The 115,343-nt window shown below is 31.8% G+C and carries 108 protein-coding genes (1 of these 108 running past the window's edge); 60 read left to right on the forward strand and 48 right to left on the reverse strand.

The genetic code is table 11. From position 1 onward, the window contains the following. Nucleotides 1-3,480: PKD domain-containing protein (locus tag IM744_RS15925; protein ID WP_194509163.1), on the reverse strand; the 3,480-nt coding region annotated here is incomplete at its 3' end. A gap of 31 nt (nt 3,481-3,511) precedes the next feature. Further along, nucleotides 3,512-3,973: a hypothetical protein gene (locus IM744_RS15930; protein ID WP_194509164.1), complete on the reverse strand. Its 462-nt coding sequence runs from the start codon at nt 3,971-3,973 to the stop codon at nt 3,512-3,514. Nucleotides 3,974-4,198: 225 nt separating this feature from the next. Between IM744_RS15930 and folE the strand changes: the two genes are divergently transcribed. From folE to IM744_RS15955, 5 genes are all read left to right on the forward strand, one after another. Further along, nucleotides 4,199-4,876 carry a GTP cyclohydrolase I FolE gene (folE, locus tag IM744_RS15935; protein ID WP_194509165.1) on the forward strand — a complete coding sequence of 226 codons (678 nt, stop codon included), beginning with the start codon at nt 4,199-4,201 and terminating at the stop codon, nt 4,874-4,876. Nucleotides 4,877-4,964: 88 nt separating this feature from the next. Next, the gene (cysS, locus tag IM744_RS15940) at nt 4,965-6,446 is read left to right on the forward strand and encodes a cysteine--tRNA ligase (RefSeq protein ID WP_194509166.1); all 1,482 of its coding nucleotides are present in this window, start codon (nt 4,965-4,967) and stop codon (nt 6,444-6,446) included. Between the two features lie 2 nt (nt 6,447-6,448). Beyond that, nucleotides 6,449-6,685: a membrane protein insertion efficiency factor YidD gene (yidD, locus tag IM744_RS15945; protein WP_194509167.1), complete on the forward strand. Its 237-nt coding sequence runs from the start codon at nt 6,449-6,451 to the stop codon at nt 6,683-6,685. Between the two features lie 185 nt (nt 6,686-6,870). Further along, nucleotides 6,871-7,695, forward strand: coding sequence for a prolipoprotein diacylglyceryl transferase (gene lgt / locus IM744_RS15950; protein ID WP_194509168.1), 825 nt, complete (start codon nt 6,871-6,873; stop codon nt 7,693-7,695). A gap of 2 nt (nt 7,696-7,697) precedes the next feature. Beyond that, nucleotides 7,698-8,201 (forward strand): DUF192 domain-containing protein, encoded by a 504-nt coding sequence (locus IM744_RS15955; RefSeq protein WP_194509169.1) that lies wholly within the window; start codon nt 7,698-7,700, stop codon nt 8,199-8,201. Nucleotides 8,202-8,207: 6 nt separating this feature from the next. On the opposite strand, the gene IM744_RS15960 is transcribed toward IM744_RS15955, so the two are convergent. The 9 genes from IM744_RS15960 to asnB all read right to left on the reverse strand — a co-directional run bounded on the left by IM744_RS15960 (nt 8,208) and on the right by asnB (nt 22,288). Next, on the reverse strand, nt 8,208-8,732 hold the full coding sequence (locus tag IM744_RS15960; protein ID WP_194509170.1) for a hypothetical protein: 525 nt from the start codon (nt 8,730-8,732) through the stop codon (nt 8,208-8,210). Nucleotides 8,733-8,776: 44 nt separating this feature from the next. After that, the gene (locus tag IM744_RS15965; protein WP_194509171.1) at nt 8,777-10,810 is read right to left on the reverse strand and encodes a PKD domain-containing protein; all 2,034 of its coding nucleotides are present in this window, start codon (nt 10,808-10,810) and stop codon (nt 8,777-8,779) included. A 167-nt stretch (nt 10,811-10,977) separates the two neighbouring features. After that, nucleotides 10,978-13,959 (reverse strand): protein translocase subunit SecDF, encoded by a 2,982-nt coding sequence (gene secDF, locus IM744_RS15970; protein ID WP_194509172.1) that lies wholly within the window; start codon nt 13,957-13,959, stop codon nt 10,978-10,980. A 228-nt stretch (nt 13,960-14,187) separates the two neighbouring features. Further along, complete coding sequence (locus tag IM744_RS15975) at nt 14,188-14,802, reverse strand: hypothetical protein (protein ID WP_194509173.1); 615 nt, start codon at nt 14,800-14,802, stop codon at nt 14,188-14,190. A 33-nt stretch (nt 14,803-14,835) separates the two neighbouring features. Next, nucleotides 14,836-15,747: a SecDF P1 head subdomain-containing protein gene (locus IM744_RS15980; protein WP_194509174.1), complete on the reverse strand. Its 912-nt coding sequence runs from the start codon at nt 15,745-15,747 to the stop codon at nt 14,836-14,838. A gap of 69 nt (nt 15,748-15,816) precedes the next feature. Then, nucleotides 15,817-16,743: a malate dehydrogenase gene (gene mdh / locus IM744_RS15985; RefSeq protein WP_194509175.1), complete on the reverse strand. Its 927-nt coding sequence runs from the start codon at nt 16,741-16,743 to the stop codon at nt 15,817-15,819. A 198-nt stretch (nt 16,744-16,941) separates the two neighbouring features. Further along, nucleotides 16,942-17,955 carry a DUF6588 family protein gene (locus IM744_RS15990; RefSeq protein ID WP_194509176.1) on the reverse strand — a complete coding sequence of 338 codons (1,014 nt, stop codon included), beginning with the start codon at nt 17,953-17,955 and terminating at the stop codon, nt 16,942-16,944. Between the two features lie 219 nt (nt 17,956-18,174). Next, complete coding sequence (gene gyrB / locus IM744_RS15995; protein ID WP_194509177.1) at nt 18,175-20,124, reverse strand: DNA topoisomerase (ATP-hydrolyzing) subunit B; 1,950 nt, start codon at nt 20,122-20,124, stop codon at nt 18,175-18,177. A 493-nt stretch (nt 20,125-20,617) separates the two neighbouring features. After that, complete coding sequence (gene asnB, locus IM744_RS16000; RefSeq protein ID WP_194509178.1) at nt 20,618-22,288, reverse strand: asparagine synthase B; 1,671 nt, start codon at nt 22,286-22,288, stop codon at nt 20,618-20,620. Nucleotides 22,289-22,554: 266 nt separating this feature from the next. On the opposite strand from asnB, the gene IM744_RS16005 reads away from it, so the two are divergent. Continuing rightward, nucleotides 22,555-23,100, forward strand: coding sequence for a DUF2911 domain-containing protein (locus IM744_RS16005; RefSeq protein WP_194509179.1), 546 nt, complete (start codon nt 22,555-22,557; stop codon nt 23,098-23,100). A gap of 54 nt (nt 23,101-23,154) precedes the next feature. Here the strand turns inward: IM744_RS16005 and IM744_RS16010 are convergent, their stop codons facing one another. Continuing rightward, nucleotides 23,155-23,406, reverse strand: coding sequence for a hypothetical protein (locus IM744_RS16010; RefSeq protein ID WP_194509180.1), 252 nt, complete (start codon nt 23,404-23,406; stop codon nt 23,155-23,157). 18 nt (nt 23,407-23,424) lie between these two features. Beyond that, complete coding sequence (locus IM744_RS16015; RefSeq protein WP_194509181.1) at nt 23,425-24,057, reverse strand: 7-carboxy-7-deazaguanine synthase QueE; 633 nt, start codon at nt 24,055-24,057, stop codon at nt 23,425-23,427. Between the two features lie 498 nt (nt 24,058-24,555). Between IM744_RS16015 and IM744_RS16020 the strand changes: the two genes are divergently transcribed. The 7 genes from IM744_RS16020 (at nt 24,556) to IM744_RS16050 (ending at nt 30,250) form a co-directional block, all read left to right on the forward strand. Continuing rightward, nucleotides 24,556-26,094: a helicase HerA-like domain-containing protein gene (locus IM744_RS16020; protein WP_194509182.1), complete on the forward strand. Its 1,539-nt coding sequence runs from the start codon at nt 24,556-24,558 to the stop codon at nt 26,092-26,094. A gap of 40 nt (nt 26,095-26,134) precedes the next feature. After that, on the forward strand, nt 26,135-26,692 hold the full coding sequence (locus IM744_RS16025) for a hypothetical protein (protein ID WP_194509183.1): 558 nt from the start codon (nt 26,135-26,137) through the stop codon (nt 26,690-26,692). A gap of 99 nt (nt 26,693-26,791) precedes the next feature. Further along, on the forward strand, nt 26,792-27,763 hold the full coding sequence (locus IM744_RS16030; RefSeq protein WP_194509184.1) for a YitT family protein: 972 nt from the start codon (nt 26,792-26,794) through the stop codon (nt 27,761-27,763). A gap of 86 nt (nt 27,764-27,849) precedes the next feature. Continuing rightward, nucleotides 27,850-28,212 (forward strand): cupin domain-containing protein, encoded by a 363-nt coding sequence (locus IM744_RS16035; protein WP_194509185.1) that lies wholly within the window; start codon nt 27,850-27,852, stop codon nt 28,210-28,212. Continuing rightward, entirely contained in the window at nt 28,212-29,039 is an 828-nt protein-coding gene (locus IM744_RS16040; RefSeq protein ID WP_194509186.1) for an alpha/beta fold hydrolase, read from the forward strand. The genes IM744_RS16035 and IM744_RS16040 overlap by 1 nt, the downstream gene beginning before the upstream one ends. 17 nt (nt 29,040-29,056) lie before the next feature. Then, nucleotides 29,057-29,806, forward strand: coding sequence for a pseudouridine synthase (locus tag IM744_RS16045; RefSeq protein WP_194509187.1), 750 nt, complete (start codon nt 29,057-29,059; stop codon nt 29,804-29,806). Between the two features lie 18 nt (nt 29,807-29,824). Next, the gene (locus IM744_RS16050) at nt 29,825-30,250 is read left to right on the forward strand and encodes a VOC family protein (protein WP_194509188.1); all 426 of its coding nucleotides are present in this window, start codon (nt 29,825-29,827) and stop codon (nt 30,248-30,250) included. Here the strand turns inward: IM744_RS16050 and IM744_RS16055 are convergent. From IM744_RS16055 to ffh, 3 genes are all read right to left on the reverse strand, one after another. Further along, on the reverse strand, nt 30,236-30,955 hold the full coding sequence (locus tag IM744_RS16055) for a YwaF family protein (RefSeq protein WP_194509189.1): 720 nt from the start codon (nt 30,953-30,955) through the stop codon (nt 30,236-30,238). The two genes, IM744_RS16050 and IM744_RS16055, sit on opposite strands and share 15 nt — an antisense overlap. Nucleotides 30,956-31,015: 60 nt before the next feature. Continuing rightward, entirely contained in the window at nt 31,016-31,891 is an 876-nt protein-coding gene (locus IM744_RS16060; RefSeq protein WP_194509190.1) for a bifunctional 5,10-methylenetetrahydrofolate dehydrogenase/5,10-methenyltetrahydrofolate cyclohydrolase, read from the reverse strand. A 154-nt stretch (nt 31,892-32,045) separates the two neighbouring features. Then, nucleotides 32,046-33,374 (reverse strand): signal recognition particle protein, encoded by a 1,329-nt coding sequence (gene ffh / locus IM744_RS16065; protein ID WP_194509191.1) that lies wholly within the window; start codon nt 33,372-33,374, stop codon nt 32,046-32,048. Nucleotides 33,375-33,787: 413 nt separating this feature from the next. Between ffh and IM744_RS16070 the strand changes: the two genes are divergently transcribed. From IM744_RS16070 to IM744_RS16085, 4 genes are all read left to right on the forward strand, one after another. Beyond that, nucleotides 33,788-34,303, forward strand: a complete 516-nt coding sequence (locus IM744_RS16070) for an RNA polymerase sigma factor (protein WP_194509192.1) — start codon at nt 33,788-33,790, stop codon at nt 34,301-34,303. A gap of 116 nt (nt 34,304-34,419) precedes the next feature. After that, complete coding sequence (locus IM744_RS16075; RefSeq protein ID WP_194509193.1) at nt 34,420-35,316, forward strand: FecR family protein; 897 nt, start codon at nt 34,420-34,422, stop codon at nt 35,314-35,316. A 43-nt stretch (nt 35,317-35,359) separates the two neighbouring features. Next, complete coding sequence (locus tag IM744_RS16080; RefSeq protein WP_241738358.1) at nt 35,360-37,624, forward strand: TonB-dependent receptor plug domain-containing protein; 2,265 nt, start codon at nt 35,360-35,362, stop codon at nt 37,622-37,624. 10 nt (nt 37,625-37,634) lie between these two features. Beyond that, a complete protein-coding gene (locus IM744_RS16085; protein WP_194509195.1) occupies nt 37,635-38,180 on the forward strand; it encodes a YfiT family bacillithiol transferase in 546 nt (181 codons plus the stop codon). A 1-nt stretch (nt 38,181) separates the two neighbouring features. On the opposite strand, the gene argS is transcribed toward IM744_RS16085, so the two are convergent. After that, on the reverse strand, nt 38,182-39,966 hold the full coding sequence (argS, locus tag IM744_RS16090) for an arginine--tRNA ligase (protein ID WP_194509196.1): 1,785 nt from the start codon (nt 39,964-39,966) through the stop codon (nt 38,182-38,184). A 165-nt stretch (nt 39,967-40,131) separates the two neighbouring features. Between argS and IM744_RS16095 the strand changes: the two genes are divergently transcribed. The 3 genes from IM744_RS16095 to IM744_RS16105 all read left to right on the forward strand — a co-directional run bounded on the left by IM744_RS16095 (nt 40,132) and on the right by IM744_RS16105 (nt 44,350). Continuing rightward, complete coding sequence (locus tag IM744_RS16095; protein ID WP_194509197.1) at nt 40,132-41,265, forward strand: glycoside hydrolase family 53 protein; 1,134 nt, start codon at nt 40,132-40,134, stop codon at nt 41,263-41,265. A 336-nt stretch (nt 41,266-41,601) separates the two neighbouring features. Further along, a complete protein-coding gene (locus IM744_RS16100; RefSeq protein WP_194509198.1) occupies nt 41,602-43,656 on the forward strand; it encodes a tetratricopeptide repeat-containing sensor histidine kinase in 2,055 nt (684 codons plus the stop codon). A gap of 64 nt (nt 43,657-43,720) precedes the next feature. Further along, on the forward strand, nt 43,721-44,350 hold the full coding sequence (locus tag IM744_RS16105) for a chromophore lyase CpcT/CpeT (protein WP_194509199.1): 630 nt from the start codon (nt 43,721-43,723) through the stop codon (nt 44,348-44,350). Here the strand turns inward: IM744_RS16105 and ctlX are convergent. Together ctlX and IM744_RS16115 are read right to left on the reverse strand one after the other, a co-directional pair. Continuing rightward, the gene (ctlX, locus tag IM744_RS16110; RefSeq protein ID WP_194509200.1) at nt 44,347-45,279 is read right to left on the reverse strand and encodes a citrulline utilization hydrolase CtlX; all 933 of its coding nucleotides are present in this window, start codon (nt 45,277-45,279) and stop codon (nt 44,347-44,349) included. The two genes, IM744_RS16105 and ctlX, sit on opposite strands and share 4 nt — an antisense overlap. Nucleotides 45,280-45,325: 46 nt before the next feature. Continuing rightward, a complete protein-coding gene (locus IM744_RS16115) occupies nt 45,326-45,712 on the reverse strand; it encodes a hypothetical protein (RefSeq protein WP_194509201.1) in 387 nt (128 codons plus the stop codon). Nucleotides 45,713-45,806: 94 nt separating this feature from the next. Between IM744_RS16115 and IM744_RS16120 the strand changes: the two genes are divergently transcribed. From IM744_RS16120 to IM744_RS16135, 4 genes are all read left to right on the forward strand, one after another. Next, nucleotides 45,807-47,573 (forward strand): M14 family metallopeptidase, encoded by a 1,767-nt coding sequence (locus IM744_RS16120; RefSeq protein WP_206694512.1) that lies wholly within the window; start codon nt 45,807-45,809, stop codon nt 47,571-47,573. Between the two features lie 147 nt (nt 47,574-47,720). After that, nucleotides 47,721-49,166: a RimK family protein gene (locus tag IM744_RS16125; RefSeq protein WP_194509202.1), complete on the forward strand. Its 1,446-nt coding sequence runs from the start codon at nt 47,721-47,723 to the stop codon at nt 49,164-49,166. Between the two features lie 2 nt (nt 49,167-49,168). Beyond that, complete coding sequence (locus tag IM744_RS16130; RefSeq protein WP_194509203.1) at nt 49,169-50,395, forward strand: glutamate-cysteine ligase family protein; 1,227 nt, start codon at nt 49,169-49,171, stop codon at nt 50,393-50,395. Beyond that, on the forward strand, nt 50,362-51,081 hold the full coding sequence (locus IM744_RS16135; protein WP_317175399.1) for an N-formylglutamate amidohydrolase: 720 nt from the start codon (nt 50,362-50,364) through the stop codon (nt 51,079-51,081). The genes IM744_RS16130 and IM744_RS16135 overlap by 34 nt, the downstream gene beginning before the upstream one ends. Nucleotides 51,082-51,093: 12 nt before the next feature. On the opposite strand, the gene IM744_RS16140 is transcribed toward IM744_RS16135, so the two are convergent. Then, nucleotides 51,094-51,675: an NUDIX hydrolase gene (locus IM744_RS16140; protein ID WP_194509204.1), complete on the reverse strand. Its 582-nt coding sequence runs from the start codon at nt 51,673-51,675 to the stop codon at nt 51,094-51,096. 123 nt (nt 51,676-51,798) lie between these two features. Here IM744_RS16140 and pyrE point away from each other — a divergent pair, with 123 nt between their 5' ends. Together pyrE and IM744_RS16150 are read left to right on the forward strand one after the other, a co-directional pair. After that, the gene (gene pyrE / locus IM744_RS16145) at nt 51,799-52,443 is read left to right on the forward strand and encodes an orotate phosphoribosyltransferase (RefSeq protein ID WP_194509205.1); all 645 of its coding nucleotides are present in this window, start codon (nt 51,799-51,801) and stop codon (nt 52,441-52,443) included. Nucleotides 52,444-52,564: 121 nt separating this feature from the next. Next, nucleotides 52,565-52,960: an SRPBCC family protein gene (locus IM744_RS16150; protein WP_194509206.1), complete on the forward strand. Its 396-nt coding sequence runs from the start codon at nt 52,565-52,567 to the stop codon at nt 52,958-52,960. Here the strand turns inward: IM744_RS16150 and IM744_RS16155 are convergent. After that, nucleotides 52,957-53,688 (reverse strand): biotin--[acetyl-CoA-carboxylase] ligase, encoded by a 732-nt coding sequence (locus IM744_RS16155; protein ID WP_194509207.1) that lies wholly within the window; start codon nt 53,686-53,688, stop codon nt 52,957-52,959. The two genes, IM744_RS16150 and IM744_RS16155, sit on opposite strands and share 4 nt — an antisense overlap. Nucleotides 53,689-53,784: 96 nt before the next feature. On the opposite strand from IM744_RS16155, the gene rsfS reads away from it, so the two are divergent. The 14 genes from rsfS (at nt 53,785) to IM744_RS16225 (ending at nt 66,830) form a co-directional block, all read left to right on the forward strand. After that, on the forward strand, nt 53,785-54,156 hold the full coding sequence (rsfS, locus tag IM744_RS16160) for a ribosome silencing factor (protein WP_194509208.1): 372 nt from the start codon (nt 53,785-53,787) through the stop codon (nt 54,154-54,156). A 36-nt stretch (nt 54,157-54,192) separates the two neighbouring features. Then, nucleotides 54,193-56,157 (forward strand): ATP-dependent zinc metalloprotease FtsH, encoded by a 1,965-nt coding sequence (gene ftsH / locus IM744_RS16165; protein WP_194509209.1) that lies wholly within the window; start codon nt 54,193-54,195, stop codon nt 56,155-56,157. Between the two features lie 113 nt (nt 56,158-56,270). Next, a complete protein-coding gene (locus IM744_RS16170; protein ID WP_194509210.1) occupies nt 56,271-56,876 on the forward strand; it encodes an LUD domain-containing protein in 606 nt (201 codons plus the stop codon). Then, the gene (locus IM744_RS16175) at nt 56,877-57,698 is read left to right on the forward strand and encodes a phosphatidate cytidylyltransferase (protein WP_194509211.1); all 822 of its coding nucleotides are present in this window, start codon (nt 56,877-56,879) and stop codon (nt 57,696-57,698) included. Further along, nucleotides 57,688-58,338 carry a phosphatidylserine decarboxylase family protein gene (locus tag IM744_RS16180; protein WP_194509212.1) on the forward strand — a complete coding sequence of 217 codons (651 nt, stop codon included), beginning with the start codon at nt 57,688-57,690 and terminating at the stop codon, nt 58,336-58,338. The genes IM744_RS16175 and IM744_RS16180 overlap by 11 nt, the downstream gene beginning before the upstream one ends. Next, complete coding sequence (locus IM744_RS16185) at nt 58,338-58,604, forward strand: acyl-CoA-binding protein (RefSeq protein WP_194509213.1); 267 nt, start codon at nt 58,338-58,340, stop codon at nt 58,602-58,604. The genes IM744_RS16180 and IM744_RS16185 overlap by 1 nt, the downstream gene beginning before the upstream one ends. A 30-nt stretch (nt 58,605-58,634) precedes the next feature. Continuing rightward, nucleotides 58,635-59,795, forward strand: a complete 1,161-nt coding sequence (locus IM744_RS16190; RefSeq protein WP_194509214.1) for a M28 family peptidase — start codon at nt 58,635-58,637, stop codon at nt 59,793-59,795. A gap of 64 nt (nt 59,796-59,859) precedes the next feature. Next, nucleotides 59,860-60,876 (forward strand): tetratricopeptide repeat protein, encoded by a 1,017-nt coding sequence (locus IM744_RS16195; protein WP_194509215.1) that lies wholly within the window; start codon nt 59,860-59,862, stop codon nt 60,874-60,876. Nucleotides 60,877-60,971: 95 nt separating this feature from the next. Beyond that, a complete protein-coding gene (locus IM744_RS16200; protein WP_194509216.1) occupies nt 60,972-62,051 on the forward strand; it encodes an NADH:flavin oxidoreductase in 1,080 nt (359 codons plus the stop codon). Nucleotides 62,052-62,653: 602 nt separating this feature from the next. Then, nucleotides 62,654-62,797 (forward strand): hypothetical protein, encoded by a 144-nt coding sequence (locus IM744_RS16205; RefSeq protein ID WP_194509217.1) that lies wholly within the window; start codon nt 62,654-62,656, stop codon nt 62,795-62,797. 5 nt (nt 62,798-62,802) lie between these two features. Next, nucleotides 62,803-63,471, forward strand: coding sequence for a BON domain-containing protein (locus IM744_RS16210; RefSeq protein WP_194509218.1), 669 nt, complete (start codon nt 62,803-62,805; stop codon nt 63,469-63,471). A 32-nt stretch (nt 63,472-63,503) separates the two neighbouring features. Beyond that, complete coding sequence (locus tag IM744_RS16215) at nt 63,504-63,878, forward strand: hypothetical protein (RefSeq protein ID WP_194509219.1); 375 nt, start codon at nt 63,504-63,506, stop codon at nt 63,876-63,878. 344 nt (nt 63,879-64,222) lie between these two features. Then, on the forward strand, nt 64,223-64,750 hold the full coding sequence (locus IM744_RS16220) for a CIA30 family protein (protein ID WP_194509220.1): 528 nt from the start codon (nt 64,223-64,225) through the stop codon (nt 64,748-64,750). Nucleotides 64,751-65,102: 352 nt separating this feature from the next. Beyond that, on the forward strand, nt 65,103-66,830 hold the full coding sequence (locus tag IM744_RS16225) for a T9SS type A sorting domain-containing protein (RefSeq protein WP_194509221.1): 1,728 nt from the start codon (nt 65,103-65,105) through the stop codon (nt 66,828-66,830). A gap of 73 nt (nt 66,831-66,903) precedes the next feature. Here the strand turns inward: IM744_RS16225 and IM744_RS16230 are convergent, their stop codons facing one another. Together IM744_RS16230 and IM744_RS16235 are read right to left on the reverse strand one after the other, a co-directional pair. Then, entirely contained in the window at nt 66,904-67,884 is a 981-nt protein-coding gene (locus IM744_RS16230; protein WP_194509222.1) for a PLP-dependent cysteine synthase family protein, read from the reverse strand. 215 nt (nt 67,885-68,099) lie between these two features. Further along, a complete protein-coding gene (locus IM744_RS16235; protein WP_194509223.1) occupies nt 68,100-69,338 on the reverse strand; it encodes an ABC transporter permease in 1,239 nt (412 codons plus the stop codon). Between the two features lie 9 nt (nt 69,339-69,347). On the opposite strand from IM744_RS16235, the gene IM744_RS16240 reads away from it, so the two are divergent. Both IM744_RS16240 and IM744_RS16245 read left to right on the forward strand, forming a co-directional pair. After that, nucleotides 69,348-70,631, forward strand: coding sequence for an exo-beta-N-acetylmuramidase NamZ family protein (locus tag IM744_RS16240; RefSeq protein WP_194509224.1), 1,284 nt, complete (start codon nt 69,348-69,350; stop codon nt 70,629-70,631). Between the two features lie 108 nt (nt 70,632-70,739). Then, on the forward strand, nt 70,740-71,006 hold the full coding sequence (locus IM744_RS16245; protein ID WP_194509225.1) for a hypothetical protein: 267 nt from the start codon (nt 70,740-70,742) through the stop codon (nt 71,004-71,006). A gap of 279 nt (nt 71,007-71,285) precedes the next feature. Here IM744_RS16245 and IM744_RS16250 read toward each other — a convergent pair whose 3' ends face one another. The 5 genes from IM744_RS16250 to IM744_RS16270 form a co-directional block, all read right to left on the reverse strand. Beyond that, nucleotides 71,286-71,966, reverse strand: a complete 681-nt coding sequence (locus tag IM744_RS16250; protein WP_194509226.1) for a hypothetical protein — start codon at nt 71,964-71,966, stop codon at nt 71,286-71,288. A gap of 298 nt (nt 71,967-72,264) precedes the next feature. Next, on the reverse strand, nt 72,265-73,137 hold the full coding sequence (locus IM744_RS16255) for a glycerophosphodiester phosphodiesterase (protein WP_194509227.1): 873 nt from the start codon (nt 73,135-73,137) through the stop codon (nt 72,265-72,267). Further along, nucleotides 73,137-73,976 (reverse strand): sterol desaturase family protein, encoded by an 840-nt coding sequence (locus IM744_RS16260; RefSeq protein WP_194509228.1) that lies wholly within the window; start codon nt 73,974-73,976, stop codon nt 73,137-73,139. Before IM744_RS16260 ends, IM744_RS16255 begins: the two co-directional genes overlap by 1 nt. A 5-nt stretch (nt 73,977-73,981) precedes the next feature. After that, nucleotides 73,982-74,884 carry a hypothetical protein gene (locus IM744_RS16265; RefSeq protein ID WP_194509229.1) on the reverse strand — a complete coding sequence of 301 codons (903 nt, stop codon included), beginning with the start codon at nt 74,882-74,884 and terminating at the stop codon, nt 73,982-73,984. Nucleotides 74,885-74,891: 7 nt separating this feature from the next. Further along, nucleotides 74,892-75,386, reverse strand: a complete 495-nt coding sequence (locus IM744_RS16270) for a YkgJ family cysteine cluster protein (RefSeq protein ID WP_194509410.1) — start codon at nt 75,384-75,386, stop codon at nt 74,892-74,894. A 150-nt stretch (nt 75,387-75,536) separates the two neighbouring features. On the opposite strand from IM744_RS16270, the gene IM744_RS16275 reads away from it, so the two are divergent. Continuing rightward, on the forward strand, nt 75,537-76,232 hold the full coding sequence (locus IM744_RS16275; RefSeq protein ID WP_194509230.1) for a class I SAM-dependent methyltransferase: 696 nt from the start codon (nt 75,537-75,539) through the stop codon (nt 76,230-76,232). Nucleotides 76,233-76,355: 123 nt separating this feature from the next. Here IM744_RS16275 and IM744_RS16280 read toward each other — a convergent pair whose 3' ends face one another. From IM744_RS16280 to IM744_RS16300, 5 genes are all read right to left on the reverse strand, one after another. Continuing rightward, on the reverse strand, nt 76,356-76,661 hold the full coding sequence (locus tag IM744_RS16280) for a GIY-YIG nuclease family protein (protein ID WP_194509231.1): 306 nt from the start codon (nt 76,659-76,661) through the stop codon (nt 76,356-76,358). Nucleotides 76,662-76,847: 186 nt separating this feature from the next. Beyond that, entirely contained in the window at nt 76,848-78,464 is a 1,617-nt protein-coding gene (locus IM744_RS16285; RefSeq protein ID WP_194509232.1) for an amidohydrolase, read from the reverse strand. Nucleotides 78,465-78,638: 174 nt separating this feature from the next. After that, nucleotides 78,639-80,357, reverse strand: coding sequence for a porin family protein (locus IM744_RS16290; RefSeq protein ID WP_194509233.1), 1,719 nt, complete (start codon nt 80,355-80,357; stop codon nt 78,639-78,641). A 27-nt stretch (nt 80,358-80,384) separates the two neighbouring features. Next, nucleotides 80,385-80,885 carry a T9SS type B sorting domain-containing protein gene (locus IM744_RS16295; protein ID WP_194509234.1) on the reverse strand — a complete coding sequence of 167 codons (501 nt, stop codon included), beginning with the start codon at nt 80,883-80,885 and terminating at the stop codon, nt 80,385-80,387. An 84-nt stretch (nt 80,886-80,969) separates the two neighbouring features. Further along, nucleotides 80,970-83,990: a tetratricopeptide repeat protein gene (locus IM744_RS16300; protein ID WP_194509235.1), complete on the reverse strand. Its 3,021-nt coding sequence runs from the start codon at nt 83,988-83,990 to the stop codon at nt 80,970-80,972. Nucleotides 83,991-84,301: 311 nt separating this feature from the next. On the opposite strand from IM744_RS16300, the gene IM744_RS16305 reads away from it, so the two are divergent. Continuing rightward, nucleotides 84,302-84,985 carry a cell division ATP-binding protein FtsE gene (locus IM744_RS16305; RefSeq protein WP_194509236.1) on the forward strand — a complete coding sequence of 228 codons (684 nt, stop codon included), beginning with the start codon at nt 84,302-84,304 and terminating at the stop codon, nt 84,983-84,985. Here IM744_RS16305 and IM744_RS16310 read toward each other — a convergent pair. The 3 genes from IM744_RS16310 to IM744_RS16320 form a co-directional block, all read right to left on the reverse strand. Then, nucleotides 84,982-86,601 carry a right-handed parallel beta-helix repeat-containing protein gene (locus IM744_RS16310; protein ID WP_194509237.1) on the reverse strand — a complete coding sequence of 540 codons (1,620 nt, stop codon included), beginning with the start codon at nt 86,599-86,601 and terminating at the stop codon, nt 84,982-84,984. The two genes, IM744_RS16305 and IM744_RS16310, sit on opposite strands and share 4 nt — an antisense overlap. 99 nt (nt 86,602-86,700) lie before the next feature. After that, nucleotides 86,701-87,642, reverse strand: coding sequence for a hypothetical protein (locus IM744_RS16315; protein ID WP_194509238.1), 942 nt, complete (start codon nt 87,640-87,642; stop codon nt 86,701-86,703). Next, nucleotides 87,635-88,081: a hypothetical protein gene (locus IM744_RS16320; protein ID WP_194509239.1), complete on the reverse strand. Its 447-nt coding sequence runs from the start codon at nt 88,079-88,081 to the stop codon at nt 87,635-87,637. The genes IM744_RS16315 and IM744_RS16320 overlap by 8 nt, the downstream gene beginning before the upstream one ends. A 157-nt stretch (nt 88,082-88,238) precedes the next feature. Here IM744_RS16320 and IM744_RS16325 point away from each other — a divergent pair, with 157 nt between their 5' ends. Both IM744_RS16325 and IM744_RS16330 read left to right on the forward strand, forming a co-directional pair. Beyond that, nucleotides 88,239-89,159, forward strand: coding sequence for a glycosyltransferase family 2 protein (locus IM744_RS16325; RefSeq protein ID WP_194509240.1), 921 nt, complete (start codon nt 88,239-88,241; stop codon nt 89,157-89,159). Then, nucleotides 89,156-90,073 carry a glycosyltransferase family 2 protein gene (locus IM744_RS16330; protein WP_194509241.1) on the forward strand — a complete coding sequence of 306 codons (918 nt, stop codon included), beginning with the start codon at nt 89,156-89,158 and terminating at the stop codon, nt 90,071-90,073. The genes IM744_RS16325 and IM744_RS16330 overlap by 4 nt, the downstream gene beginning before the upstream one ends. On the opposite strand, the gene IM744_RS16335 is transcribed toward IM744_RS16330, so the two are convergent. Together IM744_RS16335 and IM744_RS16340 are read right to left on the reverse strand one after the other, a co-directional pair. Next, nucleotides 90,064-90,471: a sugar 3,4-ketoisomerase gene (locus IM744_RS16335; protein WP_194509242.1), complete on the reverse strand. Its 408-nt coding sequence runs from the start codon at nt 90,469-90,471 to the stop codon at nt 90,064-90,066. The two genes, IM744_RS16330 and IM744_RS16335, sit on opposite strands and share 10 nt — an antisense overlap. Next, nucleotides 90,461-91,570, reverse strand: coding sequence for a glycosyltransferase (locus IM744_RS16340; protein ID WP_194509243.1), 1,110 nt, complete (start codon nt 91,568-91,570; stop codon nt 90,461-90,463). The genes IM744_RS16335 and IM744_RS16340 overlap by 11 nt, the downstream gene beginning before the upstream one ends. A 35-nt stretch (nt 91,571-91,605) precedes the next feature. Here IM744_RS16340 and IM744_RS16345 point away from each other — a divergent pair, with 35 nt between their 5' ends. Next, on the forward strand, nt 91,606-92,742 hold the full coding sequence (locus IM744_RS16345) for a glycosyltransferase (protein WP_194509244.1): 1,137 nt from the start codon (nt 91,606-91,608) through the stop codon (nt 92,740-92,742). A gap of 38 nt (nt 92,743-92,780) precedes the next feature. Here the strand turns inward: IM744_RS16345 and IM744_RS16350 are convergent, their stop codons facing one another. Beyond that, entirely contained in the window at nt 92,781-94,754 is a 1,974-nt protein-coding gene (locus tag IM744_RS16350; protein ID WP_194509245.1) for a S8 family serine peptidase, read from the reverse strand. Nucleotides 94,755-94,765: 11 nt separating this feature from the next. Beyond that, a complete protein-coding gene (locus tag IM744_RS16355; RefSeq protein ID WP_194509246.1) occupies nt 94,766-95,617 on the reverse strand; it encodes a hypothetical protein in 852 nt (283 codons plus the stop codon). Between the two features lie 222 nt (nt 95,618-95,839). Between IM744_RS16355 and IM744_RS16360 the strand changes: the two genes are divergently transcribed. Next, on the forward strand, nt 95,840-96,775 hold the full coding sequence (locus IM744_RS16360) for a sulfotransferase family protein (protein ID WP_194509247.1): 936 nt from the start codon (nt 95,840-95,842) through the stop codon (nt 96,773-96,775). Further along, nucleotides 96,772-98,022, forward strand: a complete 1,251-nt coding sequence (locus IM744_RS16365; protein ID WP_194509248.1) for an O-antigen translocase — start codon at nt 96,772-96,774, stop codon at nt 98,020-98,022. Before IM744_RS16360 ends, IM744_RS16365 begins: the two co-directional genes overlap by 4 nt. Here IM744_RS16365 and IM744_RS16370 read toward each other — a convergent pair. Genes IM744_RS16370 through IM744_RS16380 form a run of 3 tightly spaced genes read right to left on the reverse strand, consistent with a single transcriptional unit; the run spans nt 98,019 to nt 101,404 of the window. Beyond that, nucleotides 98,019-99,326, reverse strand: coding sequence for an O-antigen translocase (locus IM744_RS16370; RefSeq protein ID WP_194509249.1), 1,308 nt, complete (start codon nt 99,324-99,326; stop codon nt 98,019-98,021). The two genes, IM744_RS16365 and IM744_RS16370, sit on opposite strands and share 4 nt — an antisense overlap. Continuing rightward, nucleotides 99,327-100,430: a DegT/DnrJ/EryC1/StrS family aminotransferase gene (locus IM744_RS16375; protein ID WP_194509250.1), complete on the reverse strand. Its 1,104-nt coding sequence runs from the start codon at nt 100,428-100,430 to the stop codon at nt 99,327-99,329. It lies immediately after the preceding gene. After that, entirely contained in the window at nt 100,427-101,404 is a 978-nt protein-coding gene (locus IM744_RS16380) for a GNAT family N-acetyltransferase (RefSeq protein ID WP_194509251.1), read from the reverse strand. Before IM744_RS16380 ends, IM744_RS16375 begins: the two co-directional genes overlap by 4 nt. Nucleotides 101,405-101,514: 110 nt before the next feature. On the opposite strand from IM744_RS16380, the gene IM744_RS16385 reads away from it, so the two are divergent. Then, nucleotides 101,515-102,825 carry a glycosyltransferase family 39 protein gene (locus tag IM744_RS16385; RefSeq protein WP_194509252.1) on the forward strand — a complete coding sequence of 437 codons (1,311 nt, stop codon included), beginning with the start codon at nt 101,515-101,517 and terminating at the stop codon, nt 102,823-102,825. Then, a complete protein-coding gene (locus IM744_RS16390; protein ID WP_194509253.1) occupies nt 102,809-103,960 on the forward strand; it encodes a glycosyltransferase family 2 protein in 1,152 nt (383 codons plus the stop codon). The genes IM744_RS16385 and IM744_RS16390 overlap by 17 nt, the downstream gene beginning before the upstream one ends. Before the next feature lie 6 nt (nt 103,961-103,966). Here the strand turns inward: IM744_RS16390 and IM744_RS16395 are convergent, their stop codons facing one another. The 4 genes from IM744_RS16395 to typA form a co-directional block, all read right to left on the reverse strand. After that, nucleotides 103,967-105,043 (reverse strand): hypothetical protein, encoded by a 1,077-nt coding sequence (locus tag IM744_RS16395; protein WP_194509254.1) that lies wholly within the window; start codon nt 105,041-105,043, stop codon nt 103,967-103,969. Nucleotides 105,044-105,450: 407 nt separating this feature from the next. Beyond that, nucleotides 105,451-106,830: a class I SAM-dependent methyltransferase gene (locus IM744_RS16400; RefSeq protein ID WP_194509255.1), complete on the reverse strand. Its 1,380-nt coding sequence runs from the start codon at nt 106,828-106,830 to the stop codon at nt 105,451-105,453. After that, complete coding sequence (locus IM744_RS16405) at nt 106,814-107,029, reverse strand: hypothetical protein (RefSeq protein WP_194509256.1); 216 nt, start codon at nt 107,027-107,029, stop codon at nt 106,814-106,816. The genes IM744_RS16400 and IM744_RS16405 overlap by 17 nt, the downstream gene beginning before the upstream one ends. Nucleotides 107,030-107,104: 75 nt before the next feature. Beyond that, entirely contained in the window at nt 107,105-108,904 is a 1,800-nt protein-coding gene (gene typA / locus IM744_RS16410; RefSeq protein ID WP_194509257.1) for a translational GTPase TypA, read from the reverse strand. A 323-nt stretch (nt 108,905-109,227) separates the two neighbouring features. On the opposite strand from typA, the gene IM744_RS16415 reads away from it, so the two are divergent. From IM744_RS16415 to IM744_RS16430, 4 genes are all read left to right on the forward strand, one after another. Then, nucleotides 109,228-109,587 (forward strand): hypothetical protein, encoded by a 360-nt coding sequence (locus tag IM744_RS16415; protein ID WP_194509258.1) that lies wholly within the window; start codon nt 109,228-109,230, stop codon nt 109,585-109,587. A gap of 51 nt (nt 109,588-109,638) precedes the next feature. Then, nucleotides 109,639-110,457 carry a 3-deoxy-8-phosphooctulonate synthase gene (gene kdsA, locus IM744_RS16420; RefSeq protein ID WP_194509259.1) on the forward strand — a complete coding sequence of 273 codons (819 nt, stop codon included), beginning with the start codon at nt 109,639-109,641 and terminating at the stop codon, nt 110,455-110,457. A gap of 61 nt (nt 110,458-110,518) precedes the next feature. Next, on the forward strand, nt 110,519-111,379 hold the full coding sequence (locus tag IM744_RS16425; protein WP_194509260.1) for a hypothetical protein: 861 nt from the start codon (nt 110,519-110,521) through the stop codon (nt 111,377-111,379). A gap of 3 nt (nt 111,380-111,382) precedes the next feature. Then, nucleotides 111,383-111,856, forward strand: coding sequence for a GNAT family N-acetyltransferase (locus IM744_RS16430; protein WP_194509261.1), 474 nt, complete (start codon nt 111,383-111,385; stop codon nt 111,854-111,856). 3 nt (nt 111,857-111,859) lie between these two features. Here IM744_RS16430 and IM744_RS16435 read toward each other — a convergent pair whose 3' ends face one another. Beyond that, complete coding sequence (locus tag IM744_RS16435; RefSeq protein WP_194509262.1) at nt 111,860-112,219, reverse strand: DUF1801 domain-containing protein; 360 nt, start codon at nt 112,217-112,219, stop codon at nt 111,860-111,862. 91 nt (nt 112,220-112,310) lie between these two features. Between IM744_RS16435 and IM744_RS16440 the strand changes: the two genes are divergently transcribed. The 5 genes from IM744_RS16440 to IM744_RS16460 all read left to right on the forward strand — a co-directional run. Then, a complete protein-coding gene (locus IM744_RS16440) occupies nt 112,311-112,943 on the forward strand; it encodes a hypothetical protein (protein ID WP_194509263.1) in 633 nt (210 codons plus the stop codon). Between the two features lie 57 nt (nt 112,944-113,000). Beyond that, complete coding sequence (locus IM744_RS16445; protein WP_194509264.1) at nt 113,001-113,297, forward strand: winged helix-turn-helix domain-containing protein; 297 nt, start codon at nt 113,001-113,003, stop codon at nt 113,295-113,297. 69 nt (nt 113,298-113,366) lie between these two features. Continuing rightward, on the forward strand, nt 113,367-114,770 hold the full coding sequence (locus IM744_RS16450; protein ID WP_194509265.1) for a DUF4153 domain-containing protein: 1,404 nt from the start codon (nt 113,367-113,369) through the stop codon (nt 114,768-114,770). Then, on the forward strand, nt 114,770-115,207 hold the full coding sequence (locus IM744_RS16455) for a hypothetical protein (protein ID WP_194509266.1): 438 nt from the start codon (nt 114,770-114,772) through the stop codon (nt 115,205-115,207). Before IM744_RS16450 ends, IM744_RS16455 begins: the two co-directional genes overlap by 1 nt. A gap of 9 nt (nt 115,208-115,216) precedes the next feature. Next, a protein-coding gene (locus tag IM744_RS16460; RefSeq protein ID WP_194509267.1) for a Coq4 family protein crosses the window boundary here: on the forward strand, nt 115,217-115,343 show its 5' end (the start). The gene runs 374 nt beyond the window's last position; only the first 127 of its 501 coding nucleotides appear in the window; the start codon lies at nt 115,217-115,219; its stop codon lies beyond the right edge, outside the window.

The raw sequence follows: 115,343 nt of genomic DNA on the forward strand, positions 1-115,343 counted from the left end.
AATATGATAACTTACTGAATAGTTTGGATTGTTGTCTGTGATTTCTACGTTCTTTAACGTTAAATCAATACTCGTAATCCCATCTGGTGTACCATCGTCACAAACTTCTAATGGGGTTGGATCTATAACTATTGGTTGTGAGTATGATGTCACAGATTGAGTTGTTGTTGTTGGACATGTTCCATTGTCTGTCGTATAATCAATAGTGTATACAGCATCAAATGGACCTCCAGTTATAGCACCTGTTGCAGAATTTATAGTTGCTCCATTTCCTGGGTTTGGATTAAATGTAAATGTTCCGCCTGGCAATCCAGTTACAGTTGCAATTGCTCCATCACATGTTGGTATTAGATTGAAACTAGAATCATCTTCTGCAAAAACAGTTATTGTTTGTGTTACTGTTGCTGGACAGTTTCCTGATGTTATATGATCTACTGTATACGTAGCACCTGGCACTCCATTAGTAATTTCCCCTGTGTCTGAATCAATTAATGCACCATCTGTTGGTACCGGATTGAACGTAAACACACCTCCTGTATCTCCTGTAACTGTAGCTGTAGCTCCTGTACAATTTGGCATGTATGTAAACGAAGCATCTTCCGAAGGAAAAACAGTTACCGACTCACTTGACGTTTCTGGACATGGCCCTGAAGTCATGTATTCTACTGTATAAACTGTTCCTGAGACACCTGTAATTAAACCTGTATTTTCATCTATTACCGCTCCATCTGTTGGCAATGGATTGAAAACGAAAGTCCCTCCTGTATCTCCTGTTATTACTGCTGTTGCTCCTAAACAAGTAGATGTTAATGTAAAACTAGCATCTTCAAATGGCAAAACTGTTACTGACTGGGAACTTAAAGCTGGACACGCTCCAGCAACTAAATATTCTACTGTATAAGAAGACCCTTGAACACCATCTGTAATAGTTCCTGTATTTAGATCTATATCTGCTCCATCTGTTGGGATTGGGTTAAATGCAAATATTCCACCCGTATCTCCTATAATGGTAACTGTTGCTCCATCACATGTTGGCGTGAGAGTAAAAGTCGCATCACCGGATGGAAGCACAGTTACTGTTTGCGTTGTACCTGGACTACAAGCACTAGCAAATTCGTAAATTACAGTATATGTGGTATTCGAAACACCATCAATAATAGTTCCTGTAACTGAATCTATATCCGCACCATCTGTTGGTTGAGGGTCTACAAAAGAGAACACTCCTCCTATATCACCTGTAACAGTTGCGGTTCCTCCATCACAAGTTGGAGTCATAGTGAAATTTGTATCAAAAACTTCACCAACAGTAATAGTTTCTGTATCATCAATGACTACCGTACATGAAGTACCAGGCAACGTATATTCTACACCATCAATCCAAAGCTGACCTGCATTTTGAGTAAATGTTAATGTATTAGTAGATGCTCCTGTAGTAAATATGATTTGTTGTAAAACATCTTCTGCACCTGTATTATATGTTAGATTGGCTACTCCATCTGAAATAACCATATCTCCAGTAACATTGTCTTTAGCTAAACTTATTGTGATATCAGTTCCAACTGGCACATTATCTTCAAGCGTTAATGTCAATAAAGGTTCTGCAGAAGTAATTGTAACACTATTTGCGTTAGTAGCTGCAGTGCCAACTGGATCAATTGGACCTGTTGCATTATCAGTATCAAAACCACCAATAGCAGTTTGAGCATTACCAATAATATCTGGAGTTCCAATTGTTGCATCAATAACATTTAATGTTTGATCAACTGCAGGAGCTGTTACTGTGACTGTCCCATTACCTGTACCGTCTAAAACTACTGTTTGAATTGCTCCTCCATTTAAGGTATAAGTTATTAAAGCATTGGGTGTTCCTGTAACATTAAAAACTGCGTCTTCACCATCACAAATAGTTGCTGTGACCGGTGAGCTATCTGCAGTAATATCTTCTGCCATATCTATACAAACTTCTTGTGTATATTCACATCCAAAATCATCTGTAACTCTATATGTATAACAATGTGTTCCTGCAGTTAAAGGCGCTACAGTAATTGTAGACCCTGTAATATTTGTGATAGAAGGATCTGCATCCCAACCTTCAGATGTAATAACAGGTGTGAAAGATAATTCTGGTGGTTGAATATTTGGATCAAAATTTAATCCCCAAGAAAACACATAACCATTATCAATACTAAGATTATCTACAATTTCTATACACCAATCTCCGTTTAAAGGGCTACCTATTAAAGAAGCAAATGATTCTATTGGTAAATATGTACCTGGAGTCCAAGAACTATTAGGAGGATTAGTTCCTGCGGTAATAGTATTTGCATTTTGTAATAAAGTTGTTGCAGACATAGAAAAGCAATAATCTGCACCTACACCTGGGTTATTAGAAGTATCATCATTAGCACCTCCAAAATATGTACCTCCACCTGCTTGTGTAAAAAGATCTGCTTCTTGCCCATTAGGTGAAATAATCCTAATGTCTAAATCTCCAGAGTACGAATGCTCCATATTTATACAAATATCAAGAAGTTGATTAACATCTGTCAAAAGTTGATCAGATTCAAAACAATCTACTGTAATACATGTTGTGTATACTGCTCCGGAACCATCTGGCAAAAACGTTGTACCACTTACTGGAGGTGTACAATCATTAGCAAAAAGTGTTGGTGTTACAACACCATCTATAGTTGTTGTTTCACCAAAACATAAATCTGTATTTGCAGCTCCTGTACCTGAAAAACTAGGCTCTGTAGCAACTTGAATCACTTGATTTATTAAGTTAGTGTTAGCACACCCTAAAGGATCTGAATCTGTATTAGCATCTCTAGTATTAAGGTTTACAATATAAACACCTGGAATATCATAAGAAAACGTTGCTGTCTGACCTGCAACTATATTACCATCTCCTAAATCCCATTCGTAAGTAGCTCCTGTTCCATCAAATTCAAAAACACCACTTCCTGTTAAGGTAATATCTTCACCAGGACAAACTCTAATATAACCATCACCATTTGGAGCTGGTGTAGCAGAATCTAATTGAGACACTACCGTTTGGCAAGGTGTAAAGCAAGACACATCTGCAGCCCAACCTGTTGTTGTTCCTGCAGCATCTGAATCAAACTGAATAGTCAAACAACCAGATCCATTATCTTCTGTAGCAGTAACTGAGCCTGGAGAATTTGCTCCATCAAATGTACCAAACACAGGTGAAGCAGTACTATCACCATTATAAATGGTCATAACATCTACTCCCAATTGAGTACTGAAAGCTGTAAAGTCTAATGTCACTAATTGCCCTGGGTTATCAGGACAAATTGTTAATACTAGAGCTTCACCACTAGAATATGCTCCTCCTGCTCCTCCAGAATCATAGAATGTTCCAGAACAACCAGTCACACTACCATTTTGCATGATAATATCCTGAGCGTAAGTACTAAAAGAAAATAAAGTAAAAATTATGAGTAATGCCTTTTTCATAGCTTGTAGTTATAAATGGATAATTAGAATTTTATTTATGTTGAGATTTGATAATGATAAAGTAATTGGTATTGTCTACTCTATACATATGTGTTCCGTAGGAATTATAATTGAATAAATATTTCAACGGATTAAAATCTTGAGGGTTAAAATGAGTATCTCGTTGTAAACTAGAAACATAATAATCCAATAATGGAACTTCAGATAACAAAGTACATTGTTTTTGGTCACTAGGATTGGGTAAATTCTTAATTTCAACTCTATTGCGAAGAATATTTTTAATATCTTTTAAACGCTGTGGTTTATCTAAAATATTTTCATTTGCAGTATTTCCATAAACCTCATTAATTAAGGCCAATTCTGCATTTGTTAATGAAGAATTTACGTTTTCATTATAGTTAACTGTATTGTATTTTCTTGATTGTGAAAACAATGAAGTAGATATTAGTAATGTACTTACCAATATAAGAGGGAATAGGAATTTTGGATTCATGATAGTCTTTTTTTAAGAAGCGGAATTTAAGAAAATTTTAATAAACAAACTGTTAAATCGGATGTCTTGTATACTGATTCCGATTATACGCATATAACATCCTAAATTAAAAAACCCCTACCCTTATATTCGTTTTTTTTTATTGTTTATCTTTGCATTCTCTTTTTAAATGGAGGAATTATAATTTTAATTAAAAGCAATTTCGGTTGCTTCGGAATAGAACAGATGAAAATAGAAAAAGATATTCAAGATTTTGATACTATTGGTGATGATCATGTTGGCTCATCTTCTGAAACCCCTTTAAGACAAGATGCTTTTGAGCTAACGTCTTCTGAAAAAATAGATATCATTAAAGGTGATGTTAAACATATTTTAGAAACATTAGGTCTTGATTTGACAGATGACAGTCTAAAAGGCACACCAAATAGAGTTGCTAAGATGTTTGTAAATGAAATATTTGGAGGACTTGATCCTGCAAAAAAACCTAGCGCTTCAACATTTGACAATAAATATAAGTATGGAGAAATGCTTGTTGAAAAGAACATTACTGTCTATTCAACTTGCGAGCATCACCTACTCCCTATTGTTGGAAAAGCACATATTGCCTACATCTCAAATGGTACTGTAGTTGGTCTTTCAAAAATGAATAGAATTGTAGACTACTTTGCAAAGCGTCCGCAAGTACAAGAGCGACTTACTATTCAAGTTGTAAAAGAACTTCAAAAAGTTTTAAATACTGAAGATGTAGCCTGCGTAATAGACGCAAAACATTTATGTGTTAATTCTAGAGGTATTAAAGATGTTGCTAGTAGTACTATAACATCAGAATTTGGAGGCATTTTTAAAACAAAAGAAACCAAAAGAGAATTCTTAGATTACATAAGTCTTGATACTGCGTTTTAAACTTTCTTTCTTCCGAAGAAAAAAATAAAATGCTAGCTTTGGCTGCTTTAAAGATATTTCAGAATAAAAAAACTAAACACCACTAACTATGCACTTGTACGAAGAGCAGACTATTCAAATTTACAACACGCTTAGCGGAAACAAAGAAGTCTTCACACCTATAGAAAAAGGTTATGTAGGCATGTACGTTTGTGGACCTACTGTTTATAGCAATGTGCATTTAGGAAATGTGAGAACGTTTATGTCGTTTGATATGGTGTTTCGTTATTTAAAGCATTTAGGGTATAAAGTACGTTATGTAAGAAATATTACAGATGCAGGACATTTAGAAAATGATGCAGATGCTGGTGAAGATAAAATCACTAAAAAGGCACGTTTAGAACAAATTGAGCCTATGGAAGTCGTTCAACGTTATACGGTTGATTTCCATAACATCTTAAATACGTTTAATTTCTTACCTCCTAGTATTGAGCCTACAGCTACTGGACATATTATAGAGCAAATTGAACTCATCAAAACGATTATAGACAATGGTTTTGGTTATGTGGTTAATGGCTCTGTGTATTTTGATGTGCATAAGTTTAATGAAACTAATAACTACGGAATTTTAAGCAAACGTAAACTTGAAGACCTCATCCATAATACAAGAGCTTTAGATGGACAGAGTGATAAAAAGAATCCACAAGATTTTGCACTCTGGAAACGTGCCGAAACTCAACACATCATGCGTTGGCCTTCTCCTTGGAGTGATGGTTTTCCTGGTTGGCATTTAGAATGTACTGCAATGAGCACAAAATATCTTGGTGATAATTTTGATATTCATGGTGGTGGAATGGATTTAAAATTCCCACATCACGAATGTGAAATTGCACAGAGTGAAGCTGCAAAAGGTATAGCTCCTGTTAATTATTGGATGCATGCCAATATGCTTCAATTAAATGGGCAACGTATGTCTAAATCCACTGGTAATATTATCAATCCTGCGGAATTAATATCTGGAAAGAACGATATTATGTCTAAAGGATTTAGCCCTAGCGTGATTAGATTTTTTAATGCTCAATCTTCTTACCGAAGTGTCTTAGATTTGACAAACGATGGTTTATTAGCTAGTGAAAAAGGGTTTCACAGATTAATGGATGCAGTTAACCTTCTTGACGAAATAAAAGCAGGTAAAACATCAACTTTTAATGTAAAGGAATGGCGTCAAAATTGCTACGATGCGATGAATGATGATTTTAATTCACCAATTTTAATCGCTCATTTGTTTGAAGCTTCAAAACATATTAATCAGATAAAAACTGGTAATGCATCTTTAACTCAAGAAGATTTAGAACTTCTTAAAAAAACGATGTTAGAATTCACCTATGACGTTTTAGGGTTAGAAAACACAAAAACAGCTTCTACTGGTGCAGATAAATTGGAAGGTGCTGTTGAATTATTGATTCAATTAAGACAAGAGGCCAGAGCTAACAAAGATTTTGCGATGTCTGATAAAATTCGTGATGAATTAGCTGCAAAAGGCATCCAATTAAATGATGGAAAGGATGGCACGACGTTTTCGACTAATTAATCATGAAACGTATTCTAGTTGCTCCTTTTTTATTTTTAATTAAAGTCTATCAAACTTTAATCTCACCATTCACACCTGCAACATGCAGATTCCAACCTACGTGTTCACATTATACTAAAGAAGCGTTAGAAAAACATGGATTATGGAAAGGTGGAAAATTAGCGCTCATAAGGATTTTTAGTTGTCATCCTTGGGGACGAAGTGGTTATGATCCAGTTCCTGATAAGGATAACAACTAAAAATATGCCAACGCGCTAGCTCGCCCGTTCGCTAAAAATGTACACTGTACATTTTCTTATTCGCTCCGTCGCCCTGGGGACGAAGTGGTTATGACCCAGTTCCTGATAAAGAAGATTAAAACTATCTTAACAACAACTCTAGTTTATTCAATAATATTATCTTTATCCCATCAAAATAAAATTCTATGCTTGCTATTGATATGGTTTGGGATCCTTCAAAAGGATTAGATTTAGGTTTCTTCACATTACATTATTATAGTGTCATGTGGATTGTCGCGTTTATCCTTGGTTTACAAATCATGAAACGTATTTATAAACATGAAGGTCAAAGCGATGAATCTTTAGATTCTTTGTTTATATATTCGGTTATTGGGATTATGTTAGGTGCTCGTCTAGGTCACGTTATTTTCTATCAACCAGAACTTATAACCGAAGATTTTTTTAGCATCTTTTTACCATTTAAATTTAAAGGCGGATTTGAATTCACAGGTTTTATGGGCTTAGCCAGTCATGGTGCAGCAATTGCAATGATTGTCTCAATGTATTTATACAATAAAAAAGTACTACATAAATCTGTACTGTGGATTTTAGATCGCGTAGTAATACCTGTTGCCTCTGGAGCTGTATTTGTGAGATTAGGAAATTTTATAAATTCAGAAATCATAGGTAAACCAACTGGAAGTGATTTTGGTGTTACTTTTAAACAATTAGGCGAAGATTTCCCTAGACATCCTGCTCAACTCTATGAAGCAATTAGTTATATTTTTGTATTCTTAGCGTTATGGTATTTTTACTGGAAAACTAAAAAGAGTGAACAACAAGGGTTCTTATTTGGATTATTTTTAGTCCTATTATGGACGGTAAGATTCTTTGTAGAATTTGTCAAAGAAGCCCAAAATCCAGAACGTGCAGATTGGTTATTAAATACAGGACAATTACTTAGTATTCCATTAATATTAGTCGGTTTATACTTTATGTTTGTTTACAAGCCTAAAACGAAATTGAGCTAATCATGAAGCATTTTGCTCTTCGGTTTTTTGTTTTTTTGTTCTTCGGAAGCGTTGCCTTGCAGCTATCTTCATGTAAAGAGGAGCGCAAAACTTCCGAAGTAAAAAAAGTTGAAGTCAAGTTCACAAAAGAAGGTGAACTTCAACTAAAAAAAGCTACTTCAGATTCCTTACTAGCATATATAGACATTGAAATTGCAGATGACGAATATTCTACGCAAACCGGTTTGATGTATCGCAAAAGCATGGCAGTAAATCAAGGTATGCTATTTATTTTTCCAGATCTAGATTATCGTGCGTTTTACATGAAGAATACTGAGATGCCTTTAGATATTATTTTTATTGCTGAATACCAAACCATAGTCAGTATTCAAAAAAATGCGCAACCCATGAATGAAACCTCTTTACCATCTGAAGCTCCTGCAAAATATGTACTAGAAGTTAATGCTGGCATGAGTGATGAATGGAATTTAGCAAAAGGTGACAGAATAGAATTTTCAAAGCATTAATCCTCATTATTGAAACAATGCTTCTTTTAAACGCTTATCGAGATTAAAGCTTAAAGCTACTCTGTGACAACTTACATTATCTAAGTTGCCATTGTTAAAAGGAATTCCGTAACCATAGGTTAAATTTACCCAACCGTACATACTTATTCCTATTTCTGGAAGTAATCTAAATTCCGAATTTCCATTTTGGAAATAATTCACAGCAGATAATCGTATCGAAAATAGTGTAGCAGAAATCTCATATCCAATTTTTGGAGCAATGGTATGATTATGTCTATCTCTTAAATTTGTTTCAAAGCCTACTCTAAATCCTTCAAAACCTTCTAATGGGATTTTTCCATTTATGGCTGTAACTTCTCCAATAGATACATTAAATTCTAGAAATGTTTCGTGTTGCACTATTACACCTGGAGAAAAAAGAATATCCTTAAATTCGTTTCTATATTTCTCCCGTGTTTGTACTTCTCCACTTTGAGCATTAGCCATTGACAATGCAAAAAGAAGAAGAATGATAAGTGTGTTTTTTAACATAAAACTTTCTATATATCTCTAAAGAGATTAAAAGGTCTTACTTGTTACAGCTTAATTATTTTTTTAACTATGTTAAACCCAATTTCCTTGTTAGATATTTTAAGAAAATAAGGAGCCTTTTCTAATGTATTAAGGTTATCAATCGTAATTACACCCTCTAAGTTTGAATGTACATTATCATAAACAACACGACCATTTAAATCATAAATAATAACATCTAATGCAGATCCTATTAAACTTAATGGCAAATTAATTGTTACGTGATTATTAAATGGATTAGGTTGTATAAAAATCTCTTTCTTTAAAAACTCATCAACGCTAAGTGCATCTCCATCAACACCATCACAATTTTCATCAATACCATTACCTTCGGTATCTGATGCATCTGGATTTAACAGATTGTTGCTATCATCGCAATCTAAATTATTTGCAGCATAACCAATTGGAGGTATTGGAGAACATTCTACAATAGGACTATTTGGATCACCATAACCATCACCATCAGTATCTTCATAATATGTAATTGGTGGTTGGTTTTCATCTGCCACATTAATACAAACTTCTTCTGCGTATTCACAACCAAATTCATCAACTGTTCTGTATATGTAACAGTATTCTCCAGATCCATCTGGAGCTACAGTGATAATATTTCCATTTGTTTCTGTTATACTAGAATTTGGGTCCCAAGATTGAGATACAATATTTGGAATAAATGTAAAATCTTCTAATTGCACACTAGGATCAAAATTAAGTTCCCAAGAAAATATATAACCATTATCTATTGAAAGATTGTCTATAATTTGAATACACCATTCTCCATTAAGTGGACTACCAAGCAAAACATCAAAGGATTCTGCGGGCAGGTAAGATCCTGGTTCAAATGAGTTTGCTGGAGGATTAGATCCTGCAATAATTGTATTAGCATTTGCTATTGGTGTCGCAGCAGACATAGAAAAACAATAATCTGCACCTACTCCTGGATCATTTGACGTATCATCATTTGCTCCCCCAAAATAAGTACCACCTCCAGCTTGCTCAAATAAATTAACTTCTTGACCATTAGGTGAAATTAGTGTAATGTCTAAATCTCCCGAATAAGAGTGCTCAATATTGATACAAATATCTTGTAATTGAGAAATATCTGTTAATACAGCATTAGGATCAAAACACGTTACATTAATACAAGTGCTATATGCTGCTCCACTACCATCTGGTAAAAAAGTCTCTTCACTTATTGGTGGTGGACAATTATAGGTTAAAGTTAATGGATTAACTATAGCCTCGATTGTTGTAGATTCTCCAAAACATAATGTACTATCTTCTGCTTGTACTCCTGTAAAATCAGGTTCTCCAGAGACTCTAATTATTTGATTAATTGTGTTTGTGTTTGGACAACCATTCATGAAATTATCTGTATTGGTATCTCTTATATTAAAATTAGCCAGATATACACCAGGAACATCATATGCAAAAGTAACAGATTGACCAGAAACCGTATTACCATCTCCAAAAACCCAAGTGTATGTAGCACCAGTACCATCTACTCCAAAAACACCACTACCATTTAGAGTTACACTCTCTCCTACACATACTTCAATAATTCCTTCTTCATTTGGCAAAGGTGATGTTGAATCTAATTGTGCTGTGATATCTTGACATGGTAATAAACAATTTATATTTGCTGTCCAACCTGTTGTATTTGCAGATTCATTAGATACAAACTCTATAGTAAAACAACCACTAGGGTTATCTGAATTAGCAAAAAGCAATCCTGGACTATTTGCTCCACTAAAAGTACCAAACATAGGTGATGCAACACTATCACCATTATATATTGTCATAACATCTGCACCTAGTTGAGTAGCAAACTCTTGAAAATCTAATGTTAATCGTCCTTCAGGAACATCTGGACATATTGTAAAAACAAAATATTCATCACTTGAGTAATTCCCAAACTCTCCTCCACTATCTGTAAAAGTTCCAGAACACGTTGTTATCGAACCATTTTGCATAATCACTTCTTGAGCATATATGAAAGATGACATAACTGTAAATAAGATAAGTAAAGCTTTTTTCATAGGTAGAGAGTTTAAGTTTAGTTTGTAATCTTTTTCCTAAATATACAAGAATTACTAAAAGTTTGCGTGAAAAATATTAGAACTGGCACATTTCCGAAGAAAAAGAATTAAAACAAAAAAAGCCATTTCCGAAGAAATGGCTTTTTAAAATTTATGTAAAAAGAAAATTAAGCTACGTCTTCATCCTCTTTTAAAGGATCAATACCTTTATTCTTTAATGTATCATACATGATTGGTGTTGCGATAAATACTGAAGAGTATGTACCAACTACGACACCAACGATTAATGCAAATAATAATCCTCTAAGAGATTCTGCACCAAAGATGAACATAGCCAATAACACAACTAATGTTGTTAATGACGTATTTAATGTTCTACTTAATGTACTGTTTATTGCAGAGTTGATATTCAATCCACCTTTGAATCCACCGCGTTCTGCGAGTTCTTCTCTAATTCTATCAAATACAACAACGGTATCATTTAATGAGTAACCAATTACAGTCAAGATTGCTGCAATGAAGGCTTGATCAATTTCCATACTAAATGGCATGATTTTATACAATAATGAGAATACACCTAATACGATTATCACATCATGGAAAACTGCAGCTACAGCACCAATTGAGAATTGCCATTTTTTGAAACGGAATAAGATATACAAGAACACCACCAATAACGATCCTAAGACTGCAAATAGTGATTCATTCTTAATATCATCTGCAATTGTTGGACTCACTTTACTAGAAAGCACGATACCTACATCATTTTTAGCTTCAGAAAAGTCTTTGAATGTTTCTCCTGCTGGTAAGTATGGTTTCAATCCTTCAAACAACATTGTTTTTACTTCTTCGTCTGCCTCAACTGAATTCTCATCTACCTTATATTTTGTAGAAATTTTTAATTGATTAGCACTACCAATTGTTTTTACTTCTACACTTTCAAATTTAGCAGTTAAATCTTCTGCAACTTTCTCAGCACTTACAGCATCAACAAAACGTACTTGATATGTTCTACCTCCAACAAAGTCAATACCTTGATCTAATTTATTTGTAAATAAAGACCCTAAACTTACTAATATTAAAACACCAGAAATCACATAAGCAATTTTACGTTTACCGATGAAGTTGATATTATTATTCTGAAATAAGTTTTTAGTAATTGACGTTGTGAAATCTAATTTCTTACCACTATTCACATACCAATCTACTAGTAAACGAGTAATGAAAATTGCAGTAAATAATGACGTTACAATACCTATTAATAAAGTAGTTGCAAAACCTTTAATTGGTCCTGTACCAAAAACAAATAATATTAAGGCAGTTAAACCTGTTGTAATATTGGCATCTAAAATTGAAGATAACGCATTTGCAAAACCATCTTTAACAGCTTCTTTTTGTGATTTACCTTTACCAAGCTCCTCTCGTATCCTCTCAAAAATAAGCACGTTTGCATCTACAGACATACCAATTGTTAATACAATACCAGCTAAACCAGGTAATGTTAATACAGCTCCTAATCCTGATAGTACACCAAAGATTAATAAAATGTTTAACATTAAAGCAATATCGGCGAAGATACCAGCTTTACCGTAGTACATAATCATCCAAAGTAATACTAAAGCTAAAGCGATTAAAAATGATTTAGAACCACTATCAATTGCTTCCTTACCTAATGAAGGTCCAACTTGGTCTGCTTGTACAATTTCTGCTCTTGCAGGTAATTTACCAGCTCTTAATACGTTTGCTAAATCTTCTGCTTCTTTAACCGTGAAGTTACCAGAGATTTCTGTGTTTCCACCAGAGATAGCTCCACTTGAAGCTGTAGGTGCAGAATATACAATATCATCTAAAACAATTGCAATTTGAGTTCCTTGAGCATTTGCTCTACCTGTAATTTCTTCCCAAATTTTAGATCCTTGAGCATTCATCTGCATTGATACAGATGGCTGGTTTGCTTGCGTGTAAGATTGACTTGCACCTGTTACAACACCACCACTTAATTCTGGCTCATCATCTCTGTTTCCTTTCAATAAGTATAAATCAACATACTCCATACCAGTTTCTTTATCAACTGTTGGTAAACCAAAAGCGAATTTTGTGTAACGAGCATCTGCAGGAACAATTGCTCTAACCTCATCCATTGCTAAATAAGATTGAAACTTTTCTTTATCTTCTAATTTTAATCCTAACATACCACCAGATCTTGGAGGACCTAATAAATCAAATATTGGGTTGACTTGGTTTGTTGCTGTAGAATCTGTAGAAGTGTCTCCTAATAAATCATCAACGGTACTGTCTGTTCCTGTAGAATCTTGAGTTTTTGTAGCTTCTACTTTTTCATTAAGACCTAATTTTGTTTTAACTGCCTCGTTTGCTAAAGCAAAGAAACTACCTAGTGTTTCTCCTTTATCAACATCCCAGAATTGTAATTGTGCAGTCGTTGTAATTAACTGTGTTGCACGTTTTACATCTTTAACACCTGGCAATTCTACTAATACACGTCCAGAATTCCCTAAACGCTGAATGTTTGGAGACGTTACACCAAACTGGTCAATACGTTTACGCAATACTTCAAAAGCAGAAACGATAGACTCGTCTACTTTTTCTTCTAATTTACTTTTTACTTCAGAATCAGACATTTGGTTGTCGATAACACCATCCATATCCTTATTAGCAAAAATATCTGGTGAAGCTAATTTTTGGTCACCTTTTACAGTTTCCCATGCAGTAAAGAAAGACTCAAGATAAGGTTCTTGAGCATCTTTTTGAATTTCTTCTGCATCAAGTAATGCTTTGTTGAAAGCTGGATCTTTACTTTTGTTAGATAAACCTACTAAGATATCTTTTACCGAAATTTGAAGAATCACATTCAATCCTCCTTTAAGGTCAAGACCAAGGTTCATTGCTTTTTCTTTCACTTCTTTACCTGTGAAACTTGCAATTCCCATGTTAAACGCTTCCACGTTAGCTAAAGAATCAACATAGTGAATTTCAGCATCGTTTATGGCATCTGAATCATCATATTTACTCTCTGCATATGTTTTTGCAGCATTGTCAATTTGGTTGTTTTTGAATGTAAATGATAATTGGTAAATACTTACCAATCCAAATAGCACTGCAAAAAGCTTTACTAGTCCTTTGTTTTGCATTATTTTTTTGTTTAGGTCAAATTTTTATCTCATTCTGAGTTTCCAGAACGAAGGCGCAAATATAAAATTTACACTTGATTTGACAATTGTTTTTTATGTTATATGTGTTGTTGTGTAGCTTTTACAGCTATACCTTAAGATGATATACTTTATTATTTAATATATCTTCGGTCCCAATAGCTATCGGGATTGGGAATATTTGTAGCTAAAGCGCTAAAAAGTAAATCCCTAGATTACAGGTCCTGCACGAACCTCTGGGATTTTATAGGAGTTATTATCTATTGCAATTGAAACTGTTCTACTTAATTTGTAAGTAACTTTTTCTATGCATTCTTTTGAATCAATCTTTACATCTTGATTAGAAGCGAGAACATTAGGATTGAAAATCCTATCGTCTTGCGCTTTTATTTCTAAAGCTAGCTTTCCTTCTAATTCTGAAACATCATCACCTTGCTGAATCTCATAAACATCAAAGTTGTATGCGATTGTTTTTTCTTCGGAAGGTATATTTCGCTCATCATCATTTTTAGAAACATAACCTAAATCTAGATTACATTCATTAGATAATAATGCTTTGATACTGTCAACATCTGAAACACTATAATAAGAGATTTTTAATTGACCATCTTGAAGTGTTTGAACCTTTATATCATCTACACCTGCAATTTCCAATTGTTGTTTAACACTTGAAATAGCGTTTTGAGTATCTTGAGTAGAGACGTTTATTGAAGAAAACTGAAGTACAATTTCCTGATTAGGTATAACAACTTGCTGTTTACTAGCAATGCTACCTAAAAAGGTTAGTGTAATAATGAGAATACTAATGTACCATCTCGAGTTCATGCGCCAAATATATAAAAAATAAAGAACCTAGATTTACGGTTCGTCGTTTATAGCAGATGAGTTAACGAACTTTAGCTTTGGAATTCTTTTTTGAGAGCTTAAAATTATGGCTAAGCCTTTTGCTTCTTCAATTGTGAAATCTCCATTTATCTCTGCTTTGCCTACACTAATTGGACCGCTTGATACTGTAGGAGCAGAATAGACTATATCATTTAAAGTGATTGCTATTTTAGAACCTTTTTGATATGCTAAGTCTGTCATGCCTTCCCAGCGTTGAGTACCTTCTTCACTCATTTCAATAAAAAGTGATGGTCGATTTTTCGAGGATAACTTTTCACGTGCCTCAGTTACATGTGTTTCGTTGACAAATGCTATTCCATTTGATGGAAGTTTAACAACGTACAAATCTACTTTCCCATTCAGAGGTTGACCGAATAAAAATTTGGAATTTTTTATTTCTTGTGGTAACAGAGCTAATACTTCTTCTTTCAGTAATATTTCTTTTAACCTTTTAACACCTGAAGTATCAATACTCATTACACCTGCTGAGAATGGTCTAGAAGAACTATCTAAAGGATTTCTAAGCGTGTGGTTTTCTGCTTCAATTAAATGAAACACTTTCAAAAAAAAAGAAGGTATCTCTCTCGATTCAACACATTCCCAAAATTCAAGTTTACCAGGATTAGTTACAATAGCATTAACAGCTTCCATCTCTAAATCTGTACTCAGTTTGATTTCAATTTGTTGTTTATTAGTTAATCTCACTTCATAGTTAGAAGCAAAATGATCTAATCGTTTATTTAAGACTTCTATTGTTTCTAACTTATCATTATCAGTTAGCGTTTCTAGATTTTCAAATTCATATATAATAGAGAATTTGTGTTTAGGTGTTACATTTCCGCAGGAAAAAAATAAAATAGAAATAAAAATGTAGATGTATTTCATGAATGTCTAAAATTAAAAAAGGCTATCATTAATATGATAGCCTCAAATATATTTAAAAAAGTGTTGTGATTATAACTCTAACAAACCGTTAGTTGTTTTAACACCTTCAGCAGATTCTGATAATTTTGCTTTTTCAGCATCTGTTAAACTAATTTCAACAATTTTTTCAATTCCGTTAGCACCTAATACACAAGGAACACCAATAGATAAATCGTTTAATCCAAATTCTCCTTCTAATAAAGCAGAACAAGGGAATATCTTTTTAGTATCACAAGCAATTGCTTGAACCATTGCAGATACTGCTGCTCCTGGAGCATACCAAGCAGATGTACCTAATAAACCTGTAAGTGTTGCTCCACCTACTTTAGTATCTTGTACGACTTGATCCATTCTTTCTTCTGATAAAAACTCAGAAACTTTTACACTGTTTCTTGCAGCTTTACCAATTAATGGCACCATACCTTTATCACTGTGTCCACCAATTACCATACCGTCAACATCACTAATAGGAGCTCCTAAAGCTTCTGCTAATCTATATTTGAAACGTGCAGAATCTAGTGCTCCACCCATACCAATAATTCTGTTTTTTGGTAATCCTGTTGTTTTATGAACTAAATATGTCATTGTATCCATTGGATTAGATACAACAATAATAATTGTATTTGGAGAGTGTTCTATTAAACTAGAAGATACCATTTTTACAATCCCAGCGTTAATACCAATTAACTCTTCGCGAGTCATACCTGGTTTTCTAGGGATTCCTGAAGTAATTACACAAACATCAGAACCTGCTGTTTTAGAATAATCATTTGTACTTCCTGTAATTTTAGTATCAAAATTATTTAATGACGCTGTTTGCATTAAATCCATTGCTTTACCTTCAGCAAAACCTTCTTTTATATCTAAGATTACTACTTCACTTGCAAAATCTTTAATTGCAATGTATTCTGCACAACTTGCGCCTACTGCTCCTGCTCCAACTACTGTTACTTTCATTTTTATTGTGTTTTTATATGTGTTGTTAATTATAGGGTAAATTTACAAATTTTAACAGTGTTAAAGAAAAAAGCACAAGAGAAAATCTTGCGCTTTTAGAAAAATTTATGATAACCAATAAATGAGATCTCGTTTCAAGAACGAGATTAATTCAACCAACAACAATCAATGCGCTTTGCTTTTGAGTCTTGGGTTTCATTAAAATGAAAAGTTTATTCCAAGAGTAGCACTATCAAATTCTGCAATGTTATAATCTGCATTTAAACTAAAGAATCCTAGTTTTAAATTTGCTCCTACGGTTCCTCTTACACCTGAAATATCATTTTCTATTGAAAATGGATTATTTATTTCTTCGGAAAACAGAAAACCATCTGTTACTCTATACGTTCCTAATAAGTCTGTAGTTGCAGTTCCTGTGATATAACCTACAGCTCCATACACATTAATAATTTTTAAGTTTGTACCCACAATGAGTTCAAACAACACAGTATTGACATCTGTTTCTACGCGTTGATTTTCTCCTTCAACAAACTCTGCATCTGTAAAATCATAACTTCCATCTAAATGTGTATAAGCCACAAGTCCTGATACTGCTATTGGTAATATTTTATCTGCTGGCAACCAACTTGTAAACTCTTGTTGTAGTCCAATACCGTAAAGACCAATTTTCGCATCTTCTGTTTCTATCTTCGGAATAAATCGTCCTTTAATTTGCGTGCCTTTAAATGGTGAAAAACCAGCTTGTAAAAATCCTGTTGGGATTAAATCAACACCTTCTGCTCCTATTCCTGTTGGTAAAACTAAAGTGGTTTCTTGATTTCCGAAGAGAGGATCATCATAGGTTATGATAACTCTAATCTCTGGATCGTTATGCCCTAAGGCTGTCGCTACCATTTTAGAAGAACTACCATCTTCAAATCTGATATTTTCATAGTCAGCAACATTCATTTGAAAAGACTTCTTGTCATCTTTTATAAAACCAATGTTTCCTATTACTGATAATTGAAAACTGAATCTTCTTGGTGATTTTGCATTATTGAACCAGCCATTATTTATTCCGTAGCCTAATCCTTCTGAAGCTGGAGCGATGTAATCTTTAGTAAATCGTTCTGCATCTGAGATTCCTGCTGCCAATAAATCGTTTACATTTTCTTGTGCTTTTACTGAGGTCATAGCAAGAAAAGCTATACTTATTAAAACTATCTTTTTCATAAATTCTGTAGGTTAAATGGATGTCAAAATTAATCAAACATATTGAATCAACGTACTATGTCGTTTAAAATTGCTTTTTATCGGTCTTTTGACAATTTTGACGTATTGTTAAATCTGGCACATTTCAGCACAAAAAAAAGCAACTACATATAAATACGTAATTGCTTTTTGTTTGGTTTCGCTTCGACAAACTCAGCGAACAGATATTCTTAATTATTACTATGCATCAATATTTGCGTAGATTGCATTTTTCTCAATAAATTCTCTACGTGGTGGCACTTCGTCACCCATTAACATTGAGAATACACGATCTGCTTCTGCACTATTATCAATCACTATTTGACGTAATGTTCTAAACTCAGGATTCATTGTGGTATCCCAAAGTTGTATAGCATTCATCTCTCCAAGACCTTTATAACGTTGAATTTTTGCACCATCTCCAAATTGTTGCATTAAAGCTTTACGCTCTTCGTCACTCCATGCATATTCTTTTTTCGCACCTTTTTTAACTAAAAATAAAGGTGGTGTTGCGATGTATATATGACCGTTTTCAATCAATTCTTTCATATATCTAAAGAAGAACGTCAAAATAAGTGTTTCAATGTGACTACCATCAATATCGGCATCACACATAATCACAATTTTATGATATCTTAATTTTGAAAGGTTTAGCGCTTTGCTATCCTCTTCTGTACCTATAGTTACTCCTAAGGCTGTGAAAATATTTTTGATCTCTTCGTTTTCAAAAACCTTATGAGTCATTGCTTTCTCAACATTAAGAATTTTACCTCTTAATGGCAAAATTGCTTGAAATGCTCTATCACGACCCATTTTTGCAGTTCCACCTGCCGAATCTCCCTCAACAAGGTAAATCTCACATTTTGTAGGATCTTGTTCTGAACAGTCACTTAATTTACCAGGTAAACCTCCAATACTCATTACCGTTTTACGTTGTACCATATCACGTGCTTTTTGAGCAGCGTGACGAGCTTGGGCAGCAAGTATTACTTTTTGAACTATGGTTTTAGCATCATCTGGGTTTTCTTCAAGATAATCTGTCAACATTTCTGATACTGCCTGACTAACAGATGCAGAAACCTCTCTATTTCCTAATTTTGTTTTTGTTTGTCCTTCAAATTGTGGCTCTTGAACTTTAACAGAAATAATAGCTGTTAACCCTTCACGGAAATCATCTCCCTGGATATCAAACTTTAATTTGTCTAACATACCTGAAGCATCTGCATATTTCTTAAGTGTATGCGTTAAACCTCTTCTAAAACCAGATAAGTGCGTTCCACCTTCGTGTGTATTAATGTTGTTTACGTATGAGTGTAAATTTTCAGCATATGATGTGTTATAAATCATAGCAACCTCAACAGGCACGCCATTTTTCTCACCTTCAAAAGCAATTACATCTTTCATTAAAGGCTCTCTAGTTGCATCTAAAAACTTAATAAATTCTTTAAGACCTTCAGTTGAATGAAATGTTTCTCCTTCAAACTCACCATCGTCCTTTTTTCGTCTTTTATCAACTAAATGAATCGTAATTCCTTTATTAAGGTATGCTAATTCACGTAAACGACTTGCTAAAGTATCGTAGTTATATTCTAAAGTTTGAGTAAAAATTGTTGGATCTGGTTTAAAAGTTACAATCGTTCCTCTTTTATCAGTTGTACCAATTTTTTTAACAGGATACATGGCTTTACCACGTTCATATTCTTGTTCCCAAATCTCACCTTTTCTATAAACTGTAGCTGTTAAATGCTCAGATAATGCGTTAACACAACTCACACCAACACCGTGAAGTCCACCAGAAACCTTATAAGAATCTTTATCGAACTTACCACCTGCTCCAATTTTGGTCATTACAACCTGAAGTGCAGATACACCTTCTTTTTTGTGAAGATCTACAGGAATACCACGACCATCATCTTCTGTCGTTACAGAGTTGTCTTCATTAATTATTACTGTAATATTATCACAATGACCAGCTAATGCTTCATCAATTGAGTTATCTACAACTTCATATACCAAATGGTGCAAACCACGCGTACCAACGTCTCCAATATACATGGAAGGACGCATACGTACGTGCTCCATTCCCTCTAGGGCTTGGATACTATCTGCCGAATAATTATCCTTATTAAACTCTTCTCTTTTCTCGCTCATAAATTTTAATTTATTGACTTTTATTTAATTAAATTTGAGTTCCCATTCTTCAACGGGATTAATTCAGCTTACATTTTTTTTATCGACTGGGTCTTAAAAATTCAGAGCTTCATTAACACAAAAAAAGATGCATGTAGCATCCTTTCGAGTACAAACAAAGATAAGAAATAGTAAGGCTTTTTAAAAGCTTTTCACCAACAGACTTCAATAATTATTAACATTTGTTAATTACTCAAAACACTCTTAAACGAGCTAAAAAATAGCTTAAAACTGATTTTATTGTTTTTTAACATCTTCGGAAATGTGCTAAAATCAAAAGATTCGTCTAAATCGTTATTTCACTATCTAATTAATCTTAAAATCGCTCGAAAAAAAGCAATATTTTATCTGTTTCTATAATTTTTTAAATAGGCCTATTTCCGCAGAAAAAAAATAAAAAAAGACCAATGTTCCCATTGGTCTTTCCTCCTATTAATCAACACAAAAATATATTCTATGCTTTCGCATAGGCCTTATCATGTACGTTTGAAATGGCTCTACCTGAAGGCTCATTCATATTTTTAAATGCTTCGTCCCATTCTAAAGCAGTTGCTGTACTGCAAGCTACACTAGCTTCTTGAGGCACACTTTTTGCTGCAGCATCACTTGGAAAGTGTCCTTCAAAAATTGAACGGTAATAAAACTCTTCTTTATTTTGTGGTGTTTGGATTGGGAAACGGAATTTCGCGTTTTCCATTTGCTCGTCTGACACTTCTTGATCAACAACCTCTTTTAAAGTGTCAATCCAACTGTAACCTACACCATCACTAAATTGTTCTTTTTGTCTCCAAGCTACGCTTTCTGGCAACATGTCTTCAAATGCTTTACGAATGACCCATTTTTCCATACGTTCACCATTGATCATTTTATCTTGAGGGTTGATACGCATAGCAACATCCATAAATTCCTTATCTAAGAATGGTACACGTCCTTCAATTCCCCAAGCAGCTAAACTTTTGTTTGCTCTCAAACAATCATACATATGTAATTTATCTAATTTACGAACCGTTTCTTCATGAAACTCACGAGCATTTGGTGCTTTATGAAAATATAAATATCCTCCAAAAATCTCATCTGCGCCTTCTCCAGATAATACCATTTTAATTCCCATAGATTTAATAACTCTTGCCATTAAATACATTGGTGTTGAAGATCTAATTGTAGTTATATCATAAGTTTCAATGTTATAGATGACATCTTTTATAGCATCTAATCCTTCTTGGATTGTAAATTTTATTTCATGGTGAACTGTCCCTATATGATCTGCTACTTTTTGTGCTGCAGCCAAATCTGGAGAACCTTCTAATCCTACCGCAAATGAATGTGTTTGAGGATACCAAGCCTCTGAAGTATCATCTGACTCAATACGTTTTTGTGCATATTTTTTTGCTATTGCAGACACCACTGAGGAATCTAATCCACCAGATAATAATACTCCGTAAGGCACATCACTCATTAATTGTCTGTGAACTGCTGCTTCAAGAGCTTCCTTTACTTCTGCAATACTTGTTTCGTTTTCTTTAACTGCATCATATTCGCTCCAATCTCTATTGTACCATTTTACAAACTTTCCATCCTTACTTGACATGTAATGTCCTGGAGGAAATAATTCAATTTTAGTGCATACACCTTCTAGCGCTTTTAATTCTGAAGCAACATAAAAAGTTCCGTTTTGATCCCAACCGATATATAGTGGAATAATTCCCATGTGATCACGAGCTACAAAGTATTCATCTTTTTCAGTATCATAGATGGCGAATCCGAAAATCCCGTTCATTTCATCTACGAATTCCGCACCTTTTTCTTGATATAGAGCTAAAATGACTTCACAATCGCTTTCAGTTTGAAAATTGTAATCAGGAAATTGTTTACGTAACTCACGATGATTGTAAATCTCTCCATTAGCTGCAAGAATGAGTTTTTTATCTGGACTAAAAAGCGGTTGTTTTCCAGAAGCTGGATCAACAATTGCTAAACGCTCATGCGCTAATATTGCTTTCTCATCACTATATATACCACTCCAGTCTGGTCCTCTATGACGAATGGTCTTAGCCATTTCAAGGATTTGAGGTCTTAAATCTTCAGATTTTTGTTTTAGGTCAAACGCACATACAATTCCGCACATATCTTTATTATTTATATTGTAATTCTATTTATTATTCAAATTGATAGGACAAATATGAATTTATGATTACAAATATAAAACACAAATTCTATTATTGATTACAATTTAAAACCTAAAATTACAATTTAATATCTTATTGGAATCAATTTGCTTTAAAAACTCAATATAGTCTTTATGAATGTAAACTTTAACATCAGTTTACGACTTTAAACATCACAATTAAACCTTTGAGGTTTATCTTTATACTAATCACTAAAATATAAAACATGAAAACAAAATCAATTATTTCAACTGTAGCAATGGCATTTGTACTGCTTGTTTCTTTAAACATGAATGCTCAAGAATTTGCTAAAATGGACAAAAGTCCTATGGATGGAGCTTCTTTTCCTACTAGCTACAAAGAATCAAATAAGCTAATCAAAGTCATTTACAGTAGACCTCAACTTAATGATCGCTCATTAGAAAAATTAGCACCAAACGGAGAAGTTTGGAGAACTGGAGCTAATGAAGCTGCAGAATTAACATTATACACGACAATGGCTTTGGGTGACACTAAGATTGCACCTGGAACATATACGTTTTACGTGATTCCTGGAGAAAAAGAATGGACAGCAATCATAAGTAAAGACTTAAATGTTTGGGGAAGTTATTTTTACAAAGAAGAAAATGACGTTGCTAGATTAACTGTGCCTGTTACTAAAGGAAAAGAATCATTAGAAGCATTTGGTATTGCTTTTACAGAATCTAAAGATGGTGTTCACATGAACTTAGGTTGGGATACAGTTAGAGTTGCTGTTCCTTTTACAAAGTAAGCTAACATTTTTCATTTAAAAAGAGCCTCAAAATTTGATTTTTGAGGCTCTTTTTTATTTTTTATTATCGAGATGTTCCCTAAGTTTTAAAATGGATTTAACTTTTTTATATGCTGTTTTCCATTTTTCTGTTTCTTTAAAAGAAATAACATCAGGATTTTCTAAATCTGGATTCTCATATAAATCACTCGATTCAAAAGAGATTTCACATTGCTGTAAACGTTTTAGATAACCTAGTAATTCTTTAGTTCCTTTTTTATCAAACTCATCATGATTTAAAACAAGTGGTTTCTTTTTTTTAGACATTTAAGAATTGAAAATAATTTAAGGAATATTCAAATACTTGTGAGTTTGTAATGACACTTTCCATTTTGGATTTGCCATCACATAGTCTACTATCTGCGGAACTACCTTATCTCGTTTACTCCATTCTGGTTGTAAATATAAGATGCAATCTTTATTAACCTTTGCTGCTTGTTCTTCTGCAAATTTAAAATCGTCCTTATTATATATGATGCACTTTAATTCGTGTGCTTTTTCGTAGACTTTCTCAGTGGGCAATTTCATCTTCTTTGGAGAGAGACAAATCCAATCCCAAGTACCAGATAGTTCATAAGCACCAGAAGTTTCAATATGAGTTTGTACACCTTTAGCTTTTAACTGTGCGGTTAACGGATTCATATCCCACATTAATGGTTCGCCTCCTGTGACCACAATCGTATTACTATACTTTACAGCATTCTCAACAATCTTTTCTGTTTCGGTTGGAGGGTGTAATTCTGCTAACCAGCTTTCTTTAACGTCGCACCAATGGCAACCTACATCACAACCACCAATTCTAACAAAATAAGCAGCTGTTCCTTTATGAAATCCTTCACCTTGAATGGTGTAAAATTCTTCCATTAAAGGTAAAAGCATTCCTTTATCAATAAGCTCTTGTCGTTCTGTTCTTGTCATAGCGTGCAAAGATATTAAATAGTACGCAGTATTCAGTGGCTGTTTTCAGTAATTTTAGAGAACTATAGTACTTGACTTTTTTGATTATGATTTCTCTCTCTCGTAGAGGCGCAAAGTCGCAAAGCTTATGCTTATGGTTTACTCGCACTTCAAAAAACCTTCTATATTAGCCTATTTTCTCACTAATCTTTGGTCTTTTCTCTCGCAGAGGCGCAGAGATACAAAGTTTATTCTTGTGGTTTACTCATGTTTTAAAATCATGTTATTGAAACTTAACTCTTAGTTTTGAGCAACTATTTTCAAAAATGCAAAACGAGTAAAAACTAGGACTTTTTCTATTTTTAAGTTCTTGAGATTTGAGATAGACGATTTCCGAATAAATTATTAAACAATAGATATTTCCGAAGTAAAAAATACAGCAATACTATTTAAGTATTTTCATTTTAGTTCATTTTATACTTGATTAAAATTACACTATTTTTATGCAAATTTTGAAACATGAGTAGAACGGACGATTTTTTAAAGGAAATCACAGAAGGAAACACAAATAAAGGTGAATATATCACTTTAGGATCTGCAATGTTGGATGGCGAAACGCTTACCAATGCATTTGTAAATGTGCCTTTAAAAACGATGAATAGACATGGTTTAATTGCTGGTGCTACTGGAACTGGAAAGACTAAAACGCTTCAGGTTCTAGCAGAGAATTTAAGTGAGAAAGGTGTTCCTGTTTTATTAATGGATATTAAAGGTGACCTTAGTGGATTGGCAAAACCAAGTCCTGGTCATGCAAAAATTGATGAACGTCATGCAAAAATAGGATTACCATTTGATCCAAAAGCGTTTCCTGTAGAAGTGATGACATTGTCTGAGCAAGATGGAGTAAGACTTCGTGCAACGGTTAGTGAATTTGGTCCTGTTTTATTATCTCGTATTTTAGATTTAACAGAAACTCAGTCTGGAGTTGTTGCTGTAATTTTCAAATATTGTGATGACAATAAATTACCACTACTGGATTTAAAAGATTTTAAAAAAATACTCCAATACGCAACCCAAGAAGGTAAAGAAGAATTTACTGAAGCCTATGGAAGAATATCTACCGCATCTACTGGTGCAATTCTTAGAAAAGTAGTTGAAATTGAACAACAAGGAGGCGAACTGTTTTTTGGTGAAAAATCATTTGAAGTTGACGATTTATTACGAGTTGATGATAGCGGAAGAGGTTATATAAACATCATTCGTCTAACCGACATACAAGATAAGCCAAAGTTGTTTTCTACATTTATGTTGAGCCTTTTGGCTGAAATATATTCTACATTTCCTGAACAAGGTGATAGTGGACGACCAGAACTCATTATGTTTATTGACGAAGCACATTTAATTTTTAATGAAGCTTCAAAAGCATTACTCAATCAAATTGAAAGTATTGTAAAGTTAATTCGTAGTAAAGGTGTTGGATTGTATTTTGTCACTCAAAACCCAACTGATGTTCCTGAAGCTGTTTTAGGCCAGTTAGGTTTGAAAGTACAACATGCTTTAAGAGCCTTTACTGCAAAAGATAGAAAAGCTATTAAACTGACTGCTCAAAATTATCCAGATACAGAATTCTATGATACTGCAGATGTTTTAACATCGCTAGGTATTGGAGAAGCTTTAGTATCTGCTTTAGATGAAAAAGGAAGACCTACGCCTCTCGCTGCAACAATGATGCGTGCTCCAATGAGTAGAATGGATATACTTACAGACTTAGAGCTTTCTGATTTGTTAGGAAAATCTAAACTTGCAAAAAAATATAACGAAGAAATAGACAGAGAAAGTGCTTATGAAATGCTCAATAAAAAAATTGAGGTTGCTGAAGCTGAAGAATCTAAAGAAAAAGCTCGTCTAGAAAAAGAAAAACTTAAAAAAGCAGAGACAAAACAACGCACCTCAAGATCCCGTAGTAGAAACAATAGACAAAACCCAATAGTTAAAGTTTTGACAAGTCCTACAGTTATTAGAAGCGTTCTTGGTATTTTGACAAAAATGCTGAAATAACAAAATAAATCATTTTAAAACACACCTTTTTTAAACCTATATGAAACACATAATTACCATTATCGTTTTAACCGCATTGCTATTAAGTTGTACTTCGGAAAAAGAACAAAACCCATTCCAAATTAGTAAACAAAATATTGGACTTTTAACAGATTCTACTCAGGTTAAAGATTTAGAGTTCGTTTTTGCAAAAGATTCTATAGTAAAACCCTCTGCAAAAGGTGATAAATTTAGTGCTCAAAATAATGACATTGATATTTATTCTTCCGAAGGTGAAAAATTATTAAGCCTTTCGCCTAGAAAACCATTAGATTCTACATCTGTAATTGGGAGTGTTAGAATATTTAGTGAACACTATAAAACCGATAAAAACATCTCTACATTAAGTACTTTTAAGGAAATTAATGAAGCATACAAAATTTCTAGCATAAGTAACCTTATAAACTCGATAGTAATTTCAGTTAATGAAATTAACGCATCGTTTACAATAGATAAAAAAGAATTACCTGCAAATTTGAGATTTGATATGACACTAAATATTGAGTCTGTTCAAATTCCAGATACTGCAAAGATTAAATATTTTATAATTCATTGGTAATACTCAACAAACAATTTATTTTATGAGTTCTCAATCTCAAAAATTGAAATATTACAGTAAACCAAATTAAATATAAGCACATAATGCTATATTAAAAATATGAATCCCTTTATTTCAAAAATACTGGTCAATATTGCACAAAAGCGTATTGGCGATAAAAAGTCATCTAAAACTGCTAGTAAGACGCAGATTGACCCAATAGTTAATAGTCTTCACGTAGAATTAGTTAATGGTATTAAAGAATATATATTTATTGCTATTGGTGTTTTTTCTGCTGGATTTGGTTTAAAAGGATTTTTACTACCTAATCATTTTATTGATGGTGGAGCGACAGGAATCTCACTTTTATTACAAAATATCACGAATTTACCTCTTGGTATATTATTAGTAATAATCAATCTTCCGTTTATTTTATTAGCAACTAAAACTATTAATAAAAAATTTGCACTAAGAAGTATAATTGCCATAGCGTTTTTAGCTATAGTAGTACATTTTGTAGATTATCCTGTTGTCACAGATGACAAATTATTGATTGCTATTTTTGGTGGTTTCTTTTTAGGATTAGGAATAGGATTGGCAATTAGAGGAGGTAGTGTTATTGATGGCACAGAGGTACTCGCGATTTTCTTAAGTAGAAAATTAAGTATGTCTATTGGAGATGTACTTTTATTGACAAATGTTATAATTTTCTCTTTTGGAGCTTACATATTATCTATTGAGACTGCGATGTACGCCATTCTCACGTATTTAGCAGCAGCAAAAACCGTAGATTTTGTTGTTGATGGTGTAGAAGAATATATTGGTGTGACGATAATTTCAGATTTTCATGATGACATAAGAAAAGTACTTACCGAAAAATTAGAAAGAGCATGTACAATTTATCCTGCAAAAGGTGGTTATAAAAATGAAAACTCACATTATGACAAATCTGTAATTTATATTATAATTACACGATTAGAATTACCAAAGCTTAATACTGAAATTGATAAAATAGATAAAAAGGCTTTCATGATAATGAATGTCGTAAAAGATTTAAGAGGCGGAACCATAAAAAAGAAACCCTTAAAATAAAATATATAATACGACTTCACATAGCTAATAAGTCGTAAAATTTTTAAAGAAAAACTAATAATAGTTAGGGAGAATACATAATTTAAATGAAAAAATACAAGATTCAAAACGCTCCGTTTGTTGTTCCCACCACTGACGGAAAATTAATTGAAGAGCATTTTGGTAAAGCCACAGATGGTAACTCACAAATTAGCATTGCACATATGATTGCTCCTGCTGGCTGGAGCGAACCTTTTCAAACCCCAGAATTTGATGAATACACTTACATTATAAAAGGTAAAAAGCAATTCATAATTGATGGTGAAACTATTATCTTAGAAGCTGGTCAATCCATAAAAATTGAGAGAAACACACGAGTGCAATACTCCAATCCGTTTATTATTGCTTGTGAGTACATCGCTGTATGCACACCAGCTTTTTCTATGGATTTAGTAAATAGAGAAGAATAATGAAACAAGTAATAACAAAAACAATTGGTAGCCTTATAAACACGGTTAGCATTTTCTCTCCTAGGCAAGGAGGAAAAATGGCAGTTAAGCTATTCTCTAAACCTAGAAGAATTAAAATAAAAGAAACAGAAAATGATTTCTTAATGACAGCTTTTATTGAAGATATTGATTATGAAGATTTCAATATTATGACTTATCGTTGGTTAGGAAAAAAAGAAACCATTTTATTAGCCCATGGTTGGGAAAGTAATTCCTTTAGATGGAAACCTTTAATTGAAGAACTCAGAAAGTTAGATTACAATGTCGTTTCATTAGACGCACCTGCACACGGTAGATCTAGTGGTAAAATATTTAACGCAATACTTTATTCTGAGTGCATCAATATCGTAGCGAAAAAATTTAACGCCAATATTATTATTGGACATTCAGTTGGAGGTATGGCTACCGCTTTTTGTAAAAGCAAATATGAATTACCCTCTGTAAAAAAGATGATATTATTAGGAGCTCCATCAAATTTTGTTGGTGTTTTTAGTAGATATGTTGACATGATGGGTTATAACAAACGTGTATCAAAAGCTATGGATGATCTAATATACGAACGTTTTAATGAAAAGCCAGAGCACTTTAATGCAGCAAGATTTTTAGAAAACACAGATATAGAAGGACTTTTAATTCATGATAAAAAAGATAGAATTATTCCTTATAGCGATGTAGAAGATTTTAAAAGCCATTATAAAAACGCAAAAATTATTTCTACGGAAGGTTTTGGTCATGGTTTAAGACATGAAGACGTAAACAACCATATTATAGATTTTGTTAACACTTAGTTTTGTAATTTTGTCGTATGTCAGATAATTTAAAAAGAATCAATAAATTCCTTAGCGAAGTCGGTTACTGTTCTCGCAGAGAAGCAGACAGACTCATTGATGCTGGACGCGTCACAATTAATGGTACTGTACCAGAAATGGGAACAAAAATATCACCAACAGATGAAGTTCACGTAGACGGAAAACTTATAGAAAACACAAATCAAAAATTTGTTTATTTAGCATTTAATAAGCCAGTAGGTATCGTTTGTACTACAGATACTCGTGTAGAAAAAGACAACATCATTGACTTTATCAATTACCCAAAACGTATTTTCCCTATTGGACGATTAGATAAGCCTAGTGAAGGTTTAATTCTATTGACAGATGATGGAGATATTGTCAATAAAATTCTTAGAGCCAGTAACAACCACGACAAAGAATACATTGTAAGAGTTGACAAACCCATTTCGCAAACATTCCTTTTAAGAATGTCTGGCGGAATTTATCTAGAAGATTTAGAAAAAACCACTAAAAAATGTGTGGTTAAAAAAATTGATTCACAAACGTTTAGTATCATTTTAACGCAAGGATTAAATAGGCAAATACGTCGTATGTGCGAGTATTTAACCTATGAAGTTGAGACTTTAAAACGTGTAAGAATCATGAATATCCCTTTAGACGTTCCGGTTGGTGAATATAGAGAATTGACAAAAGAAGAATTTGCAGAATTGAATAATCTCCTCGCCTCTTCTACCAAAACATATCTAGATAACAAACAACAATAGATTATTTAGTATTAAATAATGAGTACTAAAATTCACCCTTTTCATATCGCAATTCCTGTTCATAATTTAGAAGAATGTAGAATATTTTACAGAGATATTCTCAATTGTGAAGAAGGAAGAAGTAGCGACCATTGGGTAGATTTTAATTTCTTTGGACATCAACTCGTTATTCATTACAAATCAAAATCTAAAGAAGAGGTTCATACCAATAATGTAGACGGAAAATCTGTCCCTGTACCTCACTATGGTGTCGTATTACCATGGGATACATTTCATGAATTTTCAAAAACTATAGCAAATAAGGGTGTCAAATTTATTATTGCTCCTTATATAAGATTTGAAGGTCAAGTTGGCGAACAAGCAACAATGTTCTTTTTGGATCCTGCAGGAAATGCGTTAGAATTCAAAGCATTTAAGGATTTAAATCAATTATTTGCTAAGTGATTTTTTCGTTACTTCGGAAATGTAAAACGGTAAGTAAATAAAGATAAATAAAGGAATTATTATCAACTGACCAACTATAATATAATAAGGCCATTCTCCAAAATAATCTAATAACGAAGCAGATTCTGGTTTTCTATTCAAATAAAAATAATTGGCCTCTAAAAAGTAATTGATTGCAATCATCAATATCACATAAACCTGTAATGCTAAAAAGGATTTAATAACACTTTTAAATTTAGGTTTCAGCCTAAAAACAAAAACGGTGTAAAATATTACCATTAATAAGCCTAAGTGAACTATCCAATATCTAAAATAATCTAGACTAAGAGAACCTTCAGCAATATCTGGAGTAATAACACCTTGCAATGTTCCTGCGATAATCCAAAACACTAGAATTTCAAACATCCAATACTTTTGGTAATATGTAAAGACTGGAATTAAAATACCAAGGAGACTACACAAATATAAAGGCAGGTCTGTTTTGAAATTATAGTCATTAGTCAACATGTTATATACATGAAAAAACATAACAGTAAGTGAAATAAAAATAGCGATGTAGTGAATTAATCGCTGCTGGCTTTCCGAAGAAATAGTTCTTGCATATCTAATTAAAACTACTGTAATAATTATAGCCAGCGTAATTGGCACAAGGTGTTCCAAACTTAAAATTTGAACACGATTTACAGCAGTAATTAGTTTAATCATACTGCAATATAAAATTTAATCTAGAATAGACTCTTTGCTTCACTTTGAATGCTAACAATATTACATACGTTGCTCTCGAGCTAATAATGTGTTTTTAAGAAGCATCGCAATTGTCATTGGCCCTACACCTCCAGGAACTGGAGTAATATAACTTGCTTTTTTACTCACGTTTTCAAAATCTACATCTCCCGTGATTTTGTATCCTTTTGGTGAATTCTCATCTGGAACTCTTGTAATTCCAACATCAACGATGACAGCACCATCTTTTACCATTTCGGCTTTTAAGAAGTTTGGTACTCCTAACGCAGAAATAATAATATCTGCTTGTGATGTGATTTGAGTAATATTTTTTGTGTGACTATGCGTCAACGTCACTGTAGAATTTCCAGGAAATCCTTTACGTCCCATTAAGATACTCATTGGTCGTCCAACGATATGACTTCTACCAATAACAACGGTATGTTTTCCTTTAGTTTCTACACCATAACGCTCCATAAGTTCTAATATACCAAATGGTGTTGCAGGAATAAAGGTACTCATGTCTAATGCCATTTTTCCGAAGTTCTCAGGATGAAAACCATCTACATCTTTACTTGGATCTACAGCCATCAACACTTTTTGAGTATTGATTTGTGGTGGCAATGGTAATTGAATGATAAACCCATCGATATCATCATTCTGGTTTAATTCTTCAATCTTATCTAACAATTCTATTTCGCTTGTCGTATTAGACATTCTAACCATTGTAGATTCAAATCCAACACGCTCGCAAGCACGAACTTTACTCCCAACATAAGTCAAACTCGCTCCATCATTTCCAACAATAACTGCAGCTAAATGAGGAACTTTCTCCCCTTTATCTTTCATCTTATCAACCTGTTGCTTGATTTCGTTTTTGATGTCGTTGCTTACTTTCTTACCATCGAGAATAGTCATAGTTTGTTAGGTTTTCTTTCGTCACAAATACACGAATGTTTTCGTTAGGAATTTTGTTGTGTTATTTTTTTATATTGTTTTAATAATACTAAGCATCATGACTTGCAACTGAAGACTTTTTCTTTACCGGAAAATTTCCGCAGAACAAAAGAAATTATTTCATCCCTTTCATTGCCTGCATCATTGCCTTTCCTTTACCTCCTTGCATCATCTTCATCATCTTACTCATTTGGTTGAATTGCTTTAATAGCTGATTCACTTCTTGTACCGAAGTACCAGACCCTTTACCAATACGTTTCTTTCTACTGGCATTTATAACTGCTGGATTTGATCTTTCATCTGGAGTCATAGAATGAATAATTGCTTCAATACCTTTGAATGCATCATCATCAATATCAACATCTTTCATCATTTTTCCTGCTCCAGGAATCATGCCGATAAGATCTTTCATATTACCCATTTTCTTGATTTGCTGAATTTGCTTCAAGAAATCATCAAAACCAAATTGGTTTTTTGCAATTTTCTTTTGAATCTTACGAGCTTCCTCTTCATCATATTGTTCTTGAGCTCTTTCAACAAGAGATACAACATCTCCCATTCCTAAGATACGATCTGCCATACGTGACGGATAGAAAACATCAATTGCTTCCATCTTCTCACCTGTACCAATAAATTTAATTGGTTTATTTACAACAGATTTAATAGAGATTGCTGCTCCACCTCGTGTATCACCATCGAGTTTAGTTAAGATAACACCATCAAAATTTAAAATATCATTGAAAGCTTTTGCTGTAATCACAGCATCTTGACCTGTCATTGAATCTACAACGAATAAGGTTTCTTGCGGTTGAATAGCTTTATGGATGTTAGAAATTTCATCCATCATCGCTTTATCTACTGCTAAACGACCAGCTGTATCAATAATAACAACATTGTGTCCATTTTGTTTTGCATGAGCAATACCTGCTTGTGCAATAGCAACAGGATCGTTATTACCTTTATCACTATAAACATCAATATTCAATTGATCTCCAACAACATGTAATTGATCAATTGCAGCAGGACGATAGACATCACAAGCTACTAATAATGGTTTTTTAGTTTTCTTGTTTTTTAAGTAATTGGCTAATTTACCAGAGAAAGTTGTTTTACCAGAACCTTGTAAACCAGACATTAAAATCACACTTGGGTTACCAGAAAGATTAATACCTTCTGCATCACCACCCATTAACTCTGTCAACTCATCTTTAACAAGTTTCACCATTAATTGTCCTGGCTGTAAACTTGTTAATACATCTTGACCTAAAGCTTTTTCTTTAACTCTATTAGTAAACTCTTTGGCTATTTTAAAGTTAACATCGGCATCTAAAAGTGCTCTACGAACTTCTTTTAAGGTTTCAGCAACGTTTACTTCTGTAATGCTACCATGACCTTTTAGTACGTGTAACGCTTTATCTAACTTTTCACTTAAATTATTAAACATATTCTTATAGAATTTTAAAGGCACAAATTTAGCGATTTGTGATGTATTTATGAAGTGCAATTGAAGAAATTAAATAAGACTCTAATCTTAACTTTTATGATTGGCTACAAAAACATCATTTCACTCCCATATTTCGTCTTTATTATTACTTTACAAAAAGTCATGAAGCTCTAAGAAGAAATCATATGAAACAAAAACAGGACTGTTTACATCTTTAATAAATTTGGGTTTAGCGCATAAAAAAAAGGATTGTTATGACCAACAATCCTTTTTAACCAACTAAAAATTAAAAAACTAACGTTTAAGTTTTCTTAAAGAGAACTTATATTTTTAATAAAACAATTAAAAACATAAAACCCCTACCCTTTTCTTAAACATTTAATTTTATAACTTAGCCACAACCAAAAACAAAAATGTTAAAACCGCTTAAGGATCATATTTGCGAAGAACAATTGTTCTCGTCCATCTTTAGAAAGTACTCCAAAGATTTACACGATTTTCTATATTACAAATTTGGTAGTCAGTTAAATCCGCAAGACAAAATGCAAGAAGCGTTTGTGAAATTGTGGGAGAATTGTGCTAAAATTCCGCAGAATAAAGCCAAAAGCTTTTTATTCACCACAGCAAATAACTTGATGCTAAATGAGTTTGCGCATCAAAAAGTCGTATTAAGACATCGTAAAATTATACCAAAAAATAGCACTAATATAAATCCGGAATTTCTACTCGAAGAAAAAGAATACAAAGCCAAATTAGAAAAAGCAATCGCAGGATTAACTGAAGCACAACGTGTTGCTTTTTTAATGAACAGAGTTGAAGGTAAACGCTTTAAAGAAATAGCTGCATTACTGGATATTTCTACAAAAGCAGTAGAAAAACGTATTTATGGAGCTTTGAAAAAGTTGAGACAAGATATTGATGAACTATAAAAAAGTAAGCAGTTATTAGAAGACAGCATCCAGTTTCTCACTCTTACTATAAAAGAAAACAAAAAGAAGGGTAGGAAATTTTAACAGTTATCTGTTATATAGTTGAATAGAATATAATGAACAGAGAAGACCTCATACAAAAATGGTTAGACCATAACCTAAACCCTACAGAACTTGAAGCTTTTAAAAAGCTTGAAGACTACCCTAGTTTAATCAAATTAGACCAGGAACTTATTGATTTTAAACCAAATACAATTGACATAGATGAAGCTTATAATAATGTATGGACATCTGTTAATTCTACAAAAAAGAAACCTAAAAAATTATTAGCTACGTTATCAAAAATCGCTGCAATTTTAGTGATTTGTTTTGGGTTCTATTTTTACACTACAACTTTAGACACGACATCTCATACGATTGCTTCACAACAAAAATCAATTGTATTACCAGATGCTTCACAAGTACAATTAAATGCAATGTCTACAATTACATTTAACAAATCAAATTGGAACGATAGTCGAAGTTTAACCTTAAATGGAGAAGCATTTTTTAAGGTTGCTAAAGGAAAAAAATTCGATGTAAACACAACTATTGGAACCGTTACCGTTTTAGGAACTCAATTTAATGTTAAGCAACGAAATGATTATTTAGAAGTTACTTGCTATGAAGGAAAAGTTGGTGTTTATTCCGAAGAAAAAGAAACGACACTCCTTCCAGGAGACACTTTTTTAATTATTGATGGGAAATATATTGCTACTGAAAAAGAAAATTTATCTCATCCATCATGGTTAGACAACAAGAGTACTTTTAAAAGTATACCTTATAAAGAAGTTATCGCTGAGTTTGAAAGACAATACAATGTGTCTATAGAATTCAATAATATTAACGATTCTCAAAATTTTACTGGAAGTTTTACGCATAATGATATTGAAATTGCCTTAAAATCTATTACTTTACCTTTGCAATTAAAGTATAGTAAAACGGATAATATCATTAGGCTGAAACGTGAATAAAAAAGGTGTACGCTCTCTTTTTATAATCTTATTATTTTTGAATTTGAGTAGCATTTTTGCACAATCAAAATCAAATAACAAACTTGCGCTCACAGAAGTTCTCACCATATTAGAATCCAGATTTAGTATTAATTTCACCTTTTTAGATCAAACTGTTGCCGATAAAAATGTGATTCTACCTTCGGAAACTTTATCACTAGAAGATACATTAGAGTATTTAAAATCTGAAACAAATCTAGATTTCATCATTCTCAATGACACGAGTGTTGTCATTTCAAAACGATCTAATCCTTTTAGTGATTTCATCACACAAAAACTGGAAGAAGTTATTATTACCAACTTCTTAATTAAAGGAATTTCAAAAAAGAGTGATGGTAAGATTAATATCAAAACTGAAGATTTTGGAATCCTTCCAGGACTTCTAGAACCAGATATTCTACAAAGTATTCAAGCCTTACCTGGAGTTATGAGTGTTGATGAACGTGTTTCAAATATCAATGTGCGTGGAGGAACTCATGATCAAAACTTAATTTTATGGGATGGTATAAAAATGTATCAATCTGGACATTTCTTCGGATTAGTTTCAGCATTTAATCCCTATCTCACAAAAGAAGTTAATGTCTCAAAAAATGGAACTAGCGTAAAGTTTGGCGATGGTGTTTCTAGTGTTATTGATATGCAACTCTCTAATGATTTAGATCAGGAGTTCAAAGCTGGAGCTGGATTTAATCTAATCCATGCAGATGCATTTGCAAAAGTCCCACTTGATGAAAAAGCAGAAATTCAAGTCTCTGCAAGACGATCTGTAACCGATTTCATTTTCACACCAACCTACGACCAATATCTACAACGTGTGTTTCAGGATAGTGACTTTTCTCATCCGGAACAAGGAAATTCAGAAGTCATCTCAAATAATGAACGTTTCTATTTTTATGATATCGCAACTAAATTTTTGTACAACATCACAGACCAAGACCAGTTTCGATTTAATTTTTTAACGATTAATAATAGATTAACCTACGACCAACAAGCAAATGATGATTCTGGAATTCCTTTAAAAAATGAATTAGAACAAAATAATTTTGCCACAGGATTTGAATATTTAAAATACTGGAATAGTACAATCACAACCACTGCTCAATTTTACTATACTAATTACGATTTAAAAGCTACAAACTTCAATATTGCTAATGACCAACGTACTAATCAAGATAATAAAGTTTCCGATTTAGGAATAAAAATCAATGCTACAAATCATATTGATGACAACTTAAAATTACATGGTGGTTACCAATTTAGCGAAGTTATTATTAGTAATACTGAAGATACCGATAACCCAAACACAGAGCAATTTAATAAAGAAGTGGTGCGTACGCATTCCATTTATGGCGAAGCAGAATTTACCTCAGCAAATAAAAATACTTATGCCAGAATTGGTTTGAGAACTAATTTTATTGAAAAATTCTCAGAGTTTTTTACTGAGCCTAGACTCTCTGTAAGTCATAAATTAAACAATGATTTTAGATTAGAGTTTTTATCCGAATTAAAAAGCCAAACAACATCTCAAATTATAGATTTACAAAATGATTTTTTAGGGATAGAAAAACGCAGATGGATCTTGTCTAACAATGAAAGCATCCCAATTATTAAAAGTGTGCAAGCAGCAGCTGGAATTCACTACAATAAAAACAAGTTACTTGTAAGCATTGAAGCTTTTATAAAAGACGTAGAAGGCATTACATCTCAAAGTCAAGGTTTTCAAAACCAATTTCAATTTGTAGAAGAGATTGGTAAATTTCAAGTAAAAGGAATCGACTTTTTAATCAATAAGCAATTTGATTATTTTAGCACTTGGTTGAGTTATTCTTTTAGTAAAAACGACTATGTTTTTGACAACTTAAATGCTGGTAACCCATTTCCTAATAATATTGATGTACGTCATGCTGTGACATTTGCTAGTACGTATGATTTTGAAAATTTAAAATTTGCTTTAGGATTCAATTGGCATTCTGGGAGACCACAAACCGTACCTTTAGAAACTCAAGATCAATCTAGTACTCAAATCAACTACTCAACTCCTAACAGCTCTAGAATAAGTGATTATTTTAGAACAGATATCTCTGCGACCTACCAATTAAAATTCACTAATAAATTAGACGCTTCAATTGGAGCTTCCATTTGGAATCTATTTGATAGAAAGAATATCATTAACACCTATTATTCAAAAAACAATAATGGAGATGTTATCACGATAGACAATTTATCTTTAGGGATCACGCCTAACATTAGTTTTAGATTACGATTTTAAAACGACAATTATGACTTCGCAGGAATTATATAAATTACGTTTCCCAATTGGAGAATTTCAAAAACCTGATACTATTTCTTCGGAAATAATAAACTCATGGATTAATGATATTGAACGTTTCCCTTCGGAAATTGAAAAAACCACAAAAGATTTATCTAAAGAGCAATTAAATTGGAAATACAGACCAGATGGCTGGAATATAAAACAAGTTGTTCATCATTGTGCAGATAGCCACATGAACATCATCATAAGATTCAAATTAGCACTAACCGAAGATTCCCCAACCATTAGACCCTATTATGAAGATCGCTGGGCTACGCTTATTGATAGCACTGATGATAATTTGGAAAATAGTTTGTCTTTACTAAAAGGTCTTCATGCTAAACTATGTCAATTATTGAAGCACATTTCCGAAGAAGAAATGTCTAAAGAGTTTATACATCCAGAGCATGGTAAACGTTTTAGATTGGATGAAACTATTGGCACTTACGCTTGGCATAGCAATCATCATCTAGCTCATGTAAAACAAGCCATAAACCATAAAGGACAATTTTAATCTACATACGTTCTGGCACATTAATACCTAATAAGCCAAATGCGCTTTTAATGACGTTTGCAACAGACTGAGATAAACCTATTCTAAATGCTCTTGACACTTCATCTTCATTTCCAATAACGATTGGTAAATTTTGGAAAAATGAATTGTAAGCCTTTACTAAATCGTAAGTATAATTAGCAATTAAAGCTGGACTATAGTTACTAGCTGCATTATTAATTACCTCTGGAAATAACTCCAACTGTTTGAGAAGTTCTTTCTCTTTAGGATGCAATTTTAAACCAGAAAGATCCAATGAGCTATCTACTTTACCTGCTTTTCTCAAAACCGATTGTATTCTAGCGTAGGTATATTGAATAAACGGACCAGTATTTCCTTGAAAATCGATAGACTCCTTTGGATCAAATAAAATACGCTTTCTAGGATCTACTTTTAGTATAAAATACTTTAAAGCACCCAATCCTATGGTTTTATATAAATCTTGTTTTTCTTCTTGAGAATAGCCATCAAGCTTTCCTAATTCTTCAGAAATCTCTCCAGCAGTCTGCGCCATTTCATCAACTAAATCATCTGCATCTACAACAGTCCCTTCTCTACTCTTCATTTTTCCTGAAGGTAAATCTACCATCCCATAACTTAAGTGGTATAAATTATCTGCCCAATCAAAACCGAGTTTTTTGATGATTAAGAATAAGACCTGAAAATGATATTCTTGCTCATTACCTACAGTATAAACCATACCACCAACATCTGGAAAATCCTTAACACGTTGGATAGCTGTACCAATGTCTTGCGTCATATAAACAGCAGTACCATCACTACGTAAAACGATTTTTTCGTCAAGACCATCTTCTGTTAAATCACACCAAACAGAACCATCTTCTTTTTTGAAGAATACACCTGTTTTTAAACCTTCAGCAACAAATTCTTTTCCTAATAAATAGGTTTGACTTTCATAATATAATTTATCAAAATCAACACCAATACTTTTATATGTTGTGTCAAAACCTTCATACACCCAACTGTTCATTTTTTCCCAAAGTGCCACTACTTCTAGATCTCCTGCTTCCCATTTAAGAAGCATTTGTTGCGCTTCTAAAATAATTGGCGCATTCTTCTTAGCTTCTTCTTCTGTTTGTCCTTCGGAAATGAGCTGTTGTATTTCAGCTTTATATTCTTGATCAAATTTCACGTAGTAATTCCCAACCAGCTTATCGCCTTTTAAACCTGACAATTGTGGCGTTTCTCCATTTCCGAAGCGTTTCCAAGCCAACATACTTTTACAAATATGAATTCCTCGATCATTAATGATTTGAGTCTTGTAAACTTTTTTGCCTGAAGCTTTTAAAATTTCGGAAACACTATAACCTAAAATCACATTTCTAACATGACCTAAATGCAAAGGCTTGTTGGTATTTGGCGAAGAATACTCTACCATTACCGCTTTTCCTTTTGAGTTTGGTGTTGCAAACCCATATTGAGATTGATCTTTTATATTATTAAAAAAATTGATATAATAATCATCGTTGATTTCAATATTTAAAAAGCCTTTGACCACGTTGAAAGCTGTTACTTCTTCAACATTTTCAACTAAAAACTGACCAATTTTCTCTCCAATTTGAACAGGATTACCTTTCACAACCCTCAACATAGGAAACACAACTACAGTAATATCTCCAGCAAACTCTTTACGTGTTGCTTGAAATTCTACCGATTCTAATTCTGCATCAAAAACAGTTTTAATAGCCTGTATTACATTAAGTGAGAGTGTCTCTTGAAGATTCATTTTGGTATGGATTTTAAGTCTGCAAAGATAGACTTTTTATTAAAATTTAGGGATATAATGTGTGGATTATTCCTTATTTTTCGAGGTCAAATCATTACTTAGAATACTAGTGAGAAACAAAAATCTCTATTTCATATTCTGATGTAAATATGATTAAATTTGAACATGAAATATTTTAAATTTTTACTACTATCACTAACAATTACATCTTGTAATTCATCAGATAACACAATTGAAGAAGATTTAACACCTCCAGATCCAACACCTGTGTTTTACAAAGGGATGGATTTATCATTTCAGTCTGAATTAGAAGACCATAGTGTGACTTATAGAGATGTAAATGGTAGTCCTGTTGATTTATTAAACTATGTTACAAATAAAGGCACCAATCTAGTAAGACTCAAACTTTGGCATACATCACAAAATGGAGAAAACACTTTAAGCGATGTGAAGGCTTATGCGACTCGTATTAAAAATACAGGATCAAATTTTTTGTTAGATTTTCATTATAGTGATTTTTGGGCAGATCCTGGAACTCAAACACCACCTGTTGCATGGCAAAACATGACTGACGAAGAGATTAGAATTGCTATTTATGAGTATACAAAAGATGTGGTTACGCAATTAAAAAATCAAAATACGTTACCTGAGATCATCCAAATTGGCAATAAAACTGATAGTGGTTTTCTATGGAACTACGGAAAAGTATGGGACGAATTCTCCAACAATTGGGGGAATTATGCTGCTTTGGTACGTGAAGCGATAAGAGCGGTAAGAGAAGTTGACACTGAAAATAAAGTTAAAATTATGCTGCATCACTCTAACGTTGAACATTCAATTTACTTTTTTACTGAGCTAGAACCATTTGCGCTTGACTATGATATTATTGGTTTGTCTTACTATCCGCAATACCAAACTAAAGATCTTAATCTTGTTGCTAATAAGCTCAATATTCTAGCTACAACCTTCGGAAAAGATATTTTAATGGTAGAAGTTGCCTACCCTTTTACATTGCAATGGGACGACAACCAAAACAACTATATTGGAAGTCTTAATCAAATCATACCAGAATTCTCTCCAACACCTGAAGGTCAAAAAGCATATATGGAATGGTTAGTCACTACTATTAAAAACATCCCAGAAAATCATGGAATAGGATTCTGTTATTGGGCTCCAGATTGGGTTAGTTTCCCTAATAATGACACAAGTGTATCTGGAGGTAGCGCATGGGAAAATCAATGCCTATTTGATTTTGATCACAAAGCATTACCAGCTTTAGATATTTTTAGCAATAACTAACAATCAAGCAATTATACAAATTACTCTAATACCTTGCATTTCATCGACTGAAGTGTTCTTTTTCTATGATTTTTACCGTTTATCTATTCGTCGATGTTTTTATTTTTTCAAAGATTCACTTTAACTAATTTATCGGTAATAAAACCTAAAAATTAGGGTTTAAGATACTTTTTTTACATTTTTGAATTGCTATTAATCAAAGTCCCAAACGTTGATGAAACTTAATAATCAATCTTTATTGAGATTGACATTATTATTTCAACACTCTAACGACCTAACTACAAAGGAAGTTTCGTGTACAAATAATTTTGCAATTATTAATATCCTAATTAAACAATGAAGCAGTTAATTACATTAGCTGTTTTATGTATGTCGCTTTTTTGTTTTTCACAAACAAATGAGATCGATAGTCTTACTGTGGAATTAGCTTATCAAAAACAAGATTCATCAAAAGTAGAAACTTCTTTAAGATTAGTTAAGGCGCTTTACGACGCAAAAAGTTACAAAAAGGCCCTTACCTATATTGATAATACAGAACGTTTATCTAAGTTATTAAATCATACCAAAGGCATTGCTGATGTTAGCTATTTCAAAGCTTTAATTTACGCTCAAAATAATGATTACTACAACGCAATTGATGGCTACAACAGATCACGTAAATATTACAGTCAGTTAGGTGATACATTAGGAATCGCTAAAGTAAATAACAGCATTGGCTTAATTGAAATTAAACGTGGTAATTATAATATAGGTTTACAAAACTCATTGTCTGCCATCCACATCTTTGAAACAAAAAATCTCAAAAATGAATTAAGCTCTGCTTACAACAATCTTGCTGAAGCTTATTATAACACTAATCAAATAGATAAATCTTTAGAATTTAATATTAAAGCTTTATCCGTAAGAGAACAATTACAAGATAGCATTGGTATAAAATTGTCAACACGTAATATAGCAACATTATATTCTGAAAGAAAAGAACATAGAAAAGCTATTGAATTCTATGAAAAAGTATTAAAACTTCTCAATCCAAATACAGACCAAACACTTAAAGGTGAAATATTACCTCGTATTGGAGCAGAGTACTTACGTTTTAAAGATTACAAAAAAGCTACAGACTACTTATTTGAAGGCCTAAAATTCAATAGGAAAATTAATAATAAAGATGGTGTTTTGAGAGCACTCAATGCTATTGGCGAATTGAATATGGAGCTCAGAAATTTAAAATCTGCAACAATTCAAATAGATGAAGCTTATGCTATCGCTAAAGAAATTGATAATAAACCAGAGCTTCTCAAAAACTACAGACTACACAAAGAATTGGATTCTATTAGAGGTCGATTTCAAAATGCATTTTTCTGGCAAGGAAAATATTTTGCATTAAAAAGCGAGCTAGACAAAGAAAATCAGCCTATAATTCCTATTCTCACAAAACCAATTGAAGCAAAACCTATTGATAAAATCAAAGACTTCACTTCGTTAGCTACACAAGAGCAAAATGAAAAAGAAATTATTGAATTAAAAAAACTTAAAACGAATTCTTATGTATTAGGAGCAGCCTTTTTAATTGTATCTATCATACTGCTATTAACATATTTGAAACGAAAAAACATTATAAAATCCAACAGAGAACTCAAAAAGAGAAATAAAGAGATTCAATTGAGAAACATTGAATTTGCAGAACAGACCAAACATCTTGAAGAAGTTAACCATGTAAAAGATAGATTATTTTCAATCGTATCACATGATTTAAAAGATTCAATTTCATCAATAAAAGGATTTATAGATCTACTTAAAGAAGACGGTATTTCTCGTGAAGAATTTTATGACTTAGTGCCAGAGCTTAGTGAAAATGCAGACAGCGCGTCACAACTTCTTTACAATCTTTTAAATTGGTCTAAATCTCAAATGCAGAATTTAGAACCAAAAGCAGAACTCTTTAATATACAGGACGTATTCAAAAATAAAATAAGTTTAGTTGAGCAAAAAGTTGAACAAAAGCGTATTATTTTAATTGATGAATCAAGAAGAGATTTTATCTATGCAGATAGAAGTATGATTGAAATTGTAGTTCAAAATTTAATTACAAATGCTGTAAAATTCACACGTGTTGGTGACTCTATAACAGTATCAAATTCTGATCATAATGGGAAGAGTTTATTATGTATTGAAGATACAGGAGTTGGTATTTCTAAAGAAAACATAGATAAGTTATTCCAAAGCGGAACCTTTACTACTAGAGGAACGAGTAATGAAAAAGGCACAGGTTTAGGTTTAACAATTTGCAAAGAATTAGTAGAACTCAATAATGGTAGAATCTGGGTTGAAAGCACACCTGGAGTTGGTACTAAATTCTATGTTGAACTTCCTAAAATTGAGCCTAAAAACTAATTCAATTCCAATCCTCAATTTCATATAATTATTTTTGGTATATTGACATTCAAAACCAACCATAATGAGATACTTTATCATTTCTTGTCTTCTAATTTCTTTTTTAAGCTGCAAAGAAAAAGTAGATATTTCCAAAGAAAAAGCAATTACAAATCACTTACCAGAATTATTCTCATTGATGCAAGGATCATTTGATTCTGAAATACAATCACAAGTAGATTCGACTTATTTTAATATTTCGTTACACATGTATCCAATCTGGAAAGACAGAGGGAATTTCCTCTATGTTGAGCAAGCGCTTACTACTAAACAGGACCAACCTTACAGACAACGTATTTATGAAGTCACTAAATTAAACGACAGCCTATATAGCTCTGCAATTTACACTATAGAAAATGATTCACTATGGATTGGAAAATGGAAATCTCCTGAAGCTTTTGACACGCTCGTTTGGAATAATGTGACAAAAAAAGAAGGATGTGAAGTTATACTAAAGCGAATAGAACCAAATTATTTCAAAGGAGAAACTGGAGACAAAACCTGTAAAAGTTCTCTTTATGGAGCCTCTTATGCAACTAGTGAAGTGGAAATCATGGAAGACAAGATCATCTCATGGGATCAAGGCTTTGATGACAAGGACGAACACATTTGGGGTGCAGAAAAAGGCGGTTATATTTTTAATAAACTTGACTAAACTTTAGGTAAGAAAACCTCAGCCATCATACAGCGAGCACTTCCACCACCACAAGTTTCTATTGTTTCTAAACTACTCGATAAGATTGGGCAAAATCTTTCAATGTCTGCAACCTGTTTTGGAGTTAAACTATCGTGAGCAGCTTTACTCATTACCAAATAACGTTGGTCATTCTCTCCTTTTACTTGTAACATATTACCAGCAAATTGGTGCATTTGACTTTCATTAATCTCTATGATTACTTTACCATCTTGCTTAAGGTTTTTGATAACATTTTTTCGCTCCTTTTTATCATCAATTGAATCCAAGCATATTACAGAGAACTTCTCAGCCAAACACATCATTACATTAGTATGATAGATTGCCAAACGCTTTCCATCAACGTTTTGATATGCAGTAAAAACGACTGGAGTATATTCAAAATCTTCGCAAAATTCTATAAACAATTCCTCATCTGCTCTTGGTGACAATGCACAATATGCTTTTGAATTAATTCTATCTAGCAATATGCTACCAGTACCTTCTAGAAAGAAACCTTCATCTTCAGCACTTGTATAATCTATAATATTGTTAATTTGAAAACCCTCCTTTTCTAAACGAATAAAAACCTCATCACGTCTTTCTCTTCTTCTGTTTTCTGCAAACATTGGATATAAACCTACATCACCATTTTCATGAAAACTCACCCAATTATTAGGAAAAATAGAATCTGGAGTATCCATTAATTCATCATCATTCTCCACAATTACATTAACACCAACTGCTCTTAGTTTTTCTACAAAATCATCAAACTCAACTTGCGCTTTTGCATTGATTTCGGCATTCTTTATATTAAGATCTTCTTGAAAATAATTATTGACTGCAGTTTGCTCATTCATCCTAAAATTAACAGGACGAATCATTAAAATTGTATTTGTAGTTTGTGACATTTCAAAAAATTAAGGAACTGCTAAATTAAATAAAATAAGTAGAGATTTATACCGCATTTCTATTATTAACACTAAGATGTAACCAATTAAGAGCAACTTGCCTGTCTTTAAACAATTTAATGTCCCAATTATTACCTTTATTTATGTCTATTAGAATTTGCGTAGCCATTTCTGCATTTAGGTTATAGATAAGTACAGCCATGGATTTCACCTGACTTAAATTAGCAATTTGAAGTTGTGCATCAAATTTATATGAATACGAATTTTCTTTGTTAATTAATAAGGAAAATGGGCTTTCTAAATTTGATAATAAAAATTCATGATATTGATTAACCATATCAATATCCATTACGACGCCTTCGTTAATTATGACTTCGGCAATATTATTATGGATAATATTAATTTTCCCAAAAGGGAGGATAAAAACTTTCATTAAACTATTAATTTAGAGGGATAAATCAAATTTAGAGTAACTTTAAGGAGAATTTAATCAACACTTATAAAGAAATAAACAACATATTAACAATATGACTCAAACAATTAAAAATCAGGTTATTACAAAATTAGCTTCACTGTTTTTAATCACCTTTTTATTATCTTGTTCTTCGGAAAGCAATTCTATTCGTGAAGATTTCACTACTGAATTTGAGAAATCTAACGGACTACAAACAGCGACTTATACTGAAACAATTCAATTTTATCAGGATTTGGCAGATACGTTTTCCGAAGTAAAAATAGATAGTATTGGTGAAACAGATTCTGGGAAACCGCTTCATATTGTAACTTTAAATTCTGATTCTAATTTTAATTATTCTGAAATAAGAAACAACAAGCGTATTCTATTAATTAATAATGGGATTCATCCTGGAGAATCTGATGGTATTGATGCGACAATGATGCTCTTTCGAGATATCGTTCAAGGCAAAATAGACATGCCCCAATCTACAGTTTTAGTCACCATCCCAATTTATAATGTTGGAGGAAGTTTGAACCGAAACTCAACAACCCGAACAAATCAAAACGGTCCAGAAACTTATGGATTTAGAGGTAATGCACGTAATTTTGATTTGAATAGGGATTTTATAAAATCTGACACCAAGAACGCTAGAACTTTTGCTCAAATTTTTCACTTAATAGAGCCTGATGTTTTTATCGACAACCACGTTAGTAACGGAGCAGATTACCAATACACACTAACACATCTATTTACGCAGCACAATAAGTTAGGTGGAGAACTTGGTGATTTCATCCACAACAAAATGATGCCTCAACTAGAACAAAAACTTGCGAAAAAAGATTGGGATATCACACCTTACGTGAATGTATTTAATAGAACACCTGAGGAAGGTTTTAGTCAGTTTATGGATTCTCCTAGATATTCTACGGGTTATACTACATTATGGAACACTTTAGGCATGATGGTAGAAACTCATATGCTAAAACCTTACAAGCAACGTGTTGAAGGGACTTATGAGCTTATGAAAAGTATGATAGAAATTACCGAGAATGAAGGTGAGACTATTTCCGTATTACGTGAAAATGCAGTAGATAATTTGCGAAACAAAAAAACCTATCCTTTACAATGGACCATTGACACCACAAAAACCACAACCTTAGATTTTAAAGGATTTGAAGGTAACATGATTGAAAGTCATCTTACTGGTGCAAAGCGACTAAAATATGACACTAGCAAACCATTTACGAAACCAGTGACTTATAGAAATTATATGACTTCAACTTTGGATGTAGAAATTCCTGAAGCATATATAATTCCGCAAGGATGGTGGAACATTATTGAACTTTTAAAGCTAAATAACATAGAAATGAATCGCTTTGAGAGTGATACGACTTTAACGGTCAAATCTTATAAGATTAAAAACTACGAGACAAGAAAACAAGCTTATGAAGGTCATTATCCTCACTACAATGTGGAGTTAGATGTTTCCGAAGTAAAAATGACATTTTTTAAAGGTGATTATATAGTTAATACCAACCAAAACGGATTTAGATATCTACTTGAAACCTTAGAACCTCAAGCTCCAGATTCATTTTTTAGTTGGAATTTCTTTGATACGATTCTGCAACAAAAAGAAGGCTTTTCTCCTTATGTATGGGAAGATAAAGCGCTACAATTATTGAGAAACAACCCCAAATTGCAAATCGATTTTAATTTGAGAAAGTCATTCGATAAAGATTTTGCAAATAATTGGTATGCACAGTTAGATTGGTTGCACAAACAAAGTGAAAATTATGAGAAAGCTCATTTGCAGTATCCTGTTTATAAATTGTTTTAATAACAATTAAAAATCACCTACACATACAATTATAGATGATTGGTTTTCAAATAATTGGTTTTAAAAATTTTATTTTTCACCTTTTGTAAAAGCAATACTAAAATTATATAAATTTGCTTAAAATTATATCGCTTTTAAGCGTCAAACATGAATAAATATATTGTTGTCGATCAACCGCAAAAGTGGAACTTTTTGATTGAGAATATTACAGTAATTTCCTCGCAAGAGTATCTTACAAATCCTAAATTTTCACAACTAAAAAAGGCTAGAATATTTAACCTTTGTAAAGATTATTCTTATCAATCTAAAGGTTATTATGTCTCTCTTTTAGCTGAAGCTAGAGAACATTTACCAATCCCAACCGTCAAAAACATTGTAGATCTACGAGCATTAAAATTGGTTCGTATTGTCTCAGATGAGTTTGATGATGTTATCCAGCAGAGTTTAAAAAATATTAAATCTCGCGAGTTTACATTAAGTATTTATTTTGGTCAAAATGTGGCTCAAAAATATAAGGAGTTAAGCAGTTTATTTTACAAACACTTTCAAGTTCCTTTTTTAAGAGTAAAGTTTAGTTATAATACAAAATGGACTGTACAGAGTATTAGAGCTATTTCAGAATCTGAAATCCCTCAAGAACATTTTGAGACCGTTCAAATTTTTGCAAATCAGTATTTTGGAAAGAAGCGTTATGACACTCCAAAACAGGTAAACTACGATTTTGATTTAGCAATCTTGGTAAATCCTAATGATCCTGCACCTCCAAGTAATCCTAAAGGATTGAAGAAATTCATGGAAATCGCTGAGAAAATGAATATTTATGCTGAAATCATTGAGCCTAAAGACTTATCACGACTATCTTCTTTTGATGCATTATTTATTCGTCAAAGTACAGAAGTTAATAATGAAACGTATGCTTTTGCTCGTAAAGCGCAGCAAGAAGGCATTGCCATTGTTGATTATCCTGATGCTATATTAAAATGTTGCAATAAAGTCTACATGGCTGAAGCACTAAACAATGCTAATATTGCGACACCAAAAACGGTCATCATTCACAAAGACAATAAAAACGATGTCCTTAAACAAGTTGGTTTACCATGTGTATTAAAGGCTCCAGATTCCACATTTTCTTTTGGTGTAAAAAAAGCCAAAACAGAAAAAGAATATGACCAATTAGTAACAGAAATGCTAAAAGAATCAGATCTTATCATTGCACAAGAATTTTGTCCGTCAGATTATGATTGGAGAATTGGCATTATTGACGATCAACCATTCTTCGCTTGTAAATATTACATGGCAAAAGGCCATTGGCAAATCTATAACTGGAAAGCCAAGAAAAAAAATGATCAAGATGGAGATGCAGATTGCTTACCTCTTGAAGATGTTCCAAAAGTTGTTTTGGATATGGCTATAAAAAGCGCAAAATTAATAGGCAAAGGTTTATTTGGTATTGATATAAAAGTCGTAAACAATCAACCTATGGTTATTGAAATTAACGACAATCCAAACATTGATTTTGGTGTCGAAGATGCCTATTATGGCGACAAAGTTTACACCACAATATTATCTGCATTAAAATCTAGATTAGAATAATCATGAGTAAAAATTATCACCTTTTTGAAGTTTTTGGTATTGAGTTAGAATATATGCTTGTCAACAATTCAAATTTTAAAGTAGCACCTGTTGTAGATCAATTATTGTCATTAAAAAACGGGAAACTCACATCAGATATTGACAACGGTAGCATTGCATGGAGTAATGAATTAGTTGCTCATGTAGTTGAACTCAAGACAAATGGTCCTACAGCAGATTTAGAAACATTAGCTGATAAATTTCATAAAAACATTCTTGAAATCAATCAATTATTAAAGCAAATTGATACTCAATTGTTACCAACTGCTTCGCATCCTTTAATGAATCCATTAAAAGACACCCAGTTATGGAAACACAGTTACAGCGAGGTTTATGAGCTCTACAATAGAATTTTTGATTGTAAAGGTCATGGTTGGAGCAATGTACAAAGCACTCATATTAACTTACCTTTTTATGACGATAGAGAATTTGAAAAACTCCACGCTGCTATTAGAGTCATTTTACCATTAATTCCAGGGCTATGTGCAAGTTCTCCAATTTTGGAAGGCAATACTACAGGTTTTCTAGATTCGCGATTAGAATACTATAAAACTAATCAAAAAGAAATCCCAGAAATGACAGGTATGGTTATTCCAGAGGCTGTTTTCAGCAAGGTTGATTATTATGCTACTATTTTTGAACCTATAAAAAAAGCAATCAAACCTCATGATACTAAGAAAATTTTAGATCATCATTTTTTAAATTCCAGAGGTGCCATTGCTCGTTTTGACAGGAATGCTATAGAAATTCGTCTTGTCGACGTTCAAGAATGTCCAAAAGCAGATATTGCCATTTGCATCTTGATTATTGAAGTTTTAAAAGCTTTGGTCAATAAAGAGTTTTGCACTCTAAAAGCTCAGAAAGAATGGAAAAAACAAGATCTTTTTGAGATTTTGAATGATGGAATTAAGCATGGAGAACATGCTTTAGTTCAAAATATTGACTATTTATCGCTCTTCGGAATTAAAGAAAAAGCAACCATGCAAGACATTTGGAAACATTTGTATGACAACGTTAAAACAAATATATCTTCGGAAAATCAAAAGACCATAGAGTTTATTCTAAATAATGGGACATTATCATCTAGGATCTTAAAGGCTCTTGGTGAAGATTTTTCTGAAGGCAACATCAAACAGGTATATTCTAAACTTGCTGGATGTTTAGAAACGAATCAATTATTTGGAAATTGAAACTCATCATCACTTGTGAGCATGGCGGAAATGAAATTCCGTCACAATATTTAAATTTATTTAAAGCACATAAAAGTGTTTTAGAAAGCCATAGAGGTTTTGATTTGGGTGCTCTGGATGTTTTTGAATATTTAAAGCCACTATCAGATTACTCCAAATCGAGTACAACCAGTCGTTTGCTCATTGAATTAAATCGTTCGCTTCATCATAAACAGCTATTTTCAGAATATAGTAAAACATTAAACACAAGCGAAAAAGAACATATAATCTCAACAATCTATGTTCCACACCGCAATGATATTGAGTCTAAAATTTCAAGCTTTATCTCAAAAAGCGAAACTGTATTGCATCTTTCTATTCATTCCTTTACACCTACTTTAAATGGTATAGAGCGAGATTGTGATATCGGCTTATTGTATGATTCTAGAATACTCTTGGAAAAACAGTTTTCAGCAGAACTAAAATCTCAAATTAAAACTAAGAGTCCTGACTTAAATGTAAGGTTTAATTATCCATACTTGGGAAAAGCAGATGGTTTCACAACGTATTTACGACGAAAATTTAAAAAAAATTATATAGGAATTGAAATTGAAATCAACCAAAAACATTCAAAATCTAATCAAATGAACCAACTTTTAAAAGACACTTTACTAGTGGCAATAAAAAATGTAACCATTAATTTTTGAACACCTATTAACTTAAACTAAGATTCTAATATTAGCATAACTATTCTCTAAGGCTTTTTGACTGTCTTCTGGAGAAAGCCATTCTACTTTTGTAATGCCTTCGTTTTCTTGCGGAAATAACTTACCCTCAAACGACGTTTTCATTTCAAACCAATAGGTCACCTTGATTTTATGTTTCCCATTACGTTTAAAAATATGATAGGTCGTATCTAAAGGTTTTACAATCTCAAGACCTTGCACTCCAGTCTCCTCCTCTACTTCTCGTAGTGAAGTTTCTTCTATGGTCTCTTTTTTTTCAGTTTTTCCTTTAGGCAAATCCCATTTATCATTTCGATATATAAAAAGAATCTCACCTTTATCATTATAAACTTTACCTCCACCTGCAACAACATTTGGTAGCAACTTTAAAAATTTCTTAATGAGTTTATGTTCTTTTTTGCCAATAAGCCTAACTTCTTTTAAAGATGAAGAATTAAGCTTCTTGATGACTTTTCCAATATTTACTTCGGAAAGTAGATAATTCTTAAAACCGTCTTCTTTTTCAACTTTTGTTGTCAAGACTATAGGTTTATCATTTACAAATATGTAATGCATGATTATATATGTAGGAATTTAAAAAGTAAAAATATCATTTTTATGGAGATGATACCTATTTTTTAAAATAATTTATTTTAATTTCTGAAATTCTTTTTACTAAAAAAAGTGTAGTTTTACAGCATGATTTTTGACAAAGAAACTGCCAAACAAACAGCTGAAGTTTTATTACAAATTAATGCTATAAAACTTCAACCTAATGACCCTTTCACTTGGGCATCAGGATGGAAATCACCAATCTATTGTGATAATAGAATTGTACTCTCATTTCCACCAATAAGAAATTACATTCGTGAAACCATAGCGAAGCATATAGAATCTCACTACGGTAAAGTAGATGTTATTGCTGGTGTTGCTACTGGTGCAATTGGGATTGGAATCTTGGTTGCTGAATATCTAGGTCTTCCTTTTATTTATGTAAGACCAGAAGCTAAATCTCACGGACGACAAAACCAGATTGAAGGTTTTGTAGAATCTGGACAAAATGTAGTTGTCGTTGAAGATTTGATAAGTACCGGAAAAAGTAGCCTCAACGCTGTAAAAGCACTTAAAGAAGCTAATGTTAATGTTAAAGGAATGGTGGCTATATTTTCTTACGGATTTGAAGTCGCAAAAAACAATTTTGAAGCTGCAAACGTAGACCTTCATACCTTAAGCAACTATGAAAACCTATTAGAACAGGCGCTAGACACAAAGTATATAACTGCTAAAGAACAAGAAGTTTTGGCACTTTGGAATGCTAACCCTAGCGAATGGAACGCTATTTGATTATAGCTCTATAAATTTATTATATTACACACATGAAACGAGCATTTTAAAAGCCCTATCATCAAAGTGAAGGATTTATAGCGAACAGCATGTGTCCTTAAAAAACAATAAAACTTATCACATGAAATTAGAATCACCAAAAACAACTATAAACAAATCGGCTCAAGAGACTTTTGATTTTTTAGCAGATGTCAAAAACTTTGAAAAGTTAATGCCAGAAAACATTAGCAAATTTGAAGTCCTTGATACAGATAAATTTTTATTTGCCCTTAAAGGCATGCCGGAAATAGTACTTAAAAAGAAAGAGGCTGTGGCACCTAACAAGGTTGTTTTAGGAGCAGCTGGTGGAAAACTAGACTTTTCACTAACTGCAAACATTACAGAACCTGCACCTGCTCAAAGTGAGGTAGAACTTATTTTTGAAGGTGAATTCAATGCTATGATGGGAATGATGATTAAAGGACCTATCAAAAAATTTATTGAAACTTTAGTTGAAAATATGCCAGCACAAATCTAATAGAGAAGTTTTACTTCCTTTAGATCAAATTCTTTTAGAATATCATCTTCAACTAAAACTTTTAGATGTCCAGAATTTGAAACGCCTTTTATAAAACCAGAAAACAAAGCGCCTTCTTCATTTTTAAATGTTGAAGGTTTTTCTTTTCTAAATAATTCGGTTTCATACAGCGTTTTTATACTTTGATAATTATCCTCTTTCAATTGATTCATGTAAAACTGTAAATTCTCAATGATTTTTTTAAGGACATTATCAATACTATTGTGTTTCCCTGATACCTTTTGCATAGATGTTGCTAGCGGTAAATTATCAAAATGTACTTGATTAATATTAATACCAAAACCAATTATGGTACCTTGAAGGGTATTATTTTTAATGACATTTTCAATCAAAATACCTGAAATCTTCTTTTGGTCTGCCAAAATGTCGTTTGGCCATTTCACTTTAATATTACTAATGTGAAAGTCTTTCAATGCTTTAGATATAGCCAATGAAGTCACCATACTAATCCAAAAACTATATTTGATTGTTAAAAAAGAAACGTCAACAAACACACTAGCCATAAGGTTTTTACCAGGCTGAGAAGACCAAGATGTCCCCATTTGTCCACGACCTTTTAATTGTGACTCTGCAGTGACAACTGTGTAATCTTCTAATCTTTTATCACTACTCAATCGTCTTAAAAACGTATTGGTAGAGTCGATGGCATTAAGTTTGATTATGTGCATAGTAATGTGCTAAAAAAAATTATAATTTTCTTATGACGAATAACCGTTTATAAGAAGCAAAAAAATAATAACTTTGCACAAAATTAAATCAATTTAATGGCGAAAAAAAATACAAGTCCAGATCAACTCATAAGTACAGTTATTGCTGGCATTGAGGATGTAAAAGGAAAAGAGATTATAATTTTAGATCTTAGAGAAATTGAAAATACAGTTTGTGATTACTTCGTTATCTGTGAAGGAACATCTAATACACAGGTAAACGCCATTGTAAATTCTATCCAAAAAAAGGTTAGTAAAGAACTTAAAGACAACCCTTGGCATGTTGAAGGAAGTGAAAATGCAGAATGGGTATTAATGGATTACGTTAACGTTGTTGTGCACGTTTTTCAAAAACATATCAGAGAATATTATGATATTGAGAGTCTTTGGGGTGACGCAAAAACCACAAAAATAGATTCAAGTTATTAAATTATTAAAAAAAACCGCATTTACGGTACTACATATATGGCAAAAGACAATAAAAATTTAAGTAAAAAACCAAAGTTTAATTCTTGGTGGATTTACGGAGTTGTAATCGCAGTTATTATAGGAATCCAGTTATTTTCTGGAGGAATGGGTGGTTCCGAAGGAAAAAAAATAAACCCTTCAGAGTTTTTTGAATACATGGCGCAAGGAGATGTTGACAAACTTGACATTATCAATAAACGAGAGGCACGTGTCTATTTAACCAAAGAAGGACAAGATAAGGAGATTCATAAAAAATCTAAGCCTACAAGTATTCTACCGCAAGTAACACCACTACCAAATTATACATTTGAATTTGGAGATTTAAAATTATTTGAAGAACAAATAAATACTACAAAAGCAGAAAACCCTAATATTAATGTTCCTGTAGAGTTTAAAACTGATGAAAATGTCTTCGGAAATATCTTGTTTTCATTATTACCGTTCATTTTAATCATAGGGGTTTGGATCTTTATCATGAGACGTATGTCTGGTGGTGGAGGCGGTGGCGCTGGCGGACAAATTTTCAATATAGGAAAATCTAAGGCCAAGCTATTTGATGAAAAAACAGACGTAAAAACAACGTTTAAAGATGTTGCAGGTTTAGAAGGTGCAAAAGAAGAAGTACAAGAAATTGTAGATTTCTTAAAGAATCCTGAAAAATACACCTCTCTTGGTGGTAAAATCCCGAAGGGAGCATTACTAGTAGGACAACCAGGAACAGGTAAAACCTTATTAGCAAAAGCAGTTGCTGGAGAAGCAAAAGTGCCTTTCTTTTCATTATCTGGTTCAGATTTTGTAGAAATGTTTGTTGGTGTTGGAGCATCTCGTGTAAGAGATTTATTTAAGCAAGCTAAAGAAAAGTCGCCAGCTATTATATTTATTGATGAGATTGATGCTATTGGTCGTGCTCGTGGAAAAAGTAATTTCTCAGGTTCTAATGATGAACGTGAAAACACACTTAACCAACTATTAACTGAAATGGATGGTTTTGGGACTAATACAAACGTTATCGTACTTGCTGCAACAAACAGAGCAGATGTTTTAGATAAAGCATTAATGCGTGCTGGACGTTTTGATAGACAGATTTTTGTTGATCTTCCAGATGTTAGAGAACGTAAAGAAATTTTTGAAGTTCATTTAAGACCTATCAAACAAGCCGAAAAATTAGATGTTGATTTCTTAGCAAAACAAACTCCAGGATTCTCTGGAGCAGATATTGCTAACGTATGTAACGAAGCTGCATTAATTGCTGCTAGAAAAGGTAAGAAAGCAGTTGATAAACAAGATTTCTTAGATGCTGTAGATCGTATTGTTGGTGGTCTTGAGAAAAAGAATAAAATTGTTACTATTGAAGAGAAGAAAGCAATTGCTTATCATGAAGCTGGACATGCAACTGTAAGTTGGATGTTAGAACATGCTGCGCCTTTAGTAAAAGTAACTATTGTACCTCGTGGACAATCTCTAGGTGCTGCTTGGTATTTACCAGAAGAGCGCTTAATTGTACGTCCAGAGCAAATGTTGGATGAAATGTGTGCTGCCTTAGGTGGACGAGCTGCAGAAAAAGTTATTTTTAATAAAATTTCAACAGGAGCACTTAGTGATTTAGAAAAGGTAACTAAGCAAGCAAGGGCTATGGTGACTATCTATGGTCTTAGTGAAAAGGTTGGTAACATCACATATTACGATTCTTCAGGTCAAGAGGCTGGGTTTACAAAACCATACAGTGAGCAAACTGCAGAATTAATAGATAAAGAGATTTCAGATATTATAGAAAAGCAATACCAACGTGCTATAGTATTATTAGAAAAGAATAAAGACAAGCTTACAGAACTTGCTGAAGTACTCCTTGAAAAAGAAGTTATTTTTAAAGATAACCTCGAAAAAATATTTGGAGAGCGTCCTTTTCAAAAACAAATTGAACATCGCTTATTACAATCAAATAAAATAGAAGAAGAGGAATAACATTTTCTTACTCAAATTATCTTATAAAAAACTTAAATTGACTCACATTAATTTAAGTTTTTTTATATTTGAATCATACTTTAATTCAATTAGGTTAATAGCTATCCCTTTACATGAGTCTATTTCGTAAAATCTTCGGTTTAAAAAGCACGCCTGAAGACAACATAAAAAGCGAACAGCGAGGCAAATACATGCCCGAAATCACGCTACCTGTTGACGAACAATTCACTATAAACTTTAAGGCAAACGGTGGGAAATTCTTGTATTGTGAAAATATGCAAGAAGTTCAAAGTTCTCTAAAATCAATTTTATTAGAAAATAATTGGGAGAATGACAAAGTTTTAATGTTTGATGCTCGATTAGAAGATCTTTTTAAAGGTTTTCACCTTGAAAAAACCAAACGAATTTCAGAAAGCTCATTTTTCTTTTCAACTTGTGAATACCTTATTTCAGATGATGGTTCATTACTGATCTCATCCAATCAAATAGCAGAAAAGAAATTAAAAGAGTTACCAGATAATTTTGTCATCTACGCAACCACAAGCCAATTTGTTCAAAATATTGGAGAAGGGCTTAGAGGCATTAAGGGAAAAAACAAAGATAAAATTCCTACAAATATTACAACTATCAAACACTTCAAGACGATAGAAGATAAAGACTTTCTTACTTATGGTAGTAGTTCAAAAAACTTATATTTATTGCTTCTAGAAGATTTATAAATGAAAGAAACTATTACAAGAGGTATTTCAGGATTGTTATACGTATGTCTTCTTATTGGGTCACTTTTTTGGCAACACGCATTAATTGCATTATTTTTTGTGTTTGGATTGATTTGTATGACAGAGTTTAAAAAACTGATCCAGTTAAAAAGCGTTATACCTTATATTGTTTTTTCAATTTTATACTTTGGATTCGCTTATTGGAAACTCATTACAGAACCCTCAACAGGCTATAGTGAAGCTTTACAAATACTTTTAGTCATTACCATTTTTGTTCTACTTATTCTTATCAAAGACCTATTTTCAGAAAAAACGATTCCATTATTTAGTTCAAAACGATTTATCATTACAACCTTTTATTTATCAAGTGGTTTCGTGTTTCTAATTTGCATCGCCAATGTTGATCAAAAATTCACACCTTTACTATTACTAGGTTCGTTTATATTGGTTTGGGTTAATGATACCTTTGCATATCTTGTGGGTAAAAATTTTGGAAAACAAAAGCTATTTCCTAGTATTTCTCCTAAAAAAACGGTTGAAGGTTTTCTTGGCGGATTATTTTTCGCATGCATCGTAAGTTATTTTATTTGGTATTTCACAGATACACTTACCTATACGCATTGGTTAATTCTAGGCATTATTGTTAGTGTTTTTGGTACTATTGGAGATTTAATTGAATCAAAATTTAAGCGTCAAGCAAATGTTAAAGACAGTGGTATGATTATGCCAGGTCATGGAGGCTTACTAGATCGCCTAGATAGTATTATATTTGCTGCACCATTTATATTTTTATATTTAAGACTCATTACTTATGTTTCATAAAGAAGGTTATAAAATTATTCTCATCACGTTAGTCATTGTCATTGGCTCTGTACTCATGATAGATCGTTTCATCGATATAGCATGGTTACGAATACTCCTCATGATTGGGATGCTTGCATTACTAGTGCTAATTCTTCAGTTTTTTAGAAATCCTAAACGATTAACAACGTTAGACGATCATAATGTAGTGTCACCTGTAGATGGCAAAGTGGTTGTGATAGAAGAGGTGTTTGAAAAAGAAGTATTCAACGATAAGCGCATTCAAGTATCTGTGTTCATGTCGCCTATTAATGTTCATGTGACGCGTTATCCTATAGGCGGAAATGTAACCTACTCAAAATATCATCCAGGAAAGTTCCTTGTTGCTTGGCATCCAAAATCAAGTGAAGAAAATGAACGCACCACTGTTGTTGTTGAAAATGATAACTTCGGAAAAGTGCTGTACAGACAAGTTGCAGGAGCTTTAGCAAAACGTATTGTCAATTATGCAAAAGTTGACGATAATGCTGTACAAGGATCAGATTCTGGGTTTATAAAGTTCGGATCACGAGTAGATTTATTCTTACCTTTAGATGCAGACATTAAAGTAGAATTAAATCAAAAAGTAAAAGGAGGCGAAACTGTTATTGCCACAAAATAATGACTTCTAAAGCGCTAGACATAGAATTCGACAAAGCGGTAGAGCGTATCAATGCACATACCGAACCTTTTCCTGCAGACATGCTCTTGCGTTTATATGCCTATTACAAAAAAGCGACGAACAATTACGAAAGACCAAGCAGTCGCAAACCTATAATCAATGCATTTAAAACAAATGCACTATTTCAAATCAAAGATGTTTCCGAAGATGAAGCCAAACGCATTTACATTGATTTGGTCAACAACTATTTTCTATATAGAAAATAGAATTTCATAACATACCTCAAAGCCTCAAACATGAAAAAATCACTCGTTTTACTCGTTACACTTATCACCATAAATGTAACAAGCGCACAAACATTTAATCAATTTTATGCAGATATTGTAGCAAATACATCACAAGCTAATGTACTAAGTGATTTAACTGCTTTTGAAAATTTTGGAGTTAAAACAGTAGGATCTACAGCCTTAGCAAATACCGAAAATTGGATCACAGCACGTTATCAAGCACTTGGTTATACAGATGTCGTGTTGCAACCATTCACTTATTCCGCGGGAACAAGTAATAATATTATTGTGACCAAAACGGGAACACTCTATCCAAATACGTTTTTAATTATTGATGCACATTATGACACGATTAATGGACCAGGAACCAATGATAATGGTTCAGGAACCGTTTTACTTTTAGAACTCGCAAGACTTTTAGAAAATGTAGAAACCGAATATTCTATTAAGTTCATTCACTTTTCAGGAGAAGAAGATGGATTAATTGGTAGTAATTACTATGTTAATAATACTGTGATACCTCAAAATTTAGACATTAAACTTGTTTTTAATATTGATGAAGTTGGAGGTGTAAATGGAATGACCAATGACACTGTGGTTTGTGAACGTGATTTATCTAATCCGCAATCAAATAACGCTGCTTCTAGTGCTGCGACAAGTAGCTTAGCTACTTTAATAGAGCTATATTCTAATTTAGAAACCGAAATTTCAAATGCTTATGCTTCAGATTATATTCCTTTTGAAAACAATGGAAAAATCATCACTGGTTTATATGAAAGCAATGTGTCACCAGTAAATCATACTGCAAACGACAATCTTGCTCATATGGATGTCAATTATGCTTACGAAGTCATAAAAGGATCTCTTGGAGCTGCATTAGAATTTGCGGTTGCTTTTGAAACCTTAAGTCTAGAAGAGCAAAATAATTTTAATGAAATGATTAGCATCTCTCCTAACCCATCAAGCAATTTTATTACTATCGAATTTAAAAAACCATTGCAACAAGCAGTAGATTTTGAAATTATTGATACATTAGGTAAACAAGTTTATCATGATAAATTAAGCAAGCAAAACCAAACTATTGCCTTAGATAGTATTGCATCTGCTCAATATTTTGCAGTATTTAAAATTGATAACAAACGTTTTGTAAAAACGCTTGTCATAGATTAAATAAGATTTGTATCTTAATGGTTGATTTGTTCTTGTTACTATAATAATCTCAGAATCACATCCCATGAAGTTTATATACATTCTATTATTCAGTTTAAGTATTCAATTTAGTTTTGCTCAAAATGACATCAATCGTTTAGTTGAAAAAGGTATTACATATCATGATGCAGGCAATTATGAAAAAGCCATTGAAACTTATCAAGAGGCTTTACAACTAAATCCTAAATCTTCATTGGTAAATTATGAAATCTCACTAAGTTACTTCCATAACAAAGACTACAAAAAAGCAATTAAACATAGTGATGTTGTCATAGATAATGATGACAAACATGTTAAAGCAGCCTATATCACAAAAGGTTCTTGTTTAGATAATCTGGGTAAAACTAAAGAATCTATAAAACTCTTTAAGAAAGGAATTAGGAAATTTGAAAACGACGGATTGATCTACTATAACCTAGCACTTAATCATTATAAACTTAAAGACTTTGATGAAGCCGAAAAAGTGATCACTCAAGGTATAGGAGTACAAAACAATCATGCAAGTAGTCATCTCCTTTTAGCTTATCTCAATTATGATAAAAGTAGAAATGTGCAAACCCTTTTAAATCTACATTACTTTTTGTTTCTAGAACCAAATTCTAGACGCTCACCTCAAGCTGCTGGGTTAATAAAAGAGATTATGGGAGCCAATGTAAGTCAAGATAAAGACAAGCCTAATACCATAAATATTAGTTTATCGTTACCAGATGACGATGATGATTTTGGCGCTGCCGAAATGATGCTCTCCATGTTAGAAGCTTCCAAAAAACTTGAAAAGAATGAAGGTAAATCTGAAGACGAGCTCTTCATTGCAAATACAGATTCATTCTTCACAATGATGGGAGAACTTAAGAAAAAGAAACACAAAGGAATTTACTGGGACATCTACGTACCTTTCTTTGATGATTTAGCTAAAAGTGAATTTATGGAAACCTATTACTACCACGTCATGCAATCTGTAAACGAGAATTCTACAGATTGGCTTAACTCACATCCACAAGAAGTAGATGCTTTAATGCTTTGGTTAAAAAGTAAAGCATAAGTCAATCGCAACCTTTAGACTACTTAAAATTGAAACATGAAAATACAGCCTACATAGCATTAGGTAATTTTCATAACTCACAAATTCATTGTACTATGACCAAAACTTTACAAACTCCACTTACATTTAATTGTGGTGCAACAATGTCAAATCGTTTCATGTTGGCACCAATGACCAATACTCAAAGCCATAAAGATGGTACATTGTCTAATGATGAGTATAACTGGCTAACCATGCGAGCAAAAGGTGGTTTTGGGTTGACGATGACGTGCGCCTCTCATGTGCAAGCTATTGGTCAAGGCTTTCCTGGACAGTTAGGAATTTTTTCAGATGTCCAAATTGAAGGTCACAAACGTTTGGCTGCAGGAATCCAGAAAGAAGGTAGTTTGGCTGTAATTCAATTACATCATGCTGGTATGCGTTCTCCAGAAGATGTTATTGGTGAACAACCTGTTTGTCCTTCGGAAATTCAAAAACACAACACTCGTGCTTTAACCTTAGAAGAAGTCTATCAATTACGCCAAGATTTTATTGATGCAGCAATTAGAGCTCAAAAAAGCGGTTACGATGGTGTTGAAATTCATGGTGCTCATGGTTATATTTTAACTCAGTTTTTAAGCTCAGATATTAATAAACGTACAGATATTTACGGTGGATCATTAGAAAATAGAGCAAGACTCATCTTTGAAATTGTCGAAGGCATTAGAAAAGCCTGCGGACCACAATTTCTATTAGGCGTTCGTCTCTCACCAGAACGTTTTGGGATGCAACTCAATGAAGTTAAAACGATTTCACAACAATTAATAGATACCAATCAAATAGATTTTTTAGACATTTCACTTTGGGATGTTTTTAAAACTCCAGAAGATGAAGCCTATAAAAACAAATCACTCCTCTCCCACTTTGAGGAACTCGATTTTAAAAATGTAAAATGGACAGTCGCAGGAAAAATCAATTCTGGAGCAGACGTTCACAAGGTTTTAAATACTACAGTAGATTTTGTGTCTATTGGTCACTCAGCGATTCTACATCATGATTTCCCAAAGCAAGTCATAGCTAATCCAGACTTTAAACCAACACCAACTCCTGTATCTATAAGTTACTTAAAACAAGAAGGTTTGGGTGATGAATTTGTCACGTATATGAAACGTTGGGATGGATTTGTAGAAGACTGAGACTTCTTAAAATATACATAGAACCACGTATTGACTTTATAACAAAAATCAACTAACTTCGTCTAGCTGTGGATATCTACAATTGAAACAGTCGATATCCTTAAGCGTTGACATCAATTAAAACATCAGAATGAAATTTCTTCTGCTAGCGCTCGTTTGCAACAAGTGCCCAATTGAGTTAATAAAAAAAGCCTCTAACTTAACTTTATTAAAAAATAGTCTAAATGAAGATATCGACAACCTTTGCTGAATTTACTTATGCTGAATCCATTTCAGTATTTCAGTATTAAAACGGTAGATATCCTAAAGTATAAGCTGTAATTTAACATGAACACCCGAAATCAATAACTTAGCGCAACAAAATAATTGATCTTCACTGAGAACTCTTCAAATTAAAAATGTTTCCATACTTGGTACTTGTAATTATACCAATATTATACTCACAATACTTCATGACATTTCTCCTTCAAAAATAAATGACGGTATAAAAAAGCACGTCATTGGTTAATTTAATTTAACATAAATTCTTGATTTTAAGATAGTATTAGCAATGTTTCAGTATTAAACCTTTATACTAATAATGAACAATTAAAACAACAAACATGGGAATGATTAAAGATAGAAAGAAATTCAAAAGAACAAAAGAGCAAACTCATCCAACTAATCCCACTGGTAATATTAATCAACTAACCAGCCATTTTAATATTTATGATACAACTATAAAAAAACAACAAAACAAAAAATAGTAAAGATGAAAAATGATGCAGAATTACGTGCAGATGTATTAACCGCTATTAAATTGGAACCCTTATTACATTTTACGGAAATCGAGGTAGCAGCTAAAAGTGGTTTTGTTTTACTTACTGGTAAAGTAGATAGTTATATTAAAAAAATGGAAGCACAAAATGCAGCCAAAAAAGTAATAGGTGTCAAAGTTTTGATTGAAAAAATTAAAGTAAAAATCCAAAGCAAATGGATGAAAACAGATTCAGAAATTGTAAAGAAAATTTCTAAAGCTTTAAAAAGAACATGGACCTTACCAAAAGATAAAATAACCGTAAAAGTTGAAAATGGTTGGGTTACTTTAGATGGCAAGTTTGATTGGAACTATCAAAGAGAAGCTGCTAAAAAAGCAGTACACTTTCTTTATGGTGTTAGAGGTGTAACAAACAATATTAAAATTAAATCAAAATCTGACGATTCCATTGAACTCAAGGATATTGAAAAAGCACTAAGGATAAATGTCATTGATGATTCAGGAATTAATGTAAACTTATTAGGAACTACAGTAAAACTTTCTGGAACAGTGATTTCATGGTATCAAAGAGATGAGGCAGAACGAATTGTCTGGAATACACCTTCCATCTGTAATGTACACAATGAATTAAAGATTGAGTATATCCATGAGCTAGTAAGCTAAATAAATGTATTAACATTTAATAAATAACCAAAATGAATAAAACAAATAATAAGTTAGGCATCTGGATGGATCATTCGAATGCCAATTTAATTAATTTAGACTCTAACAAAGAAATGCATTCTATATCTTCAAAATTCACTTCAGAAACAAAGGAAGATGCTTTGCATAGAAGTGAAAGTCTTATGCATAACAAAAGACAACAAATGCAAGAGAAATTTTATAAACAAATTGGGTCTGAAATTTTAAAATTCAAACATGTGCTTTTATTTGGACCTACAAACGCAAAAGTAGAACTGCATAATTACTTGAATAAAGATTTACATTTCAAAAACATAAAAATTGATATAGAATCATCAGGTAAGATGACGGATAATGAGCAGGTTGCTTTTGTGAAAAAGCATTTTTGAATAATACAAAAACTCAAATAGAAATGACAAAATCAAGAATGAAATGATAAGATTATTCTATATTGATTAAACCGAAAAAAACTACAACTAGCAAAGATCTGTATTAAAAAAAAACAATCTTAAGCTCATCTTGAAACAAAATTTTAATCACAAGACAAACCTTTTTTTGCAATAGAAAAAGCTTGCTCTAATAATTGATTTGCTACAACTGAAAATGCCTGCAAATTCTCAGTCGCAAAAATTATACACAACACGTTAGAAGAACCAACCCAAAAACTCCAAAAATTTAGTTAACACGCTTTACAATAATTAATCCACGTCGTATCTTTATAAAAAGTAATCTTATGAGACTTTTTATAGTCATTGCAATCTTAATTTTTATGCCAAAAGAGAGACTATTTAACTTTAATGCAACTTCAGACATTAGTCATTGGAGAATAGTAGATGACGTCGTTATGGGTGGACACTCAAACGGTAGTTTTGAGATTAATGATGATGGTCACGGAAAATTTAGTGGTCAAATCTCTTTAGAAAACAATGGTGGGTTTTCATCGCTTCGTTATAATTTTGACACAAAAAAGGTATTGTATTTCAGTAAAATAAAAATTCGCTTAAAAGGTGATGGCAAGAATTACCAGTTTGGTGTAAAGACAGCATCTAGCGATTATGCCTCTTACGTTTATGAATTTGAAACCACTACAGATTGGATGACTATTGAAGTCCCTTTTGCAGCTATGGAACCAAGATTTAGAGGTCGTAAACTTAATGAACCTAACTTTGAAGGTGAGCAATTGGAGGAAATTGCTTTTTTAATAGGTAACAAAAAAGAGCAATCTTTTGAATTGCTCCTTGATACTATTGTATTAGAATAAAATATTTCAAATCAATTTAAATAAAATATTAAAAACTCTCGATTAATTTATCTTTATAATAGTACATCCACATGATTCTAAGTGAATGTTAAAATTTCACTTTTCCCGATTTTTCCCTCATTTTTATAACCTACTAATTCTACAAAGTACGGTTTTCCCGCATAATGTTTACGGTTTTCCCCTAACCAAAATTCAATTAAAATTATCAAATTAATAATCTATTATTCAACATCGTAAATCTAAATGTTTAATATGATTCTTATATACATGTATCCCAAATTTTATCCGCCTTAGCTGTTTTATATTGTTTTGTTTTGATTAAATAATAATTAACAATTTAAATTTAAATATTATGAAAAAAATAACAATACTCTTCATCTTTCTCTTTGGACTAGCTATAAGTCATGCCCAAGAAATATGTGGAACACCTGAACCTAAGATTAAAGGTTCCTTAACAATTATTGATCCAAGTTATTTGAATAGAAATACACCTGTATGTATAAATATTTATTATCATATTATAAGAAATAGCAGTGGGATTGGAGGAATTAATCAAAATCAATTAGAATTAATTACAGATGATCTAAACCTTCAATTTGGCAATCATGATATTACATTTACGACTAGTGGATTTGATTACATAGATAATACTAATTATCAAACAATAAACAATTCTACAGAAGCAGCTAATCTGGCCCAAGTAAATAATTTTTCAAATTCCATAAACTATTATATTGTAGATAGTTTATGGAACGTTGGTAATGGATTTGTAGCAGGAACTGCCATTAATATTCCTTCTAACAATTTAGTTATTAGAAGTGATAGAGTTTTCTTATCTACATCACCACACGAAATTGGTCATTGCCTAAATTTATGGCACACATTTCAAGGAACTGCTTCTGGGACTAGTGGTTGCGCAGAAGCAATTAACGGTTCTAATTGTGGGACTTGTGGAGATAGAGTTTGTGATACACCTGCAGATGCCAATACAGGGAATTCAGGAGGATATAGTCCAGATATTGATAATTATATGTCTTACTATATTAATAGAGATGAATTTACCATTGGACAAGCAGATAGAATTAGACAGTCTTTAGCAAGCTCAACTTTACTCCAACAAGTAGTCGCTCCAATTTGTAATGCAGGAATTGATGGACCTAATGAAATATGTCTGGGAACACCTACCACATTCACATTTAACAACTTACCTGTTGGTGCAAGTATTACATGGAGCTATCCAACAAATAGAATGTATGTTATTTCTGGACAAGGCACAAGTGCTTGCACATTAAGTTCTTTTACCTCTGGCACAAATAATATCATCACAGCTACAATAGTAGATAATGGTGTTACTACAGTATTTCAGTTAAGCGTTAACATTTTATACGGTGGAAGTTCAACAACACCAACTATTATTGTGTCTCCAAATAGCCCTAATAATCTTATATGTTGTGGACAAACCTATTCGTTTGAGCATGCCATATGCGCAAGCAACTGTAGTAATATTGAATGGAATCATACTGTTTATTCATCTAATCCTTCAGACTACTATGCTATTAATGATACAGGAAACACAGCTATTGTCACCATAAATAAAAACGACTATAGCCCTTTTATCATAAATAGCAAAGCAAGAAACTTACCTGTTAACTGTGGTAATCCCTCAAGTTGGTCAAACGGAATCACAAGATACTATGGTGTGATTTCTGCTAGATTCTCTGGATCTGATAAAGATAAAACCAACTTAAACAAACAATCACCTCTATTGGAGCGATTTATAAACTCTACTAATACGTTGGAAGTCGAAAAAGTAGATTTATATGAATGGATGAATGCTCAATTTAGTGACAGAAATCTCAATCAAAATGAAGCTGAACATATTATTAATTTACTTTCAAAAGAAAATCAGTTTAGTAGTGTTAAAATTGAAATTTTCAACCTAACAGGGTTTAACGTTTTTTCTAAAGAGATGCATACATCAAAAGTTAGTTATAATTTGTCATATCTAACTAGTGGTATTTATTTCATCAAATACAGTTATGGTGGTGAAATAGCAACTAATAAGATTATCATAAAATAATTTATTTTAGTGTAAATGAAAAAATCCTAAACTAATTAGTTTAGGATTTTTTTATATATAAATTTTCTATTTACTACTCGATATATCCCATTTTACGCATCCAATCGTTGTTAAACATTTTACCTACATAACGACTTCCGTGGTCATGAAATAAAACAACTACGACGTCATCTTTTGTGAAATGTTCTTTTAATTGTAGTACACCTTTTATTGCTGCTCCTGCACTGTTTCCAAGAAACATACCTTCTTCTTTCGCTAGTTTTTGCGTGTATACTGCTGCATCTTTATCGGTTACTTTTGTGAAACCATCAATGATAGAAAAATCTACATTTTCTGGTAAGATATCTTCTCCAATACCCTCAGTTACATAAGGATAGATCTCTTTTTCGTCAAAAATCCCTGTTTCGTGGTATTTTTTAAACACACTACCGTAAGTATCAATTCCCCAGATTTTAATATCAGGATTTTGTTCTTTTAAGTATTTACCAACTCCAGAGATTGTTCCTCCAGTTCCTACTCCTACAACAAAGTGCGTGATTTTACCATCGGTTTGTTTCCAAATTTCTGGACCTGTACTTTCGTAATGCGCTGCAGCATTACTTGGATTATCGTATTGATTCACATACCAAGAGTTAGGCGTTTCTGCACCTAAACGTTTTGATACTGAATAGTAACTACGAGGATCTGATGGCTCAACATCTGTTGGACAAACTACAACCTCTGCTCCTACAGCACGAAGAATATCCATTTTTTCATTAGACTGCTTATCACTAATTACAAAAATACATTTGTAACCTTTTACAATGGCAGCTAAAGCTAATCCCATACCTGTGTTTCCAGAGGTTCCTTCTATGATTGTTCCGCCTGGTTTTAATCGACCATCAGCCTCAGCATCCTCAATCATCTTTAAGGCCATACGGTCTTTTGTTGAGTTTCCTGGGTTAAAGGTTTCGTATTTTGAGAGTACCAAACATGGTAAATCTTCTGTTAATTTATTTAGTTTTACTAGAGGTGTATTTCCTATAGTTTCTAGAATGTTTTTAGCGTATTGCATAGTCAAAATTTTACCATGCAAAAATAGATAAATATTAGAGTTTAACACGAAATTTAACTGGTTTTCGCGTTAAGGATGGAAGTGGCATCCTTTTTTGAGGTCATTGAGCTTGCGAAATGAAAACGAAAAAAAGATATAACGTACAGCCTGACGCTTTATCACCATAAAGTGATAAAGGGTAACGCCCAAATTAACAGGTTCAAACTTGAAAAAAATTACTTAAAACGAATTGCCTTAACGGGTGAAATTTTCGAGATAATAATGGATGGAATTAGTAGCATTAAAAAACACGCGATGAATGTCCCAATATTGAGAAGTATGATGTAATCTAAACCAATATGCACAGGAATTACTGAGACATAATATTGTTCGGGATCTGGGAATTTTAAGAACTCGAACTTTTGCTGAACAAATAATAAGGTTAGGCCAATGATATTTCCCCAAAGCAAACCTAAGCCAATTAAATAGGTTGCGTTATATAAAAACACTTTTCTAATGCTCCAATTGCTACTGCCTAAGGCTTTTAAAATTCCAATCATTTGGGTGCGTTCTAAAATGAGAACGAGTAAGGCTGTAATCATGTTGATTCCTGCAACGATGATCATTATGGTGATTATTCCGTAGGTATTGTTATCGAAAATTTTAATCCATTCAAAGGTCGTAGAGAATTTTTCTTCTATGGTTTGTGTGTCTAAAAACGATGGTGTTTTGTCTCGTATTTGTTGTTCTTTTTCTAAAAGCTGAGAGAAATCATCGAGATAGACTTCAAAGTTTCCAACTTCGTTTTTTTCCCATTTATTCATACGTTGGATGTGGCTTAAATCTCCAATCATGAAATTTTTATCAATGTCTTGAAACCCAGAATTAAAAATCCCAACAATTTTAAATGCTCGTTGAAACGGGATCTCTTCAATACTCCCTTTACTAAAAACAGTTTGGAAACTATCACCTACTTTAAAATTGAGTCGGTTAGCTAGATAGCTAGAAATCACAACGTCATTGCTAAGTTTGCCTTCGTAGGTTGGTAAAATGCCTTCTACTAGAAAATCTTTGAGATACGACCAATCATAATCACTGCCAACACCTTTGAGGACAATGCCTTCAAAATCGGTTTCGGTTCTAATAATACCGAATTTAGTCGCCACACCTTGAATGTGCTTAATACCTTCTACGGAATTAAATTGCGGATAAAACTCTTGATCTGTTGATATTGGTACGATAGATTCATTAGACTCATTGGTGTCATAATTATTGATTGTAATATGACCATTAAAGGCTACGACCTTTTCTCGCACCTTTTTTTGGAGTCCTAAACCTGTAGCAATGGCAATGAGCATCACCACAATACCAATAGCAATTGCAGCAATACCAATTTTTATTATTGGTGCTGAAACACTACTTTTATACGCTTTACTACCAATAATGCGTTTAGCTATAAAAAACTCGTAATTCAAAATTATTATATGCGTTTATCAATATTCAAAAATAGGGTTTTCCCAATAATTATAGTGTTTGTTTTAGTGATGATTTCTTGTGGCTCAAAATCTAAGAATGATTCTGCTCAAAATAATGAGATCCTGAAACAAGTTCAGGATGATAGTAATTCAAAATTTAGTGATGATATCATTGTTGCAGCTAATCGAACGGATGCTTACTTGCCTTTATTAAAAGGAAAACGTGTTGGAATTATAGCGAACCAGACGAGTGTGGTTTTTAAAGAGATTGCTTCGTCGCAAGTTTATCAAAATGACAATTACACTCATCTGGTTGATACTTTATTACAACGAAATGTCAACATCAAAAAAGTATTCGCTCCAGAGCATGGTTTTAGAGGTAAAGCAGATGCTGGTGAATTGGTTAAAGATGGTATTGATACCAAAACCAACTTACCTATAGTTTCTCTCTACGGAAAAAATAAAAAACCATCTCCTGAGCAATTAGCAGATTTAGATGTTGTTATTTTTGATATTCAGGATGTTGGAGCCCGTTTTTACACTTACATTTCTAGTTTGCATTATGTGATGGAAGCTTGCGCAGAAGCTAATATTCCTGTTATTATTTTAGACAGACCAAACCCAAACGGAAATTATATTGATGGTCCTATTTTGGAACCAGCACATAAAAGTTTTGTAGGAATGCATCCAATACCTGTGGTTCATGGGATGACCATTGGTGAATATGCCAAAATGATAAATGGTCAAGGTTGGCTAGAGAACAAGATAACGTGTGATATAACGGTTATTGAAATGCAAAACTATGCACACGATAAAACATATAATTTACCTATAAAACCATCTCCTAATTTACCAAACGATAAATCCATTAACCTCTATCCTAGTCTATGCTTTTTTGAAGGCACGAATGTCAATGCTGGTCGTGGGACTTCTAAACAGTTTCAGATTTATGGTAGTCCATATTTAGATAAAACAGTTTATAGTTTTAAATATATCCCTATGCCAAATGAAGGTGCTAAATATCCAAAACATGATGGTATACTTTGCTATGGTGAGGATTTAAGCGAGCGTAAAAACCTTAATCAAATAGATTTAAGTTATTTGATTAAAGCGTATAAAAACTCAATTGATAAAAAGATATTTTTTAATGATTTCTTTACCAACCTTGCTGGCACGAAGGCCTTACGAATGCAGATTGAATCTGGTGTTTCTGAAAAAGAGATAAAGGAAACTTGGGTTGATGGTTTAAAGAAATTTAGAACTGTTAGAGCTCAGTATTTGATTTATGAATAGGGAAAATATATGAGTCCAATTTCCATTATTGTGACATCTTTCATAATCATGTCTGTATTTGCGTTACTTTTCCAATACTATATTTGGAAAAGTTGCAAAGCTGATAAAATGATTATAGAAGAGCATTGGCAAAAATTTCTAAAAGCAGATTTAAAAAATAATATTGAAGGCATAAAAACATATGCAGATAAGTTGGTATGGAATAAACATATTGAAACGGAACAATTAAACATAATCATGGAAGCTATTAATTCTAGGGTTGAAAAATATCCTGAATTCGAAAAACTATCTAATGTGATTTTCAATAAAAACAGGCATCTTGACAGACCACTTCCCTATTCTGGTAGTAGTGGAGGAAAGAAACAAAGTTGGTAAAATATTATAGATTATAGATTCCGCATCAAGTGCGGAATGACAACTTTAATTGGAAACAAATTATTCTTACTCATTCTTAAGCAAGAAAAGCAAATCAGTCATATCCAACAGCAACTCACAATCTTCAAATAATCTAACCAAAAAAACAATTCGTAGTGTAGCTTGAACCGCTACAAACACATGTTCCTTTTGATTAAACTAGTTAAATTGGTTAATGGAATTTTAATAGACTTTGATTCAATACTTAAATTTACTTCGCTTTCGTTTTGTTCACTTCTATTAATCACTGTAAGGCTTACCGTTTGGTCTCAAGTTTGTGCGTCTGTATTCTGCTCTTGATTGAACTTTTGAACGGTCTTTCTCAGTTAGATTATAAGATAAACTTACTTTTTCTTCAAAAGCTTCATAATCTTTATCTGAGTTATTATTTGCCAAGGTAGATGACACGTTATCTAATTCTAAATCAAAGTCTATTGAAATACTTGCTACATCATTATCGTCTTCTAATATTGCATTATCAAGACTTGCAAGAGCAGTATCATCTAGACCTGCAATAGCAATATCAGATTCTAATGGAGAAGTATAATCAAACGGTAACAGTCGATCTAATTGAAACACAATAATTTTATCTGCTTGATAAAACATTACTGTATATTTACCTAGAGGCAATTCTTCTAAAGAAATTTTCGCACTCTTAACCGCAGGTTTAAAGTCAAAAACTTTTTCGGTCGTTTTATTCACAAAACGTACCTTTTTAAATAAATATTTATTTTCTAAGAGTAAAGAATCTTGTTGGTCTGATAGATCATGATTGAGCTCATAAGCCAACGGATTGACATTTTTTCTAATTGTAGTATAAGTTTCCTCTTGAGCAAATGCATTGCTGTTGCTTATAAGTAGGAAAATCACTATTGCAAATAGGCGAGTTATTGGCACGCCAATGATAGTTAACTTGTTCATGATTTGGGGTCATTTAAAGATTAAACTAAAAAACTTCCAGCCTCGTTAAGAGAGCATTGGATTATTTTATGTTTTGCACTAAATTAACTTTTAGTTTTAGCCTAAAGCCAACTTAATTACATGACAAAGTTAAAGGCAATTACTGATTCGAATTAATATCTTAGATGTATTCTCAAAAAGAAACGATGAACGGAATATAATTACAAAAAAAGTAGACCAAATGCAGGATAGATTAGTGTTTGACAAAAAAAGAGCAACCGTAAATCGCTTAAAATGAACACTTAAACGAATGTCAAGTTTAATTATTTGATTTCCCAACCTGTATCACTCGATCAGGATAGTCTGAAATAATCCCATCAACCTTGAAATCAATCATCAAGTTGATATCTGCTACTTCATTTATGGTCCATGGTATGATTTTGAATCCGTTGTCTTGAAAATTAGAAATGCTTTTTTTATCTAGAAGTTTAAAATACGGACTTATAATCTCTGGTTTAAAAGAAAGTTCTTTAAGTTTAGAGTCTATAGATTCATTTTCATCTACGAGCAATGCAGTAGTAAGTTCTGAGTTTTGGATCCTAACTTCTTCTAAAGCTCTTACATCAAAAGTTTGAATAATAGTTCTATTACTTATGCCTTTAGTTTCTATGACACTAAGAACTAACTGCACAAATTCTTGAAGCTTTGGTGTGTAAATGCCATCATATTCTGGCATGCTTTTAATTTCTATATTATAGAAAATGGTTTTACCAGACTCATTTTCAGCTAAATCAATAACTTCGGTTAGTAGTGGTTTATAGACTTTTTCGTTTCTCTGAAATGGGAATCTTGGATGTTTTTTGCTTCCGCAGTCATATAATTTAATACTATCATATGTCATTGTGTATAAATTGAATGACTTCTCCAATTGTGGAGTTATCTCATTTCCGAAGACATCTAAAGCAATCTCATGATTCATAAAAGGCTCATGAGAAACGACTACTTTATGATCTTTTGAAATAACAACATCCAACTCTAAAGTTGTTACTTTAAGATCTAATGCTTTTTTAAATGCCGGTAAAGAATTTTCGGGATGTAAGCCTCTACAGCCTCTGTGACCTTGAATATCCATTGGTTTTTGTGAGTTACAGTTATACAATATAACAAAGCTAAAGATCCAGAAATAACGCATTAATCTTGGGTTTTTATGGTTGTTGGATTTCGGTATTTATGAAACGGTTGCTTGAGAAGCTCTCCTATTTTACCATTAGCAACTTCATCTGGAAACGTATCTACACCATATATTATGGATTCTCTATCTAGAGTCATAAACGTCCCAAAGAGACGATCCCAAATGGAAAAGATGTTTCCGTAGTTAGAATCTGTATATGGCAACTTATAATGATGATGTACTTTGTGCATATCTGGTGAGACAAAGACATAACTTAGGGCTTTATCTACTTTTTTAGGCAACTTAATATTAGCATGTCCAAACTGTGTAGCAACTAATGATAGTGATTGGTATAGAAATACAATTGCAATTGGTGCTCCAACAATAAAAACTCCAAATAATGTGAACGCAAAACGAATGATACTCTCCAAAGGGTGATGTCTATTTGCTGTTGTAGTATCTACGCTATGATCTGAGTGATGCACCAAATGCACCATCCATAATGGTTTTACTTTATGTTCTACATAATGTGCTAAATAGGCACCTACAAAATCGAGTAACATAACTCCAAGCAACGCATAAGCCCAAAGTGGTAAATTTGGAATCCAGTTTATAATTCCAAAGTTATTTGTCTTTACCCAGTCTGCTGTTGCAACTAACGTAAATGCTAAAGTAAAATTTACAATAATTGTAGTGAATGTAAAAAACAGGTTTGGTACTGCATGTTTCCATTTTTTGTATTTGAAATTAAATAATGGTAACGTGCCTTCAAGTAACCAGAATAATGTGAGTCCGCCAACAAGAATCAGACTTCTATGAAGCGTAGGAATCGTTTCAAAGTAATTAATTATGGCTTCCATGAAACTTATTGATTTGAGGTTATTATCTGACTTGCTCTTTTCAAATTTACTAAAGAAAGTTTACTTCGCCATTCACTAGCACTTTTTTCATCATTTAATAAAAGATGAGCAGTAAAGTATAAAAAGGCAATTTCTGGTTCATCAGTACTATCTATTGTATAAGGATCTATACGTTTTAATTGTCTTAAAACTTTTCTAGGTCTATTGAGGACTAATTGTTGTTTGATTTTTTGAAGATTGATTTTTTGTTGATATAACTCAGATTTACCAATAGAATCCTGATCTAAATATGTTTGTGCCTCTTGAAAATAAATATCAGATAAGTTTATCATTTCTTGTCTTACCTTTGGAAGCACAAAGGTTGCCATATCTATATAACCAGCTCCTAATCTAAATGCAGAGTAGAAACTTCTCTTCTTTCTGTAAGCTAAATATTCTCCTTTTAAAAGCGACGTATTTAAAGCATACTTTAAAATAAAATCTGATATATTTAGGTAATTATCACTGTAAACAGTTTCTACATTTAAAATATTACCATTAACATCTAAAACTTTAATAGTATCATCATTAAATTTATTTATGTAGTCTGCATTTCTATCGTTTTTTATCTCATCAAATAACTCTGAATAATTTGATTCTGATACTTTTACAGGTATAAAATATTCCCAAATCAATTCGTTGACATATTCATTAGTAAACAGATCCTCAATAAGAACCTTTTTACCATTATCAGCATTAATTATAACAGGCATTGGTATCAAAGTAGATTCTTCCCACATCATCAAAACCATCTTATCTTGAATAGTAGCTAAACGTTTAGCTGCCTCCAAAGACGTGTTCCATTCTCTAATTTGGGAAAAACCAGATATTGAAACAAAAAATATTAGAACTACAATTAGTTTTTTCATGGCTATCTTAAAGATTAATATTTTTTTTCATGGCTTCAACAATGTTATATGCTGCGGGACAAATCGCCACATTTTTTAAAGTTAGATTTGAGATCTGCTGAAATTTCTTTCTATCTGTATGTGGAAACTCTCTACAAGCCTTTGGTCTCACCTCATAAATAGAGCAGTAATTATCTGCACCCAAAAACGTGCAAGGTACAGACTGCAACACATAATCATTCTCTTCATCTAAATGTAAATAGGTATCAATGAATTGTTGTTGCTTCATTTTAAAAAATTTAGCAATCCGTTCTATATCTTTTGGTGTAAATAGAGGTCCCGTTGTTTTACAGCAATTGGCACACTCTAAACAATCTGTACGTTCAAATTCTTCTTCATGCAGTTCTTGCATGAGGTAATCAAGCTTTTTTGGTGGCTTTTTTTTAAGCTTCGTAAAGAAGGTTTTATTTTCCTTATGCTTATCTTTGGCGAGCTTTGGAAGACTTTCTATTTTGGGTTTGATATTCAAAATTCAAGGTTTAAACAAAGATAATCAAACTTGCCATTTAGAGCGAGATGAAGAATCTTTAAATTGATTAGGTTCTAAAATCACTTAAATAGCAAAAGCTATTAATTAAAATAGATTCCGCATCAAGTGCGGAATGACAAAAAAATGAAAGACCTTTTTGGTAAAGCCTTACAAGATTATTTCAACAATAATTATACCGAAGACCTCATCACCTCAACTAATATTTCTGGTGAAGACGAGTTACCTATTCCCTATCTTTTTAGAAGTTATTCGGAAATGCCCAAACTAGAGCAAAAGGCTTTACAATTAGCAAAAGGAAACGTTTTAGATGTTGGTTGTGGTTCCGGAAGTCATAGTTTATATCTTCAAGAGAAAGGTTTCAAAGTGAGAGCAATTGATATTTCTGAAGGTGCTGTTGACGTTGCTAAAAAACGTGGTGTTGAGCATGTAGAACAAAAAGACATCCTTAAAGAAACCGATACTTTTGACACTATTCTTTTATTAATGAATGGAACTGGTATTTTCCAAGAGGTCTCTCAAGTGTCTAAATACCTCAATCATTTAAAATCGCTTTTAAATCCTGGTGGTCAAATCTTAATCGATTCTTCAGATATTAAATATATGTATGAAGATGAAGATGGCGGATTATGGATAGACACCAACGCAAATTATTACGGAGAATTAGATTATTTCTTAAGTTACAAAGGCGAAGAAGAAGAGAAAATGAAATGGTTGTATCTAGATTTTGAGCGTTTGCAATTGGCTTGCGAAGCTGTTGGCTTGCAATGTGAGAAGGTTTTGGATGGTGAACATTTTGATTTTTTGGTGCGGATTACTTAAGAACTATTTTTTTTGTGATAGATTCTTCGCTATGCTCTGAATGACATATCGCTTTTTAACAATGATCTATTTAGAATTGAAGTTCACGTTGTCATTCAGAAAGAGGAACGACTGAAGAATCTTTTATATAGTATCGTTTAAAAAAGCCCACTCTGAATTAAAATTCATAATTAAGTCTTCTTTTTTCAATCGACTAAATCCTTTTATCTGCTTTTCTCTTTTGATCGCAACATCAATTTCAAAAAAATGCTCATAATACACTAAAAAGAAGCATTTGTATTTAGTAGTAAATGCTTTTGAAAATGGCAATGGATTTTTGTGAGAATATAATCTTTCCTTCAAATTATTAGTGACACCTGTATAAAGAACAGTCTTGTTTTTATTTGTTAGAATATATACATAATAGTTATGTGACCCTTTAGTTTTCATAGTTTGAAATTAAAGATTCTTCGCTGTGCTCTGAATGACATATCGCAATCTTAATTACAAATTTAGAATTGAAGTTCAATTTGTCATTCAGAAGGAGGCACGACTGAAGAATCCAATATGCATTATCTCACTTTAATTAAAGATTCTTCGCTGCGCTCTGAATGACATATTTCATGCTAAAAATCATTATTGTGCTTCACCTCCAACAAAAGTCTGCTCCACAATAATCTTAGGAATCTCATTTTGATCAACAGTCATAATATCTTTATCCAAAATGATAAAATCTGCAAATTTACCCGTTTCAATACTTCCTTTTTCGTTTTCTTCAAAATTAGAATAGGCTGCCCAAATGGTCATTCCTTTTAAGGTTTCTTCACGTGACAATCCGTTTTCTTTCTGAAATCCGCCTTCAGGAAACTGCTCTAAATCTTGTCTTGCTACAGCAGCATAAAAAGTTAAAAACGGACTCACCTGTTCCACAGGAAAATCTGTCCCTAAAGCTACTTTTCCGTAGGCTTTAAGTAATTGTTTATAAGCGTAAGCACCTTTTATACGCTCTTCTCCCAAGCGATCTTCTGCCCAATACATGTCACTTGTTGCATGTGTTGGCTGGATAGATGGCATGACATTTTTATACAAATCAAAATCTTCTGGAGAAACCACTTGCGCATGCTCCACTCGCCATCTTCTATCGTTTTTACCACTTAACACTTTGTTATAAGTTTGTAATACCGCATGGTTTGCACTATCTCCAATAGCATGTGTATTCATTTGAAATTCTGAATTAGCAATTTTCTGTGCTTGTTGGTTAAAGGTTTCTAAATTTGTGACCAATAATCCAAAATGATTCTCTTTGTCGCTATATGGTTCTCTCAACATGGCTCCTCGAGAACCCAAAGCACCATCTGCATAAAACTTAAATGAGCGTACGTTTAATCTATCGGTTTTTGTGATGCCTTTATTTAAATAGTAGTCTACATTTTCTGGAGTAAACGAGACCATTGCGTAGACTCTCATTTTCAAATCACCCGATTGCTGTAAGCTATCAATGAGTTCTATTTCTTGCTGACCTAATCCAGCATCATCAACGGTTGTCAACCCTAAATCAAAGCAAATATCTTGAGCTGCTAATAATGCTTTTATCGCATCGTCTCGTGTTGATTGTGGCCAATAATTTAATACTAAGCTCTCAGCGTTATCCACTAAGACACCTGTAAGTTCTCCATTTTCTATGACTACTTCTCCTCCTTCTATTTTAGTATTTACAGTAACATTTCCTAAATCTAAAGCTGCTTGATTACATAAAATAGCATGACCATCTATTCTAAACAAGGCCACCGGAGTTTTTGGAAACAATTTATCTAATAATGTTTTCTTCGGAAATTCTTTCTCTTCCCAATCGTTCTGATCCCAACCATTACCTAAAATAAATGAGGCTTGGTTTTTATTCTGAAAATCGGAAACCCGTTTTACTACATCCTCAAAACTTTTGGTACCAACTAAATCTGCTGCCTGTTGATCAAGACCCAAGCCGAAAAAATGACAGTGTGCATCTATTAGTCCTGGAACGATTGTTTTTCCATTGGCATCGATGATATTATCTGAAACGTATTTTGCTTTGATATCTTCGGAAGCACCTACTTCTAAGAACTTACCATCATTTATGGCGAAGGCTTCTGCTTTTCCGAAGGAATCATTAACTGTGTAGATATTTGCGTTGAACACTATAGAATCTACTTTTTGCTTTTCTTTGGAGCACGAGAAGATTGAAAATAATACGATGAGGATGGATAGTTTTTTCATTGGTTGTATTTTATGAAATAAAGATACCTACAAGGTTTCTAAAACCTTGCAGGATAATTGTCTGTTTTTTTTAAGTGTAGTAAAAATACAAAAAGCATTCATTCTAAAAATTTAAGAATGAATGCTTTTTTTAAATTATGAGATCCTGAAACAAATTCAGGATGACAATCTACATCAAAAATCAAATTGATACGTCGCTCCTGCTAAAAACTGAATCCCTTGAACAGGATAGTTCATCCAGCGATTATAATTTTGACTTGCTATGTTATTTACTTTTGCAAAAGCAGATAATTGGTCTGTGATTTTATAACCTACATGCGCATTGGCATCAAAATAACTATCTAATGCTATTGTTGAAACAACTGGCAAGCTTAAAGTGCCAATTCCTGTGACAAATTGATCTTTACGCTCTCCTACGAAGAATAAATTAGCACCTGCAAACCAATGTTCGTCAATTTGAATGTCTAAAAATGCAGACGCTTCAATATCTGGAAGATTCCATGCTTCGGCTTCGTTATCTGTACTATATGCAAAATAATCTGCTTTAAGTCCGAGTTTAAAATTTCGGTTTACATCAACATTTAACTCTCCACCAATAGCGAAGGTTTTAACGTCATCGTAAGCAATTCCGAAGGAATTTCCGAATTGATAATTCTCACGATCTATACCAGAATCTGGATTCGACTTAAACAACGCTCTATTATTATCGGCAAAATATCGTCCATTAACATTATAGCTCATACTATTAGACAATTTACCTTTTATTCCTACTGAGGCTTTATAAGCTTGATCTGTTGGAGTTATAAACAATGTTGGAGACACAAATGGATTTTCTTGTGCAAAATCGTAATACGAGTTTTGGTTTAGTCCGCCTTCAATACTTCCGTAAGCAATTAATAATTCGTCAACTAAACGGTAACTCGCTGTGATGTTTGGATAGATAAAGAATTTACTATCACTGGCCTCACTATCATTAAAGTATACGAGATTAACTCCTAAACTAAGAGTCAAATCGTCTTGTTTCATTTTATAGCTTGGCGCCAATCCAAACACAATATTACTATACTTAAGTTCTTCATCAACGAAATAGTTTTTATCAAAAGAACCTCCTAAATAATCTATGGTCACTTCTGTATTAATAACCTCATCTAATACAGGAACATCAAAACCAGACTTTAATACAAAACGGTTTTCTCCAGAATCTTGATCATCACCGAAACGTCTAAACAAGACACTTCCTTTTTTCAAAATAGCATCATCAAACTTGATGTTTCCACCAATATTTGCTGTATAAAATGAATGACCTACATCAAAAACTTCAACATCTTGATTTGGTAAACCATACCAATTAAAGCTTTGTAATTGGAAGCCTCCTTCTACTTTCCAAGAATAATCTCTAAGCTTTTGGCTGTAATGTGCATTCAGGCCTGTTTCAGAAAAATTATTATCAAAATTAATGTCTTCAATATCTCCGGAAGATGAGTGATGACTAAAATATCCGCCAACACGCTCTGTTCTACTAATGGCATGATTAAGATAGACTTCGCCTAAAATCGTGGTATAAGTTCCAACGCCTAAAGACGCATAATTATCGTATAATTTTACAGCTTTTTCTTTATCTACAGTTGCAGCTTTTCCTTTTGCAGGTGTAAAAGTTGATGCTACAGGAATTGAAAAAATATTATATTTAATTACCTTTTTCTTAATGGTTGTAGAATCGTTTAAGGTTGGGATTTCCTTGATTTTAAATGCGTCTGATATTGTTGGTGTATATGGTTTTACCACATTTACCGTTCCGCCATCAATACTGTCGTTTTCACGTTCTTGAGCGAAGGTGATTGCAACGTTTAAGGTTAATATTGCTAGGATTATATATTTGAGATTGTTTTTCATAATCTATAATTTGATTGTAAAGTATTATTAAAGTCCTGAAATTATTGGATCAAATCCTTGATCTAATGGATTGCACTCGCTAAAGTTTTGTTCTACATCCATAAATTGAGTGAATAAGCAAAAAGTGCCTGATTCTCGAAATGTCTCTTCATTTTCAATAACTACTTTGTATTTGTATGTTCCGTCTGGTGTTTCAGTCACACCGTTTTCTCCTTGTTGACCTGTTGGGAAATAATTATTTTCATTTCCGTAGTTATTAGATTCAAAAACCACGTTATCCTCAATATCATAAATAGTAACAGTATGGTTTTCGTACAACTCTATATTCTCTATTCCGAAGAGATCATTATAGCCATCTCCATTAGGAGTAAAAATATTATCTACCACTATTGCACCTGCTGATTGATCTAAATTATCAACATTAGGTCCAAATACTGGATCTGGTGAGCAACAACCTTCAAAAACATCTTGCTCTTCTACATTATTATTATCGTCTTCTCCGCATGATAAGATTGTAAAAACGGACATTAGAATTATTAAAAAATTTATTTGTTTTATCATTGATGTAATCGCTTTTTAATGATGAGGTTACTGCTTTCGCAGGAATTGGTTTTAGTTTTGAGGCTGTACAGATGAATTCGTTTTGGCTTCTTTAGTTTTAATTCTATTGAGTTCTTCTTGAGCATCAGTAACAACATCATCAAACTGTGAGAAATTACTAATCACACTTTCTAAAATGTATGTCGCTTGAAAAGCATCACCCAAAGCGTCATAATTTTTTGCCATAAGCACTAAACCTTTTGCACTGTAGTATTTATAACTACTGTAATCTCTAGCTAATTTTTGAACCGTTGTATTTGACAATTCATGTTTACCTTCTTTGTTTTTAAAGTAAGCGTTGTAATACAAAGCTTCGGCAGCTAATGCTCCTGTTGCTATTTTCTCAACCTCAGCATAAGCAGTTTTGGCTTTACTTTCATTTCCTGTTTTAATGGCAGAGCGTGCAATAATGATTTGAGCATCACTTTTAACTTTATTATCAATTTTTGAATTTTGAAGTGACTTCTCAGCATACTTCACTGCTTCGGTATAATTTTCTTTTTGATAATAAGCATTCATCAAATTGGATTGTGCGTAGGTGATGTTCTGCGGATAATCTGCTTCATTTTCCAAACGTTTTAATAATGGTATGGCTTGATCCCAATTTTTATTACCTAAATATATTTCAGATAATTTGACAATTGATTGCTCAGTGAATTCTCCTTTTTGTTTATTAATCACATATTCGTAATGCGGTTTAGCATTGTCTGGCAATTCCTTTTTAGAATATAATTCAGCTAAATAAAAATGAGATTTAAGAGCGTGCATTCCGTTAGGGAATTCATTTAAATATTTATTGAACTGACGAATAGCACTATCTGTATTATTATCTAAATATTGTTTTTCCGCAGCTAAATAAGAGGTGTTATCTAACTCTGCATCTGTCACATTAATATAATCCAATGTTTTTACCCAAGCTGCATATTCTTCTACACGACCTAAATCTATATAGATTAATCGTGCTGTTGCTACTGCTTGATTAGCTTCTTCAGTTGATGGATAATCACTAGCTACTTTTTTAAACTTGCTTAAAGCACGCTCATTATTGTTTGCATTGTAATATGATAATCCTTGACGCAATAAAGCTTTTGAGATGAAAACACTGTTTTTATATTCTGAATTTAAGCGATCATACATTGCCATCGCTTTATCTGTTTCGTTCGTTTTTATATAAGAATTTGCCAATTCATACATCGCATCATCACGCAATGAAGATCTAGGATAATCGTTTATGAAAGAATTTAATCCGCTAATTTTCTTAGAGCCTTGACCACTAAAACCATAACTCATCGTTTTTTGAAACGTTGCGTAATCACTTTCAATTTCATTAATGGCTATCGCTTTATCGTAGGCTGAAATTGCACTATTATAATCACTAGACACAAAATAACCATCACCAAGTCTTAAATACGCATCATTTAAACGCAACTTATCTTCCTTGTGATTATTAACAAATTTTTGAAAATGTTCTGTTGCCTTACTATAATTTTTAAGTTTAAAATACGTGTAAGCAATGTTGTAATCTATATTATTGATTTCATTTACTGCGGAAGCTTCGCCTTGCTGTTCAAATTGCTTAAAGCCAATCAACGCATCATCAAAATTATTTAGGTGATAATCGGTTTCTGCTTTCCAGAATGTGGCTCTAGTTGTAAAAACTGGTTCTTTAGCTTCTTTGATAGACTTATGAAATAAATTCTTAGCATTTGTGTAATCACCCTCATTATAAACTTCTATTCCTCTGTAAAATGCTACTTTTTGATAAGCTACTCTGTTTTCAAAACTCTTTTTGTTTTCTAGAAGTTTAATAGCTTCCTTATAGTTTTTTGATGTGATGTAAGAGTCAATTAATAAGGTTTCTACTTCTTCTTTGTAGCTCGTCTCTGGATATTTATCTAAATAACTGGTCAATACTTGTGGTACAGATTGATACGGATTTCCAATCTCATAACTAATCTTTGCATAGTTTAGCCAAGCATCTTCCTGAATTTTTAAATCATAATCCATTTGAGACGCGTTTCTAAACGCATTAAGTCCTTCTTGTTTTTTATCTAAGTTGATATAACTCACTCCTAAATGATAGTAAGCATTTTGAGCAACGCTGTTATCTCCTCCAATGATTTTATTAAACTCAGAAATTGCACTTTCAAAATCATTTTGCTTGTAATATGCGTAGCCTAATTGGTAATAATCTACGTTATTCCATTTACCACGATTACCTTTATACTCTTTTAAATACGGAATAGCTTCGGAATAATTCTCCAAATTAAAATAACTCTCTCCTATAATTTTTGAAAGTTGAGATCTTTCTTGTGGATTGCTATTATCTAATTGCTCTTTAGCCAACTCGATAGCTTTTTCAAACTTACCTAGTTTGAAATTTAAATCGGCTTGATAATAAGATAACTTTTCTTTGTATTTATCCTCATCACTTACTTGATCGAAATACTCGTTGGCTTTATCATAATCATCACCTTCATAAGCCATAAAACCAATATAATACTTGGCTTGAGAACCATATGTTTTTGAAGTGACTACTTTATTGAAATACTTTGATGCTCCAGCCTCATCTTGAGTAGAATACAATGAATATCCATAATTGAAGTAGAATTTTTCACGTTCTGATCTTGCCATGCTACTTTCATCAACTTTATCGTACCATTTTCTTGCATACGAATACTTTCCGTTAGCAAAATAAAAATCTGCTACATCTAAGAAAGCTGTATTTCGTTTGGTGCTTGTTGGATAATCCTCCATAAAATCCTGAATGAGATCATCTGCATTTTGTTGATTGAGTCGTACTGCACAATTGGCAATGTAATAGGCGCAATCTGACTCCAAAGTTTCATTTGGAGCGTCATCTTTAATAGATTCAAATAGCGACTGTGCTGCTTGATATTGCTGATTATTATAAAGTGTGAGTGCTTTTTGATACTCTACCAGGTCACTAGTGTATGTAGCCGACTGTTGCGCTTGCATATGCAAGGCAAACAGTAAAAAGCCAAGTAAAAAACTTATTTTTCTGAAAGTCATTAAGTTCGATTTTTAATTGATGCCAAAGATAATTTATCTCTAACCTATAACGCATAATCTGTGCCATAATTATACACAAGGTTATTAAAAAGATGCTTTATTTATGATTACGTTACACTTTTCGTTTTATCTATGGATTTATAACCCTTCCGTCTTTAAACTTCTAAAAAAGTTTAAATCCATCTTCCCTTCAAAATGGAAGGAATTAATAAATTATTTTTTTTTCAATTTTAGGAATTTGATTTTTGAGAATTAGAATTTGATTTTTTTTTATAATACATTTACAATTCTATTAAAATCTTCATATTAATATGTCTGAAACTGTTTTACAACTCAAAAATGCATCTATCTACCAAGGAGATAGTATGGTGTTATCTGATGTTAATTTTGAAATGAACAAAGGTGACTTTGTTTATCTCATTGGTAAAACCGGAAGTGGAAAAAGTAGTTTTATGAAAACGCTTTATGGTGATTTACAACTTACCGAAGGTGAAGGTCATATTGTAGATTATAATCTACGTACTATGAAGGAGAAGGATATTCCGTTTTTAAGACGAAAACTAGGTATTGTATTTCAAGATTTTAAATTATTACCAGACAGAACTATCAATAACAATTTAGAATTTGTTTTAAAGGCAACAGGCTGGAAAGACAAAACCAAAATTAAAGAACGCATTGAATCGGTTTTAAATAAGGTGGATATGAAAACCAAAGGCTTTAAGTTTCCGCATGAGTTATCTGGTGGAGAACAACAGCGTATTGCAATTGCCAGAGCTTTATTAAATGACCCTGAACTTATACTGGCAGATGAGCCTACAGGTAACTTAGATCCGCAAACGAGTATTGAAGTTATGGAAGTGTTACGTGATATCAATAATAATGGTAACACGATTTTAATGGCAACTCACGATTATGCTTTACTACTAAAATACCCAAGTAAGACCTTGAAATGTGATGAGAATAAGGTGTTTGAGGTTGTGCAACGTAAGAGTTAAAACCCTAGCCATCTAAAAAAACGTTTAAAGGCATTATCTTTCTTTTCAGTGGATATTTCCGAAGGAATACTATTTTCAAACTCTATTGTAAATACTCCAAAATTTGATAATGTTTTTTGTGCTTTAGTATTGTGTAATGGTTTTTCAAAATTTGAATTATCCATTGGGAATACAATATTACCATCTTCTTGAAGTATACCTGATTTTAATATTGCTTTTGGGTTTTCTACATCATAGATTTTAAATGAACTTCCCGTTTTTAGGTTATATTCTGAGAAATCAATGACAACCGATTGACCTTCTTTTTGAAATAATGTTACTCTATATTCATTTTGAGCAAACTCATTTTTTGATATGTTAAGAGTTGATTTCATATCAAAATTCTTAATATTTTGCCATGTACTATTAACGTCTATGGATAATGTTGACTTCCAATCTGCCATAGTATAATCCTTTTTATTGATGACTCTAAAATTTCTATTGTTTTTAGAAAAATATTTATTGTTATCAAAATCTAATGTTTCAAAATTTGTCAATCCGTACTCATAGAAATGTACATAGCCACCGTAAATAATGTTATTTTTAAAGACAGTATTCTCTGCATTATCAAATCTTAATGCATTATTACCACCAATAATGATATTATCTATCACTTCTACATCAAGTAATGGTGCTTTACTATTAACACCTAATGTCAATGATCCAGCATCGCCTTTTGCACTTTTTGTTACATCAGTATTATGATATAAAATATTATTGACAAGCTTGATATTAGTCGCTCTATTGACACCATTATTATCATCTGTAGCAACTATGATATTGTTTTTAAAATACCCTCCAGATGAGCCATTATTAAAAATTATATTGTTTTGGAGCAACATATTTTTAACATAACTAGAGTTTGCTTTTTTAGAAGCCGACCAAACCTCAATACCCATATAGTAATTATTAAAAATGATGTTGTTTTTAATAATTCTGGTTTTATCACTTATATTTTGCACGTAAATGCCAGCTCCTCGTCCTCTTACTTCGGAAAAGAAACCGTTATTAAAAATTTTACAGCCATAAATTATAGTGCCTCCTGTATGTTTCCAAGAACCAAATCCTGATCCAGGATTATTATGGATTGTAAGATTTATGAATTTAGAATCTTGACCAGACGTATGGTTAATCCCGTCTGCTCTTATAAAACTGAGGTCCCTTACATGTCTAGCATAGTCTCCTAAAAACGTCACTTCAAAATTTTTAAATATGACTTGTTGGCTCTTAACCTCTAGAACAGCTTTACTTGGAGAATTCACATTTCCGTTGAGAACAACTTTATCATCTTTAAAACCAGAAACAGTTATGTATTGATTGGGCTTAAGACTTTGAAGTGAACTCACAAATTTCCCATTGTAAACACCTTCATGAATCCAAATTGTGTCTCCAGAATTAACAATACTTGTTTTTTGGTTCAACGCAGTTTGTAAATCCCAAGGTTGAGCTAATGATCCATTCCCTAAAGTAGCTCCAGGTGACTGAAGATCATCCATTGGAAACACATGAAATTCTTGCTGAGCATTTAAATAAAACCCAACAAAACAACATAAGATATAGAATGTTTTTCTTATCATGACTTCGTTATTTCAATTAGTGTACCAAAAATAATAATGTTAATCGCTAATACTATCTTAAAACCATTTGTTCTATATCGTTTATATATACATTAAAAATTAGTATTGTTTTCTTTTAAGAAAATTAAACCAATCAATTACAGGAAAATCAGACAACATTTCTTTAAAGGATGTTTCTTTTTGAAAAGGTGAAAGAATTAATAAAATACCAATAGCAAATGGAGCCATATAATTATTTACCCCAAGTACTACACCTAAGCCTACGTGTAGTAGGATTAACCCTATACCCCAAATCTTGTATAGGTTAGGTTTAAAAAAAACAACAATTGAGAACAACTCAAGATAAATGACGAATAAATACAAAACCCAGCCAATAATATAATGCTCAATAAACCAATCTCCCAATAACGTTTTTGGCGTGATCTCAAATTGATAAATCAATACATTTCGAAAAGATAAAGGAGAAAACAGACTAACGTTTTGTGTAAAAAGTTCTATCACTCCCCAAAATACTTTCCAAAATCCAGTTAACGCATAGGCTACTAATAAGAAAAACTTTGCACTTAAAAACATTAAAATTGTTTTCTCTTTATAATAGTTTGAACTCTCTTTGCCTGGCATTAGTGCAAAACAAAATAATGGAATTAAAACAAGGTGAGAGGCATGGTTTATCTTTCCAAACGAATTAGTTAACGCTACTAATAAAAAATAAATAACAAACAGATAAATTCTAGACCACTGCGTATTTTTGAGTAACACTAAAATTAAACTCAACATTAAATTTATTGATAAAAAATAACTGATGAAAAGTAAATTTTGTTGATTAACAAAGAATACTGGCCATAAAGTATCAATAAGTCTAGAAACAGCTATATCATCAAGCTTACCTAATTGAATAAATGCTATGATAGCAAAAGCAACGTAACTAAACTTCACAAGTCTACTTGTATCATCAAACAAGATAGAACTTGGCTTATCTAATATTGATGTTTTACTCAAAACAAATTTCCAAAAAAAATGATTCTCAAGTTCCTTATTCAAAATAGTAATCTTCGTTTTTATAAGTTAACAATCGTTTTACAATTCTAGTTTTTTCATAATCCTCAATGTTCAAATCCATAGTAGACTCATACAAATGGAATGTCGATTCTTTTGGAAAAATCTTGAAGATGTTTTGTTTTTTTTCAAGGTTTCCCAAATTATATTGATCATAAAAATCTGTTACTATTAAATTTACATCAACTAGATTTATATGATGATAATTGGTGAGTTTTCTTAAATCTGTTAATTCAGGTAACGTAGAATCACCAATCTTTTCAACTAATATGTAAGATTGTTTAATTGTATTGGGAGTTTTTGAATATAATGACCATCTAAAAAAAGGAAAATATTCTTTATGTACAGCTGTAAATCTACCAACAAAAGCTATAACCAAAAAAATGGCACACCAATAGACTATAAAATTCTTATAAAACTTCATGTAATTTTTCTAGAGAAAACATAAATATAATAATCTTTAAAACATTGTGTGCTTTTTTACTTTTCAATATATCTAAATAATGAATTTGATAGTAATATGACTTCAGACCATTGTATCCTTTTTCTTGTTTTAATATTCATAATTAAAAAGTGTATTTTTGGATGACAAATTTACTTTGACCTTTTATATGCTATCGGTACTTATTCCTGTTTATAACTATGATATTAGACCTCTTGTGAATTTACTTCATGAGCAATTAATAGCTAGTCAAGTTGAGTTTGAAATAATATGCCTTGATGATTATTCTAACAAAAAGACAGGTATATTAAATGCTGAAATTAAACAACTCCAATACACGTCATATAAATTATCGAGTAATAACTTTGGAAGAGTTGCCACAAGACAAGCGCTTGCAAAACAAGCAAGTTATGATTGGCTATTATTTTTAGATGCAGATGTGATGCCAAAATCTCATCAGTTTATTTCAAAATATATCGCTTTATTATCTACAGGAAATGATGCGATTTATGGAGGTTTTGCTTACACATTAGAACAACCAAAAAACGATTATATGTTACGTTGGAGATACGGAACATCTAATGAACAAGTTCATGCATCAAAAAGAAACAAAACACCTTATAAGATTGTGATTTCTGCTAATTTTTTAATAAAGAAAACGGTTTTCTTAGAGCTTAATTCACAAATTACGCAAAGAGGTTATGGCTATGACAATTATTTTGGAGCTTTATTAAAGAGCCTCCAATTTAAGGTTTATCATATAGATAATGAAGTCTATCATTTAGGCTTAGAACCCAACGAAATTTATCTTCATAAAATTGAGCAATCTATTGATACGCTTTTAAAATTAGACTTAAATAAAGAAATCCAACAAACCGATAATTCCCTTTACAACACCTATAAATCCTTAAAAAGATTAAAACTTAATTATCTATTCTCTAAGATTTATCGAGTTTTCAAAAATCGTTTTAAAAAAAATCTATTAAGTCGTAAACCAGACATTCGATTATTACAATTTTATAAATTGAGTTACATTTGTTATCAAGATTTAAACTCATGAATCCTTTTATTTCAGTTATAATATCGGTTTACAATAAAGAGGCATATTTAGAACAAACTCTAAATTCTGTTTTAAAACAAAGTTTTACAAACTTTGAAGTTATCATTATCAATGATGGTTCTACAGATAATAGTCTAAAGGCTATAAAACAGTTTAAAGATTCTAGAATTAAAATTATTGATCAAGATAACCATGGTGCTTCACATGCTAGAAATCAAGGATTAAAAATAGCAAAAGGCGATTATATTGCACTATTAGATGGTGATGATTTTTGGGATGAACAATTTTTAGAAACCATTAGTGACGCTATTTCTAAAAATCCTGATGAAGCTATTTTTACGACAGCCATTGCTCATAAGTATGACAATATAGTACCTGTTTCTTATAGTTTTAAAATGGATAAAGATATTCAGATTTTAGATTATTTTGAGGCCAGCCAAGATCATTCTATATTATCTGGATCAAGTGTTGTTTTTAAAAAATCTATCCTCAACATTACAGGAACATTTGATGAAACAATAAAATCTGGTCAAGACACAGATTTATGGATACGGTTTGGATTACATTTTCCTGTAGTATTTATTAATAAAGTGATGGTCTATTATGTATACAACACTTCAAGCTTATCAAACACAACTGTTAACTTAAAAGACAAATCAAAATTTGATAAATATATAGAAGAAGAAAAATGCAACTTAAATTTGAAAAGGTTTTTAGATAGAAACAGATTTTCTCTCGCTATTTTAAGCACACTAAATAAAGATAAAAGTTCTTATCTATTTTATAGAAACTCTTTGAGCCTTGAAAATCTATCATTCAAAAGAAAAGTGCTTATAAATAGTCCCAGATGGTTTTTAAAAATAGTATTAAAACTAAAATCACTGAAAGGACAAAAAACGTATTATCAAACATAAAAATTAAGATAATCCTGATAATCTCTTATATAATCATTTTCGTCAAATTCACCAGAAGCTAATACTAAACATACTGCACCAGATGAAAAATTATCTAACTCTCTCCAAATCCCAGTAGGTATTAATAATCCTTTATTGGGTTTATTAAGCATTACTCTTTGTTTTGATTTACCATCATTAAGTACGACTTCAAAGCTACCACTTAGCGCGATTAAGAACTCTTGCTGTTCTTTATGAGCATGTCCTCCTCTAAACGCATCACTTGGTACGTCATACAAATAATATACTCTTTTAATTGCGTAAGGGATACAGTCTTTTTCTATAACTGCGAGATTGCCTCTAGGGTCTGAAATTTTAGGAATTTCAATAATCATTTTATCGTTTATACTATTGTGCATGTTTTATTAATTGTTCCCAGTGACGAGAAATATTGTTTATAGAAAATTTTTCAACAGAATTAGAGGCTCTATTCTTACAATGATTATATAATTTTTCATCTTGAAATAGACTTATCATCGCTTTTGCAAAATCATCTACATTTCTATTTGGTACTAATAACCCATTTTCTTTATGAATTATTATTTCATTTGGTCCAGATTTAATATCCAAAGAAATTATAGGAACTCCAACTGATAGGCTTTCTAAAATCACCATTGGAAACCCTTCATAACGACTCGTTAAAGTCACAAATTTACTATTATAAATATAAGGAAACGGATTAGTTGTGTAAGGATAAAATAGGATGAAATCACTACATTTTAATTGCTCTACATAAACCTTAAGTTCTTCCTTATCCTTGCCATCTCCCAAAATAACAAGAAAAATATTCTTTTCCCATAGTTTAGATTTAAAAAATGAATCAATAAGAAATCTAAAATCTTTTATTTCATCTTCAATTCTTCCATAGGATAAAATATAATTTTTGTCATTTAAAGGATTTTCAGAAATTTTATCTGAATCTATCCATTTTGGATCATATGCATTGTAAATAGTCAGTGAATTATCTAATCCATTCGCTTTTAATATTTCATTTTTAATGTAATTAGAAACCGCTATATTAACATAATTACTCTTGTAGATTTTAATAAATCTATGTAATGAATCTTTTGTGTTTAAAACTTGTTTTGAGCTATGGAGTACATATATTTTCTTTATATCTCTATATAAATATTTCTGATAGAACAACTCTCTGTAGTAATTATTCTTAGGCCTATGATCAATAATAAAATCAAACTCTTGTACTTTGAGATAATCTCTAAATTTTTTGAAACGCTTTAATCTGCTAAAAATCGTATCACCATTAATATCTTTGGATATACCTAGATTAAATAAGTTACCTGAATACGAATAATAAATTTGATTGACTAAGATTACAAGATGCACCTCATGCCCTATTCTAGACAACATATGAGTTAGCATTGAAACAGACCGTTCTGCACCACCTTTTGACAATGAAATTGCTACAATACAAATTTTTTTTTTATCAGTTTTTAGCATTAAAAGCTATCTTTGAAACAAATGTACTAATATAAATGAAGATTTTATTAATTGGAGAATATAGTAGATTGCACAACTCCTTAAAAGAAGGCTTAGTACAGTTAGGGCATGAAGTTGTTATTGTGGGTAATGGTGATGGTTTTAAAAATTATCCTGTTGATATCCTATTAAAAAACAACTATACAAAAGGGCCTTTAAATATCTTAAGAAAAATTCTCCATCGCCTTTTAAAAATAGATTTAAACTCTATTTCAATAGAGAAACAATTTAATACTTATAAAGAACAATTAAAAGGTTTTGACATTGTCCAACTTATTAATGAACGACCTTTTAAAACAATTGCTGAAACTGAAAAAAAACTCTTAAATTATATTTTAGAGAATAATAAAAACGTGTTCTTATTGTCCTGTGGTTACGATTTCCCTAGTGTAGATTATGCTATGAAAAAGAAATTTAGATATTCTATTTTAACACCTTATTTTGAAGATAAAGTCACGAAAAAAGAATTTAATCCTATTCTTTTACATCTAGAGAATCAGCATAAAGAAATACATTATTATTTATACAAAAATATTAAAGGAGTTATCTCATCAGATATGGATTATCACTTACCATTAAAGGGGAACTCTAAGTATTTAGGATTAATTCCTAATCCCATAAATACTGATAAAATTCTTTTTACCAAAAATCATCTACAAGATAAAATTATTATTTTTCATGGTATTAATAAAGCTAATTATTACAAAAAAGGAAATGATATTTTTGAAGAGGCTTTAGAGATAATTAATAGTAGATATAAGGACAAAGTTGAAATAATTTCAACAACAGATATTCCTTATAACGATTACATAAATATATACAACAAAGCACATATTTTATTAGATATGGTTTATGCGTACGACCAAGGCTATAATGCTTTAGAAGCTATGGCAAAAGGCAAAGTTGTATTTACTGGTGCAGAACAAGAATGGTTAGACTATTATGGATTAGAAAAAAATACGGTTGCCATAAATGCTGAGCCTAGTGTAGATAATATTGTTGAAAATTTAGAATGGCTGATTAATAATCCAGAACACATTATTACAATTTCTAAAAATGCAAGGCATTTTATAGAAAGAGAACATGATTTGTTGAAAATCACAAAAAAATATTTAGAGACTTGGGAAAAATAAAACTGCCAGTTTTTTTTTAATAACTGGCAGCTATGAATTTATTTTTTCACTATTTTTTGAACATGGATTTGTTTACCATTTCCATCTAAAATTTGTAAAATATAAATACCTTCATATAAATGTTCTAAGTTCAGATTAACTGAACTTGAATTAATCTTATCCTTAAAATAAACTTCTTGTTTGTAAAAATCATAAATTTTGATACTTATCAAATTTTTATTACTAGCAGGCAAGTTTGACAATTCAACATTATTAGTAACTAACGTTGGTATAACTTGAATCTCACTTTCTTTACTTTCATCTTTACCAATACTTGATAATCTTGAACTCGAACTTGATGGTATTGTACAATCTAATGTCAACGTCTCATCAATACTTAAATCAATGTAACCACCAGTTTGGGGATAATAATCACCACTTAATATTTCAATGTTATTTCTTGCTTTAAATTTGAGTTTAGATCCGCCTGTCACATCATTATTCGACATTTTAATCTCATAAGGAGCTGTTACTAATTTATAAAACCAATGCCTATACAAGATTCTGTCCTTAACTTCGACAGTTCCTAAATCATCTGCCATATCTTTTGACATCTTCACAGCTTCATAAGCATCTAATCTACCAGCTCCAAGTCTTCCATAGAAGGGTAAGTTTTCTGGAATATCATCAATTTTCACTGCAGTAAGTTTAATAATAGTTTCTATTTCTTTTGGATCTAAGCAAAAATTAACAGAATACATTAAACCTACCGTACCTGCAACAACTGGTGCTGCCCAAGAAGTCCCTCCAAGTCCAGGATTTTTATATTGACTATTAGAGTTAGTACTTGGGTTAAGTGCTGGAGTTCCATAATACGTCGGAACTACAATATCAACTGAATCATTATGTTGAAAAGAGATATTAGCCTCACTTATAGGGATCTGAGGATTAGTACCTGAATAATGGTAAGGAAAAGGTTGCTTTATTAAATGTACATCTTTCCAATTATCATAAGTTAAAGGATCTCCATCCGTATCAACTCCAATATCATTTTTGTTACCAACAGTTGAGACTGAAATCACATTTTGATAAGAAGCTGGATAAATATACCTACTAGCATAACTTTCATTAGTATAAACACCATTTGTTCCTGTAGTACCACCTTTATAAGGTCCATTTCCAGCAGCACATATTACAACGGTTCCGTTAGCTACCATATTGTTAACTATATTTTGCTGTGAGATACTTCCACCTGTAGTTGAAGGGCTTCCAAAACTTCCATTTACAGCTTTAGCTCCAATTAGCGATAATTCCTTCATACCATTGATACTCAAAGACCTATTAGCTAATCCTTTTGTATCAAAACCAATAGAAGAAATACCTTCATTGTTATCTGTAGCTGCTGTAACACGTCCCATTGTACCAGATCCATGACCTGAGGAACTACTAGTTCCGCTGTCATAACTTCCAACACCTCCTACAATTTCTGTAGTCAATTCTGGATGATCAACTTGAAAACCAGTGTCACTAACACCAATTAAAACATAATCTTTTCCTAAAGTAATATCCCAAGCTTCTTGAGCTCTAATCATAATTAAATCATTCTGTTCATTTGAAGTAACATTGGTTTGAGAACTTACATCTAAAGTTTCAAAATCATCTGGCATGTATAGAGATTCATATGCAATCAACTTTTCATAACTGATGTATTGATTAAAATCATTTATCAATTTTGCTACTAGAACATCAACCCTGCTTTCATCTTGTAATTCAATGATGACTCTTAAAAGGTTTTCAGTCAGATTAACATCAATTTCATTGACGTAAACACAATTAGAAACAATTAATTCATCTAAAATTGTATTTATAGATTTTGAATACTTAAGTTTTTCATTTACTAAAAATTTGTTTTTCGTTTTGTCATATTCTGGAATGTAACTGTTATCTACTACTTCAATATAAAATTCTTTAAAGTCTTGTCCATAAAAAAAATGAGTAGTAAAGAAAATTAATAAACAGACTATTATTTTCATAATTCTCATAACTAATCTATTTTAGTTTTTAATTCATCAATCTCTTTTTTGAGTTCAATAGTATAGAGTGTCAATTCTTCTATTTTTTGGAGTAGTAATTTATTCATTTCCCCAAGTTCAATACCATTTTCTTCAACTTCTGCTGCGCTTGGTATATTTTGTAAATGTCCATTAACTTTAATAAATGTTTCAACCTCTTCTAGTGTTGGTAATTTATATTCTTCTTCAAAAACATAATCAGCCCAATCAGTATATACTTTGACAGAGTGTGCTCTCATTTTACCATTAACAGTCAAATTATATAATTCACCGTTATCATTAAAAGAATTTGTCCCAATTGTTAAATAAGAGTTTACTTTAGGTAAGTTTAAATATACATTATCACTACCATCTTCACTTAATTTAAAAAAATGCGACTGACTCTTATTGTAATACAATAGTTCACTTGAACCTCCCGTGTTAGCAAAAAACCTCCATCTACTTTTAAAGTTTCTATCTTCCATACCGATAAAAGATTGCGCTTGAGCATCAATATTTGATTCAGGAAAATCTAAGACATTTAGTATAAAACCACTAGGACCAAATTGTGTTCCTGCATTTAATACAGAGCATTGTAAATTCCTATCGGACACGCTACTAAATAGAGAACCATTTGGCAAAGGTTTGGAAAATATTCCACGTTCGCCTTTAACTGTACCAATAATCTCTAATTTTTCAGTAGGTGTCAAGGTACCAACTCCAACATTCCCAGCAGTAGACCCAGAATTATTTGTGGTTGGAGTTACAGTACCATTGGGAGTACTAACCTGTGAGAAACAAAAAATTGAAAATAAAAAGATGGATGTAAAAAGTAATTTTTTCATAATATTTGATTTTTAGATTAAACATATTTTAATGTAAGAAATTAAAACAAAAAAAAAAACACCTTAAGTGTTAAATGTTTAAAAATCAGGTATTTATTACGGTTTTTCCGTAATTTGAAATACGTTTTTTCCTACAAATATTAAAAACTCCTATTGATAGCATGTCAACTATAAAGCTTTCGGAGAAGAATTGTTTATTTTTGAAATCACACTATTCATTCAATGCAAAAATCAAAATGTTTTCCTAATCTTTTCATTCCAGGTGCTGCAAAATCAGGAACTAGCACTTTACACGTGTTACTAAATTTTCATGAAGATATTTGTATGTCATCAATAAAGGAACCTTTTTATATGGTTAAGGATGACTTTGACACCTCAATTGATTTTTATTGCAAAAAGTACAATGAGATTTTTAGCGAAAACCCTAATGCTAAATATAAAGGAGATGCAAGTACCAGTTACATGCTTTTTCCAAAATTTATTGAAAGAGTCAAAACTCATTTAGATCAAAATGTAAAATTCATTTTTATATTAAGAAACCCTGTCGATAGGTTATATTCTCATTATTGGTATCTTAAAGGTTTAGGAATGGAGTCTCTTGAATTAAAAGATGCTGTTTTAAATGATATTGACATTGAACCAGATAATTCTAAACGACAACCTATGGGTAGGTTTAAAAATTATTTTCAATATGGTCTTTACGGTAAATGGTTATCTAGATTTTATGATAATTTTGATAGTAACAACATTAAAGTTGTATTTTTTGAAGATTTAAAAAGTAATCAACTTGACGTGGTTAATGAATGTTTAGAATTTTTAAATTTATCTAAGTTTGATACGATTAATAAAACTGAGGCTAATAAAACTATTATACTTAAAAACCCAAAACGTTATAACACAATCACAAAATTGATGAATAATAGTATTAGAATACTCAAGCCAATACATTTTTTTATACCTAGACATTTAAAATCATCAATCAAAAATAAAATTAAGAATTTTGCGATTAATAAGAGTAAAACAAATACTGATTACCCAAAATTAACTAATGAAGAAAGACAATGGATTACAGAATTATATAAAGAAGACTTTATGTTACTAAAGTCTATTTTAAACAAGGATTTTAGTGTATGGAACGATTTTAAGAAATATATATGAGTTTAATTAAAACATCCTTTTACTCTTTTATTAGTACCTCTGTATCTCTTATAACTAAACTTATAACTAATAAAATTACAGCGATTTATCTTGGAACTAGCGGTATGTTTTTTTTAGGTCAATTAAAAGACTTTATCAGTTTAGGTAAAGTTGCTTCTACAATTGGCACAGAAAATGGTGTTATTAAATATGTTGCAGATTACAATAATACAGAAAAACTGACCCCATTTATTAACTCCGCTCTAAAAATCCATTTATTATTTTCAATCATAGTTTGCCTTGTAACTCTTATTTTCAATAAACCTCTCGCGCACTATTTATTTGAGGATTCAAAATTTTCTAGTGCTTTAATACTTTTATCCTTTTCATTTATCACTTCTGCGGTTTATAGCCTAATTATGTCCACTTTTAATGGTCTAAAAAGAATAAAAACCTATGTGCTTATAAATATTATTGCTACAATAGTATCATCAATCATAATGATAATATTAGTTATTAAATTTAATTTATTAGGAGCAATCCATGCAATTGCAATTAGTCAAATTCTTGTGTTTTTTATTTCAATTATATTTTTAAGACACATAAGAAAACCTTTAATAAGAGAATTAAAATTCAAAATAAATTCAAAATATTTTAAGAATCTAACAAAATTTTCTTTAATGGCTGTTACTGCTCCTGTATTTATGTTGGGTGCAACCTTTTTTGTTAGAGCGTTAATAAATAAAAATTTAGGAGATCAGTTTGCTGGTTCATGGGAAGGTATGTGGAGAATTTCAGCAATCTATATTATGTTTCTTACAACAACATTTAAATTTTATTTGATTCCAACTTTTACCAATTTAAATGGAGACAAATTAAAAAAAGAAGTCTTTAAAGTTTGGTCATTAAGTCTTCCAATTATAATAATCATAACAATTTTAGTTTATTTAATTAAAGATTATCTTATAGTGTTATTGTTCAGCAAAGAGTTCTTATTAATAAACTCAATCATTCTATTTCACTTACTTGGTGATGCTATTAAAATTAATTCTTGGGTACTTGGTAATATATTAATATCTAAAGCTAACACAAAAGTATTTATAGGTTTCCAAATAGGTTGGGCAGTAGTCTTTTGTAGTTTAACTATAATCTTTATTGAATATTATGGTTTTGTTGGAGTTTCAATAGCCTATTTTGTCACTTATGTTCTACACTTTATAGCTATGAATATTTACTTTAGAAAACTACTTTGGCTTAAAACAAGTTAAGACTCCTCTACATCTTCTGGGATGATCCCAAACAGCGATGTGCCAAAAATAAGTAACACAATACCATAATACATTACATAACTTAAAAAATGCCCTATTACAGCTCCTTCAACACCAAACTCATCAATAAGGTAAACACTAGAAAAATAGAGCATTACAACTAAAAACACTTCTATAATTATAAAATGGCTAAACATTTTTTTAGCTAAAAATTGGTAAGAAATAACGAGAGACAAAACCTTTACAAAGTCGCCTAGAAGTTGCCAAAAGAACAAGTTTTCTGTTGGTTTGAATGCTTCGGAAAAGATAAGTGGTACAATAAAAGACTTTAAAAAGTAGAGAACTATTAAGCCAATACCAAATATGGGCATAACAGATTTATAAAACACTAAAATCTCTTTTTTGAATTCTTTTTTGCTTTCAATCTTACTGAATTTAGGCAAAACATACAAAGTAATAATAGATGTAATAAACATCAAATAGTAATTAGAAATCCTATTCATAGCTTCCCAATAACCAGCTTCTTGGATTCCAATTTCAGAAATAATATAATTACGAATACAAATTGAGATCAAAGGTAAAGCTATTGCAGTTACCAATGCCATTGCAGCATAAGGACCAAATGATTTTAAAATATCAAAACTTATATGATCTATTTTAATTGAAGTCACCAAGTTTCTTCTATTTACAATCCCTACTAAAGTGATTAAAAATATTAAAGAAGGTGCTACAACTGCAGCAATTAGAGCTCCATCAATATGGTTTTTATAAATTAATAACAAGGTGACTAGTAAACCTAAAATTTGACCTATTATATTAACAATAAGTAACATTTTATAATTAGAAAAGCCATTCATTATAGAAAAACTCATCATGTTTAATGAGTAAAATGGCAATGCTAAAGCCATAATTTTGATCACATAAGCGTAATCATAATAAGATGTAAATAATAAATCATTTATATATTGAGCATTATAATAACATAAAAAAGCGACTATAATTGTTGAGAAAAAACCCAAATAGTAAGCAGTAGATAGTGTTTTACTTAAATTGACACTATCGTGTTTAAATTTAGCAATAGTATTTACAACACCATTGTAAAACCCAAGAATTGAAATAGATTGTATTGCACTCAAAAAATTTCTAAGATTACCAATCAATGCCATCCCTTCAACACCTATAAAAACAGCAATTGCCTTAGATGTTAAAATACCTGCAATAATCTTAGTAATTATAGTTGCAGAGTTAAGATGCGCAACTTTATATAATACATTAGTATTAATGTACTTAATTAGGTTTTTCAATTAATAAAGGTTTAGGGCATTAATAATTGTTTCAATCTCTACAGTAGTCATTACAGGACTCAATGGAATACTTACCACTGTGTCATGAATAGCTTCTGTAATAGGTAAATATAAAGATTTATATGGTAACAATGCTTTTTGGAGATGTGGAGCAATAGGATAATGAATTAAGTAACCAATTTCATTTTGCTCTAAATAGCTTGTAAAATGAGATCTGCCTTCTACTCTAATCACAAACACATGAAACACATGATTATGAGAACCATCATAAAAAGGAAGTGTTATTTTTGGATTATTGATCCTTTTTAAATACTGTTTTGCAATCTCTCGTCGCTTCTCGTTATCTTGATCTAAATCTCTAAGTTTTATATTTAAAAATGAAGCTTGTAACTCATCTAAGCGACTGTTAATGCCAATTTTTTCGTTGACGTATTTTTTAGAACTTCCATAGTTATGCAATAATTTAATACATGCTGCTAACTCCTTGTCATTGGTAGTTACTGCTCCTGCATCACCTAGAGCTCCAAGATTTTTAGTGGGATAAAAACTAAATCCTGATGCATCAGATAGGTTTCCTGCTTTTTTTTCTTCGGAAATAGAAACTGCTCCATGAGCTTGGGCTGCATCTTCAATAACTAAGAGATTATTAGTTTTTGCTATGGCATTTATTTCAGACATGTTAGCTAATTGTCCGTATAAATGAACGACCAATATGGCTTTAACAGATGGTTTTATGTGTTTTTGAATTTCCGAAGGTGAAATATTAAAGGTCTCATTATCTGGCTCAATAAAAACGGGTTTAAGACCAGAATTCAGGATAGATAACATCGTCGCAATGTAGGTATTTGCAGGCACCATCACTTCATCACCAACGTTTAATTTACCAAGTTCTATATAGCCTTTAAAAATAAGGGTTAAGGCATCGAGACCATTAGCAACTCCTATACAATGCTTTGTACCACAATAAGTAGCGAAACTTTGTTCAAATTGATTGACTTCAGATCCTTTTATATAATATCCTGATTTTAAAAACGCTTTAAATCGAGAAGAAAATTCATCTTCGTACTTTGAATTGATTTTATTTAAGTCTAAAAATTTAATCATATCATTACATCTTCTAATAAACTAAAATTTTTAGTATCTATAGTATAAAAATCATGAGTTATTGGGTTTGCTCCAAAACTCTCTTTCCAATTAATCAAACCACGATTAACTTGTTGTCCTTGATTTTCATTAGAAATGCCAAAACTAAAATAGCGCTTATCAATAAATACTTCGTTTATTAAAAAATCAAAAATAGCGTCAAGTCCGCCAAGTTCATTTTTAGATGTTATTGTAGAAATATATTGTGCATGAGCAACTTGAGAAGACTCAAAAATAGTTACTCCTGCAATAATCTCATCATTTTGATAGGCGTTAAACTGTCTAATATTTTTAGGGAATTGTAATTTTAATTCTTCGATTTCTGTTAGAGAATGTGTAGGCAAGGTGTTATATCTATGCTTTAGATTTGGAATTAGAATTTGATTAAAAAAATCATCAAAATTCACAACTTCTTTTACATATACTTTATTAAGTTTACTTCTTTTTAAATTCCGTTTTCTATTTGATGAAGATTCCAATTTGCAGGTATAATCAATAACCATTGACACATCTCTTCTAATTAAATTGGCATTGGTTTTGAAAAGTAAATACTCTATTTCATCGCTTGGTAATTGATGGTATATTTTAGGTAACAACTTAATTTCAAAAGTAGGAATAGAATTATCATTCAAATATTTTAAGACAGAATAATATATCTTAACAACAGTTTCAAACTTTGCTTTTTGTGATAATACTAAACCTCCATAACTTAACCCTTGATGAGAAATAAGAGTATCTTTAACTCTATTAGAAGGTATTAATGCTACTAACTTAGTATCACTATAAACCATCAATGAGTAATCATCAAAACGGTCTTGATGATACTCCATAAAATCGCGATGAAATAAAAATGTAGCATTTTTAGAATTGGAGACAAAATCATCCCAATCTGCACGTTTACCTTGATTGTATTTTATAACTTTAAACTCATCCAACTTTGATCGTGTAATTTAAACTTTGAATAGGCACAAAATACAATATTTTTAAATCTTGGAATCCCTTTTGATTCAATTCTTTTATATTTGAAAAACTATAAACCGAGCTCTTGAAATTAAAAACCCTTTTTAAAGAAAATACTATTTTAAGAGTTGTTTATCTGTTAGTATTCTTATTTGTTATTACTAACGAAGCCATTTATTCTCCAGATACCAGAAGTTATTTAAATGCTTTACCATATCGTCATCCTGGCTATGTCATATTCTTAAAATCTTTTAAATTTCTTTTTTCTAGTTTTTTTGACATGAGCGTCCTTGTTTTTCAAGGTGTTTTTGGTCTTATCGCTGTTAATTTTTTCTTTAAAAAAGCAGCACAAATTTTCAATTTAAGCACTATTAGTAAAGTAATATTAATGGTGATATTGATCTTCCCGTTTTTCAATCCGCTTTATGTTGCAAATAACATTTGCCCAGAAGGTCTAAGTTACCCTTTGTATCTCTTTTTTATAGTGTCTTGCTTAGACTTTATAAAAAATGATAGCTATAAAAAATTAGCAATTGCTCTTTTTTTCTATATTCTACTGGCACTAACAAGAGGTCAATTTATTTTCACTCCTCTTATATTTGCTTTCGCCTATTTTTTAGAGAAGAAACCACAAATATTAAAAGCTTCTAAGATTTTCAAATTATCATTGCTAATATGTATGCCTGTTGTTCTTGTTTTAACAGAGTCAACATATCATAAATTAAAAGATGGTATTTTCATGACCACACCATTTGGTTTTGTTAACGCGTCAACTTCTGCATTTTATGTTTCAAGTAAAAATGATTCACAACACATTAAGTATGCAGATGATAAAATTATTTTTGAAAACTGTTATCAAAAACTACAAAACGAAGAATTATTAATGTCTTCTCAAGACGATCTAGATTCATATACCCAGTACTACAACTTTTTTCATAAAAATGTTCCTCCAATATGTAATAGAACAGTACATAATTTAGGTAAAAAATATTACTTTGATAAAGAGTTAATGAAGACAAACTCTATTAAAACTGCAGATGCTCAAGCATTTTATAATATTGAAAAAACTTGTAAAAGCTTAACATTAACCCTTATTAGCAACAATTTCAAGAAATGGATCCAGTTATATTTTGCAAATATATCTCACGGATTCTATTCATCTGTTTTACTAATTTTCATTGTTTTTATTTTACTCTATAGCTTCGTTAAAGTACTATTTAAAAACAAAACATACATTCTCTTATTCATCTGTGCTGCATTGACCTTATCTAATGCTATGTTAGTTGCTTTTGCGAGTCATTCAATAATGAGATACCTTTTCTATAATTATGTGTTTATATTTTTCATCTTTGTCATCATCCTTACAAAACTAACCAAGAATGGAATCAAAAATTGAGCTTTCAATTGTAATGCCTTGCTTAAACGAAGAAGAAACTTTAGCTATCTGCATTTCTAAAGCTCAGGGGTTCTTGAGTTCAAACAACGTTTCTGGAGAAATTATCATTGCAGATAATGGTAGTACAGATAACTCCATAGCAATTGCAAAAGAGCTCAACGCAACTGTAGTGCATGTAAAAGAAAAAGGTTACGGTAATGCGCTCAAAGGCGGAATTAAATCTGCTCAAGGTAAATATATCATCATGGCAGATGCAGATGATAGCTACGACTTTAAATCACTCATGCCTTTTTTAATAAAGCTTAGAGAAGGTTTTGACCTAGTCATGGGAAACAGATTTAAAGGTGGCATAAAAAAAGGAGCTATGCCTTTTTTACATAGATATTTAGGAAATCCTGTATTATCATTTATTGGTCGTTTATTTTTTAAAATAAAAATTGGAGATTTTCATTGCGGACTTAGAGGTTTCTCAAAAGAAGCCTTCAACAAAATGAAATTAAAGACTACCGGAATGGAGTTTGCTTCAGAAATGATTGTCAAATCAAAACTTAATAACCTATCTATTACAGAAGTTCCAACAATTTTACACAAAGATGGCAGAACAAGACCTCCACATTTAAACACATGGCCAGATGGATGGAGACATCTTAGATTCTTAACACTCTATAGTCCAAAATGGTTGTTTTTATATCCAAGTTTATTACTCATGATTATTGGTGCCATAACATCAATAGCACTTATCATAAAACCAATTTCTGTTGGGAATATTACACTAGATGTTCACACTTTATTATACACAGCTAGTATGATTTTAATTGGCTTTCAATTTTTTGTTTTTTACGCCTTAACTAAGGTTTTTGCTGTAGAAAACGAACTGCTTCCAAAAAGCAATCGCTATCAAAGCTTATTTAAACATATCACTTTAGAAAAAGGACTTGTTTTTGGGTTTCTATTGGTTTTAATAGGTGTTATTTTAAGCGTAAAAGGATTCTCAGATTGGAATGTAACTAACTTCGGAAATTTGAACCCTTCAAATACTTTAAGAATTATAATACCAGCTGTATTTACAATGCTTTTAGGAATTCAAGTGATTTTATTTAGCTTATTTTTTAGTATTCTGGGATTAAAAAAATAGTATTAATTACTTTTCATAACTCTTAAAAACAACTTCACCAATATCGTCAATAACTTCATAAACACCATTTGGCGCACCTTCTTCAATAATCAAGTAACTTTTATCTTCTTGAAGATTTTGCAAATAGCTATCATTATTACTAAGATATGAGAACATTATTCGAAACAAATTAACTGATGACTTTAAACGATTATCATAATCAGGAATATCGTTATCTGGCCATTTAATAGCTAAAGCAGATGTAAATACAGAATGAACTAAATCTCTATCTAAATTTTTAGTTCTAGATTCTAATTCATAATCATAACCCACAAAACCGCCATGATCTGCAATAATTACAATTAAACTGTTTGGATCATTTTTATTTATAATGGTAACCATATCAATCAGCCAAGTATTCACTTCAACTAAGCGATTAAGATAAGCTTCACGCTCTTTATCTCTACCTAGGCTTTGGCGTTTATTATTACTTATATGCCAAGGTTTAATTTTTTCTATAAAGTAAAAATTATTGGATGATTTATTATTAACAATATGGCTTTCAAATTCTTGTTTAATATTTTTATCCATGTCAAATCCATTAGAAAAATAGGACACTTCGTTAGCATTAATATTACAATAATCATAGCCTAAACCTATTCCTCCCAATATAAAATAAGGCTCTTGTAAAAATAAGTGGTTCTTATAGTTGTTGGCTTTTAATATATCTAAAACCGGATTTTCACCTATAATATCCTGTCTAAAATTATAGGTTTCATTTTCTTCATTAGATTGAGCTTTGTAGTAATGATGTTTCATTCCAAAAATAGAGCTATTAGAATATACAGTAGGCACATAATTACTTCTAAAATCATTATAAAGCTTAAAATTCTCTCCAACCAAAAATGATTCAAATTTAGAGTTATCAAACTTATAATGTCCTTTTTTTAATTCCGAAAAATTCGCATAACCATCTGGTTGAATTACATATATATTAGGTTTTTTCTTAAAAATTACAGTATTTATATCATCAGGTTGTCCCATCCAATCATGAGACTCATTAGCTACGTGATAATATTTTGTTACAAGGACTATTAGAGACATAAATGCCAGAATCAATTGAAACACTATAACCTTCTTTAAATATTTGTATAACAATAGTGCAAGAATCACAGAGACAATTATTGCTAAAACAATGAGCTTCTTTTTTATACCAAGAGTAATCAAAATAATCAGTACAGAAAACATGCTAATATTAACAAAAGGGAGTACAAATTTTCTGTATTTATGTAATTGGACAACCTTTGTCGAGAGATAGTAAAATAGATAAGTAATCACAATGGGTAGAACCAAAAACAGAGTGCTAAAAAACAAGATATGCCTTGTTGAATTTAATATAAAAAAGTGAGTATTTACATAGTGCAAAAAAGGATAAATACCAGCAGCTAAACCTGTTAAAATGATATAGTCTTTTTTATTATTTAAAAAATCAATTACAGCCTTCCTCAAAATTATAATGATTTATAGATATACATCACACGCTCAGAATTATCAATCGCTACTTTTTCTACTAGAGAAAAGTATTTAGAATAACTGGACTCAAAATTATCAATGTTATAAAAATCAAAATGGGTTTTGAATTCACCCTTTGTATTTAATAAACGTTGTACCCAAGAGTCATTTCTCTTCGGAAATTCTATAATTAGATGTTTAGAGAAGGTTGAGAAAAATTCAGCAGACATCTCAAAAGGAATATTACCGCTTAACGTCGTATGATGAATAACAGCTAAAGCCATGGTTACATCTGGTGCATAAGCTTTTATTCTTTTTAAGAATGAATCTCTTTCTTTATTATTAAATCCAATATTTGCTGACGGATTTAAAACATCAAAAACAAAAGGCAACATATAGGTTTCTTTATGCGTCTTTACATAGTTATGATTGGCATCAACAGCATTATAATCTATATCACAAACCAAAGCTTCATGCAACTCGTGTTTTATTTTTCTAACAAAAGTACCATCATTACCTCCAACATCAATAACTGTTTTAGCCTCTAATTGCTTAATCCATCCATCAATAATCGTAGCTTTTTGATCAAAAGCATCATTGGCATAATTGGTTTTTTCATAATAATTTCCCCATTCACTAGAGGTTTTCAATGACATTTTTTTTATAAAATCGTAAAGCCCTTTTATAATATTTAATTGTGCTTTTTTTGATAAAGTACTTTCTTTAGAGACTCCTTTATAATCTTCATTATGTTTCTCTTCAAATTTAGCTAGCAAATGAATATTTGAATACAAAAAAGGATTCAATTTAGTTTTTAATGGTAACATAGATGATACCATTTTTATTGGGACACCATCAATGAAACTATTCATTAATTTCAAGGATTCTAATCCGTTATATTTTGCTAATAATAATGGTCCAAAAAAATGAGATATAAATTGTTTGTATGCTCTCCAAGGCGAATTCTCCTTATAAAAATCAAATGATAATGTATCTATAAATACCATTTTACCTTTATAAAAAGTCACGTTAAATGCAGATGCATCTTTTAATGAAAAGCCATTCTCTAAAGCAAATTTTTGAATTTTTAAAGTTAATAAAGCAGCTTCCTTATATTGGTTAAAACTCCATTCATAAGGGTAATTCATGAATGAGATTTGTTCTGGCTGGATTATAATTTCTTCACTAGAAGCAAATAGTTCCTCATGCAAAATCAATAAACCTGCATTTTGCAGTTTCTTAAAAAAACTTGATGATTTAAGTGCTTTATATGGCTTGAAATATAGCGGAGAAATCGAACGTTTTACAATACCTTGATCTACAAATATAAAACCAGAGGGATCTCTAAATGATGAAGGATGTCTATTGTTGCTTATCACTAGTTGATTTACTTTCTATATCAGAATCTTTTACATCAATGTCATCAAATACATCATCATTAGGTTTAGAAATTCCTAAAAACAATTTTATCTTATACAAAAGGTTTTTAGAAAAGAGTAACACACCTGCAACTGCTGCAACAATAGCCTGAATAATCATTGCTCCTAAACCTGGATCAAAATATAGAAAATGTGTCATCTGTAAATTTTTATAAATATAAAACAAAAAAAGGAATCCAATATGGATTCCCTTTTTTCTATTATGTAAATAAGATTATTTATTCTTATTACGTTTACGATCAGTTTCTGAAAGATGTATCTTACGTAATCTTAAAAAGTTAGGAGTTACTTCAACATACTCATCTTTTTGTATATACTCTAAAGCTTCCTCTAAAGAAAACTTGATTGCAGGTACAATCTTAGCTTTATCATCTGCTCCAGAAGAACGAACATTACTCATCTTTTTAGTTTTAGTAATATTCACAGCCATATCATCACCACGAGAATTCTCTCCAATCACTTGACCTTCATAAATATCTTCACCTGGATCTACGAAAAACTTACCTCTATCTTGTAATTTATCAATTGAGTAAGGAATTGCTTGACCTTTTTCCATAGAAACTAAAGAACCATTTTGACGTTCTGGAATTCCTCCTCTAAGCGGTTGGTATTCTTTAAAACGGTGAGCCATAATTGCTTCACCTTGAGTTGCAGTTAATAATTGGTTACGTAAACCAATAATACCTCTAGAAGGTACCATAAATTCACAAACCATACGATCACCTTTAGCAACCATGCTTAACATTTCACCTTTACGCATTGTTACCATTTCAATAGCTTTACCAGACACTGTTTCTGGTAAATCAATTGTCATTTCTTCAATAGGCTCACATTTAACACCATCAATTTCTTTAATGATTACTTGAGGTTGTCCAATTTGCATTTCATAACCTTCACGACGCATCGTTTCAATTAAAACAGACAAGTGTAATACTCCACGTCCAAAAACCATGAATTTATCTGCACTATCCGTATCTTCTACTTTAAGCGCTAAGTTTTTTTCTAATTCTTTAGCTAAACGATCCTTAATATGACGAGATGTTACATATTTTCCATCTTGCCCAAAGAAAGGCGAATCATTAATGGTAAACAACATACTCATTGTTGGCTCGTCAATATTGATAGTTTTTAGACCTTCAGGAGCTTCCCAATCGGCAACAGTATCACCAATTTCAAATCCTTCTAATCCAACTATTGCGCAAATATCTCCAGTTTGTACACTCTCAACCTTTAAACGACCTAAACCTTCAAAAACATGAAGTTCTTTTATTTTTGATTTTACTATACTTTTATCACGTTTTACTAAAGAGATATTTTGTCCTGTTTTTAACTCTCCACGAGTTAAACGTCCAATAGCAATACGACCTGTAAATGATGAGAAATCAAGTGATGTAATTAGCATCTGCGTTGTTCCTTCTGTAATTGTTGGCGCAGGAATATGCTCAATAACCATATCTAAAAGTGGCTCGATATTCTCTGTTTCATCTTTCCAATCGTCACTCATCCAATTGTTCTTTGCTGAACCGTAAACTGTTGGAAAATCTAATTGCCATTCTTCTGCTCCAAGCTCAAACATTAAGTCAAATACTTTCTCATGAACTTCGTCAGGAGTACAGTTTTCTTTATCAACTTTGTTTATAACTACACAAGGTTTTAAACCTAAATCAATAGCTTTTTGTAAAACAAAACGTGTTTGAGGCATAGGGCCTTCAAACGCATCTACTAATAATAAAACACCATCTGCCATATTTAATACACGCTCTACTTCACCTCCAAAATCGGCGTGACCAGGTGTATCAATAATATTGATTTTAGTATCTTTATAAATTACAGATACATTTTTAGATGTAATTGTAATTCCCCTTTCACGTTCAAGATCGTTGTTATCTAGGATTAAATCACCAGTATTCTGGTTTTCTCTAAATAATTGACAGTGATACATGATTTTATCAACCAAAGTAGTTTTACCGTGATCAACGTGTGCAATAATTGCAATGTTTTTAATATTAGCCATAATAGACGCCTTGTTTTAAGCGTGCAAAGGTACGTTAATTTCTGTAAAAAATCTTATACTTGTATAATTATTAAAATTGTGATTTTATTAAGTTCTTCGGAAGGTTCTTAAACTCTACACTTTAAACCTAACCAATTGATAATTAAACATTTTAAGTTAAAGTCTTCAAGTGTTAAAATTTCCGAAGCTTTAGTTAATAAAATGTTATACTCCTATAATAGGATAATTTCTAGTCGTATCTTTCGTTAACTTAATGATTAATAGTAAATAGCCTCCTGAAAACCAACCATTTTTAGGCAATTTACATCTGAAACCCACAACAGATGGAAACAATTAGTAAATATTCAAAATTTGTACCTTACTTCTATTTTTTAGCGGTAATCATATATTGGTTCACAGATGTCAACCAAAGTAATGGCTTAACCGCCTACCCTATTCTCTTATTTGGAATTCCATTTTTATGGCAATTATTTAAACCAAATAAGAAACTCAATTTCACACTAGGCATCACCTTTGTGTGTTTATCATCATACTTGATTCTAGCATACTTATCTAGTATTTTTAATATCGTGAACCTATCAAATTCAGCAAAACAGTTTATGGTTTATGGTGGCATCTTCGTTATTGCTAATTTTGTCATGGCATTATGGATGATTAGAAATAGTCTTAATAGAAGCTTCTAATCCCAGTAGTGATTTGTACCTTTGCTGCTGAAATTTTAAATTTTCAAGCATATGCAATTATCTGATGTTCCTAAACTGAAACACACAAACTCAAATAACTTCTTCTTACTTTGTGGACCTTGTGCCATTGAAAGTGAAGATATGGCTATGCGTATTGCCGAAAAGGTGCTTACGATTACAAATAAACTTGAAATTCCTTACATTTTTAAAGGCAGTTTTAAAAAAGCTAATAGAAGTAGAATTGATAGTTTTACTGGGATTGGTGATGAAAAAGCGCTTAAAATTCTTCAAAAGGTATCTCAAACATTTGATATCCCAACAGTAACCGATATTCATGAAATCTCTGATGCTGAAAAAGCTGCAGAATATGTTGATATACTTCAAATTCCTGCATTTTTAGTTCGCCAAACAGATTTAGTGGTTGCTGCTGCAAAAACGGGAAAAGTGGTCAACTTGAAAAAAGGTCAATTTATGAGCCCAGAAGCGATGAAACATGCGGTTCAAAAAGTTAAAGATTCTGGGAGCGACAAAGCATGGATTACAGATCGTGGCACCATGTTTGGCTACCAAGATATGATTGTAGACTTTAGAGGCATTCCTACAATGCGAGAATATGCTCCTACGGTTTTAGATGTCACACATTCTTTACAACAACCTAACCAAAGTATTGGAGTTACAGGTGGACGACCAGATATGATAGAAACTATTGCCAGAGCTGGTATTGTAAATAATGTAGATGGTCTATTTATTGAAACACATTTTGATCCTGCTAATGCTAAAAGCGATGGCGCAAATATGTTGCACCTAGATAACCTTGAACACTTATTAACCAACTTGGTTGCAATTAGAAAAACTATAAATTCTCTTTAATTTTTAAGTATTCTCTTTTTTATACGACTCACATATTTATACAAACAAATAGAATTACTTAATGAGAATTAAATCAACTAAGCTTTTAATTTTACTTATTACAAGCTTAACTATCAATAATATTGGTGCTCAAGATGTAGATGTTAAAAAATATACGTCAACTAATAAAGGTAAGTTTTTTATAAGTTGGGGAGGAAATAGAGAATCCTTTTCAAAGTCTGATATTAGATTTCAAGGTGATAATTATGATTTTACAATCAAAGATGCATCTGCAGTAGACAAACCAAAAGGCTGGCATATTGATTATGCAAATCCAACGAGAATGACAATCCCTCAAACGAACTTTAGACTCGGTTACTATATTTCAGATCATTACACTATATCATTAAATGTTGACCACATGAAATATGTAATGGTAGATAATCAAACAAAAGTTATTGATGGTTATATTGATTTACCAGACACTGAAGTTGGAAGTGAGTTTAACGGTACTTATGACAATGATGCTACTTTTGTATCTGAAGATTTTCTAATATTTGAACATACTAACGGTTTGAATTATGTGTACGCAGAATTCTCCAGAGTAGATGATATTTCAAAGCTTTTTGGCATTCAAAATACAGACATTTTTCAGTTGAATATTACTGAAGGTGTTGGTGGAGGAGTTTTATACCCAAAAACAAATACAACATTATTAAAAAAAGATCGCTATGATGAATTTCATCTTGCTGGTTATGGTGTATCTTTAAATGTTGGGCTTAATTTCACCTTTTTTAAGCACTTTTATATCCAAACAGATTTAAGAGGTGGTTTCATCAACATGAATGATATAAGAACAACCAGTAACACTAATGAAAAAGCATCTCAGCATTTTCTATTTTTACAACGTGTAATTTCTATTGGTGGAATTTTTAGACTATAAATTATGATAAAAGATATAGAAATTAGAGAAGCAATATTGGACGATTTACCAGAAATCACTTCAATTTTTAGAGATACGGTTCGTGCTATAAATAGTAGAGATTATTCTGAAACACAAATAGAAATCTGGTCATCTGGAGCAGACGACACAGAAATTTGGGAAGAACGTATTAATAATCTTTATTTTATTGTGGCCGAGTATAGGAATGAAATTGTTGGTTTTGCTCACGTGACCAAAGGTTGCCATTTGGATGGAATTTATGTTCATAAAAACTACCAAAGACGAACAATTGGCTCTAAATTATTACGTATTGTAGAATCTCAAATCATGGCAGAAGGTTATGAAGTCATAAATGCAGATTCTAGTATAACTTCAGTTGATTTTTTTGATTCTCACTACTTTGAACAAATCAAAAAACAAAAGAAATCATATAAAGGCAAGGGATTTGCTTATTCCATTTTCTCTAAAGAATTATAACTCTTATTTTAAGAACGAGTTATTCTTATGCTTTTCTACTTCTTTTAGGATATTGATGAATAATTGATCATCAATATCATCTAAGGATTTGTAACGCATGGATTTGACTACTTTCCTGTTTTCAGAAACCATATGCTCTGTATATTTTGTCAAATGTGCCGAATGCCAAAAACCAACATCTACATAATCTTTACTTTGGTTTAAATAGCATATTGGGCGCTTTTCTATATAATAACAAGGCAATTTCCATTTGTATTCTAAATGAGACTCAGGAAATGTATGCTCAATTAGTATTTGTAAATGCAACAGTATGGATTTAAAAGGCTCATGCTGTTTAAGTATGTATTCTTCTGCTGGTTTCATTATAACTAAGTTGAGTATTTCAAAATTAACAAAAATTTATCTCGTTTTATTCAATTAAATTTATTTACTTTGTATTTCAAAGTACTTTTATATGGACTCAAATAATTATTTAAAAGATATTTCAGAAATAAAAAACATGATGAATAAATCGTCAAGGTTTTTATCTATTAGTGGATTATCTGGAATACTCGCAGGCATATACGCACTCATTGGAGCCTATTTAGGTTATCGTATCATTTACGCTAACAACATTATTACCATTGATGGCTATCGTACTTTGATTTTAACCGAAAATCGCATCATTCAAATTTTTATAATAGCATTTTCAGTGGTTGCACTAGCTATGATGACTGGGATTGTTTTGAGTTACTCTAAAGCTAAGACACAGAATGAAAGTCTGTGGGATTCAACTTCAAAACGTTTATTGATTAATTTTGCAATTCCGTTAGTAACTGGCGGATTGTTTATACTTATATTAATGGATAAAGGCGTTTATGCTTTTGTAGCACCACTCACTATGATTTTTTATGGTTTGGCGTTAATCAATGCTAGTAAATACACTTTAGGATATGTAAGGTCACTGGGAATAACGATGTTGATTGTTGGCTTAATATCTACTTACTTTTTGGGCTACGGATTGTTTTTTTGGGCTTTGGGTTTTGGTGTTTGCCATATTATCTACGGAACAATTATGCACTTTAAATACGATAGAGTTAATAAGTAAAATCATTTTGAACTTAAGTTTTAACTAACTTTAATTTTTAAACACTAAATATTATAAGTGAGCATCATAACTAACATTAACAAAGCATTTGATCATCGTATAAGACTAGGTATTATGTCCATTCTTATGGTTAATGAATATGCAGATTTCAATATGCTGAAAGAATTGTTAGGAGCTACAGATGGTAATCTAGCAAGCCATACCAAAGCCTTAGAAAAAGAAGCATATATCACTGTTGAAAAACAATTTATTGGTAGAAAACCAAACACACGTTACTCTGCTTCACAATTAGGTAAAGCAGAATTTAAGAAACATATTGAAGCACTAGAAAAATTAATACACAAAGGACAATAGATTTTTTTTACATATTTACTTTGAAATACAAAGTACTTTACAACTACAAGAACCAATAAATATAAACTCATGAAACAACTCGCAATCATTATCACTTCCCTACTTTTTAGCATTCTCTTTTATGACAGAAGCATTGGACTAAACCTATCCATATTCTCTTTAATAACTATCGCTTTTCTTGTTTTTTATAATCCAATTAAATTCAAGAATAAAACAATATTACTTCATACGTTTGCCTATGTATTAACAGCGATATTTGTATTTATTAATCATTCTTATTTATCGGTTATAGCAAATTGCGCAGCGTTCTTTACGTTAGTTGGTACGGTTTCAGAAACCTCATCTTCTATTTATGTACAATGGTTTAATGGGATTTACACAACAATTGCAGGCATTATTCAGAGAAATTTTGATAAAAATGAAGACACCCAAAAAGTAAATTGGAAAAAAGATATTGATCTCGCTCATTGGGCAAAACTTATTGGTATTCCTTTAGTTTTTGTGATTGTATTCATTCTGCTTTATAAAAATGGAAATCCAATATTCAATGATTTAATTTCACAAATAAATTTTGACTTTATTAATATTCAATGGGTTCTCTTTACCGTTTTAGGCTATTATTTATTTAATAATATTTCAAAACCTATCCAAGTTGAACCTGCAACTTCATTAGATTTAAAAACCGAAAATGAGTTATATAAATCTGATCATTTTTCCGAAGAAAAACTAAAAAAGGAAAAGCAGTTAGGCACCACATTATTAGGACTATTAAACCTTTTATTGGTCTTTTATATTATCACAGACGTGATGTCGCTCTCATCTATTGAAACCACAAAAGCATCTGAATTATCAAACCATGTTCATAGTGGGATTAACACATTAATCGCCTCAATCATCATCGCAATTGGCATTATTCTTTACTTTTTTAGAGGAAATCTTAATTTTTATGCTGAAAACAGAACACTCAAAAACATCGCTTTTTCATGGATTATTCTTAACATCATTCTAATCATTTTAATAACAATTAAAAATCAAATTTACATTACTTCATTTGGTTTGACTTATAAACGTATTGGAGTTCACATCTATATATTACTAACGTTTATTGGACTTGTAACAACATTCTTAAAAGTATTGAAGATTAAAAACCTTGCTTTTTTATTCCGAAGAAATACACAAATAGCATTTGTTGTGCTCATTGTTTGCAGCATGATCAATTGGGATGCTACCATCACCAAATACAACCTCACAAAAGCGAAAGCGTATGATGTTGATTACCTCATCAAATTAACCGACAGAAATGCTGTGATTCTCTATAATTTAAAAGATAACATAGTCATCTCTCAGGAAAATAAAAACAGAATTGAAACTAAATATAACAATTACATGTTGCATTTATCTCAACGAGATTGGCAAGAATTTAATTATGAAATAGTAGCCAATTTAGAAAAACTTGATAAAACAAAAGACTAATGAATTTACCAGGAAACCTTGCAAAATCTAGCTTATTAGCATCTGTGATTTTTTGGATCATTATTTGGAGCAAAGAATTTGAAATGAATATGATGCCATTTGTATTACTATCCTACATCCCAATATTCTTGTGTGTACTTATAGTGATTGTTGCTAGTATTTGTCCGTTTTTTTGGTCTGCTAAAAATGAAATTTACACAAAAGCACAAGTCTTTAAAATGTGTTTTCCGTATTACACATGCATAACTTTTGGTTTATGCTGTTATGGAATTATCACTTCAGACTATGACCTATACTTTTCTGCATTTTGCATATCTGCTTACATCACCACGAATCAATCCTGGGTTTGGTTCGCAAAAGAAAACACAAATACTAATAGTCATGATAACCCAAAACAACTGATTAATTGCGAACAGCATGTGACAATTGAAAAATAATAAACACACATGAACTTACTTAGAACACATAGAAAAAAATTGATAGAATGGCTTTTTGAGCATTCTCAAAACATATATATCAAACTATTTAAAAAACAAAAAGCTTGGGGGATTTCTCGCAAACAACTCCTCACCT

The sequence above is a fragment of the Psychroserpens luteus genome (assembly GCF_015319355.1).
In the GTDB taxonomy this organism is placed as follows: Bacteria; Bacteroidota; Bacteroidia; order Flavobacteriales; family Flavobacteriaceae; genus Psychroserpens; species Psychroserpens luteus.

What these genes read in the sequence shown, in the direction of transcription:
- IM744_RS16355 (WP_194509246.1), bottom strand. Translation starts at nt 95,617, where the DNA reads ATGAAAAAATTACTTTTTACATCCATCTTTTTATTTTCAATTTTTTGT.
- IM744_RS16205 (WP_194509217.1), top strand. Translation starts at nt 62,654, where the DNA reads ATGGGAATGATTAAAGATAGAAAGAAATTCAAAAGAACAAAAGAGCAA.
- IM744_RS16010 (WP_194509180.1), bottom strand. Translation starts at nt 23,406, where the DNA reads ATGTCTAAAAAAAAGAAACCACTTGTTTTAAATCATGATGAGTTTGAT.
- folE (WP_194509165.1), top strand. Translation starts at nt 4,199, where the DNA reads ATGAAAATAGAAAAAGATATTCAAGATTTTGATACTATTGGTGATGAT.
- IM744_RS16335 (WP_194509242.1), bottom strand. Translation starts at nt 90,471, where the DNA reads ATGCACAATAGTATAAACGATAAAATGATTATTGAAATTCCTAAAATT.
- IM744_RS15930 (WP_194509164.1), bottom strand. Translation starts at nt 3,973, where the DNA reads ATGAATCCAAAATTCCTATTCCCTCTTATATTGGTAAGTACATTACTA.
- IM744_RS15980 (WP_194509174.1), bottom strand. Translation starts at nt 15,747, where the DNA reads ATGAAATACATCTACATTTTTATTTCTATTTTATTTTTTTCCTGCGGA.
- IM744_RS15990 (WP_194509176.1), bottom strand. Translation starts at nt 17,955, where the DNA reads ATGAAAAAGATAGTTTTAATAAGTATAGCTTTTCTTGCTATGACCTCA.
- IM744_RS16035 (WP_194509185.1), top strand. Translation starts at nt 27,850, where the DNA reads ATGAAAAAATACAAGATTCAAAACGCTCCGTTTGTTGTTCCCACCACT.
- IM744_RS16265 (WP_194509229.1), bottom strand. Translation starts at nt 74,884, where the DNA reads ATGAAAAAACTAATTGTAGTTCTAATATTTTTTGTTTCAATATCTGGT.
- IM744_RS15955 (WP_194509169.1), top strand. Translation starts at nt 7,698, where the DNA reads ATGAAGCATTTTGCTCTTCGGTTTTTTGTTTTTTTGTTCTTCGGAAGC.
- IM744_RS16050 (WP_194509188.1), top strand. Translation starts at nt 29,825, where the DNA reads ATGAGTACTAAAATTCACCCTTTTCATATCGCAATTCCTGTTCATAAT.
- IM744_RS16155 (WP_194509207.1), bottom strand. Translation starts at nt 53,688, where the DNA reads ATGCACATAATCAAACTTAATGCCATCGACTCTACCAATACGTTTTTA.
- IM744_RS16375 (WP_194509250.1), bottom strand. Translation starts at nt 100,430, where the DNA reads ATGATTAAATTTTTAGACTTAAATAAAATCAATTCAAAGTACGAAGAT.
- IM744_RS16310 (WP_194509237.1), bottom strand. Translation starts at nt 86,601, where the DNA reads ATGATAAGAAAAACATTCTATATCTTATGTTGTTTTGTTGGGTTTTAT.
- ffh (WP_194509191.1), bottom strand. Translation starts at nt 33,374, where the DNA reads ATGTTTAATAATTTAAGTGAAAAGTTAGATAAAGCGTTACACGTACTA.
- IM744_RS16060 (WP_194509190.1), bottom strand. Translation starts at nt 31,891, where the DNA reads ATGACTATTCTCGATGGTAAGAAAGTAAGCAACGACATCAAAAACGAA.
- kdsA (WP_194509259.1), top strand. Translation starts at nt 109,639, where the DNA reads ATGCAATTATCTGATGTTCCTAAACTGAAACACACAAACTCAAATAAC.
- IM744_RS16220 (WP_194509220.1), top strand. Translation starts at nt 64,223, where the DNA reads ATGAGACTTTTTATAGTCATTGCAATCTTAATTTTTATGCCAAAAGAG.
- mdh (WP_194509175.1), bottom strand. Translation starts at nt 16,743, where the DNA reads ATGAAAGTAACAGTAGTTGGAGCAGGAGCAGTAGGCGCAAGTTGTGCA.
- IM744_RS16055 (WP_194509189.1), bottom strand. Translation starts at nt 30,955, where the DNA reads ATGATTAAACTAATTACTGCTGTAAATCGTGTTCAAATTTTAAGTTTG.
- IM744_RS16290 (WP_194509233.1), bottom strand. Translation starts at nt 80,357, where the DNA reads ATGAAAAACAATCTCAAATATATAATCCTAGCAATATTAACCTTAAAC.
- IM744_RS16250 (WP_194509226.1), bottom strand. Translation starts at nt 71,966, where the DNA reads ATGAACAAGTTAACTATCATTGGCGTGCCAATAACTCGCCTATTTGCA.
- IM744_RS16230 (WP_194509222.1), bottom strand. Translation starts at nt 67,884, where the DNA reads ATGCAATACGCTAAAAACATTCTAGAAACTATAGGAAATACACCTCTA.
- IM744_RS15960 (WP_194509170.1), bottom strand. Translation starts at nt 8,732, where the DNA reads ATGTTAAAAAACACACTTATCATTCTTCTTCTTTTTGCATTGTCAATG.
- IM744_RS16390 (WP_194509253.1), top strand. Translation starts at nt 102,809, where the DNA reads ATGGAATCAAAAATTGAGCTTTCAATTGTAATGCCTTGCTTAAACGAA.
- IM744_RS16360 (WP_194509247.1), top strand. Translation starts at nt 95,840, where the DNA reads ATGCAAAAATCAAAATGTTTTCCTAATCTTTTCATTCCAGGTGCTGCA.
- IM744_RS16330 (WP_194509241.1), top strand. Translation starts at nt 89,156, where the DNA reads ATGAATCCTTTTATTTCAGTTATAATATCGGTTTACAATAAAGAGGCA.
- IM744_RS16025 (WP_194509183.1), top strand. Translation starts at nt 26,135, where the DNA reads ATGAAACACATAATTACCATTATCGTTTTAACCGCATTGCTATTAAGT.
- IM744_RS16185 (WP_194509213.1), top strand. Translation starts at nt 58,338, where the DNA reads ATGACTTCTAAAGCGCTAGACATAGAATTCGACAAAGCGGTAGAGCGT.
- IM744_RS16345 (WP_194509244.1), top strand. Translation starts at nt 91,606, where the DNA reads ATGAAGATTTTATTAATTGGAGAATATAGTAGATTGCACAACTCCTTA.
- IM744_RS16305 (WP_194509236.1), top strand. Translation starts at nt 84,302, where the DNA reads ATGTCTGAAACTGTTTTACAACTCAAAAATGCATCTATCTACCAAGGA.
- IM744_RS16130 (WP_194509203.1), top strand. Translation starts at nt 49,169, where the DNA reads ATGAGTAAAAATTATCACCTTTTTGAAGTTTTTGGTATTGAGTTAGAA.
- IM744_RS16225 (WP_194509221.1), top strand. Translation starts at nt 65,103, where the DNA reads ATGAAAAAAATAACAATACTCTTCATCTTTCTCTTTGGACTAGCTATA.
- IM744_RS16280 (WP_194509231.1), bottom strand. Translation starts at nt 76,661, where the DNA reads ATGAAAACTAAAGGGTCACATAACTATTATGTATATATTCTAACAAAT.
- IM744_RS16045 (WP_194509187.1), top strand. Translation starts at nt 29,057, where the DNA reads ATGTCAGATAATTTAAAAAGAATCAATAAATTCCTTAGCGAAGTCGGT.
- IM744_RS16395 (WP_194509254.1), bottom strand. Translation starts at nt 105,043, where the DNA reads ATGTCTCTAATAGTCCTTGTAACAAAATATTATCACGTAGCTAATGAG.
- IM744_RS16365 (WP_194509248.1), top strand. Translation starts at nt 96,772, where the DNA reads ATGAGTTTAATTAAAACATCCTTTTACTCTTTTATTAGTACCTCTGTA.
- lgt (WP_194509168.1), top strand. Translation starts at nt 6,871, where the DNA reads ATGCTTGCTATTGATATGGTTTGGGATCCTTCAAAAGGATTAGATTTA.
- IM744_RS16210 (WP_194509218.1), top strand. Translation starts at nt 62,803, where the DNA reads ATGAAAAATGATGCAGAATTACGTGCAGATGTATTAACCGCTATTAAA.
- secDF (WP_194509172.1), bottom strand. Translation starts at nt 13,959, where the DNA reads ATGCAAAACAAAGGACTAGTAAAGCTTTTTGCAGTGCTATTTGGATTG.
- IM744_RS15965 (WP_194509171.1), bottom strand. Translation starts at nt 10,810, where the DNA reads ATGAAAAAAGCTTTACTTATCTTATTTACAGTTATGTCATCTTTCATA.
- IM744_RS16150 (WP_194509206.1), top strand. Translation starts at nt 52,565, where the DNA reads ATGAAATTAGAATCACCAAAAACAACTATAAACAAATCGGCTCAAGAG.
- IM744_RS16030 (WP_194509184.1), top strand. Translation starts at nt 26,792, where the DNA reads ATGAATCCCTTTATTTCAAAAATACTGGTCAATATTGCACAAAAGCGT.
- IM744_RS16275 (WP_194509230.1), top strand. Translation starts at nt 75,537, where the DNA reads ATGAAAGACCTTTTTGGTAAAGCCTTACAAGATTATTTCAACAATAAT.
- IM744_RS16095 (WP_194509197.1), top strand. Translation starts at nt 40,132, where the DNA reads ATGAAATATTTTAAATTTTTACTACTATCACTAACAATTACATCTTGT.
- IM744_RS16435 (WP_194509262.1), bottom strand. Translation starts at nt 112,219, where the DNA reads ATGAAACCAGCAGAAGAATACATACTTAAACAGCATGAGCCTTTTAAA.
- IM744_RS16100 (WP_194509198.1), top strand. Translation starts at nt 41,602, where the DNA reads ATGAAGCAGTTAATTACATTAGCTGTTTTATGTATGTCGCTTTTTTGT.
- IM744_RS16175 (WP_194509211.1), top strand. Translation starts at nt 56,877, where the DNA reads ATGAAAGAAACTATTACAAGAGGTATTTCAGGATTGTTATACGTATGT.
- IM744_RS16135 (WP_317175399.1), top strand. Translation starts at nt 50,362, where the DNA reads ATGTTTAGAAACGAATCAATTATTTGGAAATTGAAACTCATCATCACT.
- IM744_RS16340 (WP_194509243.1), bottom strand. Translation starts at nt 91,570, where the DNA reads ATGCTAAAAACTGATAAAAAAAAAATTTGTATTGTAGCAATTTCATTG.
- IM744_RS16450 (WP_194509265.1), top strand. Translation starts at nt 113,367, where the DNA reads ATGAAACAACTCGCAATCATTATCACTTCCCTACTTTTTAGCATTCTC.
- IM744_RS16240 (WP_194509224.1), top strand. Translation starts at nt 69,348, where the DNA reads ATGCGTTTATCAATATTCAAAAATAGGGTTTTCCCAATAATTATAGTG.
- IM744_RS16105 (WP_194509199.1), top strand. Translation starts at nt 43,721, where the DNA reads ATGAGATACTTTATCATTTCTTGTCTTCTAATTTCTTTTTTAAGCTGC.
- IM744_RS16300 (WP_194509235.1), bottom strand. Translation starts at nt 83,990, where the DNA reads ATGACTTTCAGAAAAATAAGTTTTTTACTTGGCTTTTTACTGTTTGCC.
- IM744_RS16040 (WP_194509186.1), top strand. Translation starts at nt 28,212, where the DNA reads ATGAAACAAGTAATAACAAAAACAATTGGTAGCCTTATAAACACGGTT.
- IM744_RS16200 (WP_194509216.1), top strand. Translation starts at nt 60,972, where the DNA reads ATGACCAAAACTTTACAAACTCCACTTACATTTAATTGTGGTGCAACA.
- IM744_RS16440 (WP_194509263.1), top strand. Translation starts at nt 112,311, where the DNA reads ATGGACTCAAATAATTATTTAAAAGATATTTCAGAAATAAAAAACATG.
- ctlX (WP_194509200.1), bottom strand. Translation starts at nt 45,279, where the DNA reads ATGTCACAAACTACAAATACAATTTTAATGATTCGTCCTGTTAATTTT.
- typA (WP_194509257.1), bottom strand. Translation starts at nt 108,904, where the DNA reads ATGGCTAATATTAAAAACATTGCAATTATTGCACACGTTGATCACGGT.
- IM744_RS16120 (WP_206694512.1), top strand. Translation starts at nt 45,807, where the DNA reads ATGACTCAAACAATTAAAAATCAGGTTATTACAAAATTAGCTTCACTG.
- IM744_RS16320 (WP_194509239.1), bottom strand. Translation starts at nt 88,081, where the DNA reads ATGAAGTTTTATAAGAATTTTATAGTCTATTGGTGTGCCATTTTTTTG.
- IM744_RS16255 (WP_194509227.1), bottom strand. Translation starts at nt 73,137, where the DNA reads ATGCGTTATTTCTGGATCTTTAGCTTTGTTATATTGTATAACTGTAAC.
- yidD (WP_194509167.1), top strand. Translation starts at nt 6,449, where the DNA reads ATGAAACGTATTCTAGTTGCTCCTTTTTTATTTTTAATTAAAGTCTAT.
- IM744_RS16180 (WP_194509212.1), top strand. Translation starts at nt 57,688, where the DNA reads ATGTTTCATAAAGAAGGTTATAAAATTATTCTCATCACGTTAGTCATT.
- IM744_RS16285 (WP_194509232.1), bottom strand. Translation starts at nt 78,464, where the DNA reads ATGAAAAAACTATCCATCCTCATCGTATTATTTTCAATCTTCTCGTGC.
- gyrB (WP_194509177.1), bottom strand. Translation starts at nt 20,124, where the DNA reads ATGAGCGAGAAAAGAGAAGAGTTTAATAAGGATAATTATTCGGCAGAT.
- pyrE (WP_194509205.1), top strand. Translation starts at nt 51,799, where the DNA reads ATGATTTTTGACAAAGAAACTGCCAAACAAACAGCTGAAGTTTTATTA.
- IM744_RS16005 (WP_194509179.1), top strand. Translation starts at nt 22,555, where the DNA reads ATGAAAACAAAATCAATTATTTCAACTGTAGCAATGGCATTTGTACTG.
- rsfS (WP_194509208.1), top strand. Translation starts at nt 53,785, where the DNA reads ATGGCGAAAAAAAATACAAGTCCAGATCAACTCATAAGTACAGTTATT.
- IM744_RS16075 (WP_194509193.1), top strand. Translation starts at nt 34,420, where the DNA reads ATGAACAGAGAAGACCTCATACAAAAATGGTTAGACCATAACCTAAAC.
- IM744_RS16140 (WP_194509204.1), bottom strand. Translation starts at nt 51,675, where the DNA reads ATGCATTACATATTTGTAAATGATAAACCTATAGTCTTGACAACAAAA.
- IM744_RS16430 (WP_194509261.1), top strand. Translation starts at nt 111,383, where the DNA reads ATGATAAAAGATATAGAAATTAGAGAAGCAATATTGGACGATTTACCA.
- IM744_RS16455 (WP_194509266.1), top strand. Translation starts at nt 114,770, where the DNA reads ATGAATTTACCAGGAAACCTTGCAAAATCTAGCTTATTAGCATCTGTG.
- IM744_RS16405 (WP_194509256.1), bottom strand. Translation starts at nt 107,029, where the DNA reads ATGACACATTTTCTATATTTTGATCCAGGTTTAGGAGCAATGATTATT.
- IM744_RS16190 (WP_194509214.1), top strand. Translation starts at nt 58,635, where the DNA reads ATGAAAAAATCACTCGTTTTACTCGTTACACTTATCACCATAAATGTA.
- asnB (WP_194509178.1), bottom strand. Translation starts at nt 22,288, where the DNA reads ATGTGCGGAATTGTATGTGCGTTTGACCTAAAACAAAAATCTGAAGAT.
- IM744_RS16085 (WP_194509195.1), top strand. Translation starts at nt 37,635, where the DNA reads ATGACTTCGCAGGAATTATATAAATTACGTTTCCCAATTGGAGAATTT.
- IM744_RS16115 (WP_194509201.1), bottom strand. Translation starts at nt 45,712, where the DNA reads ATGAAAGTTTTTATCCTCCCTTTTGGGAAAATTAATATTATCCATAAT.
- IM744_RS16425 (WP_194509260.1), top strand. Translation starts at nt 110,519, where the DNA reads ATGAGAATTAAATCAACTAAGCTTTTAATTTTACTTATTACAAGCTTA.
- IM744_RS15975 (WP_194509173.1), bottom strand. Translation starts at nt 14,802, where the DNA reads ATGAACTCGAGATGGTACATTAGTATTCTCATTATTACACTAACCTTT.
- IM744_RS16195 (WP_194509215.1), top strand. Translation starts at nt 59,860, where the DNA reads ATGAAGTTTATATACATTCTATTATTCAGTTTAAGTATTCAATTTAGT.
- IM744_RS16215 (WP_194509219.1), top strand. Translation starts at nt 63,504, where the DNA reads ATGAATAAAACAAATAATAAGTTAGGCATCTGGATGGATCATTCGAAT.
- IM744_RS16015 (WP_194509181.1), bottom strand. Translation starts at nt 24,057, where the DNA reads ATGACAAGAACAGAACGACAAGAGCTTATTGATAAAGGAATGCTTTTA.
- IM744_RS16170 (WP_194509210.1), top strand. Translation starts at nt 56,271, where the DNA reads ATGAGTCTATTTCGTAAAATCTTCGGTTTAAAAAGCACGCCTGAAGAC.
- IM744_RS16295 (WP_194509234.1), bottom strand. Translation starts at nt 80,885, where the DNA reads ATGTCCGTTTTTACAATCTTATCATGCGGAGAAGACGATAATAATAAT.
- IM744_RS16260 (WP_194509228.1), bottom strand. Translation starts at nt 73,976, where the DNA reads ATGGAAGCCATAATTAATTACTTTGAAACGATTCCTACGCTTCATAGA.
- IM744_RS16070 (WP_194509192.1), top strand. Translation starts at nt 33,788, where the DNA reads ATGTTAAAACCGCTTAAGGATCATATTTGCGAAGAACAATTGTTCTCG.
- IM744_RS16415 (WP_194509258.1), top strand. Translation starts at nt 109,228, where the DNA reads ATGGAAACAATTAGTAAATATTCAAAATTTGTACCTTACTTCTATTTT.
- argS (WP_194509196.1), bottom strand. Translation starts at nt 39,966, where the DNA reads ATGAATCTTCAAGAGACACTCTCACTTAATGTAATACAGGCTATTAAA.
- ftsH (WP_194509209.1), top strand. Translation starts at nt 54,193, where the DNA reads ATGGCAAAAGACAATAAAAATTTAAGTAAAAAACCAAAGTTTAATTCT.
- IM744_RS16350 (WP_194509245.1), bottom strand. Translation starts at nt 94,754, where the DNA reads ATGAAAATAATAGTCTGTTTATTAATTTTCTTTACTACTCATTTTTTT.
- cysS (WP_194509166.1), top strand. Translation starts at nt 4,965, where the DNA reads ATGCACTTGTACGAAGAGCAGACTATTCAAATTTACAACACGCTTAGC.
- IM744_RS16020 (WP_194509182.1), top strand. Translation starts at nt 24,556, where the DNA reads ATGAGTAGAACGGACGATTTTTTAAAGGAAATCACAGAAGGAAACACA.
- IM744_RS16245 (WP_194509225.1), top strand. Translation starts at nt 70,740, where the DNA reads ATGATTATAGAAGAGCATTGGCAAAAATTTCTAAAAGCAGATTTAAAA.
- IM744_RS16125 (WP_194509202.1), top strand. Translation starts at nt 47,721, where the DNA reads ATGAATAAATATATTGTTGTCGATCAACCGCAAAAGTGGAACTTTTTG.